Origin of the sequence: Sphingomonas sp. TDK1 (genome assembly GCF_001650735.1) — a bacterium.
In the GTDB taxonomy this organism is placed as follows: domain Bacteria; phylum Pseudomonadota; class Alphaproteobacteria; order Sphingomonadales; family Sphingomonadaceae; genus Sphingomonas.
On sequence record NZ_LXVY01000006.1, the window covers coordinates 277 to 111933 of the forward strand.

The 111657-nt window shown below is 67.3% G+C and carries 112 protein-coding genes and 1 tRNA gene (1 of these 113 only partly in view); 71 read left to right on the plus strand and 42 right to left on the minus strand.

Annotation, left to right across the window (positions count from 1 at the left end; genetic code table 11):
* Positions 1–59 precede the first annotated feature (59 nt).
* A complete protein-coding gene (locus A7X12_RS06790; protein WP_064310909.1) occupies positions 60–2147 on the minus strand; it encodes a RelA/SpoT family protein in 2088 nt (695 codons plus the stop codon).
* A 135-nt stretch (positions 2148–2282) separates the two neighbouring features.
* On the opposite strand from A7X12_RS06790, the gene A7X12_RS06795 reads away from it, so the two are divergent.
* Both A7X12_RS06795 and A7X12_RS06800 read left to right on the plus strand, forming a co-directional pair.
* A complete protein-coding gene (locus A7X12_RS06795) occupies positions 2283–2765 on the plus strand; it encodes a winged helix-turn-helix transcriptional regulator (RefSeq protein ID WP_064310910.1) in 483 nt (160 codons plus the stop codon).
* Positions 2766–2837: 72 nt separating this feature from the next.
* Positions 2838–3140 carry a hypothetical protein gene (locus A7X12_RS06800; protein WP_157105521.1) on the plus strand — a complete coding sequence of 101 codons (303 nt, stop codon included), beginning with the start codon at positions 2838–2840 and terminating at the stop codon, positions 3138–3140.
* On the opposite strand, the gene A7X12_RS06805 is transcribed toward A7X12_RS06800, so the two are convergent.
* Both A7X12_RS06805 and A7X12_RS06810 read right to left on the minus strand, forming a co-directional pair.
* Complete coding sequence (locus tag A7X12_RS06805) at positions 3137–3559, minus strand: acyl-CoA thioesterase (protein ID WP_064310912.1); 423 nt, start codon at positions 3557–3559, stop codon at positions 3137–3139. The two genes, A7X12_RS06800 and A7X12_RS06805, sit on opposite strands and share 4 nt — an antisense overlap.
* A gap of 190 nt (positions 3560–3749) precedes the next feature.
* Entirely contained in the window at positions 3750–4958 is a 1209-nt protein-coding gene (locus tag A7X12_RS06810; protein WP_064310913.1) for an LL-diaminopimelate aminotransferase, read from the minus strand.
* A gap of 130 nt (positions 4959–5088) precedes the next feature.
* Here A7X12_RS06810 and A7X12_RS06815 point away from each other — a divergent pair, with 130 nt between their 5' ends.
* From A7X12_RS06815 to clpS, 3 genes are all read left to right on the plus strand, one after another.
* Positions 5089–6825 (plus strand): PHA/PHB synthase family protein, encoded by a 1737-nt coding sequence (locus A7X12_RS06815; RefSeq protein WP_064310914.1) that lies wholly within the window; start codon positions 5089–5091, stop codon positions 6823–6825.
* A 120-nt stretch (positions 6826–6945) separates the two neighbouring features.
* Positions 6946–7704 carry a phasin family protein gene (locus A7X12_RS06820; RefSeq protein ID WP_064310915.1) on the plus strand — a complete coding sequence of 253 codons (759 nt, stop codon included), beginning with the start codon at positions 6946–6948 and terminating at the stop codon, positions 7702–7704.
* A 163-nt stretch (positions 7705–7867) separates the two neighbouring features.
* Entirely contained in the window at positions 7868–8200 is a 333-nt protein-coding gene (gene clpS, locus A7X12_RS06825) for an ATP-dependent Clp protease adapter ClpS (protein ID WP_064310916.1), read from the plus strand.
* An 81-nt stretch (positions 8201–8281) separates the two neighbouring features.
* Here clpS and A7X12_RS06830 read toward each other — a convergent pair whose 3' ends face one another.
* The gene (locus A7X12_RS06830; protein ID WP_064310917.1) at positions 8282–8989 is read right to left on the minus strand and encodes a Crp/Fnr family transcriptional regulator; all 708 of its coding nucleotides are present in this window, start codon (positions 8987–8989) and stop codon (positions 8282–8284) included.
* Between the two features lie 150 nt (positions 8990–9139).
* Between A7X12_RS06830 and murA the strand changes: the two genes are divergently transcribed.
* Positions 9140–10423 (plus strand): UDP-N-acetylglucosamine 1-carboxyvinyltransferase, encoded by a 1284-nt coding sequence (gene murA / locus A7X12_RS06835; RefSeq protein WP_064310918.1) that lies wholly within the window; start codon positions 9140–9142, stop codon positions 10421–10423.
* 31 nt (positions 10424–10454) lie between these two features.
* On the opposite strand, the gene A7X12_RS06840 is transcribed toward murA, so the two are convergent.
* Both A7X12_RS06840 and A7X12_RS06845 read right to left on the minus strand, forming a co-directional pair.
* Positions 10455–12773, minus strand: a complete 2319-nt coding sequence (locus A7X12_RS06840; protein ID WP_064310919.1) for a GH92 family glycosyl hydrolase — start codon at positions 12771–12773, stop codon at positions 10455–10457.
* An 82-nt stretch (positions 12774–12855) separates the two neighbouring features.
* Entirely contained in the window at positions 12856–14361 is a 1506-nt protein-coding gene (locus A7X12_RS06845) for an acetyl-CoA hydrolase/transferase family protein (RefSeq protein WP_064310920.1), read from the minus strand.
* A 266-nt stretch (positions 14362–14627) separates the two neighbouring features.
* On the opposite strand from A7X12_RS06845, the gene A7X12_RS06850 reads away from it, so the two are divergent.
* Positions 14628–15524 (plus strand): iron-containing redox enzyme family protein, encoded by an 897-nt coding sequence (locus A7X12_RS06850; protein ID WP_064310921.1) that lies wholly within the window; start codon positions 14628–14630, stop codon positions 15522–15524.
* 31 nt (positions 15525–15555) lie between these two features.
* On the plus strand, positions 15556–16542 hold the full coding sequence (locus A7X12_RS06855; RefSeq protein WP_064310922.1) for an SGNH/GDSL hydrolase family protein: 987 nt from the start codon (positions 15556–15558) through the stop codon (positions 16540–16542).
* Positions 16543–16580: 38 nt separating this feature from the next.
* Here A7X12_RS06855 and A7X12_RS06860 read toward each other — a convergent pair whose 3' ends face one another.
* Complete coding sequence (locus A7X12_RS06860; RefSeq protein WP_064310923.1) at positions 16581–17897, minus strand: cystathionine gamma-synthase family protein; 1317 nt, start codon at positions 17895–17897, stop codon at positions 16581–16583.
* Positions 17898–18152: 255 nt separating this feature from the next.
* On the opposite strand from A7X12_RS06860, the gene katG reads away from it, so the two are divergent.
* Positions 18153–20360, plus strand: coding sequence for a catalase/peroxidase HPI (gene katG, locus A7X12_RS06865; protein WP_064310924.1), 2208 nt, complete (start codon positions 18153–18155; stop codon positions 20358–20360).
* A gap of 267 nt (positions 20361–20627) precedes the next feature.
* Here the strand turns inward: katG and A7X12_RS06870 are convergent, their stop codons facing one another.
* Positions 20628–21755, minus strand: coding sequence for a DUF2171 domain-containing protein (locus A7X12_RS06870; protein WP_064310925.1), 1128 nt, complete (start codon positions 21753–21755; stop codon positions 20628–20630).
* Positions 21756–21975: 220 nt separating this feature from the next.
* Between A7X12_RS06870 and A7X12_RS06875 the strand changes: the two genes are divergently transcribed.
* Positions 21976–22051: transfer RNA gene (locus A7X12_RS06875), tRNA-Ala, on the plus strand.
* Positions 22052–22190: 139 nt separating this feature from the next.
* Here the strand turns inward: A7X12_RS06875 and A7X12_RS06880 are convergent.
* The 3 genes from A7X12_RS06880 to A7X12_RS06890 all read right to left on the minus strand — a co-directional run bounded on the left by A7X12_RS06880 (position 22191) and on the right by A7X12_RS06890 (position 24798).
* Positions 22191–22604 (minus strand): hypothetical protein, encoded by a 414-nt coding sequence (locus tag A7X12_RS06880; RefSeq protein ID WP_232318391.1) that lies wholly within the window; start codon positions 22602–22604, stop codon positions 22191–22193.
* 103 nt (positions 22605–22707) lie between these two features.
* Positions 22708–24084 carry a sensor histidine kinase gene (locus A7X12_RS06885; protein WP_064310927.1) on the minus strand — a complete coding sequence of 459 codons (1377 nt, stop codon included), beginning with the start codon at positions 24082–24084 and terminating at the stop codon, positions 22708–22710.
* A 3-nt stretch (positions 24085–24087) separates the two neighbouring features.
* Positions 24088–24798: a response regulator transcription factor gene (locus A7X12_RS06890; RefSeq protein WP_064310928.1), complete on the minus strand. Its 711-nt coding sequence runs from the start codon at positions 24796–24798 to the stop codon at positions 24088–24090.
* A gap of 430 nt (positions 24799–25228) precedes the next feature.
* On the opposite strand from A7X12_RS06890, the gene A7X12_RS06895 reads away from it, so the two are divergent.
* The 3 genes from A7X12_RS06895 to A7X12_RS06905 all read left to right on the plus strand — a co-directional run bounded on the left by A7X12_RS06895 (position 25229) and on the right by A7X12_RS06905 (position 28599).
* Positions 25229–26392 (plus strand): glycosyltransferase, encoded by a 1164-nt coding sequence (locus A7X12_RS06895; protein ID WP_232318392.1) that lies wholly within the window; start codon positions 25229–25231, stop codon positions 26390–26392.
* A complete protein-coding gene (locus A7X12_RS06900) occupies positions 26389–27303 on the plus strand; it encodes a hypothetical protein (protein WP_157105522.1) in 915 nt (304 codons plus the stop codon). Before A7X12_RS06895 ends, A7X12_RS06900 begins: the two co-directional genes overlap by 4 nt.
* 75 nt (positions 27304–27378) lie before the next feature.
* Entirely contained in the window at positions 27379–28599 is a 1221-nt protein-coding gene (locus A7X12_RS06905; protein WP_064310931.1) for a dicarboxylate/amino acid:cation symporter, read from the plus strand.
* Here the strand turns inward: A7X12_RS06905 and A7X12_RS06910 are convergent.
* The 5 genes from A7X12_RS06910 to A7X12_RS06930 all read right to left on the minus strand — a co-directional run bounded on the left by A7X12_RS06910 (position 28583) and on the right by A7X12_RS06930 (position 34077).
* On the minus strand, positions 28583–29440 hold the full coding sequence (locus A7X12_RS06910) for a PhzF family phenazine biosynthesis protein (protein ID WP_064311049.1): 858 nt from the start codon (positions 29438–29440) through the stop codon (positions 28583–28585). The two genes, A7X12_RS06905 and A7X12_RS06910, sit on opposite strands and share 17 nt — an antisense overlap.
* Before the next feature lie 70 nt (positions 29441–29510).
* Positions 29511–30290, minus strand: a complete 780-nt coding sequence (locus A7X12_RS06915; protein ID WP_064310932.1) for an SDR family oxidoreductase — start codon at positions 30288–30290, stop codon at positions 29511–29513.
* A 140-nt stretch (positions 30291–30430) separates the two neighbouring features.
* Positions 30431–30970, minus strand: coding sequence for a GNAT family N-acetyltransferase (locus A7X12_RS06920; protein WP_064310933.1), 540 nt, complete (start codon positions 30968–30970; stop codon positions 30431–30433).
* A 154-nt stretch (positions 30971–31124) separates the two neighbouring features.
* Positions 31125–32918, minus strand: a complete 1794-nt coding sequence (locus A7X12_RS06925) for an IlvD/Edd family dehydratase (RefSeq protein ID WP_064310934.1) — start codon at positions 32916–32918, stop codon at positions 31125–31127.
* Between the two features lie 25 nt (positions 32919–32943).
* Positions 32944–34077, minus strand: a complete 1134-nt coding sequence (locus A7X12_RS06930; protein ID WP_064310935.1) for an aldose epimerase family protein — start codon at positions 34075–34077, stop codon at positions 32944–32946.
* Positions 34078–34232: 155 nt separating this feature from the next.
* Between A7X12_RS06930 and A7X12_RS06935 the strand changes: the two genes are divergently transcribed.
* The gene (locus A7X12_RS06935) at positions 34233–35522 is read left to right on the plus strand and encodes a sugar MFS transporter (RefSeq protein ID WP_443029293.1); all 1290 of its coding nucleotides are present in this window, start codon (positions 34233–34235) and stop codon (positions 35520–35522) included.
* A 112-nt stretch (positions 35523–35634) separates the two neighbouring features.
* Here A7X12_RS06935 and A7X12_RS06940 read toward each other — a convergent pair whose 3' ends face one another.
* Positions 35635–36357 carry a FadR/GntR family transcriptional regulator gene (locus tag A7X12_RS06940; RefSeq protein WP_232318399.1) on the minus strand — a complete coding sequence of 241 codons (723 nt, stop codon included), beginning with the start codon at positions 36355–36357 and terminating at the stop codon, positions 35635–35637.
* A 159-nt stretch (positions 36358–36516) separates the two neighbouring features.
* On the opposite strand from A7X12_RS06940, the gene araD1 reads away from it, so the two are divergent.
* Positions 36517–37512, plus strand: coding sequence for an AraD1 family protein (araD1, locus tag A7X12_RS06945; RefSeq protein WP_064310937.1), 996 nt, complete (start codon positions 36517–36519; stop codon positions 37510–37512).
* Positions 37513–37560: 48 nt separating this feature from the next.
* Here araD1 and A7X12_RS06950 read toward each other — a convergent pair whose 3' ends face one another.
* Both A7X12_RS06950 and A7X12_RS06955 read right to left on the minus strand, forming a co-directional pair.
* Positions 37561–39135 (minus strand): alpha-N-arabinofuranosidase, encoded by a 1575-nt coding sequence (locus A7X12_RS06950; RefSeq protein WP_064310938.1) that lies wholly within the window; start codon positions 39133–39135, stop codon positions 37561–37563.
* Between the two features lie 64 nt (positions 39136–39199).
* Positions 39200–40570 carry a hypothetical protein gene (locus A7X12_RS06955; RefSeq protein ID WP_232318393.1) on the minus strand — a complete coding sequence of 457 codons (1371 nt, stop codon included), beginning with the start codon at positions 40568–40570 and terminating at the stop codon, positions 39200–39202.
* Positions 40571–41062: 492 nt separating this feature from the next.
* On the opposite strand from A7X12_RS06955, the gene A7X12_RS06960 reads away from it, so the two are divergent.
* Complete coding sequence (locus A7X12_RS06960; RefSeq protein ID WP_064310939.1) at positions 41063–41884, plus strand: lectin OAA family protein; 822 nt, start codon at positions 41063–41065, stop codon at positions 41882–41884.
* 170 nt (positions 41885–42054) lie between these two features.
* On the opposite strand, the gene lpdA is transcribed toward A7X12_RS06960, so the two are convergent.
* From lpdA to A7X12_RS06980, 4 genes are all read right to left on the minus strand, one after another.
* Positions 42055–43452, minus strand: coding sequence for a dihydrolipoyl dehydrogenase (gene lpdA / locus A7X12_RS06965; RefSeq protein WP_064310940.1), 1398 nt, complete (start codon positions 43450–43452; stop codon positions 42055–42057).
* A 102-nt stretch (positions 43453–43554) separates the two neighbouring features.
* On the minus strand, positions 43555–43950 hold the full coding sequence (locus A7X12_RS06970) for an acyl-CoA thioesterase (RefSeq protein WP_064310941.1): 396 nt from the start codon (positions 43948–43950) through the stop codon (positions 43555–43557).
* A complete protein-coding gene (locus A7X12_RS06975; RefSeq protein WP_064310942.1) occupies positions 43943–44170 on the minus strand; it encodes a hypothetical protein in 228 nt (75 codons plus the stop codon). Before A7X12_RS06975 ends, A7X12_RS06970 begins: the two co-directional genes overlap by 8 nt.
* Before the next feature lie 13 nt (positions 44171–44183).
* Positions 44184–45494, minus strand: coding sequence for a pyruvate dehydrogenase complex dihydrolipoamide acetyltransferase (locus A7X12_RS06980; protein ID WP_064310943.1), 1311 nt, complete (start codon positions 45492–45494; stop codon positions 44184–44186).
* 130 nt (positions 45495–45624) lie between these two features.
* Here A7X12_RS06980 and A7X12_RS06985 point away from each other — a divergent pair, with 130 nt between their 5' ends.
* The 10 genes from A7X12_RS06985 (at position 45625) to A7X12_RS07030 (ending at position 56902) form a co-directional block, all read left to right on the plus strand.
* Entirely contained in the window at positions 45625–46080 is a 456-nt protein-coding gene (locus A7X12_RS06985) for a universal stress protein (protein ID WP_064310944.1), read from the plus strand.
* A gap of 40 nt (positions 46081–46120) precedes the next feature.
* A complete protein-coding gene (locus A7X12_RS06990; RefSeq protein ID WP_064310945.1) occupies positions 46121–47422 on the plus strand; it encodes a M28 family metallopeptidase in 1302 nt (433 codons plus the stop codon).
* Between the two features lie 68 nt (positions 47423–47490).
* Positions 47491–48216: a response regulator gene (locus A7X12_RS06995; RefSeq protein WP_064310946.1), complete on the plus strand. Its 726-nt coding sequence runs from the start codon at positions 47491–47493 to the stop codon at positions 48214–48216.
* Positions 48213–49547, plus strand: a complete 1335-nt coding sequence (locus A7X12_RS07000; RefSeq protein WP_064310947.1) for an ATP-binding protein — start codon at positions 48213–48215, stop codon at positions 49545–49547. The genes A7X12_RS06995 and A7X12_RS07000 overlap by 4 nt, the downstream gene beginning before the upstream one ends.
* Before the next feature lie 109 nt (positions 49548–49656).
* The gene (locus A7X12_RS07005) at positions 49657–50754 is read left to right on the plus strand and encodes a Gfo/Idh/MocA family protein (protein ID WP_064310948.1); all 1098 of its coding nucleotides are present in this window, start codon (positions 49657–49659) and stop codon (positions 50752–50754) included.
* 11 nt (positions 50755–50765) lie between these two features.
* A complete protein-coding gene (locus A7X12_RS07010; RefSeq protein ID WP_064311052.1) occupies positions 50766–53000 on the plus strand; it encodes a glycoside hydrolase family 3 N-terminal domain-containing protein in 2235 nt (744 codons plus the stop codon).
* Positions 53000–54343 (plus strand): GntT/GntP/DsdX family permease, encoded by a 1344-nt coding sequence (locus tag A7X12_RS07015; protein ID WP_064310949.1) that lies wholly within the window; start codon positions 53000–53002, stop codon positions 54341–54343. The genes A7X12_RS07010 and A7X12_RS07015 overlap by 1 nt, the downstream gene beginning before the upstream one ends.
* A gap of 13 nt (positions 54344–54356) precedes the next feature.
* Positions 54357–55409, plus strand: a complete 1053-nt coding sequence (locus A7X12_RS07020; RefSeq protein ID WP_064310950.1) for an SMP-30/gluconolactonase/LRE family protein — start codon at positions 54357–54359, stop codon at positions 55407–55409.
* A gap of 30 nt (positions 55410–55439) precedes the next feature.
* A complete protein-coding gene (locus A7X12_RS07025) occupies positions 55440–56174 on the plus strand; it encodes an NUDIX hydrolase (RefSeq protein ID WP_064310951.1) in 735 nt (244 codons plus the stop codon).
* Entirely contained in the window at positions 56171–56902 is a 732-nt protein-coding gene (locus A7X12_RS07030; RefSeq protein WP_064310952.1) for an extensin-like domain-containing protein, read from the plus strand. Before A7X12_RS07025 ends, A7X12_RS07030 begins: the two co-directional genes overlap by 4 nt.
* Positions 56903–56942: 40 nt before the next feature.
* Here A7X12_RS07030 and A7X12_RS07035 read toward each other — a convergent pair whose 3' ends face one another.
* Positions 56943–57494: a hypothetical protein gene (locus tag A7X12_RS07035; protein ID WP_064310953.1), complete on the minus strand. Its 552-nt coding sequence runs from the start codon at positions 57492–57494 to the stop codon at positions 56943–56945.
* 467 nt (positions 57495–57961) lie between these two features.
* Here A7X12_RS07035 and A7X12_RS07040 point away from each other — a divergent pair, with 467 nt between their 5' ends.
* Entirely contained in the window at positions 57962–58444 is a 483-nt protein-coding gene (locus A7X12_RS07040; protein ID WP_232318394.1) for a CHAP domain-containing protein, read from the plus strand.
* On the opposite strand, the gene msrB is transcribed toward A7X12_RS07040, so the two are convergent.
* Positions 58445–58936, minus strand: a complete 492-nt coding sequence (gene msrB, locus A7X12_RS07045) for a peptide-methionine (R)-S-oxide reductase MsrB (RefSeq protein WP_064310955.1) — start codon at positions 58934–58936, stop codon at positions 58445–58447.
* A gap of 229 nt (positions 58937–59165) precedes the next feature.
* Between msrB and A7X12_RS07050 the strand changes: the two genes are divergently transcribed.
* From A7X12_RS07050 to A7X12_RS07060, 3 genes are read left to right on the plus strand one after another with little or no spacing between them, the layout of a single operon-like run.
* Positions 59166–60410: a DUF3419 family protein gene (locus A7X12_RS07050; RefSeq protein WP_064310956.1), complete on the plus strand. Its 1245-nt coding sequence runs from the start codon at positions 59166–59168 to the stop codon at positions 60408–60410.
* The gene (locus tag A7X12_RS07055; RefSeq protein WP_064310957.1) at positions 60407–61072 is read left to right on the plus strand and encodes a class I SAM-dependent methyltransferase; all 666 of its coding nucleotides are present in this window, start codon (positions 60407–60409) and stop codon (positions 61070–61072) included. Before A7X12_RS07050 ends, A7X12_RS07055 begins: the two co-directional genes overlap by 4 nt.
* Positions 61073–61115: 43 nt before the next feature.
* Positions 61116–61679, plus strand: coding sequence for a Uma2 family endonuclease (locus A7X12_RS07060; protein WP_064310958.1), 564 nt, complete (start codon positions 61116–61118; stop codon positions 61677–61679).
* Positions 61680–61685: 6 nt separating this feature from the next.
* Here A7X12_RS07060 and hemA read toward each other — a convergent pair whose 3' ends face one another.
* Positions 61686–62930, minus strand: coding sequence for a 5-aminolevulinate synthase (hemA, locus tag A7X12_RS07065; protein WP_064310959.1), 1245 nt, complete (start codon positions 62928–62930; stop codon positions 61686–61688).
* A 297-nt stretch (positions 62931–63227) separates the two neighbouring features.
* Here hemA and A7X12_RS25425 point away from each other — a divergent pair, with 297 nt between their 5' ends.
* On the plus strand, positions 63228–63398 hold the full coding sequence (locus tag A7X12_RS25425) for a hypothetical protein (RefSeq protein ID WP_157105523.1): 171 nt from the start codon (positions 63228–63230) through the stop codon (positions 63396–63398).
* Between the two features lie 3 nt (positions 63399–63401).
* Here A7X12_RS25425 and murI read toward each other — a convergent pair whose 3' ends face one another.
* On the minus strand, positions 63402–64199 hold the full coding sequence (gene murI / locus A7X12_RS07070; protein ID WP_064310960.1) for a glutamate racemase: 798 nt from the start codon (positions 64197–64199) through the stop codon (positions 63402–63404).
* Between the two features lie 139 nt (positions 64200–64338).
* Between murI and plsY the strand changes: the two genes are divergently transcribed.
* The 3 genes from plsY to A7X12_RS07085 all read left to right on the plus strand — a co-directional run bounded on the left by plsY (position 64339) and on the right by A7X12_RS07085 (position 66639).
* Positions 64339–64923: a glycerol-3-phosphate 1-O-acyltransferase PlsY gene (gene plsY / locus A7X12_RS07075; RefSeq protein WP_064310961.1), complete on the plus strand. Its 585-nt coding sequence runs from the start codon at positions 64339–64341 to the stop codon at positions 64921–64923.
* Positions 64916–65995 carry a DNA-processing protein DprA gene (dprA, locus tag A7X12_RS07080; protein ID WP_064310962.1) on the plus strand — a complete coding sequence of 360 codons (1080 nt, stop codon included), beginning with the start codon at positions 64916–64918 and terminating at the stop codon, positions 65993–65995. Before plsY ends, dprA begins: the two co-directional genes overlap by 8 nt.
* A gap of 221 nt (positions 65996–66216) precedes the next feature.
* Complete coding sequence (locus A7X12_RS07085) at positions 66217–66639, plus strand: hypothetical protein (protein ID WP_064310963.1); 423 nt, start codon at positions 66217–66219, stop codon at positions 66637–66639.
* Between the two features lie 76 nt (positions 66640–66715).
* Here A7X12_RS07085 and A7X12_RS07090 read toward each other — a convergent pair whose 3' ends face one another.
* Positions 66716–68098, minus strand: a complete 1383-nt coding sequence (locus A7X12_RS07090; RefSeq protein ID WP_157105524.1) for a hypothetical protein — start codon at positions 68096–68098, stop codon at positions 66716–66718.
* A gap of 195 nt (positions 68099–68293) precedes the next feature.
* Between A7X12_RS07090 and A7X12_RS07095 the strand changes: the two genes are divergently transcribed.
* Together A7X12_RS07095 and yghU are read left to right on the plus strand one after the other, a co-directional pair.
* Complete coding sequence (locus tag A7X12_RS07095; protein ID WP_064310964.1) at positions 68294–68902, plus strand: outer membrane protein; 609 nt, start codon at positions 68294–68296, stop codon at positions 68900–68902.
* Positions 68903–69032: 130 nt separating this feature from the next.
* Entirely contained in the window at positions 69033–69938 is a 906-nt protein-coding gene (gene yghU / locus A7X12_RS07100; protein ID WP_064310965.1) for a glutathione-dependent disulfide-bond oxidoreductase, read from the plus strand.
* Positions 69939–69982: 44 nt separating this feature from the next.
* On the opposite strand, the gene A7X12_RS07105 is transcribed toward yghU, so the two are convergent.
* Positions 69983–70381 (minus strand): hypothetical protein, encoded by a 399-nt coding sequence (locus tag A7X12_RS07105; RefSeq protein ID WP_064310966.1) that lies wholly within the window; start codon positions 70379–70381, stop codon positions 69983–69985.
* A gap of 144 nt (positions 70382–70525) precedes the next feature.
* Between A7X12_RS07105 and topA the strand changes: the two genes are divergently transcribed.
* From topA to A7X12_RS07160, 11 genes are all read left to right on the plus strand, one after another.
* Positions 70526–73123, plus strand: a complete 2598-nt coding sequence (gene topA, locus A7X12_RS07110; protein ID WP_064310967.1) for a type I DNA topoisomerase — start codon at positions 70526–70528, stop codon at positions 73121–73123.
* A gap of 192 nt (positions 73124–73315) precedes the next feature.
* The gene (locus A7X12_RS07115; protein WP_064310968.1) at positions 73316–74080 is read left to right on the plus strand and encodes an exonuclease domain-containing protein; all 765 of its coding nucleotides are present in this window, start codon (positions 73316–73318) and stop codon (positions 74078–74080) included.
* Between the two features lie 220 nt (positions 74081–74300).
* The gene (locus A7X12_RS07120) at positions 74301–74753 is read left to right on the plus strand and encodes a YbgC/FadM family acyl-CoA thioesterase (RefSeq protein WP_064310969.1); all 453 of its coding nucleotides are present in this window, start codon (positions 74301–74303) and stop codon (positions 74751–74753) included.
* 6 nt (positions 74754–74759) lie between these two features.
* A complete protein-coding gene (gene tolQ / locus A7X12_RS07125) occupies positions 74760–75446 on the plus strand; it encodes a protein TolQ (protein ID WP_064310970.1) in 687 nt (228 codons plus the stop codon).
* A gap of 4 nt (positions 75447–75450) precedes the next feature.
* Positions 75451–75891 carry a protein TolR gene (gene tolR, locus A7X12_RS07130; RefSeq protein WP_064310971.1) on the plus strand — a complete coding sequence of 147 codons (441 nt, stop codon included), beginning with the start codon at positions 75451–75453 and terminating at the stop codon, positions 75889–75891.
* A gap of 13 nt (positions 75892–75904) precedes the next feature.
* Positions 75905–76837 (plus strand): hypothetical protein, encoded by a 933-nt coding sequence (locus A7X12_RS07135; protein ID WP_064311054.1) that lies wholly within the window; start codon positions 75905–75907, stop codon positions 76835–76837.
* 10 nt (positions 76838–76847) lie between these two features.
* Entirely contained in the window at positions 76848–78245 is a 1398-nt protein-coding gene (gene tolB, locus A7X12_RS07140; protein ID WP_064310972.1) for a Tol-Pal system beta propeller repeat protein TolB, read from the plus strand.
* Positions 78246–78311: 66 nt separating this feature from the next.
* Positions 78312–78824 (plus strand): peptidoglycan-associated lipoprotein Pal, encoded by a 513-nt coding sequence (gene pal, locus A7X12_RS07145; RefSeq protein WP_064311055.1) that lies wholly within the window; start codon positions 78312–78314, stop codon positions 78822–78824.
* Between the two features lie 130 nt (positions 78825–78954).
* The gene (locus tag A7X12_RS07150) at positions 78955–79860 is read left to right on the plus strand and encodes an SPFH domain-containing protein (protein WP_064310973.1); all 906 of its coding nucleotides are present in this window, start codon (positions 78955–78957) and stop codon (positions 79858–79860) included.
* 9 nt (positions 79861–79869) lie between these two features.
* Positions 79870–80088: a hypothetical protein gene (locus A7X12_RS07155; RefSeq protein WP_064310974.1), complete on the plus strand. Its 219-nt coding sequence runs from the start codon at positions 79870–79872 to the stop codon at positions 80086–80088.
* Positions 80085–80327, plus strand: coding sequence for a hypothetical protein (locus A7X12_RS07160; protein ID WP_064310975.1), 243 nt, complete (start codon positions 80085–80087; stop codon positions 80325–80327). Before A7X12_RS07155 ends, A7X12_RS07160 begins: the two co-directional genes overlap by 4 nt.
* A gap of 3 nt (positions 80328–80330) precedes the next feature.
* Here A7X12_RS07160 and A7X12_RS07165 read toward each other — a convergent pair whose 3' ends face one another.
* Complete coding sequence (locus A7X12_RS07165) at positions 80331–80774, minus strand: hypothetical protein (protein ID WP_064310976.1); 444 nt, start codon at positions 80772–80774, stop codon at positions 80331–80333.
* Positions 80775–80945: 171 nt separating this feature from the next.
* Here A7X12_RS07165 and ruvA point away from each other — a divergent pair, with 171 nt between their 5' ends.
* Entirely contained in the window at positions 80946–81542 is a 597-nt protein-coding gene (gene ruvA, locus A7X12_RS07170) for a Holliday junction branch migration protein RuvA (protein ID WP_064310977.1), read from the plus strand.
* 59 nt (positions 81543–81601) lie between these two features.
* Positions 81602–82159, plus strand: coding sequence for a DUF4337 domain-containing protein (locus A7X12_RS07175; protein ID WP_064310978.1), 558 nt, complete (start codon positions 81602–81604; stop codon positions 82157–82159).
* Positions 82160–82200: 41 nt separating this feature from the next.
* Here the strand turns inward: A7X12_RS07175 and A7X12_RS07180 are convergent, their stop codons facing one another.
* A complete protein-coding gene (locus A7X12_RS07180; protein ID WP_064311056.1) occupies positions 82201–83094 on the minus strand; it encodes a 2-hydroxyacid dehydrogenase in 894 nt (297 codons plus the stop codon).
* Positions 83095–83153: 59 nt separating this feature from the next.
* On the opposite strand from A7X12_RS07180, the gene A7X12_RS07185 reads away from it, so the two are divergent.
* Entirely contained in the window at positions 83154–83417 is a 264-nt protein-coding gene (locus A7X12_RS07185; protein WP_064310979.1) for a hypothetical protein, read from the plus strand.
* A complete protein-coding gene (ruvB, locus tag A7X12_RS07190) occupies positions 83414–84436 on the plus strand; it encodes a Holliday junction branch migration DNA helicase RuvB (RefSeq protein ID WP_064310980.1) in 1023 nt (340 codons plus the stop codon). The genes A7X12_RS07185 and ruvB overlap by 4 nt, the downstream gene beginning before the upstream one ends.
* A 146-nt stretch (positions 84437–84582) precedes the next feature.
* On the opposite strand, the gene thiL is transcribed toward ruvB, so the two are convergent.
* From thiL to hisG, 4 genes are read right to left on the minus strand one after another with little or no spacing between them, the layout of a single operon-like run.
* Positions 84583–85482 carry a thiamine-phosphate kinase gene (thiL, locus tag A7X12_RS07195; RefSeq protein ID WP_064310981.1) on the minus strand — a complete coding sequence of 300 codons (900 nt, stop codon included), beginning with the start codon at positions 85480–85482 and terminating at the stop codon, positions 84583–84585.
* A gap of 28 nt (positions 85483–85510) precedes the next feature.
* Positions 85511–85972, minus strand: a complete 462-nt coding sequence (gene nusB, locus A7X12_RS07200; protein ID WP_064310982.1) for a transcription antitermination factor NusB — start codon at positions 85970–85972, stop codon at positions 85511–85513.
* 12 nt (positions 85973–85984) lie between these two features.
* Positions 85985–87271 (minus strand): histidinol dehydrogenase, encoded by a 1287-nt coding sequence (gene hisD / locus A7X12_RS07205; protein WP_064310983.1) that lies wholly within the window; start codon positions 87269–87271, stop codon positions 85985–85987.
* Complete coding sequence (gene hisG / locus A7X12_RS07210; protein ID WP_064310984.1) at positions 87268–87918, minus strand: ATP phosphoribosyltransferase; 651 nt, start codon at positions 87916–87918, stop codon at positions 87268–87270. The genes hisD and hisG overlap by 4 nt, the downstream gene beginning before the upstream one ends.
* A gap of 61 nt (positions 87919–87979) precedes the next feature.
* On the opposite strand from hisG, the gene A7X12_RS07215 reads away from it, so the two are divergent.
* The gene (locus A7X12_RS07215) at positions 87980–89062 is read left to right on the plus strand and encodes a DUF2332 domain-containing protein (RefSeq protein WP_064311057.1); all 1083 of its coding nucleotides are present in this window, start codon (positions 87980–87982) and stop codon (positions 89060–89062) included.
* On the opposite strand, the gene A7X12_RS07220 is transcribed toward A7X12_RS07215, so the two are convergent.
* Together A7X12_RS07220 and A7X12_RS07225 are read right to left on the minus strand one after the other, a co-directional pair.
* Entirely contained in the window at positions 89056–89958 is a 903-nt protein-coding gene (locus A7X12_RS07220) for an alpha/beta fold hydrolase (protein ID WP_064310985.1), read from the minus strand. The two genes, A7X12_RS07215 and A7X12_RS07220, sit on opposite strands and share 7 nt — an antisense overlap.
* A 100-nt stretch (positions 89959–90058) precedes the next feature.
* On the minus strand, positions 90059–90958 hold the full coding sequence (locus tag A7X12_RS07225; RefSeq protein ID WP_064310986.1) for a pirin family protein: 900 nt from the start codon (positions 90956–90958) through the stop codon (positions 90059–90061).
* Between the two features lie 192 nt (positions 90959–91150).
* Here A7X12_RS07225 and A7X12_RS07230 point away from each other — a divergent pair, with 192 nt between their 5' ends.
* From A7X12_RS07230 to A7X12_RS07260, 7 genes are all read left to right on the plus strand, one after another.
* Positions 91151–91795: a PepSY-associated TM helix domain-containing protein gene (locus A7X12_RS07230; protein ID WP_064310987.1), complete on the plus strand. Its 645-nt coding sequence runs from the start codon at positions 91151–91153 to the stop codon at positions 91793–91795.
* A gap of 10 nt (positions 91796–91805) precedes the next feature.
* Entirely contained in the window at positions 91806–92330 is a 525-nt protein-coding gene (locus tag A7X12_RS07235) for a DUF2271 domain-containing protein (RefSeq protein WP_064310988.1), read from the plus strand.
* Between the two features lie 17 nt (positions 92331–92347).
* Positions 92348–93232 carry a DUF4198 domain-containing protein gene (locus A7X12_RS07240; protein ID WP_064310989.1) on the plus strand — a complete coding sequence of 295 codons (885 nt, stop codon included), beginning with the start codon at positions 92348–92350 and terminating at the stop codon, positions 93230–93232.
* A 98-nt stretch (positions 93233–93330) separates the two neighbouring features.
* Positions 93331–94224: an FAD:protein FMN transferase gene (locus A7X12_RS07245; protein WP_064310990.1), complete on the plus strand. Its 894-nt coding sequence runs from the start codon at positions 93331–93333 to the stop codon at positions 94222–94224.
* A 368-nt stretch (positions 94225–94592) separates the two neighbouring features.
* Entirely contained in the window at positions 94593–95471 is an 879-nt protein-coding gene (locus A7X12_RS07250) for a prohibitin family protein (protein ID WP_198161945.1), read from the plus strand.
* 68 nt (positions 95472–95539) lie between these two features.
* Positions 95540–97369, plus strand: a complete 1830-nt coding sequence (cobT, locus tag A7X12_RS07255; RefSeq protein WP_064310991.1) for a cobaltochelatase subunit CobT — start codon at positions 95540–95542, stop codon at positions 97367–97369.
* 4 nt (positions 97370–97373) lie between these two features.
* Positions 97374–97628: a ribbon-helix-helix domain-containing protein gene (locus tag A7X12_RS07260; RefSeq protein ID WP_232318396.1), complete on the plus strand. Its 255-nt coding sequence runs from the start codon at positions 97374–97376 to the stop codon at positions 97626–97628.
* A gap of 140 nt (positions 97629–97768) precedes the next feature.
* Here the strand turns inward: A7X12_RS07260 and A7X12_RS07265 are convergent, their stop codons facing one another.
* Positions 97769–98680, minus strand: a complete 912-nt coding sequence (locus A7X12_RS07265; RefSeq protein WP_064311060.1) for an alpha/beta hydrolase — start codon at positions 98678–98680, stop codon at positions 97769–97771.
* A gap of 335 nt (positions 98681–99015) precedes the next feature.
* Between A7X12_RS07265 and A7X12_RS07270 the strand changes: the two genes are divergently transcribed.
* From A7X12_RS07270 to A7X12_RS07290, 5 genes are all read left to right on the plus strand, one after another.
* Positions 99016–101526, plus strand: coding sequence for a TonB-dependent receptor (locus A7X12_RS07270; protein ID WP_064310992.1), 2511 nt, complete (start codon positions 99016–99018; stop codon positions 101524–101526).
* Positions 101526–102224: a tetratricopeptide repeat protein gene (locus A7X12_RS07275; protein WP_064310993.1), complete on the plus strand. Its 699-nt coding sequence runs from the start codon at positions 101526–101528 to the stop codon at positions 102222–102224. The genes A7X12_RS07270 and A7X12_RS07275 overlap by 1 nt, the downstream gene beginning before the upstream one ends.
* Positions 102218–102901, plus strand: coding sequence for a Fe2+-dependent dioxygenase (locus tag A7X12_RS07280; protein WP_064310994.1), 684 nt, complete (start codon positions 102218–102220; stop codon positions 102899–102901). Before A7X12_RS07275 ends, A7X12_RS07280 begins: the two co-directional genes overlap by 7 nt.
* Before the next feature lie 286 nt (positions 102902–103187).
* Complete coding sequence (locus A7X12_RS25435) at positions 103188–103739, plus strand: hypothetical protein (protein ID WP_064310995.1); 552 nt, start codon at positions 103188–103190, stop codon at positions 103737–103739.
* A gap of 59 nt (positions 103740–103798) precedes the next feature.
* Positions 103799–104785 (plus strand): hypothetical protein, encoded by a 987-nt coding sequence (locus tag A7X12_RS07290; RefSeq protein WP_064310996.1) that lies wholly within the window; start codon positions 103799–103801, stop codon positions 104783–104785.
* Positions 104786–104924: 139 nt separating this feature from the next.
* Here the strand turns inward: A7X12_RS07290 and cobS are convergent, their stop codons facing one another.
* Together cobS and A7X12_RS07300 are read right to left on the minus strand one after the other, a co-directional pair.
* Positions 104925–105929, minus strand: a complete 1005-nt coding sequence (gene cobS / locus A7X12_RS07295; RefSeq protein WP_064310997.1) for a cobaltochelatase subunit CobS — start codon at positions 105927–105929, stop codon at positions 104925–104927.
* A gap of 74 nt (positions 105930–106003) precedes the next feature.
* On the minus strand, positions 106004–106684 hold the full coding sequence (locus A7X12_RS07300) for a winged helix-turn-helix transcriptional regulator (protein WP_064310998.1): 681 nt from the start codon (positions 106682–106684) through the stop codon (positions 106004–106006).
* Positions 106685–106763: 79 nt separating this feature from the next.
* Between A7X12_RS07300 and A7X12_RS25905 the strand changes: the two genes are divergently transcribed.
* Genes A7X12_RS25905 through A7X12_RS07320 form a run of 5 tightly spaced genes read left to right on the plus strand, consistent with a single transcriptional unit; the run spans position 106764 to position 108816 of the window.
* Positions 106764–106928 carry a hypothetical protein gene (locus A7X12_RS25905; RefSeq protein WP_198161947.1) on the plus strand — a complete coding sequence of 55 codons (165 nt, stop codon included), beginning with the start codon at positions 106764–106766 and terminating at the stop codon, positions 106926–106928.
* An 18-nt stretch (positions 106929–106946) separates the two neighbouring features.
* Positions 106947–107177: a DUF4287 domain-containing protein gene (locus A7X12_RS07305; protein ID WP_064310999.1), complete on the plus strand. Its 231-nt coding sequence runs from the start codon at positions 106947–106949 to the stop codon at positions 107175–107177.
* Positions 107178–107195: 18 nt separating this feature from the next.
* Positions 107196–107552, plus strand: a complete 357-nt coding sequence (locus A7X12_RS07310; RefSeq protein ID WP_064311000.1) for a DUF1428 domain-containing protein — start codon at positions 107196–107198, stop codon at positions 107550–107552.
* 14 nt (positions 107553–107566) lie between these two features.
* Positions 107567–108352, plus strand: a complete 786-nt coding sequence (locus tag A7X12_RS07315; RefSeq protein WP_064311001.1) for a VOC family protein — start codon at positions 107567–107569, stop codon at positions 108350–108352.
* Positions 108349–108816, plus strand: a complete 468-nt coding sequence (locus A7X12_RS07320) for an SRPBCC family protein (RefSeq protein ID WP_064311002.1) — start codon at positions 108349–108351, stop codon at positions 108814–108816. Before A7X12_RS07315 ends, A7X12_RS07320 begins: the two co-directional genes overlap by 4 nt.
* Before the next feature lie 13 nt (positions 108817–108829).
* Here the strand turns inward: A7X12_RS07320 and A7X12_RS07325 are convergent, their stop codons facing one another.
* A complete protein-coding gene (locus A7X12_RS07325; protein ID WP_064311003.1) occupies positions 108830–109441 on the minus strand; it encodes a J domain-containing protein in 612 nt (203 codons plus the stop codon).
* Between the two features lie 35 nt (positions 109442–109476).
* Here A7X12_RS07325 and A7X12_RS07330 point away from each other — a divergent pair, with 35 nt between their 5' ends.
* Positions 109477–109761, plus strand: coding sequence for a BolA family protein (locus A7X12_RS07330; RefSeq protein WP_064311004.1), 285 nt, complete (start codon positions 109477–109479; stop codon positions 109759–109761).
* A complete protein-coding gene (locus A7X12_RS07335; RefSeq protein ID WP_064311005.1) occupies positions 109758–110201 on the plus strand; it encodes an NUDIX hydrolase in 444 nt (147 codons plus the stop codon). The genes A7X12_RS07330 and A7X12_RS07335 overlap by 4 nt, the downstream gene beginning before the upstream one ends.
* Before the next feature lie 56 nt (positions 110202–110257).
* Here the strand turns inward: A7X12_RS07335 and A7X12_RS07340 are convergent, their stop codons facing one another.
* Positions 110258–111657: the 3' portion of an NAD-glutamate dehydrogenase gene (locus tag A7X12_RS07340; protein WP_064311006.1), read on the minus strand. It continues 3223 nt past the right edge of the window; the window shows 1400 of its 4623 coding nt (coding positions 3224–4623); its start codon lies off the right edge, out of view; it ends in the stop codon at positions 110258–110260.

Consider the following 111657-nt stretch of genomic DNA (forward strand, 5'->3'; position numbering starts at 1 on the left):
CCCTCTGTCATGCCTGCGGCCTGCCACCTCCCCCTGGCGGGGGAGGATGGGGCATTCCGTCAAACCCGTTCGGCCGAGCTCACCGCGTCCGCCGCACGCAAGGCTGCGAGCAGCTTCATCAGATGCGCGGCGTTGCGCACTTCCAGGTCGATCGTGTTGGTGTGGAAGGTGGTGTCGCGATTATCCAGTCGGAGGCCGAGGATGTTGGCCTTGTGCTGGCCGATCAGCGTCGCGACCGTGCCCAGCGCACCCGGTTCGTTCTTCAGCGTCACCGCGATCTCGGCCACGCCGCCATCGGCCTTGTCGCCCCAGGTGAGGTCGACCCAGTCGGCTTCCTCGACATCGGCGAGGCTCGGGCAGTCGATACGGTGGACGATGATCGGCTGGTCCGGCTTGCGCACGCCCAGGATTCGGTCGCCGGGGACGGGGCAGCAATCCTCGCCATAGGTGAACGCGACGCCGGGGGTCAGCCCCTTGATGTCGATCGCGTGGTGCTGCGGCGGCAGCTGGTCGTCCTCACCGCTCGCCGACCCCGGCATCACCGCTTCCATCACCTGTCCGTCGGTGAGCGTGCGACGGGCGATCGCCTCCATCAGCGATTCCGCGTCGGCCAGCTTCAGCCGCTTGAGCGCGTCGCCCAGCGCCCCTTCGCCGGGCGCCACGGGCAGGCGGGCGACGATGTCCTCATAGAGCTTGCGCCCCAGCCGGATCGTCTCGTCCCGCTCCTTGTGGCGCAGATGCCGGCGGATCGCCGCGCGCGCCTTGCCGGTAATCGCGAAGTTGAGCCAGTTGGGCTGCGGCTCCTGTGCCTTGGAACGCAGGATCTGCACCTGATCGCCCTGCTCGATCTCGGTGCGCAGCGGCACCACCTTGCCATTCACCTTGGCACCCACCGCCTGGTCGCCGAGATCGGTGTGGACCGCATAGGCGAAGTCGATCGGCGTCGCACCCTTGGGCAGCTGGATCAGCTCGCCCTTGGGGGTGAAGGCGAAGATGCGATCCTGGTACATCGCCATGCGGGTGTGTTCGAGCAGCTCTTCCGGGCTCTCGGCATGTTCGAGAATCTCGATCAGGTCGCGGATCCAGCTGACCTGGGTATCGGGCCGGACCGAGCTCTGCTTGTAGGCCCAGTGCGCGGCGAGGCCGAACTCCGCCTGGGCGTGCATGTCCCGCGTGCGGATCTGGATCTCGATGCGCGTGTCGCCCGCATGCATGATCGTGGTGTGCAGCGAGCGATAGCCGTTGCGCTTCGGCGTCGAGATGTAATCCTTGAACCGCCCCGGCACCATCGGCCAGCGGCGGTGGATCGCGCCGAGCGCCCGATAGCATTCCTCCTCGCTGTCGACGATCGCGCGGAAGGCCATGATGTCGGAAAGCTGTTCGAGGCTGACATGGCGCTCGGACATCTTCTTCCAGATCGAATAGGGATGCTTCTCGCGTCCCGTCACTTCGGCATCGATGCCGCCGCGCCCGAGCAGCAGCTTGAGGCCCGAGGCGATCTTGAGCACCCGGTCCTCACCCTCGACGCGGAAGCTTTCCAGCCGGCGGGTGATCGATTCATAGGCTTCGGGTTCGAGCTGGCGGAAGGCGAGCGTCTGCATCTCCTTCATGAACTCGTACATGCCGATCCGCTCGGCGAGCGGGGCATAGATGTCCATCGTCTCGCGCGCGATACGGCGGCGCTTCTCCTCCTTCTTGATGAAGTGGAGCGTGCGCATGTTGTGCAGCCGGTCGGCGAGCTTCACCAGCAGCACGCGAATGTCGTCGGACATCGCGAGCAGGAACTTGCGCAGATTTTCGGCGGCGCGCTCGCTTTCGGTCTGCGCCTCGATCTTGGAGAGCTTGGTGACGCCGTCCACCATGCGGGCGACGTTCGGCCCGAACAGTCGCTGGATCTCCTCGGGCGTCGCCACCGTGTCCTCGATCGTGTCGTGGAGGATCGCCGTCGCGATCGTCTCGTCATCGAGATGCAGGTCGGTGAGGATGCCGGCCACCTCGATCGGGTGGCTGAAATAGGGGTCGCCCGAGGCCCGTTTCTGGGTGCCATGGGCATTGACCGAGAAGACATAGGCCCGGTTGAGCAATGCCTCATCGGCTTCGGGGTCGTAGGAGAGGACCCGGTCTACAAGTTCATACTGACGCAGCACAGCGCCTAGATGGCGTTACCGGTCTGCCTTTTGCAACCGATTTGAAGGTGCAATCGCGGCTTAGCGGCAACGCTGTTGCCGAAGTGCTGCGCCGCGCCGGTTTCCCACCCCCCGTTTTTGCGATAGGGTGGCCGCATGGGTGGAGCCGTTCGAGAGACGCTGCGGGCCATGGCGCGGGAATGCAGCCTGCCGGCCGCGCTGGAGGCGATGGGCGAGCGCTGGTCGTTCCTGATCCTGCGCGGCGCGTTCAACGGCCTGCGCCATTTCGAGGAATTCCAGAGCGAACTCGGCATTGCCCGCAACATCCTCGCCAATCGGCTCGCCCGGCTGGTCGAACATGGTATCCTCGCCCGCGTTCCCTGTGCCGATGATCGCCGCAAGGTGGAGTATCGGCTGACCGACAAGGGGCATGCGCTGCTGCCGACGATGGTGGCGCTGCGCCAATGGGGCGAGCGGTGGGAAACCGGCGTGCCTGCTTCGCCGATCCTGGTCGATGCGCGGGACCTGAAGCCGATCGCACCGGTGACGGTGCAGTCGCAGGACGGGCGCGTGCTCGGGAAGGGGGACCTGCTCTGGGCATTGCCCGATGCTATCGGGGAAACGCGCGCGGCCGAGTAAGTATTCGGCAAGAATTGCCCGCCGGGCCTTGCGGGCGCCTATAATGCTTCGGTGCATCAGGGAAATTTGCGCATGAGCTTCAGCATTTCGACAGTGGGAATGAGCGCCGTGAAGGGCGTTTCGGCAACGTCGCCGGTTCAGGGCGCCTCCGGCACACCCTTTGACGATACGGCTGAGGCGTTCCTGCGCGAGGCGCACAAGAGCCCCGCTGAACGCACGAAGGAAGCCGTGCTCAAGCGGTACAACCTGACGCAGGACCAGTTCGAGGCACTGCCGCCCGAGAAGCAGGCGGCGATCCGTCGCGAGATCGAGGAAGAAATGCGCCGCAAGCTCGGCCGCGCCCAGGGCGGCGCTTTCGCCGACGTCGTCGTCTAGGCGCGGATTGCCAGCAGCGCGGCACGCACCTCGTCCGGGAGCGGGGTTGCGCGACGTTCCACCAGATCGACATGCACGCTTACGAGCTCCACTTCCGCGTGGAGTTCGCCGGTCTCGGCATGGCAGAGATCGACCCGGACCGTCATGCTGGACGTGCCGATCCGGTCGACGCGGACGAACACCTCCACCAGATCGTCGAACCGGAAGGGGCGCTTATATTCTACCTGCGCGCGCACGACGTTGAATTCGGCTTCGGCCCATGCCGGACCGAGTGCCGCCAGATCGGCCCAGCGCCAGAATTCGGTGATGCCGACATCGGCATATTCCAGATAGCGCGAATTGAAGACGATCTTCTGCCCGTCAATTTCGGAATAGCGGACGCGGAAGCGCGTGGAAAAGGGGAAACCGGGGCGAGCCATGGCGCGCGGCCATGCCCCGGGCATGGGGTGGTTCGCAAGTGCTGCGTCCGCAACCGCGCGTACCGGGATCGAACACCATCGCCCGCCCGCCGCTCGCCCGGGTGACTCGTGCGGGAAGCGCGCCCGCGCCGTTGCGGCAGCGCGGGCACGTCCTCTCAACGTGCGAAGGCGGTCCCTGTCCTCGCCGGCATCACCCGGCGTTGGCCGCCGGGGTGTTGACGCCCATCGACTGGAGATATTTCTTCACGTTGCGCGCGGCCTGGCGGAGGCGCTGCTCGTTCTCCACCATCGCGATGCGGACAAAGCCCTCGCCATTCTCGCCATAGCCCACGCCCGGCGCGACCGCGACCTTCGCATGGGTGAGCATCTGCTTCGAGAATTCGAGGCTGCCGAGATGGGCAAGCGCCGGCGGCAGCGGCGCCCAGGCGAACATCGAGGCGCGGGGGGAGGGGATCTCCCAGCCGGCACGCGCGAAGCTTTCCACCATCACGTCGCGGCGCTTGTGATAGAGCTGGCGGTTTTTCTCGACGATGTCCTGCGGCCCGTTGAGCGCGGCGCAGGCAGCGGCCTGGATCGGCGTGAAGGCGCCGTAATCGAGATACGACTTCACCCGCGTCATTGCCGCGATCAGCTGCTTGTTGCCGACGGCGAAGCCCATGCGCCAGCCGGCCATCGAATAGGTCTTGCTGAGCGAGGTGAACTCGATCGCGACATCCTTGGCGCCCTTCACCTGCAGGATCGACGGCGTCGGCTTGCCGTCGAAATACAGCTCGGAATAGGCTAGGTCGGAGAGGATCCACACCTTGTTCTCGCGCGCCCAGGCGACGAGTCGCTCGTAGAAGGCGAGGTCCACCGTTTCCGCCGTGGGGTTCGACGGATAATTGACGACCAGGATCGAGGGGCGCGGCACGGTGAAGTTCATCGCGCGCTCGAGGCTCTCGAAATAGGCGTCGTCGGGCGTGGTCGGCACCGCGCGGATCGTCGCGCCGGCGATGATGAAGCCGAAGGTATGGATCGGGTAGCTCGGGTTCGGCGCCAGCACCACATCGCCCGGCGCGGTGATCGCGGTGGCGAGGCTGGCCAGGCCCTCCTTGGAGCCCATGGTCACGACCACTTCGGTTTCGGGATCGAGGTCGACCCCGAACCGCCGACCGTAATAATTGGCCTGGGCGCGGCGCAGGCCCGGAATGCCCTTGGACTGCGAATAGCCATGCGCGTCGGGCTTGCGCGCCACTTCGCACAGCTTCTCTATCACATGGTCGGGCGGCGGCAGGTCGGGATTGCCCATGCCGAGATCGATGATGTCCTCTCCGCCCGCACGCGCCGCTGCCCGCATCGCGTTCACTTCGGCGATGACATATGGAGGCAAGCGCTTGATGCGGTAGAATTCTTCGGACATTTCCTCGACTTTCAAGGGTTTTGGCGTGCGACACAAAATTGTGTCGTGCAGGCGTTCTACGCCATAAAAGCGCGTCCGGGAATGACGCATTGCTTTGCCTGCGCTAAGGCGAAGTAAAGGAGAGGACCGAATGGCCGATACGCTCACGCCGAGCCTGCCCAGCCTGGAAGAGTTGCAGCATTGGACCTGGGTATTGGGCCGCGCGCAGCAGATGATGCTGGAGCACGGGCTGGACCTGATGGAGCATGTGCCCGCCGCGCCGCCCTTCGGCATGCTGCTCGATCCCACGCCGGCGATGCGCGCCAGCGCCGACTTCTGGGCGGACACGATGCAGCTGTGGCAGCGCTTCCTCGATCCGGCCAACGCCGAGCCCTTCGTCGAGACGCCGGAACAGGCGCGCGACAAGCGCTTCAAGGCGCCGCAATGGCGCGAGGAGCCGATCTTCGATTTCCTGCGCCAGAGCTATTTCGTCATCGCCGACCACATGCTCAAGAATGTCGAGGCGCTGGAGCATGTCGACGACCGGCAGCGGGACCAGATCCGCTTCGCGACCAAGGGGTTCATCGATGCGATCAGCCCGACCAACTTCCCGGCCACCAACCCCCAGGTGATCGAGAAGATCGTCGAGACCAAGGGAGAGAGCCTGCTCAAGGGGTTGCAGCACATGCTGCAGGATATGGCCAAGGGCCAGATGACCCAGACCGCGGCGGGGGCGTTCGAGCTCGGCCGCAATCTGGCGATGACGCCCGGCAAGGTGATCAAGCGCACCCCGCTCTACGAGCTTATCCAATATTCGCCCACGACCGACGCGGTGCTGGAAACGCCGCTGATCATTTTCCCGCCCTGGATCAATCGCTTCTACATCCTGGACCTGACGCCGGAGAAAAGCTTCATCCGCTGGGCGGTGGAGCAGGGGATCACCGTCTTCGTCGTCTCCTGGCGTTCGGCCGACGCGACGATGAAGGACGTGGTGTGGGACGATTATGTCGAACGCGGCCAGATCGACGCGATCGATACCGTGCGCGACCTGCTCGGTGTCGAGAGCGTCCACACCATCGGCTATTGCGTGGCCGGTACCACGCTGGCGGCGACGCTGGCGGTACTCGCCGCGCGCGGGCAGGCGGCGAAGGTGGCGAGCGCGACCTTCTTCACCGCCCAGGTCGACTTCACCGAGGCGGGTGACCTGCGCGTCTTTGTCGACGACGATCAGCTGGCGATGATCCGCAGCCTCAGCGCCGATGGTTTCCTCGACGGGCGGTACATGGCGGCGACGTTCAACCTGCTGCGCGGGCGCGACCTGATCTGGAACTACGTCACCAACAACTATCTGATGGGGCAGGAATATGCCCCGTTCGATCTGCTCCACTGGAACTCGGACGTCACCAACCTGCCGGCAACCTGGCACCTCAGCTATCTGACCGACCTGTACCGCGACAACAAGCTGATCGCGCCCGGCGCGCTGAGCATCGGCGGCACGCCGATCGACCTGTCGAAGGTGGAGACGCCCGCCTATATCCAGGCAGGTCGCGAAGATCACATCGCCCCGCCACAAAGTGTCTGGAAGTTGACCGAGCATTTTCGCGGGCCGCACAAGTTCGTGCTGGCGGGTTCCGGTCATATCGCAGGGGTAATAAACCCGCCGGCAGCGAAGAAATACCAATATTGGACCAATTCAAAGCCCGCCGAGTCGCTCGAAACCTTCGTTGCGCACGCGACAGAACATGCCGGAAGCTGGTGGCCGGATTGGATTTACTGGTTGAAAGCGTTGAACGGTGCAAAAACAGCGGCGAGCGGCGCGCGCATTCCAGGAGGTGGAAACCTTTGTGCGATTGCGCAGGCGCCAGGGGAATATGTAAGAATGCGCTGATAGAGATGTCGAATTTCTGCGGGTTTCGGCATTTTTGTGCAGTGCACAATGGAGGCTTGCAAATCTGACGCCAAGTCTCTATATGCTGCACTGCAGCAATAGGCAGGGAAAGCTAGTCACATGGCCAGCAAGGGACCCAAGACGACGGCCAAACCGGTCGCCAAGACGGCGGCACGCGGCGCTACCAAGCCCGCGATTCTGGCCGATGCTGCTGCGGTTACGCCGCCGCCCGTACCCCCCGTTGCCGAGACGATCGTCCCGGCTGCGGCACTGGTACCGGAGACGGCTGAAACCGCTGCACCGCAGGAAGTGAAGACCCACGTTGAGGAAGCGATCGCCGCTCCGGCGGAAGCGGCCCAGGCCGTGACCGAGAAGGTGATCGAAGCCGTAGAGACCGTCGCGCCGGCGGTCACCACCAGCACCGCGAAGGAAACGACTACCATGGCTACCACGTACGAGAACGCGACTACCCAGGCTCACACCGCTTTCGCCGATTTCAATGAGCGCACCAAGGCTGCCGTCGAGAAGTCGACCAAGCTCGTCGAAGAAGCCAATGAGTTCGCCAAGGGCAACATCGAGGCGCTGGTCGAATCCGGCCGCATCGCTGCGAAGGGCTTCGAGAGCCTGGGCCAGGAAGCTGCCGATTACAGCCGCCGTTCGTTCGAAAGCGCGACCGCCGCGATGAAGAACCTCGCTTCGGTCAAGTCGCCGACCGACTTCTTCAAGCTGCAGAGCGATTACATGCGCAGCGCGTTCGACTCCTATGTCGCGGAAGCCTCGAAGCACACCGAAGCGATGATCAAGCTGGCCGGCGACGCCGCGCAGCCGATCTCGAACCGTTTCGCGGTTGCCGTCGAGAAGGTGAAGACCAACGCCTGATCGGCCTGGTCGACGATCAAAAGGACGGGGCGGCCGCCGATGCGGTCGCCCTTTTCTTTTTTATCCTCAAAACGCGCACTGTACGTCGGCATGCCTTGCCCTTGGGGGCAGTGCGACATATTTTGCGATGCCTATGGTCGAGCTTCGTACAGTGCAGATTCGGATGGCCGAGGACGGCGACCAGGATGATCGCGGCAACGACAACGCGGTCGGCATCGCCACGCGTACGCGGACCCGCACGAAGAAGCCCACGCCCTATCGCGTGCTGATGCTCAACGACGATTACACGCCGATGGAGTTCGTCGTGCTCGTGTTGCAGCGCTTCTTCCGGATGAACATCGAGGAAGCGACCCAGGTGATGCTCCATGTCCATCAGCGCGGCGTGGGTGTGTGCGGTGTGTTCAGCTACGAGGTGGCCGAAACCAAGGTGTCGCAGGTGATCGATTTCGCCCGGCAGAACCAGCACCCGCTGCAGTGCACGCTCGAAAAGGCGTGATCGCGGGCGGTCGCGGCCGCCCCGTCCGCCGCGTGCCCACCGCCCCGCGTTTCCGTAACGCGCGTCGGCCGAGCGCGGCGCTCAATGCGCCGGCGGCAGCCAGCGCAGGTCGAGGCCCTCATAGCGGTTGACGTAATTGGCCGCGCCGGCCAGCGCCGGGCGATCGAGCAGCGTTACCCGGCCGCCCTCGCGGGCGATCATGCCCTCTTCTTCCAACTGGCGCAGCATTCGGTTGACGTGCACCGCGGTGAGGCCGGTGGCGTCGCCGATCTCTTCCTGCGTCAGGCCCAGCGTGAATTCGCGGTCAATCGATTTGTCGGTGGCGCGCAGCCGGTTGCGCAGATCGAGCAGCAGCGCGGCGACGCGTGCCTTGGCGCTGGTGCGGCCCAGCGCGGCGAGGCGGTCGGTAAGGGCCACGCGCTCGATCTGACTGTAGACGAGGATCATCGCCGAAAGGCGGGGGTGCTGCCGCATGATGTCGGAAAGTGCCGCGCGATCGAACGGACATACCACCGTGTCCGAGAGGGCGCAGAGTGTTTCCGGCGCCTCGTGATAGATGGCCGAGGAAATGCCGAGCATGTCGCCGGGGAACAGAAAGCGAAGAATCTGGCGGCTGCCGTCGTCGAGCAGCACGTAGCTCATCATCAATCCCTTGCGAAGAATGAACAATTCCCCGCAAGGCTCGTTCTCACGCTGCAGGATTGCCCCGCGGCGGATATGCCGTTGGCGCAGTTCGAGCGCGTCCAACGCCTCGCGCTCCTTCGGCGTGAGCGCGATGAACTCGCTCAAAACATCGGCAAAACAACTGGCTGACACGCTCTGCACTTTCCCCCGGGCCCTCCTGCAAAGCAGCGCAACGAAATCAGTGCATTAAAATCGATCAAGCCTCCCCCGCAGCCCACCGCTTGCGCGTACGCGCAGAGCGGCTAGAAGCTCGCCATGGACCGTATCCTCATCCGTGGCGGCAATCGGCTCGCCGGCAAGATCGCGATTTCCGGCGCAAAGAACGCCGCTCTCACCCTGATGCCGTGTGCGCTGCTCACCGACGAGCCGCTCACGCTCAGAAATCTGCCACGCCTCGCAGACGTAGACAGCTTCGGACATCTACTGAATGAGCTTGGCGCGTCCACCGCGGTAGAGGGTACGCGCCCGAACGAATTCGGCCGGGTGCTCTCGGTACGCGCCAGTCGGTTGACCTCGACCGTCGCGCCCTACGACATCGTGCGGAAGATGCGCGCGTCCATCCTCGTGCTGGGGCCGCTGCTGGCACGCGAAGGGGAGGCGACGGTATCGCTGCCCGGCGGCTGCGCGATCGGCAACCGCCCTATCGACCTGCATCTCAAGGCGCTGGAAGCGATGGGCGCGGAGATCGAGATCAGCGCCGGCTATGTGAAGGCGACGGCGCCCGGCGGGCGAATCGCCGGCGGGCGTTTCCGCTTCCCGGTGGTCTCGGTCGGTGCGACCGAGAATGCCTTGATGGCCGCCGCCACGGCCCGCGGCACCACGGTTCTCGAGAACGCGGCGCGGGAGCCGGAGATCGTCGACCTGTGCAACCTGCTCGTCGCGATGGGCGCGGTGATCCGTGGCATCGGCACCGAGACGCTGGAGATCGATGGGCGTGACCGGCTGCACGGCGCCACCTATGCGGTGATGCCCGATCGCATCGAGGCAGGCAGCTATGCCTGCGCGGCGGCGATCACCGGTGGTGACGTCGAGCTGGTCGGCGCCTCGGCCGAGGACATGCGCGCGACGCTGGATGCGCTGGTCGAGGCCGGCATCACGGTCGAGGAAACCGCGAACGGGGTGCGCATCGCGGCCGAGAACGGCATCCACCCGCTGACGCTCAACACCGCGCCCTTCCCGGGCTTTGCCACCGACATGCAGGCGCAGTTCATGGCGATGCTGTGCAAGGCGGACGGGGCGAGCACGCTCACCGAGACGATCTTCGAGAATCGCTACATGCACGTGCCCGAACTGGCCCGCATGGGGGCGGATATCGAGGTGCATGGCCGCACCGCGATCGTCCGCGGCGTGAAGAAGCTGACGGGCGCCCCCGTGATGGCGACCGACCTGCGCGCTTCGATGAGCCTCATCCTCGCGGGCCTGGCCGCCGAAGGCGAGACGCAGGTCAACCGCGTCTACCATCTCGACCGCGGCTATGAGCGGCTCGAAGAAAAGCTGCAGGCGGTCGGCGCGGACATCGAGCGCGTCGGCGACGGGTGAGGCGTAAAGCCCTCTCCCCTGAGGGAGAGGGTCAGTGGGCCGACATCGAATAGGGCCGGCCGGCCCCCGGCACCGTCGCCCGGTTGGGCGCCGCCTGCATCGCGAAGCGCAGCTCGCCGCCGCGCATCAGCTCCTCGTGGGTGACATATTGCCGGTCGAGCCTGCGGCCGTTCAGCGTCACGCTGCCGACATAGCGGTTCGCTTCCGACAGCCCCGGCGCGCGCACCGTGAAGCGCTTGCCGCCCGGCAGCGTCAGCGTCGCGCGTTCCAGGAACGGGCGGCCCAGCACATATTGGTTGGACCCCGGTGCAACGGGGTAGAAGCCCAGCATGGTGAACACCAGCCAGGCGGACATCTGGCCGAGATCGTCATTGCCCGCGAGCCCGTCCGGGGTCGGCTTGTACTGGCTGTCGACGATCTGCTTCAGTCGCTCCTGCGTCCGCCAGGGCTGGCCGGCATAGCTGTACAGATAGGCGACATGGTGGCTCGGCTCGTTGCCATGGATATACTGGCCGATCAGCCCGGCAATGTCCTCGGCATGGCTGTAGTCGATCTTTGAATTGTCGAAATCGAACATCGCGTCGAGCTTGCGCACCACCGCGGCGTCCCCGCCCATCAGGCGGAACAGCCCGGCCTGGTCCTGCGGCACGAACCACGAATATTGCCAGGCATTGCCCTCGGTATAGTCCGAGCCATAGTTGATCGCGGTGGGGTCGAAGGGCTCACGGTACGCCCCGTCGCTCTTGCGGGCGCGCAGGAAGCCGGTCTTCACGTCGAAGCTGTTGCGCCAGTTGCCCGCGCGCTTCTCGAAGGTCGCGGCGAGATCGTCGCGGCCCAGCGCACGCGCCATGCGGGCGATGGTCCAGTCGTCATAGGCATATTCGACGGTCTTGGAGGCGGCTTCCGGCTCCTTGTCGATCGGGACATAGCCAAGCTTCTGGTACCAGTCGAGCCCGCCATAGGGGCCGTAGGTCGCGCTGGCGACCATCGCGTCGAGCGCCGCCTTGCCGTCGAAGCCGCGCAGGCCCTTGAGATACGCATCGGCGATCACCGGCACGGCGTGATAGCCGATCATCGTCCAGGTCTCGCGGCCCTGGAACTGCCACACGGGCAGGATGCCGAACGGGCTGTTCTGCCGGCTGGCGATCAGCGACTGGATGATGTCGCGGTTGCGCGCTTCGGGCTGGACGAGCAGCAGCAGCGGGTGCTCGGCGCGGAAGGTATCCCAGAGCGAGAAGGTCGAGTGGAAGGTGAAGCCCTCGGCCTGGTGCACCTGGTCGTCGGGCCCGCGATAGCGGCCATCGGCGTCGGAGAAGACGCTGGGCGCCATCAGCGTGTGATAGAAGGCCGAGTAGAAATTGCGCAGCGCCGTGTCGCTGCCCTGCGCCTCGATCGCGCCGAGTGCCTGCTTCCAGGCAGTGGTGGTGCGGGCGTGGACGGCATCGAAGTCGCCGGGTTCGCTGGCGAGGTTGGCCAGCGCGGCATCCTCGTCCACGCTCGACAGCGCCACCCGCAGTTCCAGCGGCCGATCGAGCACCCCGAAATCGAGCCGCGCGACGATCGCGCGGCCCTGTAGCTGGGCGACGCCATCGTCGCCGCGGCCGGGGCCCTGAAAGCCGCGATAGGGCACCTTGCCCTCGGTATCGATGAAGGCATGGGTCTTGAGCGGCGTCGAGGGTCGGATCGCGAAGAACAGCTTGCGCGCCGGCGCCCAGCCGCGCGTCTCCCGCGCGCCGGTGATCGTGCCGTCGGGCCGCACGCGCACCGAGGACCAGAGGATCTTGCCCGGGTAATTGTAGAGCGAGCTGCGCAGGTCGAGCACGAGATGCGCCGCCTTGCCTGCGGGGAAGGCATAGCGCTCCACCGCCACGCGGGTGCCCGCGGTCATTTCGGCGCGGACGCCCTGGTCCTGCAGCGTCACCGCATAATAGCCCGGCCGTGCGACTTCGTCGGCATGGGTGAAGCGCGAGCGATAGCCCGAGCCCGGCTTTTTCGGATCGCCCGGTTCCAGCGGCACCGTGTCGCCGGATACCGGTGCGATCAGGAAGTCGCCCAGGTCCGAATGGCCGGCGCCCGAAAAATGAGTCAGCGAGAAGCCCTGGATCGTCGGGTCGTCGTAGCGATAGCCGGCGGCATGGCCATAGCATGCGCGGATCTCGCAGCCGCTATCCGTGTCGGGGCTGAGCTGCACCATGCCGAAGGGCGCGACCGCGCCAGGGAATGTATGTCCCTCGCCGCCGGTGCCGACCAGTGGATCGGCATGCTCATAGCCGGTCTGGGCGGCAAGCGGCGCCGCGAGAAGCGACGTGGCGGCGAGTGCAAGCGCGGTGCGCTGAAAGGTCCCCTGCATTGCCAAGGCTTAACCGAGCGAAGCTGAGGACGGAAGCCCGGCCGCATGGCTTCGCCCGCTACGGGGGCGAAGCCGCAACCGCCTACAGCATCGATCCCGTATCGATGAACCGCTGGTGCCAGGCGAGTGCCTCGCCCGGCAGCATCGGCGTCTGCTTGCCATAGCTGCCGGCCAGCGCGCGCTCATAATAGTCGCGCAGCATCGGCTTGTAGTTTGGGTGGGCGCAGCGTTCGATCACCTGTTCGGCGCGCTTGCGCGGCGCAAGCCCGCGCAGATCGGCCAGCCCCTGCTCGGTCACCACCACCTGCACGTCCTGAGCGATGTGGTCGACATGGGAGACGTGCGGCACGATCGCGGAGATCGCCCCGCCCTTCGCGGTGGAAGGCGACATGAAGATCGAGATATAGGCGTTGCGCGCGAAGTCGCCCGATCCGCCGATGCCGTTCTGGATCCGCGAACCCATGACATGGGTGGAATTGACGTTGCCGTACAGATCGGCCTCGATCATCCCGTTCATCGCCAGGCAGCCGAGACGGCGGACCACTTCGGGATGGTTGCTGATCTCCTGCGAGCGCAGCAGAATGCGATCGCGGAAGGTGTCGAGATCGGCGTTCAGTCGCTCGGCGGCGGTGGGGCTCAGCGAGAAGGCGGTGCAGCTTGCCATGCGCAGCTTGCCCGCCGCGAGCAGGTCCAGCATCCCGTCCTGCAGCACTTCCGTATAGGCGGTGAGGTTCTCGAACGGCGCGGTCAGCAGCCCGGCGAGCACCGCATTGGCGATATTGCCCACGCCCGATTGCAGCGGCAGCAGCGACGGGGGCAGGCGCCCCTTGCCTACCTCGTGACGGAAGAATTCAATCAGGTGCTGCGCGATCGCGAGCGCGCTTGCATCGGGAGCGGCAAAGGGCAGGTTGCGATCGGGCGAATGGGTTTCGACCACGGCGATCACCTTGTGCGGATCGCAGCGGAGCGTCGGCTGGCCGATGCGCTGATCGGGCGCGGTGAGCGGGATCGGCACGCGGTTCGGCGGCAGCGCGGTGCCGTAATAGATGTCGTGCATCCCCTCCAGCGCGGGGTTCTGCCAATGGTTGACCTCCAGGATCACGCGCTTGGCGACATCGAGCCAGGTCTTGTTGTTGCCTACCGAGCTCGACGGGATCAGCGATCCGTCCTCGCGGATGCCGGCGACTTCGATCACCGCGACGTCGAGCTGGCCGAGAAAGCCTTCCCAGGCGAGCGGCGCGACCTGGCTGAGGTGCAGGTCGACATAGTCCATCTCGCCCGCGTTGATCTTCTCGCGGGCGATGGGGTCCGAATTATAGGGCAGGCGGGCGGAGATGCCGTCGACGCGAGCCAGCGCGCCGTCCAGTTCCGGGCCGGTCGAAGCGCCGGTCCACACCTTCAGGCGCATCGGATGGCCGGCGGCGTGCGACGCTTCGATCTGGGCCGCGAGCGCCGTCGGCACCGCCTTGGGATAGCCGGAGCCGGTGAAGCCGCTCATGCCCACGGTCATGCCATCGGCGATGAACGAGGCGGCGTGCTCTGCGGTAGTGACCTTGGCGGCTAGTCCGGGGTGCGCGATTCTGCTCATGGATCCTCTCGGGGGGGCTGCATCATTGGCGGCGATGCAGCCCTACCGAGGCGCGTGCAATTGTTGCAATTACCTACTTGGTATGGGTGGATGCAGCCGGCGCACGGGTCGCGCATCGCATACGCGCGATATCCGATGCGGGAGCGCGCGCGGCGAGCCCTGCCGTGACAGATCCGTGAATGCCAAGTGCTTGATCTAGTTAAGTCGATCGGAACATCCCCTTTCGCCCGGGGGTTGAGGCGACCAAGCAGGAGAGAGAATTCCACATGGCAACGCTCGCGCGCGATTTCGCGCCACGGATCCGCTCGCAATTTCTGACCGACAGTTTCCAGCGCGGTCTCGCCCACTGGAACCGGGAGCGGCTCGAGCCCGGCTTTCCATCCGACGACTGGCAGCGCCTGTTCGAGCGGGACGTGCGCATGGAGCGGCTGCAGGGCGCGTTCCTCGAGGAGCTGCGCGCCGAGGTGAGCGACGAGGCCGCCGAAGCGCCGACCGATGCCGATGGTTTCATCGCCTGGTTCGAAGGGCTGAAGGCGACGGGCCCGGGGCAGGGCGACCCGCTCTTCCCGTGGCTGGCTGAACACGCCGACCGGGACCAGCTTCGATGGTTCTTCGAGCAGGAAGCCGCCGGCGAAGCGGGGTTCGACGATCTGGTCGCGATGACGCAGGTCAAGCTGCCGACGCGGCCCAAGCTGGAACTCGCCCGCAACTATTGGGACGAGATGGGGCATGGCACCGAAAAGGGCATGCATGGCCCGATGCTCGACGCGCTGGTCGAGACGCTCGCCGTCACGCCGGTGATCGAGAACACGGTATGGGAAAGCCTGTGCCTCGCCAATGCGATGACCGCGATGGCGAGCAGCCGCCGCTATGCCTGGCATTCGGTGGGCGCGCTTGGCGTGATCGAACTGACGGCGCCGGGACGCTCGGCGGCGACCGCCGAAGGGCTGAAGCGCGTGGGGCTGAGCCCCAAGGAGGCGCGCTACTTCACGCTGCACGCCGTGCTCGACATCAAGCATAGCGAGGACTGGAACCGGGAGGCCGTCCGTCCGGCCGTGGAAGAAGATCCGCGCCGCGCGACGGCGATGGCCGAAGGTGCGCTGATCCGCCTGCGTTGCGGCGCGCGCTGTTTCGAGGCGTATCGCGATCGGCTCTGGGGCTGACGCAGGGCAGGCGGGTTGCTAGGCTGGGACCATGCTCCGCCTAGCCCTCGCCGCCGCGCTGATGTTCGCGCCTGCCGAAACGCCCGTGCCGCTGCATGCCGGCGGCCGGGCGACCGCGGATGGCCGCTTCGGCTGGCCGGGCGTTTATTTCGAAGGGCGGTTCCAGGGGACGTCGGTAACCGTATCGGTCGAGGCCGATACCGACCATCTCGCCATCCTGATCGATGGCGTGGAGCGCGCCGTGCTGAAAAAGCCCGGCCGCGTCGATCGGCGCTTCGATGGCCTGGCGGACGGGGAGCATGTGATCCGCATCGAGAAGCTGACCGAGACGCAAAGCGGCAGCAGTCGCATCGTCGGTGTCACCACCGACGGCACGCCGCTTGCGCCGCCGGTGTATGTCCGGAAGGTGGAGTTCATCGGCGACTCGCACAGCGTCGGCTATGGCGACACCGCATCGACGCGCAGCTGCAGCGCGGAGGAAGTCCATGACACGACGAACACCGCGCGCGCCTTCGGGCCGTTGCTCGCGAAGAAGTGGGACGCCGACTACCGCGTGATCGCCTTTTCGGGGCGCGGCGTGGTGCGCAATTATGCGGGGGGCAATCCCGGTGAGACGCTGCCGGTGCTGTATCCGCGCGCGATCCCGGGCGAGCCAGCGCCGGCTGCCACGGATGGCTGGAAGCCGCAGCTGATCGTCATCAACCTGGGTACCAACGACTTCTCTACACCGGTGCATTCGGGCGAGGCGTGGACGGATGCGGCGGCACTGCATGCAGACTATCGTACGAAATATGTCGCGTTCGTGCGGCAGTTGCAGGCGGCAAACCCGAACGCCCGCTTCCTGCTGATGGGGGCGCCGGCCTTTATCGCGGATGTGCGTGCGGTGGCGGCGGCAACGGGCGCGACGCCCCTGGCGGTGCCGCAGCTGGCATTCACCGCGTGCAATTTCCATCCGTCTCTCAAGGATCAGCAGCAGATGGCGGATCTGGTAGAGGCTGCGGCGGGCACGCTGAAGTAAGCGCTCCCCTCCCGCACGCGGGGAGGGGAGCAACAGGATCACACCGCCTTCAGGGCATTCTCGAAGTCGGCAATCAGGTCATCGGCATCCTCGACGCCGATCGAGATACGCACCAGATTATCGGTGATTCCCAGCGCCTGCTTGCGCGCCTCCGGCACGGAAAGGTGCGTCATGCCCGCGGGGTGGCTTGCCAGCGTCTCGGTACCGCCCAGGCTGACCGCCAGCTTGGCGATCTTGAGTGCATCCAGAAAGGCGAATGCTTCCTTCTCGCCGCCTTTGAGATACAGCGAGAAGGTCGATCCCGCACCGGTGCAGTGGCGGCGATAGATGTCGGCCTGGCGCTTGTCCTCGCCCCGCTCGAGAAAGCCGAGATAGCCGACCTTCTCCACCTTGGGATGCGCGGCCAGGAATTCGCAGACCTTTGCGGCATTCTCGCCTGCACGGCTCATGCGGAGCTCCAGCGTCTCCAGCGAGCGGAGCAGCATCCAGGCGGTGTTCGGGTCGCAGATCGTGCCGATCGTGTTGCGCATCAGCCGGATCGTGTTGATGTGCGCCTTCGATCCGAGCACGCCGCCCGCGACCAGATCCGAATGGCCGCCCGCATATTTGGTGAGCGAGTAGACGACGATATCGGCACCCTGGCGGAGCGGTTGCGCCCATAGCGGGCCCAGGAAGGTGTTGTCGATCGCGATCGGCGGCTTGCTGTCGCCCTTGAAGATCGCGTCACGGCTGGCGGCGACGGCCTCCACGTCGACCAGCGCATTGGTCGGGTTGGCCGGGCTTTCCAGATAGATCAGCGCGACATTGCCGGTCGCCGCCTTGCTCAGCACCGCGTCGATTTCCTCGCGGGTCGCGCCCGCCGGGAAGTCGAGCCAGTGGATGCCGAAGCGGCCGAGAATGCGCGCGATCAGCGTCTCCGTCGCCGCATAGAGCGGGCCCGAATGGACGATCGTGTCGCCCGGCTTGACCATCGACAGGAACAGCGTGGCGATCGCCGACATGCCCGAGGAGAAGGCGAGGGCGTCCTCGGCCTCTTCCCAGATGGCGAGCCGGTCTTCGAGGATCTCCTGGTTCGGGCCGTTGAAGCGCGAATAGACCAGCCCCTCGGCCCCGCCCGGGCGCTTGCCCGTCACGCCTTCGAAGTGGCGCTTGCCGGCCGCCGCATTGGGGAAGACGAAGGTGGACGTAAGGAAGATCGGAGGTTTCAGCGAGCCTTCCGAGAGCATCGGATCATAGCCGTGCCCCATCATCATCGTCGCCGGCTTCAGCTTGCGATCGCCGATCTTCTCGACATCGCCCTCGGGGCGGGGGCGGGGGGTGCCGCCGGTCAGATCGGCTTCGGTGGCGTCGGTCATGTAAAAGCTCTCCGGTATGTCTTCTGATGATGGTTGCGATTGTAACCAGTTCGGGCGGGCAATCCACCCATCCCCCAACCGTCGTATCACCGCATCGTTTCGGCCGCGCGACCGTGGTCCCCGGCTAACCTTTGATATACGCTGACCTGAGCGGAAAGATCGATCAGTGTCCTCGGACTAATCCATTTCATCGATCGCTCTGGCCGTGCGAGGCTTAGCGCAGATGATAACCCGAAAGTCCTGTGGAGGTGCCCAATGAACGCCGAATCCCAATGCCCGATGCATGGCGGCAAGATGGAAGGGAACGCCGTCCTGTTCGAGATGACGAACCGGACCTGGTGGCCCAACCAGCTCGATCTGACCGTGCTCCACCAGAATCCGCCCGCCGGCGACCCGATGGGCGCGGACTTCGACTATGTCGCCGAATTCCAGAAGCTCGACCTCGCGGCGGTGAAGGCCGACATCTTCGCCCTGATGACCGATTCGCAGGATTGGTGGCCGGCGGATTTCGGCCATTATGGCCCGCTGTTCGTCCGCATGGCCTGGCACAGCGCCGGCACCTACCGCGTCGGTGACGGTCGCGGCGGCGCAGGGTCGGGCACGCAACGCTTCGCGCCGCTCAACAGCTGGCCGGACAATGCCAATCTCGACAAGGCCCGCATGCTGCTGTGGCCGATCAAGCAGAAATACGGCCGGGCGCTGTCCTGGGCCGACCTGCTGATCCTCACGGGGAACTGCGCGCTCGAATCGATGGGCTTCAAGACGGCCGGGTTCGGCGGCGGCCGCGCCGATGTGTGGGAGCCGGAACGCGACATCAACTGGGGACCCGAACGCGAATGGCTGCAGACCAGCGAAAAGCCGGGCGGCCGCTATTCGGGCGAGCGCGACCTGTCGAATCCGCTGGCCGCGGTGCAGATGGGCCTCATCTACGTCAATCCGGAGGGACCGGACGGCAATCCCGATCCGCTGCTCGCCGCGCACGACATTCGCGAGACCTTCGCGCGCATGGCGATGAACGACGAGGAAACCGTTGCGCTGATCGCGGGCGGCCACACCTTCGGCAAGACGCACGGCGCGGCGGACCCGAGCCAGTATATCGGCCCGGAGCCGGAAGGTGCCGGCATCGAGATGCAGGCGCTCGGCTGGTCCAACAGCTATGGCAAGGGCAATGCCGGCGATACGATCACCAGCGGCCTGGAAGTCACCTGGACCGAGACGCCGACCCAGTGGGGCATGGGCTTCTTCAAGAACCTGTTCGAATATGAGTATGAACTGACCAAGAGCCCGGCGGGTGCGCATCAGTGGGTGGCGAAGGATGCCGGCGAGGTGATCCCGGACGCGCATGATCCGTCGAAGAAGCACCGCCCGACGATGCTGACCACGGACCTCTCGCTGCGCTTCGACCCGGCCTATGGCCCGATCTCGCGGCGCTTCTACGAGAATCCCGATCAGTTCGCCCATGCCTTTGCCGAGGCGTGGTACAAGCTGACGCACCGCGACAGCGGTCCGCACGCCAAGCTGCTCGGGCCCGAGGTGCCGGCGGAGCCGCGCATCTGGCAGGATCCTGTCCCGCCGGTGGACCATGTGCTGATCGACGCCGCGGACGTGGCGGCGCTCAAGGCTGAAATCCTCGCCTCCGGCCTGTCGATTTCGCGCTTGGTGAAGACCGCCTGGGCTTCTGCCAGCACCTATCGCGGCTCGGACAAGCGCGGCGGTGCCAATGGCGCGCGCATCCGCCTTGCCCCGCAAAAGGACTGGGCGGTGAACGAGCCGGTCGAGCTCGCCCAGGCGCTCGGCGTGCTGGAGGGCATCCAGGCGACGTTCAACGGCGCCCAGACCGGCGGCAAGAAGGTGTCGCTTGCCGATCTGATCGTGCTCGGCGGCACCGCGGCGGTGGAAGCGGCGGCGAAGAGGGCCGGGCACGAGCTGGCGCTGCCCTTCGTCCCCGGCCGCACCGACGCGACTCAGGAACAGACCGACGCCCACAGCTTCGAGCCGCTCGAACCCAAGGTCGACGGCTTCCGCAACTATGCCCGCGACACCATGGGATGGTCGGAAGAGGAACTGCTGGTCGATCGCGCCGCGCTGCTGACGCTCACCGCGCCGGAGATGACCGTGCTGGTCGGCGGCCTGCGCGTGCTCGGCGCCAACCATGGCGAGTCGAAGCACGGCGTGTTCACGGATCGCCCGGAAACGCTGACCAACGACTTCTTCCGCAACCTGCTGACCACCAGCTTCACCGCGAAATGGGCGGCGCAGGGCGACGGCAGCTTCGTCGCGACCGATCGCAAGACCGGCGAGGCGACGTGGACCGGCACCCGTGTCGACCTGATCTTCGGCTCGAACGCGCAGCTGCGCGCGCTGGCCGAGGCTTATGCGACGGACGATGCGGAGGGCGCGTTCGTCGAGGCATTCGGCAAGGCGTGGACCAAGGTGATGCACGCCGACCGCGTCGACCTGTAAGTCATCCAGAAGGAGCCGTCCGGCGTTGCCGGCGGCCCCTTTCTTTCAGCCTATCCTCTCCCGCCAGGGGGAGGTGGCGCGCGACGCGCGACGGAGGGGGAGGGATGCCAGAACCTCTCGGCCGTCATGCTGCCTCCCCCTCCGTCAGGCTGCGCCTGCCACCTCCCCCTGGCGGGGGAGGAAACGGTGTGGTCTCGCGGAACTGACACGCGTGAAAAGGGGCCGCCCGGCACTGCCGGACGGCCCCTTCATCGCTTGGAGGGGACCTTAGTAGGTACCCTTGAAGCTCGAATTCAGATTGCCCGTCGTGCTCCAATCCTTCGATCGGTCGTCGGTGCTGGTCTGATCGGTGGTCGCGGCGGTGGACTTGGTCTTGTCCTCGCCGAACATCGCGCCCGACTGTTCTTCGTCGCGCCAGTGGTTCTTGGCTTCGTCGGCGGTCTTGCGCAGCGTCACCTTGTCGTCGACGGTCTGGATCCAGCGCGACGGGATCGAATGGTGGCGGCCATTCGCATCGGCGTCGTTCTTGGTCAGGATGATGCGGTCGCCGCGCACCTTGTCGACGGTGCCGACATGGCTGCCGTCGGAACCCAGTACTTCCATATGCTCGGTCACGCGGCGCAGGGCGTCGCGCTGGCCGGTGCGCTCGGTGCGGAAGCTGTCGAACTCGCTGTGGAAACGCTGGGCGTTCTCGCGGCGATATTCATCATAGTCGCGGTCGAATTCTTCGATCCGGCTGCGACGCCATTCGCCATAATGGTTGTCAGCATGGCCTTCGCGCCGGGCCTGCTGCTCGTCGTAGCGCTGGTCCTGACGGCGCCGGCGCTCCGCTTCCTCATCGCCGAACCACGAGCGGACCTCGTCACCGGCGCGGTCGAAGAAGCCGCGGTCACGGTCATAGCCGCGCAGGTCGTTGCCGCCGCGGTCGCGGTCATACCCATAGCTGCTGCCGCGACCCTGGCCCTGCTGGCCATAGCTGCGCGCGGATGCATCGCGGCTGCCCCAGTCGCTGTTCCCATAATTGCGCTGGCCATAGTCGCGGTCGCGGTCGCGGTCCTGGCTCGAATAGCCGCCGTAATTGTCATAGCTGCGCGAACCATAGTCGCTCCAGTCGCGAGCACCGTCGTTCCAGCCGCCGCGCTCCTCGCGACGGCCATAGCCCTGCGCGCCGTAGTTCGACCGGTCCTGGTTGCGCGCTTCGGAGCGCCCACGATTGCCATAGGTGTCGCGCTGGCCGCGATCGCGTCCCAGTTCGCCTGCGGCGGCATAATCGCGCGCGCTGCTGTAGGTGTAATCGCGGCCCGAGCCGTAATCGCGACCATAGTCGCCGGGGGTGCCACTGTCGTTATAGCCGGTGGGGCCGTACGGGCCGTAGCGATTGTTGCGGTCGTCCATCGTATCTCTCCTGCTGAGATTTCGGCGGCTGCGGCATGCTTGCCGTCACGCCCCGTCCAAGCGAGCGGAGGGGCGGATGGGTTCCGCAAATTTAACCTGCGTCACAGGCACTTCGTCGTCGGCGATACAAAAGCAGCGGAAAGGGGCGACAAGCCGGTTGCATCGCGCGTTTCGGCTCGCTAAGGGGAGCGCCTCCCGGGCCAGCCCGGGATCCGGCGGCGGGGCTGTAGCTCAGATGGGAGAGCGCTGCAATCGCACTGCAGAGGTCAGGGGTTCGATTCCCCTCAGCTCCACCAGCCGCCACATCTTCTACGAAAACCGCACCGTTCCCAACCTGCCGTCATGGTGGGATCTTGTCGTGCGCGTTCCGCAAGAAAACGGGGAGGCAAGAACCTTACCTCCCCGCAACGTGATTGTTGTGGCCGGATCAGCGGCTCACTGCTTGCTCATCGTGAAGGTGACATTGCTGCCCGAACGGTTGGCGCTGCAGTTTGGCGAGCCAGTCCAGTGGATAGCCCCTGCGCTGATCGAGCCCGATGAGCTTACATCGACATAGAAATAGCAGGTCTGGATCGCGCCATTCACGGTCATGTTTGCCTTGAACGAGACGTTACCGTCGCCGAGTACGGTGTGGTAGCTTCCCCGCACTTCAGGCGAGCCGGCTTTCAGGGTGCCCTCGATCCGAGGATAGTAGGAGCCCGACCAGCTCACGTCGGAAATGGTGATGTCGAGGCTGGGATCGGCATTGCCCATGTAAAGATAGGCGTAGGTCTGCGCCTGGGCAGGCGTGGCCGCAAAGGCTGCGGTCGCGACAAATGCTCCGGCAATCGCCGTCAATACCTTACGCATCATGAACCCCCGTCAATTTGCTAGAAGACTCTTGCAAGCTGTTCTGCTTGCAAGGCTTTTGTAGCAATAGAGTCCGCGGATGCGGAGCGATTTATTTACGATTTCATTTACCCGCCGTTAAGATAACGCGCGGACTATCCGGCGTTTTTAGGCGGAGCTGCACGCGCAGTCCGGGCATCGCGTCTTCCAGGGTCAGCTCGCCGCGATGCAGCCGTGCGACCGCGGCGACGAGCGGAAGACCCAGCCCGTACCCCCGCACCTGCCGACTGGCATCGAGCCGCCCGAAGCGGCGCAGCGCGCGTGCTCGGTCCTCGGGGGGGATGCCCCGTCCATTGTCCTCGACCCGCAGCAGTGCCGCATCGCCCTCGCGCAGCACTTCCAGGCGGATGCTCGTGCCGCGCGGCGTGTGGGTTACGGCGTTCTCGACGAGATTGACGATCACCTGCGTCAGCAGGCGGGGGTCGCCTTCGATCGGTAGCGGCTCGGCGGGGATCGCGACCCGGAAACCGCGGCCGCTTTCGGTTACCATCAGCGCGAGTCCCTCACCGACATCCCCCGCCAGCCCAGCGAGATCGAGCGGCACGAAGCCGTTTCGGCGCTCGCCGCCTTCAATCTCGGTGATCCGCAAGATGGCCGCGAACAGCGCGAGGATTTCCTCGCTTTCGGCCACGGCGCCAGCCAGTTCGTCGCGCACGGGGGCTGCTTCGGGTGCGTCGGCCAGTGCTGCCAGCCTGCCGTGCAAGCGCGACATGGGTGTTCGCAGGTCGTGCGCGACGTCGTTGGAGATGCTGCGCATGCCGCCCATCAACTCGCCGATACGATCGAGCATGCGGTTGAAGGTCACCGCCAGCCCGCCAAAGACGCTGTTCGGGCGCTCGACCGGGACGCGCGCGGACATGTCGCCGTCGATGATCGCTTCGGCCGTTCCGCGAATTGCCGCGATGTTTACCCGGATCGCACGGATCAGCGCCATCGTGCCGAGCAACAAAATGCCCAGCAGCGCGCCGAAGCCGGTCGCGAGAATCAGTCCGCGCTTATAGTCATGCTGGTCGATCGGCTCGCTTTCCGCGATCAGCGCCAGGGTTTCGCCGCCGCGCAGCCGCGTCACCCAGGCGCGCCCGCGGCTGAGACCCGGGATGGCGGCGTTGCGCTTCACCGTGGAGACGCCCAGCGGCAGTGGCGTGGCCGGCGAGATGTTGCCCGCGATCACTGCGCCTTGCGGGGTAAGCAGCAGGAAGCCGATATCGGCGCTCTCGCGCTCGCTGCTTTCGCGGACGATGCGCCGGGCAATTTCGGGCACTTCGACACCGCCTTCCAGCAATTCGCGCGCTTCCCCCTGCAGTCGCAGGTCGACCTGGCGATCGATCGCGTCGAGCAGTGCGAGATAGACGCCCACGCCGACCAGCGCCGTCGCGACCGAAACGCTGAGCGCGAAGCCGATCGCGATCCGGCCGAGCGATTGTAGGCGTCGGCGCCGCATCGATCAGGCGCGGAACATGTAGCCGACGCCTCGTACGGTGACGATGGGGTCCGGCAGGCCAGGTATCTCCAGCCGCTGCCGCAGCTTCAGGATGTGGACGTCGACGATATTGGTGGCAGGCACGAAGTCATAGCCCCAGACGCGCTCGATCAGCATCTTGCGTGACAGCACGCTGCCCGCCTCGCGCACCAGTTCGGCGAGCAGTTTCAGCTCGGTCTTCTGCAACTCGATCGTCTTGCCCGCGCGGGTGACGCGGTGCCGCAGTACGCTGACGGTGACGTCGCCGGCACTGAGGGTGGCGTTGTCCGCGACAGGCGCCGTGCGACGGCGGAGGACTGCGCGGATTCGCGCGTTGAGCTCATCGATTTCGAAGGGCTTGACGATGTAATCGTCGGCGCCGGCCTCCAGGCCTTCCACCCGTTCGTTGGTGAGGCCCAGCGCGGTCAGCAGAATCACGGGTGTTTCCACGCCCTCTGCGCGCAGGCGTCGCAGTACTTCCACGCCCTCGATCGCCGGCAACATGCGATCGAGCAGTACCACGTCGAATTGCGCCTCGGCGAGCGCGGCGATGGCGGCGCGTCCGTCACCCACAGCCGCCACGAGGTAGCCGAGGCTTCCGAGTTGGCGAACGAGCAGGGCGCTCAACTGTGCGTCGTCCTCGACGACGAGGGCGCGAAGGGAGGGAGTGGACAGCGTTTCGGACGAGGATTGCATGCGGGTGCTCTTACGGAAGGCGGCTGTTCGTAACCTTACGAGGCGTGCAGGTCGACTCGCGTCCTGGTATCTGAGCGCCTTGCGGTAGCCGCGACGTGCTTCGGGTGAATTCGGGCGAACCGACGGAAACCCGCTGGCGCACGTCATGCGAAAGTAGATAGGGCCTTTGCGGCGTCTTGTGCGGCCGACTCGGGCGAACGGGCCAGCGCATCCCAGCGGCGGACGCTCGGCGCGACGGCAAAAAAAATTCAAAGGCGTGCTGTGGGTCGCTCGGGGCGGCGTCGTCTTACCAATGGATATTCATACCGTACTCGGTTCAGCTGATGGGTGCGGCCGTTTCGGAGCATGTGGAAAGCTCCTTAGTGGCCGAGCCGAAGAAAAGCGGGCAGAACAGCGGCACGATATCGCAACGTTGCCAGGGGATCTGCGAGTGTCGCCACAATATAGCAGCGGACGAATCCGCGTTCTCACCTTCCTGCACAGCTTCGATGCCGGCGGTGTGGAGCGTGTTGCCCTTCGCTTAGTCCGACACTGGCGAGCGATGGGCGTGGATGCGCCGCTATTCATGGGCCGCGACGACGGCGCAATGCACGGCGAGTTCGGCGACATCGCCTATGACATGCCCCGCCAGCCTCGCATTCGCCAGCACAGCTGGGAAACGCTGTGGATGATTGTGACCCTGCCCGCGGCGATCCGTCGCCTTCGGCCGGACGTGCTGTTCGTGGCCGGCTCTACCTACACCATCGTCGCCGTCGCGATGACGCTGCTGCTCGGTCGCCGCTGCCCGCCGATCGTCGTGAAGGTCAGCAACGATCTGGCGCGGCGCGACCTGAACCCGATCAGCCGCCTCTTCTGGCGCGCCTGGCTGCGCGTCCAGGCGCACGCCGCGCACCACTGGGTGGTGATGGATGAGGCCATGGTACCCGAACTGCCGCCGGTGATGGCGCGGCGCAGCCATGTCGTGCACGATCCCGCGATCTGCGCAACGCAGTTGCTGCCCGAACGAGACGCTCGGGAGGAAGGGCCGCGGCGGTTCGTCGCCGTCGGGCGGCTTGCGGCGCAAAAGCATTTCGCGCTGATGTTGCGGGCGTTCGCGCGCGTGGTGCAGCCCGGAGAGACGCTGACGATCTTTGGTGACGGCGTGGAGCGCGGCGCGCTCGAGGCGCTTGCTGCGTCGCTCGGCATCGCCGATTGCGTGCATTTCGCCGGCCATGTCGCTGATGCGCCCGCGCGGCTGCCGGCATTCGACGTGTTGCTGATGTCCTCGCGCTATGAAGGCGTGCCGGCAGTTGTTATCGAAGCATTGGCTGCGGGTCTGGCGGTCGTTTCGACCGATTGCGGCGCCGGCCTGCGCAGCTTGCTGGGCGAGGGCCGGTTCGGCACCATCGTGCCGCAGAACGAAACGCTGTTGGCCGATGCGATCCGCGCCGCGCCTGTGGCTGCGCCCGATCGCTCCGCGTTGCTCGCGTCGCTGCGCCGCTTCACGATCGAGCGCTCGGCGCAAGACTATCTCACGTTGTTCGTTGCTGCAGCGGCAGCGGCAGCGCGGACGCGAGCCCGATCCACGGGCTTGGAGCAAGAGGTTCCTGCATGAAGTCCCCGGTACAGGCGGTACGGTCCGCCTATGCGTCGCTTTCACCCATCACCCGGGAGCGATTGCTCGCCATTGTTGGGCTCGCCTTTTCGGCCGTCATTCTCGTCGCAGTATTCTGGCAGCTCGACGGGCTGGACTTCACCGTACTCACCCAGACGCCGACCAACCCGCTGTTCTGGTTATGCTTCGCTGCCACCTATGCGCTGGCGCCGTTCATGGACTGGCTGATCCTGCGGCGCATCTGGGGCGTGGGTGCGGCGGCTTTCCCGGCCCTGCTGCGCAAGCAGGCGGCGAACGAAGTGGTCCTCGGTTATTCGGGCGACGCGCAGCTCTATGTCTGGGCGCGGCGAACGATGGGCGCCGCCGGGCGGCCGTTTGAGACGCTGCGCGACGTGGCGGTCACCTCGGCGCTGGCGGGCAACCTCGTCACGCTGGCGATGCTCGTGCTGCACGCGCCGATTGTCCACGGGCTCGCCAAGGGCACCTTGTTCACGACGTTGCTGATCTCCACCGCGACGATCGTGCTGTCTTCGATGGCGATCTTCTTCTTCCGACGGGTGGTGTTTGCGCTGCCGCCACGCCAGCTCGCGGCGACCATCGGCATTCACATTGCGCGTATCCTGCTGAGCCTGTTGCTTACTGCTTTACTCTGGAAGCTGTTGCTGCCGGCGGTGCCGACCGCAGCGCTGTTTCTGGTCGGCACGCTGCGCATGATGCTCTCGCGGCTGCCGTTCGTGCCGGCGCGCGAGGCCTTGCTCGCGCCCCTGATCGTAGCGTTGCTGGGCGATGCGGCGGGGCTCGCAGGGGCCGTGCTCTTCGTTGCGACGCTGATGCTCGCCGCCCATGTCGTGGTAGGCGGCGCCTCGGCGCTTGCCGACATGTTTGCGCGTTCCCGGCCGCGGCTCGCCTGAGCCAAGATAAAAAAGCACTGGCGCCCATGCGCCGCTGCCGCCATCAGCCGCCCGGAATAGCGAAAGGCAGGAGTGATGGGGAAAACGGCGCTGGTGGTGGGCGCATTGCTGGCAGGGGTTCTGCTGGGCTTTGCCGCGCGCTGGCCTGCGGGCGCGTTTCTGGCACCCTGGATCGATTTCGTGGCTCCCGTCGGGGCTTTCTGGATCCGTGCGCTGACCATGACGCTGGTGCCGCTGGTCTTCGCGCTGGTGGTGAGCGGCGTCGTCAACGCGGTGCGCCATGGCCAGGGCGGACGGCTGCTGGCAACCAGCTTTGCCGTGTTCCTGCCGATGCTGGTTCTGGCGGCACTGCTCGCTTGGGGCGCGCTGGAGATCGTCTTGTGGCTGTTTCCTCTCGGTCCCGAACCCCTTGCTGGGTTGCTGACGGCTGCGCCGCCCGCAGCGCCGTATGTGCCGACGGCCTCTGAACAGATCCTCGCGGTTCTTCCGGAAAATCCGATCGCGGCAGCGGCGGGCGGACAGATGCTGCCGCTGGTTGTCTTCGCCGTGCTGCTCGGTGTTGCCATCGCGCGGACGGGCGGGAACGGGCTGGCGGGTGTGATCGACGAACTCGGCATGTCGATGACGCGCATCGTCGACTGGATCCTGCTGGCGGCGCCGATCGGCATTTTCGTGCTGGCGCTCGGAGCGGGCAAGGCGGCTGGCGCGAGCGTTGCGGGTGTGCTGGCACGCGACGTGGCAGCGGAAATCCTGTTCTGTCTTGCCGCGATCGGCATGTGTTATCTGCTGGTTCTGGGACTGCGGGCGATGCCGCTCGCCCGCTTCGCCCGCGGGATCCTGCCTGCGCAGGCAACGGCGGCGGGCACCTGCTCGTCGATGGCGACTGCGCCGGTCTCGATGGACGTCGCGCTTAACGGCCTGCAACTCCCGCAGGAAGTCGCGGGTACCACGCTTCCGCTTGCCATCTCCACCTTCCGGCTGGCGACAACGGGCGTAACGGTGATCGAGGTGTTCCTGGCCGCGCACGCGGCGGGGGTGCACGCGTCCCCGGTGCAATGGGCGCTGGCGGGCCTGTCGGCGGTGATCGCGGGCATCGCGACGCCGGGGCTGCCGGGGGCGGCGATCCTCTATGCGTGCGACGCGCCGGGCATGCAGATCCTTGGTGCGCCGCTGGCGATGATCCCGCTCTACATCGCAGTCTCGGCCATCCCGGACATGTTCATTACCACCGCCAGCGTCACCGGCCAGGTGACCGCGACCACGCTCGTCGCGCGCTTGGTCAGGCGGGGGCGCTGAGCCCGGGAAGCACACCCTTCGCGATGGTCATGCTGCGGCCACCGATCCAGGCCTGGCCATCCGCTTCATAGGTCACGAAGATCCGCCCACGCCGATCGAGCCGGGTGCCCTGCGCGGCAACATAGCCGCCCGTTGCCCGGCCACTTTCAAGCAGCCACTGCGCGGCCGAGGCGTTGAAGCTGCCGGTAACCGGGTCCTCGATCACGGCGCCGAACGCGCCGCTGAAGAACGTGCGGATTTCCCAGTCTACCGGGCCTCCCGCGGGATGCGCGCCGATCAGGCCGATCTCGACCCGCCCGTCCCAATGCCGCACCGGCTCCACCGCCAGCACGGCTTCCGCAGAGTGGAGCAACACTGCGATCCAGCCCGGGCCGTTGTCGGCCCAGGCGGCATCGACGATCGCGTCCGGGTCGATCCGGAGGGCCCGTGCCAGCATGGCGCGAGTGTCCGAATCCACGGGGCCGTCTCGCATCAGCGGCGGGGCTGCGAAGGCAAGGCGATCGGCGTTGCGGCGGATCGGGATCAGACCCGCGCCGCATTGCTGGACGATCCGGTCGCCTGCCGCCGGAACACCGCCCGCCGCCAGCCAGGCATGGCACGCGCCCAGCGTCGGGTGGCCGGCAAAGGGCAATTCGCGATCCAGCGTGAAGATGCGGGCATGATAGTCCGCACCCGCGATGCTGGGTGGCAGCAGAAACACCGTTTCGCTCAGATTGAACCAGCGGGTGATCGCCAGCATCGTCGCCGTATCGAGATCGCCGCCGCCATGCACCACCGCCAGCGGGTTGCCCGTGAACGGCCCGTCATGAAACACGTCGACCAGCGAGAAGGGTGTTGTCATTTGATGCATCTCCCCGGCCGCGGACACGGCCGGCGCGGGGCATCGCCGATCGCGATCCGGGTGGCAAGCCTCAGCCGGGCGCTGCCGCCGATCCCGCAAGCAACCCGCCATCCACCTGCACTTCGGTGCCGGTGATATAGGCCGCTTCGTCGGAAGCCAGCATAGCGGCGACCGCAGCGACTTCCTCGGCCAGACCGAACCGCCGGAGCGGCGTGTCGGCGACCAAGGCGTCCATGCGTGCGGCGCGATCGGGGCCGCGGCCCAGCATCGGCTCCCACATCGGGGTGAGGATGGCGGCGGGATGGATGCTGTTGCACCGGATCTTCCAGCCCTGCTGCGCGCAGTAGAGCGCCACCGTCTTGCTGTGGTTGCGGATTGCCGCCTTGGAGGAGGCATAGGCGGCCGCACTGGGGATGCCGACCATGCCGGAGCGGGACGAGATGTTGAGGATCGATCCTGCCCCTGCCGCCTTCATTGCGCCGATGGCATAGCGGCAACCGAGGAAGGTGCCGTCCAGATTGACGCGGTGCACGGCGCGCCAGTCCTCCAGCCGGGCATGTTCGGGGTCGTGCGCCACCATTCCCTGCTCGAAGCCTGTCACCCCGGCATTGTTGACGACCACGTCCGCGACGGGAATTTCGGCCGCCAGTCGTGCCCAGTCGGCTTCTTCGGCAACGTCGAGCCGCTCGAACCGACAGCCCAGGTCCGCCGCGGCGGCGGAGCCGGCGACGTCGTTCAGGTCGGTGAGGATCACCGTGCCGCCTTCGGCAAGGAAGCGGGCGGCGATGGCGCGACCGATGCCGCGCGCTGCGCCGGTGACGACGCAGGTCTTGTTCTTCAATCGTTGCATGTTCTTCTCGGAAACAGGGTCCAGGTGCACGGTGGGGCCGCGGGCTTTCGGTTGCCGCTTCAGCGGTGACGATGGACCATGTCGAGAACTCCCGATGACCCACCCATCCTAAGGGGAGGGGGCGGCCGGGGCAAGCACCGTCAGAGTCGCTTTTCCATGCGTACCAGCGGCACGCGGACGCCGCCGATCGGGGCGGACAGGATCGGCTCCACCGACTGGTAGCCACAGGCCTTGTACAGCGGCACGCCGGCCATGGTGGCCATCATCTCGGCCCGGGCGTATCCAGCAGCGCGCGCGGCGTCCTCGCACAGACCAAGCACGCGGCGGCCGATGCCGCGGCGGGTGAAATCCGGATGGGTGTACATGGCGCGGATCTTCGCCGCGTCGCGCATCGGATCGAGGCGCTGGGGTTCGCGTGCGACGATGCTGGCATCGCCACCGTACAGGGTCGCCCGAAAGGACCAGCCGCCGCACCCGGCGATGGCGCCCCCGGCATCTTCCACGAGGAAATAGGTCTGGTCGGCGATCAACTGGGTGTCGAGGCCCATCACCTGGTGGCTGGCGGCAACCTGCTCGGGCGTCAGGAAGCCGTGCTGGAGCTGCGCGATCGCACGGCTCATGACCGCCCGCAGCGCCTCCAGATCATCCGGCTGGGCGAGGCGATGGGTGAAGGTGGGCATTGGCGAGTTCCTGCGCATATCCTCCCCCGCCAGGGGGAGGTGTCAGGCCTAGCCTGACGGAGGGGGAGGATGCCAGACCCTCGCGGCGGGCGTGCTTCCGCCCCCTCCGTCGCCTGTGGCGCCACCTCCCCCTGGCGGGGGAGGATAGATGTCGTCAGTGGTTGTCGCGCGGTACGCCGTGCGTCTGGGCGATGCGCTGGAACTGTTCGGCACCCTCCAGGATCGCGCCGGTGTTCATCTGGCCGACCACGGCACGCTGAATCGCCTGCCACGGCGTCTGCGAAGCCGGATAGGCATAGCCGCCCGCCTCGGCCAGCACGCGGCGACGCTCGGCGAGCTCGTCTGCCGGGATGAGCACGTCGGCGGTGCCGCGCTGGAGATCGATCCGCACCCGGTCGCCCGTCTTCAGCAGCGCCAGCCCGCCCATTGCCGCCGCCTCGGGCGAGGCGTTGAGGATCGACGGCGAGGCCGAGGTGCCCGACTGTCGGCCGTCGCCGATGCACGGCAGCGCATGCACGCCCTCGCGGATCAGATAGGCCGGCGCGCGCATGTTCACCACTTCCGCCGCACCCGGATAGCCGATCGGCCCGGCGCCGCGCATCACCAGCAGCGTGTCCGGCGTGATGCCGGTCGCCGGATCGTCGATGCGGTGGTGATAGTCCTCGGGACCGTCGAACACCACGACCGGGCCTTCGAACGCCTCGGGATCATTGGGGTTGGAGAGGTAGCGATCGCGGAATTCGGGGCCGATCACGCTGGTCTTCATGATCGCCGCGTCGAACAGATTGCCGCGCAGCACGATGAAGCCGGCTTCCTCGACCAGCGGCTGGTCGAAGCTGCGGATGACCTTTTCGTCCTCGATCGTCGCATTGCGGCAATTCTCGCCGATGGTCTTGCCGTTGGCGGTGATCGCATTCTCGTGGATCAGGCCCTGCTGCATCAGCTGGGCAACCACCGCGGGCACGCCGCCGGCGCGGTAATAGTCCTCGCCGAGATACTCGCCGGCCGGCTGCAGGTTGACCAGCAGCGGCACCTTGTGGCCGTGCGTCTGCCAGTCGTCGAGCGCGAGGTCGGCACCGACATGGCGGGCGATCGCCGCGAGATGGATCGGCGCGTTGGTCGATCCGCCGATCGCCGAGTTGACCACGATGGCATTGAGGAAGGCCTCGCGCGTCAGGATGTCCGAAGGCTTGAGGTCCTCTGCCACCATATCGACGATGCGCTTGCCGGTGCGATAGGCGGCCTCCTGCCGGTCACGATAGGGCGCGGGGATCGCCGCCGAGCCCGGCAGCATCATGCCCAGGGCCTCGGCAAGGCTGTTCATCGTCGTCGCCGTGCCCATGGTGTTGCAATAGCCGGTCGACGGTGCCGAGGAGCTGACCAGGCGGATAAAACCCTCGTCATCGATCTCGCCCGCCGCGAGCAGCTCGCGCGCCTTCCACACGATCGTGCCCGAGCCGGTGCGCTCGCCGCGGTGCCAGCCGTTGAGCATCGGCCCGACCGACAGCGCGATCGCCGGGATGTTCACTGTCGCCGCCGCCATCAGGCAGGCCGGGGTGGTCTTGTCGCAGCCGGTGGTGAGCACCACGCCGTCGATCGGATAGCCGTACAGCAGCTCGACCAGGCCGAGATAGGCGAGGTTGCGATCCAGGCCGGCGGTCGGGCGCTTGCCGGTTTCCTGGATCGGATGGACCGGAAACTCGATCGCAATGCCGCCGGCCTCGCGAATGCCTTCGCGGATGCGCTCTGCGAGCACCAGATGGTGGCGGTTGCACGGGCTCAGGTCCGACCCCGTCTGGGCAATTCCGATGATCGGCTTGCCCGAACGCAGTTCCTCGAGGCTCAGCCCGTAGTTGAGATAGCGCTCGAGATAGAGCGCCGTCATGTCAACATTCTCGGGGTTATCGAACCAGGCGCGGCTGCGCAGCTTGGGGGCAGTATCGGTCATCGGAAAAGCCTTGCGGGAGGAAAGGTCAGTTGGTCGTCGAGAAGCGATAGACGATCACGTTGCGATAGGTCTGCCCCGGATTGAGCCGCGCCGAGCCGAGTGCGGGCTGGTTGGGCGTATCCGGGAAGACCTGGGGTTCGAGGGCGAGGGCATCGCCCTGGCGATAGGCGTGGTTCGACTTGCCGATGGCGGTGCCGTCGAGGAAGTTGCCGGTGTAGAATTGCACGCCCGGCTGGTTGGAGAGAACCTCCATCACCCGGCCGCTCGACGGATCCTCGACGCGGGCATGCAGCACCGGCTGGGCTGAGGGTGCCTTGGCGATCACGAAATTCTCGTCATAGCCCTGGCCGAACACGATCTGCGGATCGCGGCCATCGCGGATGCGCGCACCGATCGCCATCGGCTTGCGGAAGTCGAACGGCGTGCCCTCCACCGGGCGAAGCGTGCCGGTGGGGATCAGCGTCTTGTCGACCGGGGTGGTGGTCTCGGCCGGGATCGTCACGACATGGTCGTAGATCGAGCGCTGCGAGGCCTCGCCCGCTAGATTGAAGAAGCTGTGGTTGGTGATGTTGACGATCGTCGGCTTGGTCGTGGTCGCCGTATACTCGACCGACAGCTCGTTCTTCTCGTTCAGCGCGTAGGTTGCGGTGACGGTGAGCTGGCCCGGATAGCCTTCCTCGCCATCGGCCGCGACATAGCGGAGCGTAACGCTGGCGCTCTCGCCGCTCGCCACCTTCTCCACGGTCCATAGTCGCTTGTCGAAGCCCTTCAGGCCGCCGTGCAGCGCATTGGGGCCGTTGTTCTTGGCGAGCGTATAGGTCTTGCGGTCGATGCTGAACGTGCCGCCCTTGATGCGATTGGCATAGCGGCCGACCGTGGCGCCGAAATAGTTCGGCGCGACCAGATAGCCCTTCATGTCATTATAGCCGAGCGTCACGTCCTCGGACTTGCCGCTGCGGTCGGGCGCCGAGAGCGACTGAAGGATCGCGCCATAACTGAGGATGGTGGCGCGCATGCCGTGACCATTGGTGAGGGTGATTGCCTCCACCTTCTGACCATCGGCGGTGGTGCCGAAGGCGGCGCGAGTCGCTTCGCCTGCTTGTGCGGACAGCGGGATCATCGCGGTGGCGAGCAGGGCGCCCTTGATAAGATAATTCATGCAAAACCTCTCCCCATGGGCTATCGCTGCTGCGAGCGGCGACGCGGCCGTTGACGCTGGACACCGGGTTTAATACTCGGACTAGAAAGCGAAGAGCAACCCCGCCGCGTGACTGCGTGGCTAAAAAACGAGAGGATCACACCAGCATGGCGGTCATGCCGACCTCAAAGGCTGCTCCGGCGGGGGCCGGGCCAGCTTCTTCCCCTACAAACTACGGACGCGCGCTGGCCCTGCTGGCCACGCTGTTCTTCATGTGGGGCTTCATCACGGTGATCAACGGCACGCTGCTGCCGCATCTGCGCAGCGTGTTCGAACTCAGCTATTTCCAGGCGGCGCTGATCGAAAGCGTCTGGTTCATCGCCTATTTCTTCGCCTCCATCCCTTCGGCCAAGCTGATCGAACGGATCGGCTACCAGAAGTCGCTGGTCGTCGGGCTGCTGATCATGGCGGCGGGTGCGCTGGGGATGACGCTGGCGGCGAGCCTGCCGTCCTACGGCGTCACGCTGTTCATGCTGTTCGTGATCGCCAGCGGCATCACCCTGCTGCAGGTCGCCGCCAATCCCTATGTCGCGGTAATCGGTCCGTCCGAAACCGCCTCGTCGCGGCTCAATCTGGTGCAGGCGATGAACTCGGCGGGCACGATGCTCGCTCCGCTGTTCGGCGCCTATCTGATCCTCGGCCGTTCGAAGGGCGGCACGGCGCATGCGGGTGCCACGCTCACCCAGGCAGAACGCCTGGCCGACGCGCACGCCGTGATCCTGCCCTATGTGCTGGTCGCGGTGGTGCTGCTGGTCCTCGCGATCGTAATCGCGCGCTTTCCGCTGCCCGCCATGGGCTCGGCCACCAGCCGCGTTGCCAAGGAGGATCGCAAGAATCACAGCTTGTGGAGCCACCGCAACCTGGTGTTCGGCATCGGCGCGATCTTCATCTACCTGATCGCCGAGATCGGCGTCGGCAACCTGTTCGTGAACTTCGTCAGCCGGCCCGAGATCGGCAACATGACGACCGAGCAGGCGGGCCGCTACCTCACGCTGCTGTGGGGCGGCATGATGGTCGGCCGGTTCGTCGGTTCGGCGATCATGCAGAAGGTCGATGCGGGTATCGTTCTCGCCGTCTTTTCGATCGGCGCGTTCGTCGTGATGATGGTCACAGTGTTCACGCAGGGCGAAGTCGCGATGTGGTCGCTGATCCTGGTGGGCCTGTTCCACTCGATCATGTTCCCGACCATCTTCACCCTCGGCATCAAGGGTCTCGGCCCGCTGACCGAGGAGGGATCGGGCCTGCTGATCATGGCGATCGCCGGCGGCGCGCTGGTGGCGGTGCAGGGCTGGCTGGCCGATACCTATGGCCTGCAGCATTCGTTCCTGCTGACCGCGGTCTGCGAACTCTACATCCTGTTCTACGCGTTGTGGGGCTCCAAGCCCACCAACGCGATCGAGGATTGAGAAGTGTTTCCTCCCTCGCGCAAGCGGGGGAGGGGGACCGCCGCAGCGGGCAGTGGCGGAGGGGGCGTCGCCGCGGGCGGCGCCCCTTTCGTATGTCTGGGAGGGGGTACCGTCACATCGAGAGGCGCGTATCCTCCAGTGCGAGATCGACCAGCGTCCGCATCGCCGCCGCCGCCGCCTCGGGATCGCCCGCCGCGATCGCATCGAACACCTTGATGTGATCGGGCACCGGATCGCGCGGCAGGGCACGGGCGCGCTGCTTGTACTTGGTCGTCCAGCTCACCGCCGCGCCGATGCTGGCGCTGAGCGCGATCAGCGCATTGTTGTGCGTCGCCTCCAGCAGCGCGTCATGGAAGTCGCGGTCCGCCGCGCGGCCCGCCTCGGTCGCCAGCGTATGGCGACGCATCTTGGCGAGCGCGTCGCGCATCGCCTTCACATCGTCGCGGTCGCGGCGCTCGGCGGCGAGGCGAGCGGCGGCGGGCTCCACCACCGCGCGCAGCTCGAACAGGTCGCGGACGAAATCGGTATCGGGTTCCCCGGAGAAAGCCCAGGCGAGCACCTGCGGGTCCAGCATGTTCCAGCGGCTGCGCGGCAGCACGCGGGTGCCGGCCTTGGGGCGGCTTTCGACCAGACCCTTGGCGGTCAGCACCTGCACCGCCTCGCGATAGGCGCTGCGCGACACGTCGAGCGCTTCCGCATTGGCGACTTCGCCGGTCAGCTTCTCGCCGGGGGCGATGGCGCCGGACACGATCTGGGTGCCGAGATAATGGGCGATCGCCCCGCGCAGGCGCCGGCCGGATCCCTTGGGCGTCCGCGTGATCGGCTGCACGCCCATCTCGTCCACGCCGTCCGCCACCTCGTCCACTGCCATTCGCTCGCTCTCCTGCATATTTCATCGTGTAGCGCGAAGCTGTGCTCTCTCGCAAACGATGCCCGATTGCCAAGCGGGACACCAGCGAATAAGTCGGACTAAATTGCGATGAGGAGTGGTTCGATGGCGTTGCGGCTGATGCAATATCGTGGGGCGGACGGCGTGCGGCGGGTGATCGCGGCCGACGAAAGCGGCGCGAGTTTCGTACGCGGCTTCGCCGATGTGCGCAGCTTGGCGCTGCATGCGATCGAGGCGGGCCAGTCGCTGGCCGGGGCCGTCGCGGCGGCGGGCCGGGAAGGATCGGTCGATCCGGCCGAGGCACTGGCTGCGGGCCAGCTGCTTGCGCCGATCGATCATCCGGACGCGGCGCATCTGGTGCTGACCGGCACCGGGCTCACCCATCTCGGCTCGGCCGAGGGTCGCGACAAGATGCACCGCGATGCGGCGGCAGCCGAGCACAAGACCGATTCGATGCGCATGTTCCTCGAAGGCGTCGAGGGCGGCAAGCCGGGTGCGGGCGCGATCGGTCAGCAGCCGGAATGGTTCTACAAGGGCAATGGCCACCATCTCGCCGGGCCGGGCGAAACGCTCGAAATGCCGGGATTCGCCCAGGACGGCGGCGAGGAGCCCGAGCTTGCGGGCATCTATCTGATCGGCCCGGACGGTACCCCGTGGCGGATCGGTCTGTGCCTAGCCAACGAGTTCAGCGACCATGTAACCGAGCGGCACAACTATCTGTGGCTGGCGCATTCCAAGCTGCGGCAGGCGTCGCTGGGCCCGGAACTGCTGGTCGGCGAGGCGCCGAGCGACGTACGGGGCACCAGCCGCATCGTGCGCGACGGCGCGACCTTGTGGGAAAAGCCGTTCCTCTCGGGCGAGGCGAACATGTCGCACACGCTTGCCAACCTGGAGCATCACCACTTCAAATACGGCCTGTTCCGCCAGCCGGGCGATGTGCACGTCCATTTCTTCGGCACCGCGACGCTGTCGTTCAGTGACGGCGTGAAGACGCAGGTGGGCGATAGCTTCGAGATCGAGGCGGCGCCCTTCACCCTGCCGCTGCGCAATCCGCTGGCGCAGGTGGAAGATACCGGCCTGATGGCGGTGAAGACGCTCTGACGTAGATTCCCCCTCCCGCCAGCGGGAGGGGGCAATGGGGCCGCGGTGTCAGCCTCCGACGTCGAGCACCGCGACCGACTTGGCCGGCAGTTCCAGTGTCACCGCGCCCTTGGTCACCGTCCCGCTGATCGGCTTCGGCACCACCGTGTTCGGCGACTCAAAGCTGTTGACCGCATCCACCTTCGCTGCGGTCAGCACCTCGCCCGTGGCGCGCTTGGCGGTCAGCCCGGTGAGTTTCACGGCGATCCGCGCCGGCTTGCCGGCGTCTAGATTGGTCACCGCCAGCCACAGCTTGCCGTCCTTGCCCCGCGCCGCGATTGCGTCGACGCGCGGCATGGTCACGCCGCCCTGGGCGTAGGTCCCGGCGTCGAACGATACCGGGACCGCCTGCGCATCCTGGAACGGCACGTACATGCGGAACACGTGATAGGTCGGCGTGAGGACCATTTTCTCCTTGTCGGTGAGGATCATCGCCTGGAGCACGTTGATCATCTGCGCGATATTGGTCATCCGCACCCGATCGGCATGGCGCGCGAAGATGTTGAAGTGCAGCGCCGCGATGATCGCGTCGCGCAGCGAGTTCTGCTGGTAGAGGAAGCCCGGGTTGGTGCCCGGCAGCGGCGCCAGCCAAACGCCCCATTCGTCGACGACCAGCGGCACCTTCTTGTCGGGATCGTACTTGTCCATGATCGCCGAATGCTTGGCGATCATCCCGTCCATCGCCAGCGCCGCCTTGACCAGCTTGGCATAGCCCGTCTCGTCGAAGCCGACGCTCGGGTAGGAGGGCGGCCAGCCGCCGGTGGTGTAAGCGTGCATCGACAGGCCTTCGATGTTCCACGCCCAGTCATGGCCCTTCCACGCCGCCATCACCGCCTCGGTGTAGGTCGTGTCGCTATCGTTGGGGCCGACGGCGATGCGCTGCATCGGCTCCTTGCCCTTCTCACCCTGCACCGGATCGAGATTGTGGGTGAAGCGGGCGAAGCGCTTCATCAGGTCGATATAGGCGTCCGGCCGCATCGATCCGCCGCAGCCCCAGCTTTCGTTGCCTAGCCCCAGCCATTTCACCTTATAGGGTGCGGCATGGCCGTTGGCGGCGCGTTCCTTGCCGGCGGTGGTCGAGGGATCGGCGGTCATGTAGGCGAGCCAGTCCGCCGCCTCCTGGATCGTGCCGGAGCCGACGTTCACCGAGACATAGGCCTCTGCGCCCACCTGGTCGGCAAAGTCCATGAACTCGTCGGTGCCGAAGCTGTTCGGCTCGCCCGACCCGCCCCAGTTGGTGTTGACGCTGCTGCGGCGCTTGTCCTGCGGGCCGACGCCGTCGCGCCAGTGATATTCGTCGGCGAAGCAGCCGCCCGGCCAGCGCACCACCGGAACCTTGATGGCGCGCAATGCCGCGACCACGTCCTTGCGGATGCCGCGCGTGTTGGGGACCGGCGAGTCCCTGCCCACCCAGATGCCGCCATAGATGCCGCTGCCGAGATGTTCGGCGAACTGGCCGAAGATGTGGCGGTCGATCATCGGCCCCGGTTTGGCGGTATCGACCGTGACAGCGATATCCTGCGCCATCGCGGGCGTGGGCGCGAGCAGCAACGCCGCGCCGGCGAGCAAGGTCTTTCGAAGCATGGATCCTCCCTTAGCGTTTATCACGCGCGCCATGACACGGATTCTACTCCGACTAAAGAGGGGGTTAGAGCGGCGGCAATGCCGGCGGCAGGGTCCAGCGTGCGACGATCACCACCCCGGCCACCGCCGCGACGCCGAGCACCGCCACCAGCACCCGCTGTGGCAAAGGGCGCGTGCCGGTCGCGGCGAGCAACGCAAGGCCTGCTGCCAGCATCCCCCAGCAATGATAGCGATAATCCGATGCGACGCCGACCAGGCCGAACGCCAGTTCGGTAAGGATGGCGGACAGCGCCAGCGTCACTGCCACGCTTCCCATCCCGTTGCGCGCCGGCCAGGTGCAGAAAAGCACGCCCAGCGCGATGGCGAACCACAGGATCGGCGCCCCCGCCACGCTGCTCGCCAGCACATAGCCCGTCTTCTGGAATCCGGCGATCCGCTTGTCGGGCGAGGCGAGTCCCAGCTTGTTGGGTTCGGAGCGCGCGAGCGGGCCGGTACCTGGCATGGTCGCGGGCATCCAGAGCCGCATCTCGCTGTTCCAGTGCCCGATCCGGTGCGCGGCATAGGCGAGAGGATGGGTCGCGATCGCGTGCAGCCAGGCATTGCGCAGCCGATTTCCGGGGGCGGCGCGCTGGAGCGTGTCGACGATATAGCCGCATGCCTTTTCGTCGCCGATCGGATCCCACAGGATCGGTGTCAGGCATCCCCGGGTCTCCGCCCGCCGCCAGAGGCGTGCGGGTACCAGCGGTACGGCTTGGGGACCGGCGTGATGGGCGATGCCGGCAAGGTCGAACAGCGGGAGCGAACGCTCCACGCCGCTGGGCTTAGCGTCGAGCAGGCGCTGGTTGATCGGGGTCAGTACGCCGAGCACTGCGGCGGCGGCGGCAACGACCAGCACCGCCTGGAACAGTGGCCGGTCCCAGCGGACGCCGCCGAGCAGCCCCAGAGCGAGCGGCACGGTGGCGAAGGCGGCATTGAAGCGCACCAGCGTCGCGTAGCCGAGCAGGAGAAGCACCAATGCCGCCGCCCAGATCGGTAGTCGGCGATCGTCGAGGCGCCACCAACTGGCCAGACCGACGGCAGCAAGCAGCGCGCCGGTCATCTGCGCGTCCTTCAGCACCGCGATCTGCCATCCGAGCAGCGGTGGCCAGGTTCCGAGCAGCAGCACGACCAGAGCCGCGAGCGCCCGGCCATTCCGGGCAAGCGCGCCGGCGAACAATGCCAGGCCGCCCCAGTAGAGCAGGATCTGCAGGACGAACATCGGTATCTGGCCGCGCCAGCCCAGATCGTGGAACACTGCCCAGAGACGCGCCATCGCCGGCGGGTGCCAATCATCATATTGGCCGCTCAGCACCTGCTGATACTGCACCACGCTGTCATAGCTTGCCACGCCCGGCCAGAAAAAGGCGAGGGTGATGCCCGCCAGCAGCGCCGCCACGATCAACGCCGAAATAGCCTGCCGGCGCGTACCGACCGGCCTCCGTTGCAACGCCCTCCCGCCCCGGCCGCGCGGCGATCCGCCAAAAGCCTGGGAGCGCGAGCGGTACCTTGTCATCGATCGACTTTCCTGCGTGGCGACGGGAGCTTGGGCACGGACTCTACGAGGGAACGTCCAGGCGCGCCAGCACACCCCTCGCGGCCGAAGGGCAATTCGTCGGCTTGCGGTTGAGCGAAATTGTTTCGGCTGCGCCGATGTATAGCCTGCGAAGGTCGCAAGTTGCGTATCAAGCGTATTGCGGGGTTTCTCAAGTAGCGTAAAATGAAGATGTAGATGCGAGTCGTCGCATCTGCGGGGTGGCGTCATAAAAATAATAATGAACGTGAACAGAATTGACCAAAAGGGTCAGCTCTGTTTGCAGTCGTTTGCACTCGGCGTGCCAATGGTGCGCCGAACGGGAGCGGCTTGTCCAACTAGGCAGGAGAGAATGCAATGACGGTCTATGTGATCCAAAATCAATGGGGTGGCATCAGCGCGCCCTGGCACGAAGGCGGCGTCTTCAATATCGGCAATCGCGCCGATCAACGGCCCGTCGCGCTGAAAATCCAGTCGGGCGACGGGGGCCACAGCTTCTCCGGTACCATGACCTATCAGGGCGAAGGTCCCATCGGCGTGCGCGCCACCCTTGTGACGACCAATTGCTATCGTGTGGAAAATCAGTGGGGCGGCAGCAATGCTCCCTGGCATGATGCGGGCCTTTTCCTGCTGGGCGCGCGCAACGGGCAGAACGCGGTCGCCTTCGACCTGCGGTCCGACGACCAGGGCGACACCCTTACCGGCACGATGACCTATCAGGGCGAGGGCCCGATTGGCGTGAAGGCCGCCGTGTCGGACGGCGTTGCCTATAACGCGCAGAACCAGTGGGGCGGTGATCAGGCGCCGTGGCACCCGGGCGGCCAGTTCATCCTCGGCTGCCGCCCTGATCAGCCGGTGGTTGCGATCGACGTGAGCAGCGCGGACTCCGGCAAGACGCTTGCAGGTACGATTACCTACAAGGGTGAGGGTCCCATCGGCTTCCGTGGCACGCTGATCATGGCCAACACCTATAGCGTGGTGAACCAGTGGGGCGGCAACGACAAGCCGTGGCATCCGGGCGGTACCTGGGTGCTGGGCTGCCGCACCAATCAGGGCGTGGTGGCGATCAAGGCGGCCGGCGATGGCGTCGAGGTCGACGGTACGATGACCTATCAGGGGGAAGGCCCGATCGGGCTGGAGCTCCAGCGCTCGTCGCAGCAGGCGCTTGCCGACGCCTGAGTGCGGCGCGTCCAGCATGGGCGCGCCGGGCCGGCCTCGATAGCCTCCCCCTTATCGGGGCCGAAGGACCACGCGACGGCGCGGCCTGAAAACGGCTCCGGCCTGGGAATCCTCCCAGGCCGGAGCTTTTTCCTTAGCGGCAGTCAACGCGCCTCGGCGCCGTCGCCGGATCAGATGTGCAGTGCGCGACCATAGGCGCCGAGCACGGCCTCGTGCATCGTCTCGCTGATCGTCGGGTGCGGGAACACCGTTTCCATCAGCTCCGCTTCAGTCAGCTCGCCGGTCTTGCCGATCGTGTAGCCCTGGATCATCTCGGTTACTTCCGCACCGATCATGTGCGCGCCGAGCAGCTCGCCGGTCTTGGCGTCGAACACCGTCTTCACGAACCCTTCCGGCTCGCCGAGCGCGATCGCCTTGCCGTTGCCGATGAAGGGGAAGTTGCCGACCTTGACCTCGTAGCCGGCTTCCTTGGCCTTGGCTTCGGTGAGGCCGACGCTGGCGATCTGCGGGTGGCAATAGGTGCAGCCCGGGATGTTGCGCGGGTCCATCGCGTGCGGGTGGCCGCCGTTGATCGCCTCGACTGCGATCACGCCCTCATGGCTGGCCTTATGCGCGAGCCATGGCGGCGCGGTGACGTCGCCGATCGCCCAGAGGCCGTCGACATTGGTGCGGCAGGCGCCGTCCGTCACGATATGGCCGCGCTCGGTCTTCACGCCCAGCGTCTCGAGCCCGATATTCTCGGTGTTCGGCACGATGCCGATCGCGACGATGACGTGGCTGAACTCCTCGACGGTGACCTTGCCGTCCTTGCCCTTGATCGACGCCTTGACGCCGGTCGCCGTCACGTCGAGCTTGTCGACGCCGGTCTGGGTGAGGATGGTCATCCCCTGCTTCTTGAACGCCTTTTCCAAGTGCGCGGAGACGTCCTTGTCTTCCACCGGTACGATCCGGTCGAGCATTTCGACGATGGTCACCTTGGCGCCCATGTCGTTGTAGAAGCTGGCGAACTCCACGCCGATCGCGCCCGAGCCGATAACCAGCAGCTTGGTCGGCATCTCGGTCGGCGTCATCGCGTGGCGATAGGTCCAGATACGCTTGCCGTCGGCCTTGGCGAAGGGCAGGTCGCGGGCGCGCGCGCCGGTGGCGACGATGATGTTCTTCGCTTCCAGGTCGGTTTTCTTGCCGTCCGCCGCGGTGACGGTCAGCTTGCCCTTCGCGGTCAGCACGCCGGTGCCCATGTGCACGGCGATCTTGTTCTTCTTCATCAGGTGCGTGACGCCCTGATTGAGCTGCTTGGCAACGCCGCGCGAGCGCTTCACCACCGCCTCGAGGTCGGCGCTGATCTGATTGGCGATCAAGCCGTAATCCTTGGCGTGCTGCATATAGTGGAAGATTTCCGCCGAGCGCAGCAGCGCCTTGGTGGGGATGCAGCCCCAGTTGAGGCAGATGCCACCGAGCAGCTCGCGCTCGACGATGGCGGTCTTCAGGCCCAACTGGGCCGCCCGGATTGCCGCGACATAGCCGCCGGGGCCCGAGCCGAGAACGAGGACGTCGTAGGATTCAGCCAAGGTTTGCTTCCTTCTGCTCCCTTCCCATCGGCGGGGGAGGGCTGGGGAGTACATAATGCGGAGCCAGCGAATTTCATGCGGCGGCCGGCTTCCGCAGGTGCGTTACGCGATCTGTTCCACCGGTCTCGGGCGCTTGTCGGCGTCGACCGCGACGAACACGAAATGCGCCTGGGTCACGAGGCAACTGGTCTCGACGTGCCGGCCGCGGCGCCATGCCTGTACCTCGATGGTCATCGAGGTGCGGCCGACCTTGATCATCTCGGCATAGACCGAGACTTCGTCGCCTACCGCGACGGGAGCATGGAATTTCATGCCCTCTACCGCGATGGTCACGGCGCGACCGCGCGAATAGCGCGAGGCGACAAGCCCCGCCGCCATGTCCATGTGGCTCATCAGCCAGCCGCCGAAGATATCGCCATAGGGATTGGTATCGGCGGGCATTGCCGTGACGCGGATCGCCGGCTGTCGGTCGGGCGGGCCGCCCTGTTGGTCAATCATCGCGAGCAGCCTCCTTGCTTCCGTTCAGCTTGGCACGATCCTCGGCATAGGCACGTCGCAGCGGACCCATGCCCATGGCCACGACCGCGACCATTGCCACATAGGCGACGAGCCAAATGTCGTGGGTGGCGCGGCGGTAGGACCAGGCGGCTAGCGACGCAATGATCCACGCCGCGATCAATCCCGCGACGATGTGAAGCACCTCGATCAATACGCGCACCGCCCGGCTCCGATCAGGCGATCATGCCCATCGGGGCTTCGACGAGTTCCTTGAAGATCTTCATCATCTCGGCCCCGTCGGCCCCGTCGATGGCGCGATGGTCGAAGCTGCCGGTAGCGCTCATCACCGTCGCCACGCCGAGCGCGTCGTCGACAATGTAAGGGCGCTTCTCGCCAGCGCCGATCGCCATGATCATGCCCTGCGGCGGGTTGATCACCGCCTCGAACTGCTTGATGCCGTACATGCCCATGTTGGAGAGGCTGGCGGTGCCACCCTGATACTCAACCGGCTGCAGCTTGCCTTCGCGGGCGCGGGCGGCGAGGTCCTTCATCTCGGTCGCGATCGCCGAGACGCTCTTGTTCGCCGCATCCTTGACGATCGGGGTGATCAGGCCGGTGGGCGTCGACACCGCGACCGACACGTCGGCGCGGCTGTACTTGATCAGCTTGTCGCCGGTGAAGGTGACGTTGCACTTCGGCGTGCGGGCCAGCGCCACGCCCAGCGCCTTGATCAGCAGATCGTTGACCGACAGCTTCACGCCGCGCGCTTCGAGCGCCTTGTTGAGCTCACCGCGCAGCTTGAGCAGCGCGTCGAGACGGATATCGACCGTGAGGTAGATGTGCGGGACGGTCTGCTTCGACTCGGTGAGGCGACGCGCGATCGTCTTGCGGATGTTCGAGAGCTTCTCTTCCTCGTGCGGGATCGAGTCGTCGAACCAGACGGCCTTGGTCTCGGCCGGCGCGGCAGCCGGTGCAGCGGTCGGCGCCGGGGCAGCTGCAGCGGCAGCGGCGGCCGGGGCGGCAGCGGGGGCGGCACCCGGCTTGGCGCCTTCGACGTCAACCTTGACGATGCGGCCGTTCGGGCCCGAGCCGGTCACGGCGGCGAGGTCGACGCCCTTGTCGGCGGCGATGCGGCGGGCGAGCGGGCTCGCCTTGACGCGCGAACCCGCAGCAACGGCGGGCTGCGCCGCCGGAGCAGGGGCCGGAGTCGGCGTGGGCGCCGGTGCGCTCGCGGCCGGTGCCGGCGCAGGCGCAGGGGTCGGGCTCGGCGCGGGGGCGGCGGTGGCGGACGAGACGTCCTCGCCTTCGCCGGCGATCACCGCGATCACGGTACCGACCTTTACGTTATCGGTCCCTTCGGCGACCAGGATCTTCCCGATCACGCCTTCGTCGACCGCTTCGAATTCCATCGTCGCCTTGTCGGTTTCGATCTCGGCAAGCAGGTCGCCGGATTTCACCGTGTCGCCTTCCTTGACGAGCCACTTGGCAAGCGTGCCCTCCTCCATGGTGGGAGAAAGTGCCGGCATCTTGATTTCGATTCCCATGAAGGTTCCCGTCGTTGGTCCTGGGGGTGGCTGGCCCCTCCTTTGCCGCCGCCGTCCCTAGGGTCAAGCCCCGCTCTTGCGCTGCGGCCCGTGCCGGTCCACGTAACGCGTGACTGCAAGGAAGGCCCCCATGCGCACCTATCTGGTGGTGATCGACGATTCGCCCGAGGCCGAAATCGCGCTGCGCTTCGCCGCGCGGCGCGCAACCAAGACGGGCGGCAACGTCGAAATCCTGGCGCTGATCCCGCCGCCCGAGTTCGTCCAATGGGGCGGGGTGATGGCGACGATCGAGGAAGAAGCGCGCGAACGGGCCGAGGCGCTGGTGATGCGCGCGGCGGGCACGCTGTTCGCCGAATCCGGCCTGACCCCCTCGATCACCGTGCGCGAAGGCGACGGGCCGAAGGTCGTCCGCGAGATGCTGGCCGCCAATCCCGATGTGGCGGCGCTGGTGCTGGGGGCGGCGCCCAGCGGCGCGCCCGGCAAGCTGGTCACGCACTTCACGGGCGCGGATGCAGGCAAGCTGACGGTGCCGGTGATGATCATCCCGGGCTCGCTCGACATGGACACGATCGATCGGCTGAGCTGAGTCGATTGACCCGCGCGACCGGGCGCGTCAGCATAAGCCCATGCGCATCCTAGCTCTTTTGCCGCTCGCCCTGATCGCAATGCCTGCCGCCGCGCAGGACCGGCCCGATCCCCAGCGCCTCAAGGCGACCGTCGAGAAGCTGGTCGGTTTCGGCACGCGCCATACGCTGTCCGACCCGGACAACCCCACGCGCGGCATCGGCGCGGCGCGGCGCTGGTTCGGCGCCGAACTGGCGAAGATCGGCGCGGCCTGCGGCGGCTGCATCGAGACGAGCGAAGTCGCGCGCGACTTCAAGGGGCCGCGCGCGCCCAACGGCGTGCGGATCGTCGACGTCCTCGGCATCCAGCGCGGCAGCGAGCCGAATCGCGTCGTGATCGTGATGGGCCATATCGACAGCCGCGTCACCGACGTGATGAACGCCACCGCCGATGCGCCCGGCGCCAATGACGATGCCTCGGGCGTCGCGCTGGTGCTGGAATCGGCGCGGCTGCTGTCGAAGCACAAGTTCAGGGCGACCATCGTCTATGCCGCGCTCTCGGGCGAGGAGCAGGGGCTGTATGGCGGCCAGCTGCTCGCCGAGACGGCAAAGGAGCGCGGCTGGACGGTGTCGGCGGTGCTCAACAACGACATTGTCGGCAACACCATCGGCCAGGACGGACGCCGCGTGGCGGACCGCGTCCGCGTCTTCTCCGAAGGCGCGCGCGACTCCGAGACTCTGCCCGAGGCCAAGGCACGGCGTGCCGATGGCGGCGAGGATGACGGCCCCAGCCGCGCACTGGCCAAGGCGATCCGCGGCGTCGCGGCGGCGGACGGGGCGGGGCTCAAGGTGCTGATGGTGCGTCGCCCGGATCGGTTCGGGCGGGGCGGCGACCATTCGCCCTTCCTCGCGCTCGGCTATCCGGCGGTGCGCTTCTCGGTGGGCGTGGAGAATTACGACGCGCAGCACCAGGATCTCCGTACCGAGGCGGGCAAGGTCTATGGCGACACGGCCGATCGGATGGACTTCCCCTATCTGGCGAAGGTGACGGCGCTCAACGTCGCCACGCTGCGCCGCCTGGCCAGCGCGCCGGCCGCACCCCAACCGGTGCTGCTCAGCGGCGCGCTCGCGACGGACACGACGGTGCAGTGGCCGGCGGTGGCCGGTGCCGCCAGGTACCGCGTCTATTGGCGCGCCGCGGACAGCGATGCCTGGAGCCAGCATGTCGACGTGCCCGGCGACCGGACCGAGACGGTGCTCAAGGGCATCATCGTCGACGACAGCTTCGTCGGCGTGGCAGCGCTGGCGGCGGACGGGGCGGAGAGCCTGGTCAGCTTCGGCGCCCGTCCGGTACGCGAACGTTGAACCGGGCGGCGCAGGGGTTCATAGGGGCCGATAGCGGGGGCCAATTTGTTGAAGAGTCGAGTTTGAGCATGGCTACCCATCCCCTGTCCGACGATCCCGCCACGCTGCTGGTGGTCGATGACGACCGTGACATCCGCCTTCTCCTCGCCAACAGCCTCGGCGCGCGCGGCTACCGCGTCGAGACCGCGTCGAGCGCGCGCGACATGGACGTCATCCTGGAGAAAATGCCGGTCGATCTGGTGATCCTCGACGTGATGATGCCGGGCGAGGACGGGCTTTCCGCCTGCCGCCGCATCGCCACTGCCGATGGTCCCGACGTGATCCTGCTGAGCGCCCTGGGCGAGGAGCAGGATCGGATTCTGGGGCTGGAAGTCGGGGCGGGCCATTATCTCCCCAAGCCGTGCAGCCCGCGCGAGATTCTCGCCACCGTCCGCGCCGCGCTGCGCAAGCGCGGCAGCACGGCAGCGCCCCCGGCTGCGGGCGACGTCTACACCTTCGAAGGCTGGCGCATCGATCTGGGCAGCCATGAGCTGTTCGATCCCGACGGCGTGCTGGTCGGCCTGACCGACGGCGAGTTCGCGGTGCTGCGCGTGTTCATCGAGCGCCCGCGCCGCGTATTGACCCGGGAGGCACTGCTGGCCGCAGCGCGCGGACCGGATTCGGACGCCTATGATCGCGCGATCGACGTGCAGGTCAGCCGGTTGCGGCGCAAGCTGCGTTCGGGCGCGGACGAGATCATCCGCACCGTGCGCAACGAGGGCTATCTGTTCGTCCCTCGCGTGACGCGCGCATGAGCAAGACAGCGGCGGCGCCCCGTTCGCCGCTGTTCCTGCGCATCTTCGTGCGGATGCTGGCCTGCGTCGCGGTCGTGCAGCTGCTCAATTTCGGGCTGCTGTTCGCGATCCAGACGCCGAATCCCAAGCTGCACACCGTCGGCCAGATCGTGCAGGCGATGCGCGACCCGAACGCTGCGCCGGAAGGTTTCGAGGTGCGCCCTGCCGGCACCGTCGAGCGGCAGCCCTGGAATCCGCGTGCGGACCGAACCGAAGTCGCCCTGGCCACCGCACTCGGCGTGCCCCGCGATCAGGTGATCCTGCGCTTCCCGGTCGGCTTTCTCCAGCGACCCCAGGTGTACAATCGCGCCAGCGTGCCGCCCGCGCCGGCCCCGGCCAGCCCCGCGGCGGCGCAGGACGTGGCCATCACCGGCGCTTTCGAAGCGGCGCTCCGGCTTCCCGACGGCAGCTGGCGGACCGTGACGCCGGGCGAGGGGCTGGAGCCCTGGCGGCTGTTCGTGATCGCCTGGCTGCTGCTCTCGGCACTTGCGGCGGCGATGTTCGCCTGGGCGATGGCGCAGCGTTTCGCGCGCCCCATCGGTGCCTTTGCGCGGGCTGCGGAGCGGCTGGGCCGCGATCCGCGTGCCCCGCCGATCGAGCTCGACGGCCCGGCGGAGATCGCCGAGGCTGCCCGCGCCTTCAACGACATGCAGGCCAGGCTCAACCGCTATGTCGACGACCGCGCGACGATGATCGCGGCGGTGGCGCATGATCTGCGCACGCCGCTGATGCGGCTGGGGCTGCGCATCGAGGATGCCGATCCCGCCATCCGCACCGCCTGCGAGTGCGACATTCGCGAGATGCAGGCGATGATCTCCACCGTCATGGCCTATGTGCGCGACAGCAGCCGGATCGGCGTGCGCCGCCCGCTCGACCTGCGTTCGCTGGCCGAGACGGTGGTCGACGATGCCGCCGATCGCGGCGCGGCGGTCAGCCTGGAAACGGGCGATCCCGTCGTGATCGAGGCGGATCCGGTCGCGCTCAAGGCGATGCTCGCCAACCTGGTCGGCAACGCGATCAAATATGCCGGCGGGGCGGAACTGGTGCTGGAGGCGCGCGGCCCGGAAGCGATGATCGCGGTGCGGGATCGCGGCCCCGGCATCCCCGACGAGGATATGGAGCGGGTGTTCGATCCCTTCTTCCGCGGCGAGCGCTCGCGCAACCGCGATACGGGCGGCATGGGACTGGGCCTTGCCAGTGCCCGCGCGACCGCCCGCGCCCATGGCGGCGACATCACGCTGCGGCGGCGCGAGACGGGCGGACTGTGCGCGATGGTGACGCTTCCGCTTTGATTTCAATCGTTTCCATCTACGACCCCGAGATGCTGGCCCGCCTGGGGGATTGTTGATACCGCTATCGACCGCGCGGCGACCAAAGCCGCAGCGGACGAGGAGGTGGATCATGGGAACGCGACGCGACGTGCTCGGCGGGATCGGCGCCGGGGTGATGGCCAGTGCGCTCGGCGGGTCGGCTTCGGCCGCGGCGCCCAAGCGCAAGCTCGGCTATGCGGTGGTCGGGCTCGGTTATTACGCCACCAAGCAGATCATGCCCAACCTCAAGGATTGCGAGTTCGCCGAGCTCAAGGCGCTGGTGAGCGGCACGCCCGCCAAGCTGGAGAAATACGGCGCCGAATACGGCATCCCGAAGACTCATCAGTACAGCTACGAAACCTATGACCGGATCCGCGACAATCCGGACATCGACATCGTCTATGTCGTGCTGCCGAACAGCATGCACGCCGAATACACGATCCGCGCGCACCAGGCCGGCAAGCATGTGATGTGCGAAAAGCCGATGGCGGTCTCGGTCGCCGAATGCCAGGCGATGATCGCCGCCGCCAAGAAGGCCGGCAAGAAGCTGATGATCGGCTATCGCTGCCATTTCGAGCCGTACAATCTGAAGGCCATCGAGACGGTGAAGTCCGGCGCGCTCGGCAAGCCGACGCTGATCTTCGCCGAGCATGGCTTCTATGCGGGGCCCAACCAGTGGCGGCTCGACAAGGCGCTGTCGGGTGGCGGATCGATGATGGACATCGGCATCTACAGCCTCAACGCCGCGCGCTATCTCTCCGGCGAGGAGCCGGTCGAGGTCAGCGCGATGGAGGTTACCGATGGCAGCGATCCGCGCTTCAAGACGGTGGAGGACCGGATCGACTGGCAGTTCCGCTTCCCCAGCGGGCTGATCGCCGATTGCGTGTCGAGCTACAGCTCCAACCACAATCATTACCGCGTCACCGGCCGGAAGGGCTGGGTCGAGCTGGAGCCGGCCACCAATTACGAGGGGCAGGAGATGTGGACCCGGCTGGAGGGCAAGCGCGAGCAGCTGGTGCTGCCCAAGCCGGCCAAGAACCAGTTCGTCCGCCAGCTCGATCACCTGCCCGAATGCATCATGACCGGCCGCGAGCCGATCGTATCGGGCGAGGAAGGGCTGCGCGACATGCGGCTGATCGAGGCGGTCTACCGTTCGGCGCGCGAACACCGGGCGATCACGCTGGCATGAAGAACGCTTCCATGAATCGTCGGAACGTACTGGCGGCGGGCGCGATGCTCGCCGCTTCCGCCTGGACCCCGCTTGCGCGCGCAGCACGGCCGCTGGGTGCCGACACCCGCGCGCGGATCCAGGCGCTGCTCGGCCAGATGACGCTCGCCGAGAAGGTCGGGCAGATGAACCAGATCGCGGGCGGGCGGCAGAAATCGCTCAACTCGAAGCTCGACGCGGCGATGCTCGACCGGGTGCGCAAGGGCGAGATGGGCTCGTTCCTCCACGTCGCCGGGGCCGAGCCGCTGCGCGACCTGCAGCGTGTCGCGGTGGAGGAATCGCGGCTCAAGATTCCGCTGCTGTTCGCGATGGACGTGATCCATGGCTATCGCACGATCCTGCCGGTGCCGCTGGCACTGGCGGCGAGCTGGGACGCTCAGGTCGCCGAGCAGGCCGCGCGGATCGCGGCGGAAGAGGCCTGGGCGGCCGGGTTGCACTGGACCTTCACGCCCATGGTCGATGTCGCGCGCGATCCGCGCTGGGGCCGGGTGGTCGAGGGCGCAGGCGAGGATGCCTATCTCGGCAGCCGCATCGCCGAGGCGCAGGTTGCCGGCTTCCAGGGCGCGGATCTGGGCAAGGGCATGCGGATGATGGCCTGCGCCAAGCATTTCGTCGGCTATGGCGCGGCGGAAGGCGGGCGCGACTATGACAGCGCCGAGGTGGGCCCGCGGACGCTCAACGAAGTCTATCTGCCGCCCTTCCATGCCGCGGCGCGGGCGGGGGCGGGCAGCTTCATGACCGCGTTCAACGCGCTCGACGGCGTGCCGATGACCGCCAATGCCGATCTGGTGCGCGGCTTCCTGCGCGCCCGGTGGCACTATCAGGGGCTGGTGGTGAGCGACTGGAACGCCATCCGCGAGCTGGTCAACCACGGCATCGCCGCCGATGCGCGCGAGGCCGCGGTGCTGGCGCTCAAGGCGGGCGTCGACATGGACATGGCGAGCGGCAGCTACGCGACGTACCTCGCCGAAGCCGCGACCGCCGATGCCAGGCTGGTGCCGCTGATCGACGAGGCGGTGGGCCGCATCCTCGCCGCCAAGGCGCGGCTGGGGCTGTTCGACAATCCCTATGGCTTCGGCGATCCGGCGCGCGACAAGGCCCCGCTGCGGCGGACCGAGGCCCGTGATCTCGCCAAGCGCTCGGTGGTGCTGCTGCGCAACGATGGCGCGGTGCTGCCGCTCAAGCCCGGCGCCAGGCTCGCGCTGATCGGCGCGCTGGCGGACGATGCCTCCTCGGCGATCGGTTCGTGGCGCGCGCGGGGGCAGGCGACCGATGCGGTGACGCTCAAGGCGGCGCTGGCCGGCGCGGACTATCAGCCGGGCACCGATGTTCCGGCGGCGGTCGAGGCGGCCAAGCGCGCGGACGTGGTGCTCGTCGCGCTCGGCGAGGATTTCAACCGCACCGGCGAGGCGCGCAGCTATGCGGAGATCGGCCTGCCCGAGGGCCAGGCGGCGCTGCTGGAGGCGCTGAAAGCCGCCGGCAAGCCCATCGTCGCGATCCTGATGGGCGGCCGCCCGCTCGCGCTCGAACGCGAACTGGCCGGCGTGCCCGCCGTGCTGCAGACCTGGCTGCTCGGCATCGAGAGCGGCCCGGCGATCGCGGAGATCCTTACCGGCAAGGCCGCCCCCGGCGGTCGCCTGCCGATCGGCATGCCGCGCCGCACCGGCCAGTCGCCGCAAAGCTATGCGCATTTGCCCACCGGCCGCCCGGCCAACCCGGACCTCGCGGTGGACAGCGCGCGCTATCACGATACCGAGATCGGACCGCTCTTCGCCTTCGGCCACGGCCTCACCTATGGCGAGATCGCCTACGGCCCGCTGACGCTGAGCGCCGAGACGCTCGCCCCCGGCGGGCGGATCACCGCCTCGGTGCAGGTCACCCATCGCGGCGCGATGGCGGTCGAGGACGTGGTGCAGCTCTACGCCAACGATCCCGTCGCTTCGGTCTCGCGGCCGGTGGCGGAGCTGCGCGGGTTCGCCCGCGTGGCGCTCAAGCCGGGGCAGAGCCGCATCGTGCGCTTCACCCTCACCCCCGAGCAGTTCGCCTTCTGGCGCGACGGCAAATGGATCGTCGAGCCGGGCGATATCCGGCTGATGGTCGGCGCTTCCGCCGCCGACCTGAAGAGCGAAGCCAAGTTCCGCATCACCGCAGGCGGCGAAGGGCAGATGCCCGCCGCCGCGATCGCCACCAAGGTGGAGATCGCGTGATGGGCGAGCCCTGGCATACGCTGTTCATCGTCGCGGGCAGCATCGCGACCGTCATCCTGCTGGTGCTGCGCCTCAAGCTCCAGCCGTTCGTCGCGCTGCTGCTGGTGGCGCTGGCGACCGGCCTGGTCTTCGGCAACGATCCGCAGGCGGTGATCGCGGCGATCAAGAAGGGCACCGGCGAGGCGCTCGGCTCGGTCGCCGTGGTGATCGGGCTCGGCGCGGTGCTCGGCGGGATGCTGGAGGCATCGGGCGGCGTGCAGGCGATCGCGCGGCGGCTGCTCGATCTGTTCGGGGAGAAGCGGGTCCCCTGGGCGCTCACCGCGATCGGCATCGTCGTCGGCGTGCCGCTGTTCTTCGACGTCGCGTTCATCATCCTGGCGCCCCTGCTCACCACGCTGGCGGTGCGGGCCGAGCGGCGCGTCACCTATTTTGCGCTGCCGCTGCTGGCGGGCCTGATGACGATGCATGCGCTGCTGCCGCCGCATCCGGGGCCGGTCGCGGTCGCCGAGCTGCTCCACACCGATTATGGCCGGATGGCGCTCTATGGCCTGATCTGCGGCATTCCCTCGGCGATCCTGGCGGGCCCGGTATTCGCCAAGCTGGCGCATGGCGCGCCGGGCTATGGCGCGATCGGTGCGCCGCCGATGCTCGACGAAGGCGCGCCGCAGACGGGTGCGGTCGGCTTCGGTCCGGCGCTCGCGGCGATGCTGCTGCCGCTGGCGCTGATCCTGATCGGCACGGTGGCCAGCGAGGCGATGGCGCCGGGGCTGGTGCGTTCGATCCTCGTGTTCCTCGGCCATCCCTTTACCGCGCTGATCCTCGCGGTGCTGGGCGCGATGGCCTGGCTGCGCTTCGTGGCGGGGGCGGGGTTCGAGACGCTGTCCAGAATCAGCACCCGCGCGCTGGAGCCGGCGGGCCTGATGGTGCTGATCATCGGCGCGGGCGCGGCCTATAAGGAAGTGCTGATCGAGTCGGGGGCGGGCAAGCAGATCACCATGGCGGTGGAGGCGGCGCAGGTTTCGATCCCCGTCTTCGCCTTCCTGCTCGCGGCCTTTGTGCGGGTGGCGCAGGGATCGGCGACGGTATCGATGGTCACGGCGGCGGGGCTGGCCGCGCCGCTGATTACCGCCGCCGGGCTGGGGCCCGACCGGATCGCGCTGGTGACCGTCGCGATCGGCGCGGGGGCGACCATCGTATCCCATGTCAACGACACCGGCTTCTGGCTGGTGAAGCAATATCTCGGGCTCACCGAAGCGCAGACCTTTCGCAGCTGGACCATCGGTGCCACCATCGCGGGACTGACCAGTTTCGCCATGGCGCTGCTGCTATGGCCGTTCGTCTGAGGGGATCCCGACCATGCTCGCCACCACCCGCCGCACCCTGCTGGGCGGCCTCGCCGCGCTGCCGCTGCTGCCGGGCATCGCCCGCGCGGCGGGAGCGGGGACGATCACCCGGCTCGATCCCGAACTCGATACGCTGCTCGACATCGAGTCGCCGCTCGAGGTGATTTCGAGCGGCATCCAATGGGCCGAGGGGCCGGTGTGGATCCGCGACGGGGCGGTGACCGGCGGCGCTTCGGGCGGGGCGAGTGCGTTCGATCGCAGCTATCTGCTGTTCTCCGATGTGCCGGCGAACATCGCCTATCGCTGGGACGGCAAGGAGACCAAGCCGTTCCTCGTCCCCTCCGGCCTTGCCGGGCCGATCCCCAAGGGCGTGCGCGAGGCGGGATCGAACGGCATGATCCAGGGCCGCAAGGGCGAGCTGCTGATGGCGGACAGCGGCACCCGTGCGATCGCGGCGGTGGATCTGGAGACCAAGGAAAAGACGATCCTCGCCGGCAAGTACGAGGGCAAGCGCTTCAACAGCTGCAACGATCTGGTGCAGGCGAAGAACGGTGCGATCTATTTCACCGATCCGCCCTATGGCTTCACCGAGGGCGACCAGTCGCCGCTCAAGGAACTGTCGTTCAACGGCGTGTACCGGCTCGACACCAACGGCACGGTCCACCTGATCGAATCGAAGCTCACCCGGCCCAACGGCATCGGCCTCTCGCCGGATCAGCGCACGCTGTACGTCTCCGTCTCGGACGACGCGGCGCTGTTCACCTGGGCGTACAGTCTGGGCGACGACGGGCTGGCCACCGGCCGCAGGCTGTTCCTCGACCACCGAGCCGGCGCCGCCAAGGGGCTGCCGGGGCATCCGGATGGGATGAAGGTGGCGGCGAGCGGGCATCTCTACGCCAGCGGGCCGGGCGGCATCCATGTCGTGGCGCCGGATGGACGGCGGCTGGGGCTGATCTCCACCGGCAAGAAGGCGGCGAATTGCTGCTTCGGCGAGGACGGCAAGACGCTGTTCATCACCTCCAGCGACCAGGTGTTCCGCCTCCGCCTGCGCGCCTCCGGCTGGTAAGCGCCGGCCGCCCGGCGTAGAGCCGGGGCGATGCCGACCCCCGAAGCCATCCCCGCTGCCACCGTGATCGTGATGCGCGACACGGGCAGCGGGCCGCCCGAGCTGCTGATGGTCGAGCGCTCGCGGGCGATGGCGTTCGCGGGCGGGGCGCTGGTGTTTCCGGGCGGGCGAATCGACTCGGGCGATCATCTGCTGGCCGACAGCCATGACGATGCCGCCGCCCGAGTCGCGGCTATCCGCGAAACGATCGAAGAGGCGGGTCTCGCGCTGGGGCTCTGCTGCGATTCGGACACGCTCGCATCGCTGCGTGCCGCGCTGCATGCGGGCGAACCCTTTGCGCGGCTGCTGGCGGAGGCGGGGCTCGCACTCGACCTCGACGCGCTGGTGCCGTTCGCGCGCTGGCTGCCCTATGGCCTGCCGCACCGGGTCTTCGACACGCGCTTCTACCTTGCCCGCGCGCCCGAAGGCGCCGCGCCGCAGGTCGACGGCAGCGAGAATGTCCGGCTGTGCTGGATCACCGCGCAGGGTGCGCTGGACCTGGCGGATCGCGGCGAGGCGATGGTGATCTACCCCACCCGCCGCAATCTGGAACGGCTGGCGCTGTTCGACGGTTTCGAATCGGCAATGGCCCATGCCCGCCGCTTCCCGATCGCGCCGATCACCCCGTTCGTCGAGTCGCGCGGCGGGGTCGACTGGCTCTGTATTCCGGAAGGGCTCGGTTACCCGGTCACCGCCGAGCGCATGGACCGCGCGGTGCGGGCGTGAAGGCGCTGAAGCAGACCGTCTGGGTGCTGCTCGTCTTCGCGCTGATCGCCGGCGGCGCGCTGCTGTTGCTGATGTGGACGCGCAGCCGGCCGCAGGACATGCCCTGGACCCCGCTCGACCTGGCGCAACCGATCGGCGCCTTTACCGGGCGCAAGCTGGCGGGGCTGGGCGCCGATGACGGGCAATGCCGCGCGCTGCTCACCCAGGCGGGCGTCCGCTACGAGAAATTGGCGCCGGTCCAGCGGCAGGGCGACTGCGGCTATGCCAATGGCGTGCGCTTCACCAGCGGGGGCGCGCGGTCGATTGCGTTCAGCCCGGCGTCGCTCGGCACCGCCTGCCCGGTGGCGGCGGGGCTGGCGCTGTGGGAGTGGAATATCGTCCAGCCCGAGGCGCAGAAGCATTTCGGCATGCGCGTCGTGCGGATCGAGCATTTCGGCAGCTATGCGTGCCGGCGCATGTATGGCCGCAGCACCGGCGACTGGAGCGAGCATGCGCGGGCCAATGCGGTCGATATCGCGGCGTTCATCCTCGCCGACGGGCGGCGGGTGAGCGTGTTGAATGACTGGAAGGGGGAAGGCGACAAGTCGGCCTTTCTGCGCGCGATCCGCGACGGCGCCTGCCGGCTGTTCGCGACGGTGCTGTCGCCCGATTACAACGCCGCCCACCGCGACCACCTCCATCTCGACCAGGCTGCACGCGGCGAGATGGGGTGGCGCGCCTGCCGCTGACGCCGCTTGGCGCCTTCGGCAGGCTTTTCGGGACCTATCCTCAGTTCGGCAGGGCGTTGGTGTCGATCTTCTCGACCCATTGCGGGAAGAAGCTCGGCTGGCGGTTCGACCAGCCCGAGGCGGTCGCCGCGGCTTCGCTGATCGACTGGAGCAGCTTGCGGCGCAGGTCCGGGTGGAGGTGCGGCAGCGCCGAGGCCGAGCAGAAGGCTGCCGGCAGCCACGGCCGCACTTCCGCGCCGAGCAGCCGCTCGTAGAGGAAGCGATAGGCGGAGAAGCTGGTCAGCCGGCCTTGGCCGAGATCGAACGCCGAGAGCGTCACCAGCGGTGCCATGAACGGCTCGATCGCGCCGAGGTCGCTTTCGTTCGGCAGCAGCGTGCGGATGTCCTTCAGGCGCTCGTAGATGCGTGCCTGGGCGCGGATGCTTGCGGCCTCGACCACATCACGCGACCAGCGCGAGAGCGCATCGTCCCGCTCCAGCCCGACGTCGAGCGACCGGCGCACATAGCGCTGGGTGCCGGCGGCGAAGCCCGCGAACTCTTTCATCTCTGCCAGCGTCATCGCGCCTTCGGCCGGTTTTGCTCGTGCAGCCATTGTAACGTCTCCCGCTCGGTTCCTTTTGGCCCGTGGGATGGATCATGCTCCGCACTGGTTAACGCAGAGCTTAATGACCCCCTCCGTATCCCCACGAGCATTGGAACCTAAATTGTGTTGCGATGCAACATTGGTTTGCGACGAAACGACTACGGTACGCAATCATCCTTAGGTAGTTGATATACTGCCGTATATTCCCGGAGGGCGGCGGTATGGGTCGCGGATGGCGAAAGGATGCGCGCCGCGCGGCAATGCACGTCCCAGGTAGGGGTTCCCCCCGTTCAGAAACCGTTCAGCGCACCTCATCGGCGCATTCCAACGGTTCGTCGGATCGACGTGCCGCAGGGGTGTACGGGCCTCCTATAGTTTGGCTAGCAACCCTCAACCACTTCCTTTCCTGACCGGGGGGTCCAAAGATGTTCACTCGTTTCGCAGCGCGTTTTGCGCTGATGGCGGCGTGCGCCCTGATGACTGTCGTTCCCGCTCAGGCGAAGGGCACCTTCTGGCAGTGCGTCACGTTCGCCCGCCAGGCGTCGGGCGTCGAGCTCCGCGGCAATGCCTGGACCTGGTGGGAACAGGCCGCCGGTCGCTACCAGCGCGGCGAGACCCCGAAGGTGGGCGCGGTGATGTCGTTCCAGCGCACCGCCCGCATGCCGATGGGCCATGTCGCGATGGTCTCGCAGGTCGTCAGCCCGCGCGAAGTGCTGCTCACCCATGCCAACTGGTCGACCCCAGGTGCCGTCGAGCGCGATGTCCGCGCGGTGGACGTGTCGGCAGCCGGCGACTGGAGCGAAGTGCGCGTATGGTACGGCCGCACCGGCGGTCTCGGCCTCTCGGCCTATCCGGTCAACGGTTTCATCTATCCGGGCGCAGCGCCGACGAACGACTGGGCCAATGTCCAGGTCGCGGCACTCAGCCTGCCGAGGCTGACCCAGATCGCGTCGAACTGATCACCCCTTGGGCGTGAACCGCAAGGCCACGCCGTTCATGCAATAGCGCTTGCCGGTCGGCTTCGGCCCGTCGTCGAAGACATGGCCGAGATGGCTGCCACAGCGGCGGCACAGCACCTCGGTGCGCTCCATCCCCAGGCTGCGGTCGCCCCGCGTCACCACCGCATTTGCCAGCGGCTGATAGAAGCTCGGCCAGCCGGTGCCGCTGTCGAACTTAGTCGCGGAATCGAACAACGGCAGCGCGCAGCCCGCGCATCCGAACACGCCCTTGCGGTGCTCCTTGTTGAGCGGGCTGGTGAAAGGATATTCGGTGCCGCCGTTCCGCAGCACATTATAGGCCGCCGGGCTCAGCTTCTTCTTCCATTCGGCATCGGTCAGCTTGAACGGAAAGTTCGGCAGCGGCGCGGCGGGAGCGGAGCCGCAGGCGAACAGCGGCAGCGCGACGGCGCTGGCACCGGCGGCGACGAGCAATTGGCGGCGATCAATCGGCATGGTGAACCTCTTGGCGTTAGCGTCTCGATATAGGTTCGATGCGGGGCGCCGAAAGGTTGCACCTGGGGGGGCAATTTCTGCCGGTGCACGCGATGCTGCGCCGGGTGGAAGGGTGAAGGATTGATTTCCCGGCCACGCTGTCACAAGGCTGCAAAGCTTTTGTCACAGGGGGGTGGGGAGCGTGTCCGGCACTGCGCGGGGCAGGCTGGTTCGCCGGGAGTCGTTTCGAATGCCATCACTTGCCAAGTCGCCGAAGAACGATGCGGTCCGCGGCGCGGTGCACCGCCACGAGCATCTTTCGAAGGAAGGCATCCTCGAACGCGCCTTCACCTTCGCGTTCCGCGGCCTCGTCTATGCCCAGATCTGGGAAGACCCGGTGATCGACATGGAGGCGCTGCAGATCACGCCGGACAGCCACATCGTCACGATCGCGTCGGGCGGCTGCAACGTCTTCTCGTACCTGACGGCCAACCCGGCGAAGATCACCGCGGTGGACCTCAACCCGGCGCATATCGCGCTCAACAAGCTGAAGCAGCAGGCCGCACTGCGGCTGCCGGACTATGAGTCCTTCCACCGCTTCTTCGGCCTGGCCAACCGGCCGGAGAATGTCGACGCCTACAAGACCTATCTGCGCGGCAGCCTGGACGACAGCGCGCGCGCCTATTGGGAAGGCCGCGCGCCGAACGGCGTGCGCCGGATCAACGGGTTCAAGACCGGCTTTTATCGCCAGGGTCTGCTCGGCCGGCTGATCGGCTTCGTCCATTGGCTGGCACATCGCTACGGGATCGACCCCAAGGAAATCCTCGCCGCCAAGAGCATCGAGGAACAGCGCCACATCTTCGAGACGCGCTTCGCGCCCTTCTTCGACAAGAAGCTGTTGCGCTGGATGGTGGACCAGCCCGCCGCCCTGTTCGGCTTCGGCATCCCGCCGGCGCAGTACGACCTGCTCAAGGTGGACGACCAGGAGGGCATCACCGGCGCGCTGCGCAGCCGCCTGCGCAAACTCGCCTGCGACTTCGACCTCAAGGACAATTTCTACGCCTGGCAGGCCTTTGGCCGCGGCTATGGCGAGCATGAGGGCGCGCCGCTGCCGCCCTATCTCGAGCGCAAGAATTACGAGGCGGTGCGGTCGCGCGCCGACCGTGTCGAGATCCGCCACACCAACTATGCCGATTATCTGGAGTCGATGCCGGCCCAGTCGCTCGATCGCTACATCCTGCTCGACGCGCAGGACTGGATGACCGACGAGCAGCTGACGCGCATCTGGACCGAGATCACCCGCACCGCCAAGCCGGGTGCGCGCGTGCTCTACCGTACCGCCGCGGTGCCGGACGTGGTCCGCGGCCATATCCCCGACGCGCTGATGAATCAGTGGCAGTATGAGAACCAGGCCAAGCTCGACGACTGGACCCGGCGCGACCGTTCGTCGGTCTACGGCGCGACCCATGTCTGGACGCTGAAGCCGCACGCATGAGCGCCAAGGCCGGGGCGGGCGACCAGAAGGGGCTGATGGATGCGACCTATGCGCTCCATCGCCACTTTTACGATCTCACGCGCAAATTCTATCTGCTGGGCCGCGACCGGCTGATCCGCGACCTGGCACCGCCGCCCGGCGGCACGGTGCTGGAGGTCGGCTGCGGCACGGCGCGCAACCTGATCGTCGCGGCCAAGCGCTGGCCCGATGCCCGCTTTTACGGCTTCGACATCAGCGAGGCGATGCTGGACACGGCGCGCAAGTCGGTGGCCAAGCATGGCCTGTCGGACAAGATCACGCTGGCGCAGGGCGATGCCGGGGCGTTCGACGTGAACGCGCTGTTCGGGCTTAGCCAAGTCGACCGGGTGTTCATGAGCTACACGCTGTCGATGATCCCGCCGTGGAAGGATGCGATTGCGCTGGGTGCCAAGGCGCTCGCGCCGGGCGGCAGCCTGCACATCGTCGATTTCGGCCAGTATGAGCGCCTGCCGGGCTTCGCCAAGCGCTTCCACTTCAAGGAGCTGAACGCCTTCCACGTCTACCCGCGCACCGACCTGCGCGCGGTGGTGGAGACGATTGCGGCTGAGCAAGGGCTCGCGGCATCGTTCCGCTCCACGCTGCGCGGCTATACCTGGAGCGCGGGGCTCAAGCGGCCGGGCTGAGCGCTATCGCCTCGGAAGTGCCAGCCATGCTACATTGTGCGGCATGAACCAGCAGGTCCGCGTCGCATCCAATAAGGAGTGGGCGTCGCCGTTCACGGCGGACGATTTCCTCCACATGCTCGAACGGGGGGCGTTCGTGGATATGCGGGCGGAGTTGGTCCGGGGGGAAATCGAAAAGATGATGCCGGCCGACTGGTCGCACGGTGAGCTTGTCATCCGCCTGAGCGGATTGCTTTTTCCGCTCCTGCAGGCTGCGAAGACCATGGCTGGGGCCGATGTCGTCTTGCGCGTCGATGACCATACGGTCCGCGCCTTCGACATTGCGGTGGTGCGGCCCGGCGTTCGTCCACAGAAGACGCTCGCGCCGCAGGACGTACTGTTCGGAATTGAAATTGCGGAATCCACCCAACGCCGCGATCTCGGCGAAAAGCGCGAGGAATATGGCGGAGCGGGCATTCCGGCTTATTGGGTCGTCGACACCGTCGCTCGTGTGACCCATTGTTTCGTGCTGGATGCAAGCGGCAGTGCTTATGGCGACGCCATAATCGTGCCGTTCGGCCAGCCGATGGACGTGCCCGGCCTCGGCGGCCAGATCACCATCGACTGACGGCGCTTACGCCGCCAGCCGCAGCTCCAGCCGGCCCCAGATCTCGACCAGCGCGTCCACCAGTTCGCGCATCATCGTCTCGTCGTGCGACGGGCCGGGGGTGAAGCGCAGGCGTTCGGTACCGCGCGGCACGGTGGGGTAGTTGATCGGCTGCACATACACGCCGTACTCGGCGAGCAGCACGTCGCTGATCTTCTTCGCCTTCACCGGATCGCCGACCATCAGCGGCACGATGTGCGTGGTGGAGGGCAGCACCGGCAGCCCGGCATCGTTCATCAGCTGCTTGAGCATCGCGGCGGCGGCCTGCTGGCCCTCGCGCTCGACGCTGGAGCCCTTCAGGTGGCGCACGCTCGCCAGCGCGCCGGCGACCAGCACCGGCGACAGCGAGGTGGTGAAGATGAAGCCCGGCGCATAGCTGCGGATCACGTCGATGATTACCTGGTCTGCCGCGATATAGCCGCCCATCACGCCGAACGCCTTGCCCAGCGTGCCCTCGATGATCGTCAGCCGGTCCGCGAGCCCCTCGCGGTCCGAGATGCCACCGCCGCGCGGACCGTACATGCCGACGGCATGGACTTCGTCGAGATAGGTCAGCGCGTTGTACTTGTCGGCCAGGTCGCAGATCGCGGCGATCGGCGCGATATCGGCGTCCATCGAATAGACGCTTTCGAACGCGATCAGCTTCGGCACCGAGGGATCGTCGGCGGCGAGCAGCTCTTCGAGATGGGCGACATCATTGTGGCGCCAGACGCGCTTCTCGCAGCCCGAATTGCGGATGCCGGCGATCATCGAGGCGTGGTTGAGCTCGTCCGAATAGATGATGCAGCCCGGCATCACCTTGGCGAGCGTCGCCAGCGTCGCTTCGTTCGAGACGTAGCCGGAGGTGAACAGCAGCGCATTTTCCTTGCCGTGCAGATCGGCAAGCTCGCGCTCGAGATCGATATGGTAGTGCGTGTTGCCGCCGATGTTGCGGGTGCCGCCGGAGCCGGCGCCGACATCGTGCAGCGCCTCTTCCATCGCCGCGATCACCTTGGGGTGCTGCCCCATCGCGAGGTAATCGTTCGAGCACCACACCGTGATCGGCTTCGGCCCGTTATGCCCGGCGAAGCAGCGCGCATTGGGGAACATGCCCTTGTTGCGCAGGATGTCGATGAAGACCCGGTAGCGCCCCTCGGCATGGAGGCGGTCGATGGCCTGGGTGAAGACCCGCGTATAGTCGATCGCGGGAGCGGGGGCGTCTTGGCGCTGCATGGATCCGTTCTCTACGCCTAAGTTTTCAGCAATTCCAGCACGTGAACCACCGTATAGGATCGAGATTGCTCTCGGGGCATGGCAGGGTGGCCTGCGTGCCGGAGATAGGCCCCGCATGCCGCCTTCGCAGCAGCATCTTCGATGAAGATTCTCGCGGTCGGTGATCGAATCTTGCGCAAGATCAGCGATCAGGCCCCACGCATATGGTAAAAGCTGCGTATCGCGGACGACTCGGGGCGCCAGCATGTCCGCGGCTGAGAGACGATCGGTCTCCCGTTTGGCATCGGAGAGCGGCCCATGGCGAAGAACGATATCGAATATTTCGAACGGCGCGCGCGACAGGAGCGTGAGCGCGCGGGCAAGTGCGACGACAGCAGTGCGCGGCGCGTGCATCAGGAAATGGCGGAGCGCTACACCGCAAAGATCGCGGTGCGCGATCCGCAGGCCGTGCTCGGCGACGTCGCCTGAAGCTTACAGCGTCTCGATTCGGCTGAGCCCGTAGCGGGCAAGGGTCGGGGCGAGCGCGTCCGCACGATGGTCGCGCGCGGTGAACACGGCGCGGCCGGGGGGAAGGTCGGCAGGCCAGCTCTGCGCGCGGGTGAGGTAGGCGACTCGGCGCGCGATGCCGGGGCCGCCATCGACGAACTGCACCCCTGGCGGCGCTACCGCGCGCATTTCGGGTTCCAGCAGCGGGAAATGGGTACAGGCGTTGACGATCACGTCGATGCGGCTGCCGCCCGGCTGGTGGAACAGGCCGTCGAGTTCGTTGGCGATCACTTCGGGCGCGATCGCCTCGCCCGCCAGCTTGGCCTCGGCGAGTTCGACCAGCGCGGCGGAGCCGTGGCGCAGCACGGTGCAGTCCCCGGCGAAGCGGGCGGCGAGATCGTCGACATAGGGCTGGCGTACCGTCGCCGCGGTGCCGAGCACGCCGATGGTGCGGGTGCGGCTGGTCTCCGCCGCCGGCTTGATCGCGGGCACGGTGCCGACGATCGGCAGGTCGAGCGCGGCGCGGACATGCTGGAGCGCGATCGTCGAGGCGGTGTTGCAGGCGATCACGATCAGGCGGGGATCGTAGCGCTCCGCCAGCCGGCCGAGCAGCGCGGGCACCCGCGCGGCGATTTCCGCCTCGCTCTTGGTGCCATAGGGGAAGCCTGCCGAATCGGCGACATAGACCAGCGGCGCCTGGGGCAGCAGCGCGGTGGTGGGCCCGAGCACCGACAAGCCGCCGACACCGGAATCGAAGAACAGCACGGGACGACGATCGGCCATGCCCCGCCATGGCCGAGGCAGCGCGGCAGCGTCAACATGGCGCCCGCCTGCACGCTGATGCAGATCATTGCGTTTGGGTAAGGGATGCGGCTAAACGGAAGAACGAAAGGGGGCCGCATTGCCCACGGAAGTTCCATGGATGGCCCCGGCCGGGGCCTTGTTGCTCGGTTATCTGCTCGGTTCGATCCCATTCGGGGTGCTGCTCACGCGCGCCGCAGGGGCGGGGGACCTGCGCCAGATCGGATCGGGCAATATCGGCGCGACCAACGTGCTGCGCACCGGCCGCAAGGGCCTCGCGGCGGCGACGCTGCTGCTCGACATGGCCAAGGGCGCGGTGGCGGTGCTGCTCGCCGCCGCCTTCCTGCCGGGCACGGCGGCGCTGGCGGCGACGGCGGCCTTTATCGGCCATTGCTATCCGGTGTGGCTCAAGTTCCGCGGCGGCAAGGGCGTGGCGACGCTGATGGGCGTGGTGCTGGCGCTCTACTGGCCCTCTGGGCTGGTCTATGCGGCGGTGTGGCTGGGGCTGCTGGCGACGGTGCGCATCTCCTCCGTCTCCGGCATGGCGGCGGCGGTGAGCGCGCCGGTAAGTGCCGCGTTCTTCGGCCGCATCGATCTGGTGCTGATGCTGCTTGCGCTGGCGCTGATCGTGCTGTGGAAGCATCGCGAGAATATCGACCGGCTGCTCAGCGGGTCCGAACCCAGGGTCGGCAGCAAGCGTGGCTGATCGGCGGGAGCCGCGGCTGAGGCTGCTGCGCTCCGCCAATGTCGGTCCCGTCACCTATGCCCAGCTCACCGCCCGCTTCGGTTCGGCCGAGGCGGCGCTGGACGCACTGCCGATGCTTGCCGCGCGCGGCGGCGGCAGGGCGCCGCACATTGCCGAGGCCGGCGCGGTGCGGCGCGAGATCGCCGCGGTCGAGCGCCTGGGCGCGCGCTACCTGTTCCTCGACGATCCCGACTATCCGCCGTTGCTCGCCGAACTGGACAACGCCCCGCCGGCGCTGATCCTGCGCGGCGATATCGGGCTGCTCGCGCGGCCCTGCGTGGCGATGGTCGGTGCACGGAACGCCTCGGCCGCGGCCTGCCGCTTCGCCCGCCAGCTCGCCATCGGGCTGGTCGATCAGGGCGCGACTGTCGTCTCGGGTCTCGCGCGCGGGATCGACACGGCGGCGCATCAGGGCGCGCTGGCCGGAGGCACGGTCGGCGTGATCGCCAGCGGGATCGACATCGTCTTTCCGCCCGAGAATGCGGAGCTTCAGGAGCGGATCGCCACCGAGGGGCTGCTCGTCACCGAACAGCCGCCCGGCACCGAGCCGCTCGCGCGCTTCTTTCCGGCGCGCAACCGCATCATCGCGGGGCTGTCGCTGGGCACGGTGGTGGTGGAAGCGGCGCCGCGTTCGGGCAGCCTGATCACCGCGCGCATCGCCGCCGAAGCGGGGCGCGACGTGATGGCGGTCCCGGGTTCGCCGCTGGACCCGCGTGCGCAGGGCTGCAACCTGCTGATCCGCGAAGGCGCGATCCTCGTACAGTCCGCCGACGACATCTGGGAAGCCGTGCGGCCGATCGACTCGCGAAGCGTGCGGTCGCCGGGTGCGCGCTTCGGCGCGATGCCGCCCGAGGATGCCGGAGACGCCGACCGCCGGCGCGTGGCCGGGCTGCTGGGGCCGGTGCCGGTGGCGGTCGACGAGCTGATCCGCCAGTCGGGCTGTCCGCCTGCCGTTGTCCAGACGGTGCTCCTCGAGCTGGAGCTGGGCGGGCGGCTCGAGCGGCACGCCGGCGCGCGCGTATCGATGCGCTGATCGCCGAGATCGCGGGCGCGGCAACCGCTGCTCCGGATGCTTGCGCTGAACCGAACCTGCCGAGCCTGGGGGCATGCGTCCGTACGGCCAGGAGAAGGCATAACGCAGCCAGCCGGTTTGCCACCGTCAGGTCCGTACCGCCCATCGACACGCGCGGTTGACTCTTATCTCTACATATGTCGTGATTGAGGCGCCGATATGGTGTCGGGGGAGTTGGGTGGATGGACGGACGATCGCTACTGCCGCCATATACGCGTCGTCACTGGATCGTGCTGGCGGCGGCGATGCTGGCCCTGGCCTTGCTGGCGGCATCGCTCTGGGCCAGCCGAACCCGTTCGCTGCCGGGTGACAGTACCGATGGCGACTTCGCCAGTGATTGCTGCGGGAGCATCACCCTGCGCGACGGCAACCTGTACGCGGACGATACCCGTCTTGCGGGCTATGTCGTCTTGCGGGATCAAAAGGGGCCCTACCTGCTCCCCGACAGGTTCATCGGTACCCTGAACACCGGCATTGAGACTGCCGGGAACAGGCCGCCACGGCCGCTGCGTCTCGATAGGCTTCCGCGTCCGAACCACATCCTGTTTCCCGACGCGGATGGTGGCGCCTCACTGTTCCGGCGCAGCGCGGCTCGCCCGCGATAGCGCGACCGGTACGGTCCCGCGCACTGCGGGCTGCTTGTGGGGCGCATGCCGCCGGCCGGCGTGACGGATCTACGACCTAGCGAAGTCCAAAGGCCTGGAGATAATAGGTGCCTATTCCGTCGCCGATCAGCAGTTGGCCGGGCCCCAGCCGGCCGACCAGATAGGCCGCCCCCACCAGGATGGAGGCGAGGATCGAGATGACCGCCAGCAGCGCGGTCCGGCGCGGCCCCGGCGCCTTCGCGCCTTGGCCGACAAGGACGAGGCCGGAAAAGGCGAGGAACTCGAACAGCGGATAGAAGTCCAGCCGGTAGCGGAAGTTCATGCTCACCGCGCACAGCATCAGCAGCGCGGGGACCGCCAGCCCGAGCGCGACGGCGACGTTGCGCGCGCGATCCGCGGCAGCCCGCCGCGTCCAGCCGAGGATCGCGATCCCGCCGAGCAGCAGCAGGAGCGGATCGGTCAGCAGGAAGCTGCTCGGCGGCAGTTCGGCGGCGTCGATCCACCGGGTGCGCATCGCATCGAGCAGCAACTGGCCGTTCCCGCCGCGCAGCACCCAGACCGGCGCAAAGTAATAGACGAGGCCGAACGGCACCCGGTGCAGGTTGAAGAGTCCCTGCTCGGCCATCCGCACGACCCGATCGGGATACCAGGCATTGTAGATATACTGGTGATAGTCGGCGAAGGTGAACGGGCTGCCCCAGCGGGCGGCATTGACCAGCGCGGTCACCGCGCCCAGCAGCGCCAGCAGCAAGGCGGGCTTCAGGAACATCGCGACCCAGCTGCGCAGGTCATGGCGGCTGCGAATGCCCTCCACCAGCAGTACGCCGCCGAACGCGGCGACCAGCCCGATGCCCAGCGAAACGCGCGTCAGCATCGCGAGGCCGGCGGTGGCCGCCATTACCGCCAGCGCGCCGCGGCCCAGCCCGCGCAGCTGTGCGTGGATCGCCGCCGCGACGAACAGCGCGCCCCAGAGCGCAGCCCAGAGACATACCTCCTGATAAAGGCTGAATCGCAGGAAACAGACCTGCGCGCCCGAAAGGAGCAGCACCGCGAGCATCGCGCGGCCGAGCCATGCCGGAAGGTCGGGACGTTCGCTGCGGATCAGCCGCAGCGTCCAGAGCTTGGTCGCGGCCATGCCGGCCAGGGCGACGAGGCAGGAACCGATGGTGAAATCGAGCGTGCGCCAGCCGGGGAACAGCGTCATCGGCAGGCGCAGCAGCGCCGGCAGTATCCCCCAATAGGCGACCACCCGGCCCTGCACCACAAAGCCTTCGCGCCCGACGATCGCCGGATCGACGTCGAACCGGCCGTGGAGCAGGTGATCGAGCATCGAGTTGAAGGTGAGATCGAGCGGGTGCACCTCCCGTGGAACCTGCGCGAGCAGGTAGCAGAGCACCACCGCGGCCAGTGCGATCAGCCAGGGGCGCAGGAGTGCGATCTTGGGGGACGGTGGGCGCATGGCGCGCCTTTGCAGCCTCCGCGCACGCGCCGCAAGCGCGCCGCGCCCACGGGGGAATTCCGCATCTGCGCGCCACATCTGCATAGTGTTGCATCATTGCCACGGTTTCCGAGTTTATGCCGCGGCGCGGAAACCTTTGCCCGCTGGCGGGTTACCGGGGTGTCAAAGACCCTCCAATCCAAGGGATGTTTACGTATGCGTTCAGCGTTCATCGTCGCCATTGCGGCACTCGGTTTCACCGCCACGGCCGCCCAGGCCCAGGACACCGCCACCAGCAGCAACGGCACCAGCTTCCGCGGGATCCGTATCGAAGCCAATGCCGGTGGCGATCGCTTCCAGTCGCAGGGCAACCATAACGACAAGTTCGGCTATGGCGGCACCATCGGCTTCGACGGCCAGATCGGCGATCGCATCGTGATCGGTGCCGAGGGCAGCTACTGGCGCGCCAGCGACTGGAGCGAGAATTGCTCGGGCGCCAGCGGCGGCACCGTCTGCCACAAGTCGTTCGACGAATATGGCGCCGCGGTTCGCGCGGGCGTGCTCGCCACTCCGCAGCTGCTGATCTTCGCCAAGGGCGGCTATGTGAACAACGAGCAGCGCAAGCGTCTCGATACGCCGACCGGCGGCTACTACAACCACTTCAACACCGACGGCTACCAGGTCGGCGGTGGCGTCGAATATTCGCTGACCGGCGAGGGCACGCGCATGCCGCTCTATGCCAACGTCCAGTATGTCTATTCGCAGTATAACGACCATACCGCGCGTCAGCGCGTGATGGCCGGCGTGGGTCTGCGTTTCAAGTAAGCGTAGCGCAGTCCTGAACAGGGCCGGGCGTGGCGATGGCTGCGCCCGGCCCTTTGTCGTGCATGGGGCTGGCAAGTCCCGCGCCGCCTCCTACATGCCGCGGGCAAGACCCTCCCGAGGAGACACCCGCATGGCCGACGCACCCGATCCCGCGAACAACCTTCCCGCCGGCTATGTGCCGCCCCAGGTGTGGGAATGGGCGCCGGGCAATGGTGGCCAGTTCGCCAACATCAATCGGCCCACTTCCGGCGCGACGCACGAGAAGGAACTGCCGGTCGGCACGCACCCGATCCAGCTCTATTCGCTCGGCACGCCCAATGGGCAGAAGGTGACGATCCTGCTCGAGGAACTGCTCGCCGCGGGCCATGCGGGCGCGGAATATGACGCCTGGAAGATCAATATCGGCGAGGGCGACCAGTTCGGCAGCGGCTTCGTCGCGATCAACCCGAACTCGAAGATCCCGGCGATGGTCGACCATTCGCTCAGTCCCGCGCTGCCGATCTTCGAGAGCGGCGCGATGATGCTCCATCTGGCGGAGAAGTTCGGGGCGTTCCTGCCGACCGACGCCGCCAAGCGCGCGCAGACGCTGAGCTGGCTGATGTGGCAGATGGGCTCCGCGCCGTTCCTGGGCGGCGGCTTCGGCCATTTCTTCTCCTATGCCCCGATCAAGATCCAGTATGCGATCGATCGCTACGCGATGGAGGCCAAGCGTCAGCTGCATGTGCTCGACACCCATCTGGCGGGCAACCGCTACCTGGTGGGCGACGACTATACGATCGCCGACATGGCGATCTTCCCCTGGTATGGCGCGGTTGCGCGCGGCGAGATCTATGCGGGGGCGGACGTGTTCCTGAACGCGCGGGAATATCCGAACCTGCTGCGCTGGGCCGCCGAGATCGCCGATCGCGCGCCGGTACAGCGCGGCCGGCTGGTCAACCGCGGGGTGGGGCCGGAAGACCAGCGCGTCCCCGAGCGGCATGACGCAAAGGACATCGACGTGGTGCTGGAGCGGATGCGGGCGGCGCAGCCCGCCTGACCCATGCCGCTCTCCCGGTATCGGGTTGGGGGAGCGGCATGCGATCACTTGGTGGGCATGCAGACGCCTTTTTCGACGACCATGTCGGAAATCGCGCGATATTTGGCGACATAGGCGGCCCAGCCTGCGTCCTGCTTGTCACGCGGCACATAGTCGCCGGTTGCGAAGGTCATCACCTCTTCGCGCGACTCGGTCGGCTTGCCATCCGGGCCGGCGACCAGCACCGGGGCCACCCGCTGATCGATCTTGAAGCCATGCGTCTTGTACCAGTCAACATGCGCGGCAACTGCCGCGCGGAAATCGGCCATCGATGCACCCGGCTTGAGTTTGGAAAGGCGAACTCGCGTCAGTTCGCCGCTGGGGCACGGGCTTTCCTGTGCAAACGCCTGCGTGGAAACCAGCAGCGCGGCAGTGCCGAGCGCCATCTGAATCACGTATCGCATCGTAATCCTCCCTGCTTCGTTGAGCAGGCGTAACCTTGACCCCCATTGTGTCGCGGGCGTGACGCTGTAGAACCGCGCCGCTTGACGGGCCTTTGCCCCTGTCCCCACCTTACACGCGTACGCGTAAGGAAATTCACGGATCCCATGCAGCTTGTCATCGTAGAGTCGCCCGCCAAGGCGAAGACCATCGAGAAATATCTCGGCAAGGATTATCGCGTGCTGGCCAGCTATGGCCATGTCCGCGATCTGCCCGCCCGCGACGGTTCGGTGAACCCGGACGAATCGTTCGCGATGGAGTGGGAGACCTATGCCGACAAGTCGAAGCAGCTGAAGGCGATCGCCGACGAGGCGAAGAAGGCCGACCGACTGATCCTCGCGACCGACCCTGATCGCGAGGGCGAGGCGATCAGCTGGCACGTGCAGGAAGTGCTGCGGCTGAAGAAGGCGCTCCCCAAGGAGGTCGAGCGCGTCACCTTCAACGCGATCACCAAGCCGGCGATCCTCCACGCGATGCAGCATCCGCGCGAGCTGGATACCGACCTGATCGACGCCTATCGCGCCCGCCGCGCGCTCGATTATCTCGTCGGCTTCACCCTATCGCCGGTCTTGTGGCGCAAGCTGCCCGGCGCCAAGTCGGCCGGCCGCGTCCAGTCGGTGGCGCTGCGGCTGATCGTCGGGCGCGAGCGCGAGATCGAGAGCTTCGTCGCGCAGGAATATTGGTCGGTCATCGCCGAGATGGAATCGGACGGCACGCCGTTCCAGGCGCGCCTCGTCAAGTGGAAGGGCGAGAAGCTCGACCGCCTGTCGATCGGCGACCAGGGCAGCGCCGAGGCCGCCAAGAAGGCAGTCGAGGAAGGCCGCTTCACGGTGGTCTCGGTCGAGACCAAGCCGGCGATGCGCAACCCGCCGCCGCCCTTCACGACGTCGACGCTGCAGCAGGAGGCGGCGCGCAAGCTCGGCTTCTCGGCCAGCCACACGATGCGGATCGCGCAGGCGCTCTACGAGGACGGCGCGATCACCTATATGCGTACCGACGGCGTCCAGATGGACCCCTCGGCGATCCAGGCGGCGCGCAAGGCGGTGGCCGATCGCTATGACGGCAGCTACGTGCCGGACAAGCCGCGCCAGTACCAGACCAAGGCGAAGAACGCCCAGGAAGCGCACGAGGCGATCCGCCCGACCGATTTCGGCAAGGACCGCGCTGGCTCGGGCGACCATGCCAAGCTGTACGATCTGATCTGGAAGCGCGCGCTCGCCAGCCAGATGGCGTCGGCCCGTATGGAGCGCACCACTGTCGATCTGGCGGACGGCACCGGCCAGCACGGCCTGCGCGCCACCGGTCAGGTGGTGCTGTTCCCCGGCTATCTCGCGCTGTACGAAGAGGGCAAGGACGACGAGGGCGACGAGGACAGCCGCCGCCTGCCGCGCATGTCCGAGGGCGCCTCGCCGGCCAAGAAGGCGGTCAACGCCGAGCAGCACTTCACCCAGCCGCCGCCGCGCTTCTCCGAAGCCTCGCTGGTCAAGCGGCTGGAAGAGCTCGGCATCGGCCGGCCGTCGACCTATGCCTCGATCATCCAGGTGCTCAAGGACCGCGCCTATGTGCGGGTGGAGAAGAACCGCTTCTTCGCCGAGGAGAGCGGCCGTCTGCTGACCGCGTTCCTCGAGCGCTTCTTCGAGAAATACGTCTCGTTCGACTTTACCGCCGAGCTGGAGGAGGAGCTGGACGACGTCTCCGGCGGCCGCGCGGCGTGGCAGGCGGTGCTGGAGGCCTTCTGGCGCGACTTCAAGCCGCGCACCACCGAGGTGATGGAGCAGAAGCCCTCCGACATCACCGCGGCGCTCGACCAGTTCCTGGAGCCCTACCTGTTCCCCGCCAAGGCGGACGGCAGCGATCCGCGGCTTTGCCCGAATTGCGGCGTGGGCAAGCTGGCCTTGCGCGGCGGTCGGTTCGGCGCCTTCGTGGCCTGCTCCAACTATCCCGAGTGCAAGTACACGCGTCGCTTCGGCCAGCCGGGCGGCGAGGGGAGCGAGGACACCGGGCCCGAAGTGTTGGGCCAGGACCCCGAGACGGGGCTCAATGTCGAGCGCAAGTCGGGCCGGTTCGGGCCGTATATCCAGCTCGGCGAGGGCAAGGATGCGGCGCGCGCCTCGATCCCCAAGGACGTCGATCTCGACCTGGAATGGGCGTTGAAGCTGCTCAAGCTGCCGCGCACGATCGGCAACCATCCGGAGACGGGCAACCCGATTACCGCCTCGATCGGGCGCTACGGGCCGTATCTGGCGCATGACGGCAAATATGCGCGGCTCCAGTCCACCGCCGAGGTGTTCGAGACCGGCATGAACGCGGCGGTCGTCAAGCTGGCCGAAGCGGCGGCGGGTGGTGGTCGCCCGGCGCGGGGTGCGGCGCGCGAGCCGCTCAAGGTGTTCGGCAAGCATCCGCGCACCGAGGCCGAGATCAAGCTGATGGAAGGCCGCTACGGCGCCTATCTCACCGACGGCGAGACCAACGCGACGCTGCCCAAGACGATCGACAAGGACGCGCTGACGCTGGAGGAGGCCGCCCAGCTGATCGACGCCAAGGCGGCGCAGGGGCCGGCCAAGGGGAAGGCGAAGAAGAAGGCGCCGGCCAAGAAGGCCGCGGCGAAGAAGCCTGCGGCCAAGGCGGCGGCGGGCGAGAAGGCCAGCGCGGCCAAGAAGCCTGCCGCGAAGAAGGCGCCCGCGAAGAAGAAGGCGGCGGAGTAAGGGCCGGCCTGTTAGCCGTCATCCCGACGAAAGTCGGGATCCATTCGCCACTACGCTATGGCAGGAGCCGAGGCGCTGAGGGCAATGGACCCGACTTTCGTCGGGATGACGGTTCGTGGGTGTCTTCGTCTTCGTCCTTTCCACCCACGCTTTCGGCTGGCATTTCGCCCGAAAAGCCCCCACATCGCGGCCATGGCTCCGCCACCTCCTTCGATCATCCGCGTCATCGACCTAGAGACCACCGGCGACAAGCCGCCCGTTCACGCCGTATGCGAGATCGGCTGGCAGGACGTCGCGCTCGGCGCCGACGGCCGCTGGGAACTGCAGGGCGAGGGCGGCAACCGCCTCGTCAATCCGGGGCGCGGCATTCCGCCGCTGACCATGGCGATCCACCATATCCGCGACGAGGATGTGGCGGATGCGCCCTATTGGCACGACGTCGCACGTCCCATCCTCGATCCCTGGCCGCGCCGCGTCGCGCTCGCTGCGCACCGGGCGAGCTTCGAGGAGCAGTTCTGCACGCCCGCGCTCACCCGCGGTGCCGACTGGATCTGCACCTGGAAATGCGCGCTGCGGCTGTGGCCGGACAGCCCGGGCTTCTCCAACCAGATGTTGCGCTACTGGCGCCGGCCGGAGGGGATGGAGCATGAGCGCGGCCTGCCCGCGCACCGCGCCTTTCCCGACGCCTATGTGACGGCGTTCCACCTGCGCGACATGCTCAACCAAGCGAGCGTCGCGCAGCTGATCGAATGGTCGAGCCAGCCCGGCCTCTTGCCGCGCGTGCGCTACGGCCCCGATCGCGGCAAGGACTGGAGCGAGATTTCCGAGGACTCGCTCGAAGGCTTCCTCACCGACCGCGACGAGGATGTGCGCTTCACCGCCGAGACCGAGCTGTCCCGGCGGCGGGGCGGGGCGCCGGTCGGGCGCGGCGGTTCGACGCAACGGCTGCTGTTCTGATGCCGCTTAAGCCCCTCCTCCTTGGAGGAGGGGCGGGGGGTGGAGGGATTCCAGAACGCCTGTTGGCCTCGGTGAGACACGGCCCCACCCCAACCCCTCCCCTGAAGGGGGCGGCTTAGAATGGCCAAACCTCTTCGCTCCGAACCACCGCCTCCCTCCTACCAAAGGATAGCCCCTTTGGGGTTCCTCTCCGGAGGCGCCTCCGCTAGGAGGCCAATTCATGACCACCACCCCTGAAGCCCCGGCCGGTCGCATCGTCGACGGCACGCACCAGTTCGCGCTCCGCGTCTATTTCGAAGACACTGATTTCACCGGCGTCGTCTATCACGCCAACTATCTGCGCTACATGGAGCGCGCCCGGTCCGATTTGCTCGACTGCATGGGGATCGACCAGCGCGCCGTGTTCGAGGCGGGCGGGGGCGCCTATGCGGTCGCGGGGATCGACATTCGCTATCGTTCGCCGGCGAAACTCGGGGACACGCTGGTGGTTGTGAGCAGACTGACCCGATTGCGCGCCGCCGTCGTGGATATTCAGCAACGAGTCATGCGGGGCGAAACCATAGTCACCGAGGCGACCGTCGAGGTTGCCTTTGTCGGCCCGGGCGGCCGCCCGCGCCGCCAGCCGGCCGAGTGGCTGTCCGCGTTCGAACCGCTCGTGTGGAAGGAGAGTTAAGCGTCCATGCCGTCCGTCACAACCGGTGCCGTCCTGTCGCCGATCCACCTGTTCCTCCAGGCCGACATCGTCGTGAAGCTGGTCATGATCGGCCTGCTCCTCGCCAGCCTGTGGACCTGGACGATCATCGTCGGCTTCGCGCTGAAGGTGAGCGCGATCCGCAAGGAGATGCAGCGCTTCGAGACCGAATATCGCGAGGCCGATGACTTCGACGAATTCCACCGCCGCGCCGCCGGCCGCGACCAGCCGATCGCGCGCGTGTTCGCCGCCGGTGTCAGCGAATGGCGCCGCTCGACCGCCGGCAAGACGATCGACCGCGAAGGCACGCGCGAACGGCTCGCCACCGCGATGGGCGCGACGGTCGCGATGGAGATCGATCGGCTTTCGGATCGGCTGAACTTCCTCGCGACGGTGGGGTCGGTAGCACCCTTTGTCGGCCTGTTCGGCACCGTCTGGGGCATCATGCGCAGCTTCACCGGCATTGCCGCCGCGCAGAGCTCGTCGCTCGCGGTCGTGGCGCCGGGCATTGCCGAGGCGCTGTTCGCCACCGCGATCGGCCTGTTCGCCGCCATCCCCGCGGTGATCGCCTACAACCGCTACAGCCATGCCGTGAACCGCGTCGAGGCCCGCCTCCACCGCTTCGCCGACGGCTTCCACGCGACGCTCAGCCGTCGCCTGGAGATGGAGGGCTAAGCCGATGGGCATGCACCTCCCCTCCAGCAAGGGCCGCGGCCGCCGCACGCCGATGGCCGAGATCAACGTCACCCCGCTGGTCGACGTGATGCTGGTGCTGCTGATCATCTTCATGGTCACCGCGCCGCTGCTTACCGCCGGCGTGCAGGTCAACCTGCCCGAGAGCCGCGCCAAGGCGCTCGATCAGGAGCAGAAGCCGGTCCAGATCTCGATCGACGACAAGGGCCAGGTGTTCCTCGACAATGACGCCGTGAGCGATGCCGAGCTGCCGGCCAAGCTGGAAGCCATCGCTGCAAAGAAGGGCGCGGACGGCAAGCCCGCGGCCATTTATCTGCGCGGTGATACCACGCTGGGCTATGGCAAGGTGATGCGGGTCATGGGCGAGCTCAACCAGGCTGGTCTCAACAAGGTCTCGTTGCTCACCGAACCGAGCGACCAGCGCTGAGGTGAGCGAGACCATGGACCGTAGCGAGCGGATCGGGCTCGGCGTTTCCATCGCGGCGCACGCCGCGGTGTTCGCCGCGCTCGTGCTCAGCTTCGCGAAGACGCCGCCGCAGGAGCCGCCCAAGGCGATTCCGATCGACATCTCGCTCGCCGACAAGGTGGGGCTGGAAAGCAGCGCGCCGGTGCCGAGCCAGGAGGAATTGGCTGCGAAGAAGTCGCCGGTCGAGGCGCCGGTGGAGCCCGAGGCCGCACCGCCGCCCTCGCCGGAACCGCAGCCGCAGCCCAAGCCGCAGCCCGCGCCGCCACAGCCCCAGCCGGCCCCGCAGCCCAAGCCGCAGCCGCCGCAGCCGAAGCCGGCACCGGCCGAGAAGCCGCAGCCCAAGCCGAAGCCGGCGCCCGCCGAAAAGCCCCAGCCGGCCAAGCCTGCCCAGCCCGCCAAGCCGGCACCGCCGTCCAAGGCCGCGCCTGCCAAGCCGAGCAACGCGCCGTCGCAGAGCGCCGCAACGGGAAGCGCACGCCGCCCGGTGAAGCCGACCGGCAATCTGGCCGGGCTCGATCTCGGCCGCTCGAACAACAAGACCAACAGCACCGCGTTGCAGAACCCCGGCAGCAAGGCGTCTGCCGAGGATGTGGCGAGTTTCCGCGGCGTGATCGCGCGCCAGATCCAACCTTGCGCCAACCGTCAGGTCACCCCCGGCCCGGGCGCAGAGCGCATCCGCGTGCTGCTGCGCGTGAACTTCAATCCGGATGGCTCGCTGGCGGGCACTCCGGACATTACCGGCGTACAGGGGAACGATGCGACCAATGGTCGGTATGTGGAACGCGTGAAGGATCTGGCGATCGCCACCTTCAAGGGCTGCACGCCGGTCCATGGACTGCCCGCCAATCTCTACGCCGTGCCGAATGGCTGGAAGAGCCTGGCGTTCAGCTACAAGCTGCCTGGATGAGGATGAAGCGATGAAACTGAAGATTGCGGCCCTTGCGACGGCCTGCCTTGCGGGCGTGGCCCATGCCCAGATGACTCCGCCGCCGCCGATCGCCAACAGCCCGGAGGCGCAGGCCCAGGCCGCGCAGCCGGCGCAGCAGGGCGGCGCCCAGCCGGTGATCGATATCGTCGGCGGTATCTCCGCGCCGATGCCGATCGCGATCCCGGCGATGCCGACCTCGGCCGTCGTCGACACGCCCGCCGGCTCGACCGACGTGCTGGGACAGAAGCTCGCGGACATCATTACCAACGATCTGCGCGGCTCGGGCCTGTTCACCCCGGTGCCGCCGGCGCAGCTGCGCACCGTCGCCTTCCCCGAAGTGACGGCGCCGGCCTATGACTATTGGGGCGGCACCGGGGCGCAGTCGCTGGTGCAGGGCTATGTTCGCGCCAATTCCAACGGCACGCTGACCGTCGGTTGCTATCTCTACGACGTTTCGTCGAAGGTAGAGCTGATCCGTCAGGGCTTCGTGGTGTCGCCGGGCGACTGGCGCCGCGCGGGACACAAGTGCGCGGATGCGATCTATGCGCGGCTCACCGGCGAGGGCCCCTATTTCGACACCCAGGTCGTCTATATCGCCGAGAGCGGGCCGAAGAACCGCCGCCGCAAGCAGCTGGCGATCATGGACCAGGACGGCGCGAACCACCGCTTCCTGACCAACGGTCAGTCGATCGTGCTGACGCCGCGCCTGTCGCCCAAGCTCAACGCGATCCTGTATATGAGCTTCGAGCGCGATCGACCCTCGATCCACATTTACGATCTGAACTCGCGACAGGACCGCACCCTGGTGGCGAATGTGGCGCTGAACTTCGCGCCGCACTGGTCGCCCGACGCGCGCTATGTGCTGTTCTCGATGGCGATCGGCGGCAACACCGACATCTACCGGGTGCCGGCAAGCGGCGGCACCCCGCAGCGGCTCACCACCTCGCCCGGCATCGATACCGGCGGCAGCTATTCGCCCGACGGCTCCAAGATCGTGTTCGAAAGCGATCGCGGCGGCACCCAGCAGCTCTATGTGATGAATGCGGACGGCTCCAACCAGCACCGCATCAGCTTCGGCGGCGGTCGCTATGCGGCGCCGGCCTGGAGCCCGCGCGGCGACCAGATCGCCTTCACCCGGATGGGCGGCGGCGCGTTCCGCATCGGCGTGATGAATCCGTCGGGCGGCGGCGAGCAGCTGCTCACCAACAGCTGGGGCGACGAAGGGCCGAGCTGGGCGCCCAATGGCCGCGTGATCATCTTCTTCCGCTCCGCCCAGGGTTCAGGTCGCCCAGACCTCTGGACGGTTGATCTTACGGGCCGCGCCACGCGAAAAGTGCCGACGCCGCTCGATGGCTCGGATCCAAATTGGGGCGCCGTGCGTCCCTGACAACAAGTAGAAACTCTAGCGTAACGAATGCGCGGCATGCGCGAAACCAGTGACAAGGAGGATTTCATGACCAAGCTCGTCCCCAGCCTGCTGCTCGGCGTTGCGCTCGTCGCCACCGCCGCCTGTTCGAAGAAGCCGCCGAAGGAACTGCCGCCCGCGCCGACCGAGACGCCGGCGCCGAGCCAGCCCTATGGCAATGGCGAGACCACGCAGGCGACGCCGCTCTCCGAGCAGTTCCGCCGTGAGGTGACGAGCGACACGATCCACTTCGCGCTCGACCAGTTCGACGTCGACCAGGTCGCTCGTCCGATCCTCGACAGCCAGGCCAAGTGGCTGGTCGCGCACCCGAACGTGCGCATCACCGTCGAAGGCCATTGCGACGAGCGCGGCACCCGCGAGTACAACCTCGCGCTGGGTGACCGCCGCGCCAACGCCGCGAAGAACTATCTGGCGGCGCAGGGCGTGTCGGCCGATCGCATCACCACGATCAGCTATGGCAAGGAACGCCCGATCGCGCTGGGTTCGGACGAAGCCGCCTGGGCGCAGAACCGCCGCGCGGTTACCATCGTCCTGAACTGACCAGCAGCACATCGCCAAGGGGATCGGCCGCCGGAGCAAGGGCTCCGGCGGCCTTTTTCGTACCCGCCGAATCCGCTTGTGAGGCCCTCTGATTCGATATAAATATGATATCATAATTCAGGAGGGAAAAATGACGGACGTACGGAGTACCGCACCCGCATTGCGCCAGAGCAGCGAGGCGATCGCGCATACCGCGAGCGGCTATGGCATGCTGCTGCTTGCGATGGCGGCGCTGGTCGCGGGCGGACTGGCGGGCACGCAGATCGACCGGCTGCCGGACTGGGTGGTCGTCCTCTGGATCGTCGTCGCGTCGTTCGTCGTCCTCTTCGTGCTGTGCGGCTTTTACCTGCTCCAGCCCAACCAGGCGGCGGCGATCCTGCTGTTCGGCGACTATCGCGGCACCGATCGCACCACCGGCCTGCGCTGGTCCTGGCCGTGGCTGATCAAGACCAAGGTCTCGGTGCGCGCCAACAACATGATCTCGGACAAGATCAAGGTGAACGATCTGCGCGGCAACCCGATCGAGATGGCGGCCCAGGTGGTCTGGCGGGTGACCGACACCGCGCAGGCGCTGTTCGACGTCGACGATTATAAGGCGTTCGTGAACGTCCAGATCGAGGCGGCGGTGCGCACCATCGGCTCGCGCTACCCCTATGACGATTTCGAGCACCAGGAAGTGACCCTGCGCGGCAACCACGACCAGGTCGGCGGCGAACTGCGCGCGGAGCTGATCGCGCGGCTGGCGGTGGCGGGCATCACCGTCGACGAATGCGGCTTCACCCATCTCGCCTATGCGCAGGAGATCGCGGGCGCGATGCTGCGGCGCCAGCAGGCCCAGGCGGTGGTCGCGGCGCGCAAGACGCTGGTCGAAGGCGCGGTGGGGATGGTCGAATTGGCGCTGGAGCAGCTCTCCGCCAAGAATGTCGTCGAGCTGGACGACGAGCGCCGCGCCGCGATGGTCTCCAACCTGATGGTGGTGCTGTGCGGCGAGCGCGACACCCAGCCGGTGGTGAATGCCGGTTCGCTTTACCAGTAAGGCCGTGGCGTGAGCGTCCCCCCGCAGAAAAAGGCCTTCCCGCTCCGCCTCGATCCGGCGCTCTACGCCGCGATCGAGCGGAGCGCGGCGACCGACCTGCGCAGCGTCAACGCGCAGGTGGAGTGCCTGCTGCGCGAGGCGCTGGCACGGCGCGGGGTGAAGCTGGCCGATCCGGTGCGGCCGAAGCGCGGGCGACCGCCCAAGGATGCACGAGGAGACATGGAATGACCGATAATCGGCTGCGTGCGGGCTTCTGGTTCAAGCCCAAGGCGTTCGGCTATGGCGCGACGCCGGCAACCTGGCAGGGTTGGCTCGTCGTGGTGCTGTTCGTCCTGCTGGTGGGGGTGATCCTGCACCTCGCGATGCCGCGCCATCCGTTGTTCCTCGCGCTGCTCGCGCCCCTGGCGCTGGGACTGGTCTGGATCAGCTGGGCCAAGACCGACGGCGACTGGCGCTGGCGGTCCTGAGCGCTAGGCAGCGACGGCGAAGGCGGGTCCTTCGCCGTCGTCGTTGGCGGCCGGGCGGGCCGCCCGCCGGGTCCGCCGCGCACGCGGCAGGCGGCGGGCGAAGCGCGCCGTGACCCAATGGCGCAGTCCCCGCACCCGCGGCGCCGTAAATACCGTCACCGTCGTGAGCGCGACATCGACCAGCGTGCCGATCTCGAACATGCTCGCCCAGGCAATGGCCTCGGGCGCCATCATGCCGAAGACGACGGCGCCTTCGGTTTCCATCACCCACACGATCGCGATGGCGGCGGCCACGAAGCCGAGCACCAGCACCACCTCGCCGCGCGACCAGCGATTGCACCAGCGGGCAGGGGCCTCCACCAATATGCGCCGCAGCGTGCGGCCAATGGGTGTGCCGTCGGCCACCAGCAGGCCCAGCCAGAGCAGCAGCAGCGTCCCTTGAATCATCGCAACGTCCCCCTTCGTTTGCGGTGACTTGGGGATCGGTGGCGGGATTGCCAGACGGGCGCGCCGAAAATCGCTTTCTACCGTTCGCTGTTCCGCTTATGTACCCGTCATGCTGCTGCTTGACCGCACCTCGCCGCTGACGTCGATCGCCCAGACAGGGGAGGACCGCCGATGATCGCCCATCTTCGCGGTGCGCTCGCCGCCAGCGGCGCCGACCATGCGGTGATCGACGTGAACGGCGTCGGCTATCTGGTCGGCGCCTCGGCCAAGACGCTCGACAAGCTCGGGGCGGTGGGCGAGCACGTCACCATCCATACCGAAATGCTGGTCAGCGAGGATTCGATCCGGCTGATGGGCTTCGCCACCGCCGACGAGCGCGACTGGTTCAAGCTGCTCACCAGCGTGCAGGGCGTAGGCGCGAAGGTGGCGCTCGCGATCCTATCCATCCTCGCGCCCGAGGAGCTGCGCACCGCGGTCGCCCGCGCCGATGCCGCGACCATCGCCCGTTCGAACGGCGTGGGGCCGAAGCTTGCCCAGCGCATCGTCAACGAGCTGAAGGACAAGGTGGGCGGCCTCGCGCTGGGCGGCGTGGGCGCGACGGCTGCCCCCAGCGGCGGGGCTGCGGCGGATGCGGTGTCGGCGATGCTGAACCTGGGCTTCAAGCCTGCGGAAGCCAGCGCGGCGGTGAATGCAGCCAGCGACGACCTGGGGCCCGCCGCAACGCTGGACGCGCTGGTGCGGCTCGCGCTGCGCAAGGCGGCGAAGTAATAGGCTATTCTGCGCCCGTCCTGTCCGGGCGACGATCTGTGTTGGAAGTTTGAAGCGCCATGGACATCGAAGTCTCCGCCGAGGCCAAGGACAAGCGTCTCAACCGTCGCGTCGCCATCACCGTGGTGGTGCTGTCGGTCGCGACCGGCCTGTGCAACATCAAGGACGGCAACATCGTCCAGGCGATGGAGCAGGCACAGTCGAGCTCGGTCGATCTCTGGAACGAATATCAGGCGACCAAGACCAAGCAGCATCTCGCGGAAACCAGCCGCGCCCAGATCGCCGCCGTGGCCAGCGATCCGGCCAAGGTCGCGCCGATCCTGAAGGGGCTGGACGCCGACATCGCCAAGTACAAGGTGGAGGCGCCGAAGCTCGCCGATCAGGCGAAGGCGCAGGCGGCGCTGTACGACGCGCTCAACATCCATGACGACCAGTTCGACGCCAGCGACGCGGCAATCGCCACCGCCATTTCGATCGCGGCGGTATCGGCGCTGGCCGAGACGAGCTGGTTGCTGATCGTCGCCTGGGTGTTCGGCGCGTTCGGCCTGTTCATGGGACTGTGCGGCTTCGCCGGCTGGGGTTTTCACCCGGACGTGCTGAGCACGCTGCTGGGATGAGGCTGTCCCCCCGTCTCGATTCTCCCGGTACAGGGAAGAGGCTAGAAGTGCAGCGGCGTCGCCAGGTGCCGCCCGGCGAAATGCGCGTCGAGATTGGCCAGCACCAGCGCGGCCATGGCGGCGCGCGTCTCTGCCGTGGCGCTGCCCTGGTGCGGCGCGAGCACCACCTGCTCCATGCCGCGGAATGCCGCCGGCACCTGGGGTTCGTCGGCGAACACGTCCAGCCCGGCACCGGCGATCGTGCCGGCCTGCAGCGCCGCGATCAGCGCCGGCTCGTCGACCAGGCTGCCGCGCGCGACGTTCACCAAGACGCCGTCCGCGCCGAGCCTTTTAAGTATGTCGGCATCGACGATCTTCTCGGTGGCTGCGCCGCCGGGCGCCGCCAGGATCAGCACGTCGCTCTCTTCCGCCAAGGCGGCGATGTCGGGCAGGTAGCGCCAGGCGACCGGCTTCGCGGCGCGGGCGGTGTAGAGCAGTTCGCCGGCGAAGGGGGCGGCGCGCGCGGCAATGGCGGTGCCGATCTTGCCCAGCCCGAAAATGCCGATGCGGCGCCCGCTCGCGCGCCTGCCCAGCGGCGTCTTCCAGCCGCCGCCGCGCACCAGCGCATCGTTGGCGGCGATGCGGCGATAGACCGCCAGCATCAGGCCGATGGCAAGGTCGGCGACATCCTCGGTCAGCACATCGGGCGTCGTCGTCACGCGCACGCCGCGCGCCCGCAGCGCGTCAAGGTCCAGCCCGTCATAGCCGACGCCGTTGATCGCCACGATCTCCAGTGCCGGGAGCCGATCGAGCATGGCCGCGTCGAGCCGCAGCTGTCCGCCGCCGACGATTGCACGCGTGGTGGCGGGCGGATTCTTGTCGTGAACGGTGAATCGTTCTTCGAGCGCCAAGCGCAGGCTCGGCGACGTGGGTGTCGCAAGATACAGATCGGGCATGGCGATCTGATGCGCCTGTCGGGCGCCGCTGGCCAGCCGCAAACGACCGGGCACCTGCAATGAGCGTGGCTGTCGATCCCGTCATCGTGCATCTGCGCGACCGCATCCGCGACGAGAGCGGCGCGGTGACGCAGGACTATAACTATCTCGTCTACGATTTCGGGGACGACAGGATTGCCCGCACCTATCTCGACACCTCCCAGCGCGTTGCCGTGATGCGGCAGGGGCCGGTGCCGGAGGCGATGCTGGCCTATCTTCGCGCGCGGTTCGACGTCATCGACCAACTCGGCCCCACGGGGTATCAAACCATCTGGACTGCATGACCGACACCGATCGCCTCCTCACCGCCGGCCGCCGCGCCGAAGACGTCGATGCCGCGCTGCGGCCGAAATCGCTGGACGAGTTCGTCGGGCAGAAGGCGGCGCGCGAGAATCTGCGCGTGTTCATCGATGCCGCCAGGGCGCGCGGCGATGCGCTGGACCATGTGCTGTTCTTCGGCCCCCCCGGCCTCGGCAAGACGACGCTGGCCCAGATCATCGCGCGCGAGATGGGGGTGGGGTTCCGCTCCACCTCGGGCCCGGTGATCGTCAAGTCGGGCGATCTGGCGGCGCTGCTCACCAACCTCGAGGACGGCGATGTGTTGTTCATCGATGAGATCCACCGCCTCAATCCGGCGGTGGAAGAAGTGCTGTATCCGGCGATGGAGGACCGCGCGCTCGACCTGATGATCGGCGAGGGGCCTTCGGCGCGCAGCGTCCGGATCGATCTGCCGCGCTTCACGCTGGTCGGCGCGACGACGCGGCAGGGGCTGCTGACGACGCCGCTGCGGGATCGGTTCGGCATTCCGGTACGGCTGCAATTCTACACGGTGGACGAGCTGGAGCGGGTAGTGACGCGCGCCGCCGGGCTGCTCGGGCTGGACATCGCCGCCGATGGCGCGCGCGAAGTGGCGCGGCGCTCGCGGGGGACGCCGCGCATCGCCGGGCGGCTGCTGCGCCGCGTGCGCGATTTCGCCAATGTGTTCGGCGAGGCAGTGGTGCACGCCAAGGTGGCCGATGCGGCGCTCAACCGGCTGGAAGTCGACGGGCTCGGCCTCGACGCGATGGACCGGCGCTACCTGATGATGATCGCCGACGTGTATCGTGGCGGTCCGGTGGGGGTGGAGACGCTCGCCGCCGGTCTCAGCGAGCCCCGCGACACCGTCGAGGAAGTGATCGAGCCCTATCTCATCCAGCTCGGCCTGATCGCGCGGACGGCGCGCGGGCGGTGCCTGAACGGGCCGGGGTGGAAGCATCTCGGACTCAACCCGCCCGCGGGATCGCAGGACGGGCTGTTCGATTGAGGTTTGCCCGTATCCTCCCCCGCCAGGGGGAGGTGGGCCGCGTAGCAGCTCGGAGGGGGAGGAAGCACGACGATGGTTGGTCGCTGACCTCCCCCTCCGTCGCCTTCGGCGCCACCTCCCCCTGGCGGGGGAGGATAGGCTCTACTTCACCCGCCGTGCTCGAAGCCTAGACGTTCAGGCAGCGCCAGCGGTACGCCGCCATCGTGGAGCGTCAGGCCTGCGCCCTCGCTGAACGCACCTAAGCACGTCGCCGCCACCGGCAGCGGTCCCGGCGGCGCGGCGAACAGCAGCTCGTAATCGTCCCCCGCGGTCGCGGCGGCGAGGCGCGCCTCGCGATCCCCGCCGCGCACCGCCTGATAGTCCGCCGACAGCGGCACGGCGGCGAGGTCGATCGTCACCGCGAGCCCGCTGGCCTCGGCCATGCGGGCGGCGTCGATCAGCAGCCCATCGGACACGTCCATCATCGCATGCACGCCGGAGGCGAGCGCCTGTCCCTCTTCCAGCCGAGGCGTGGGGCGACGATAGCGCGAGAGCAGAGTCGCCGGACCCTCGCCCGCCATCGCCACCGCCAGCCCCGCGCCGCCATCGCCGATCGTCCCGGTCACGTAGAGCAGGTCGCCCGCCTGCGCGCCGCTTCGCGCCGGGGCATAGGGCGAGCGGCCGAGCGCCGTCAGGGAAAGCGTGCGCGGAACGCCGGCGGGTGCCTTGACCGTATCGCCGCCGATCAGCGGGCAGGCGAACGCCGCCAGCGCTTCCTCCAGCCCCGCCAGAAAGGCGCCGTCCCAGGCGTCGTCCCCCGCCAGCGGATAGCCGAGCAGCACGCCCTCCGGCACCGCGCCCTTGGCCGCGAGATCGGACAGGTTCACCGCCACCAGCTTCCAGGCGACATCTTCCGCCGGATCGTCCGGCAGATAATGAACCCCTTCCACCAGCACGTCATGGGTGACGACGAGGTCGCCGAGCACGGCGGTATCGTCGCGCAGCCCGCGCGCCCCGGGGTGGAGCGGCAGGTGGCGCAGATAGGCGAGGAACGCCGCTTCGTTCATCCCGCCCGGCACGGGGCAGGCGCGCGCATCAACCGCGCGCGTCCTTGGCGATCGCGTCGAGAATGCCGTTCACGAAGCCCTTTTCGCGGCGATCGTAAAAGGCATCGGTGACGTCGAGATATTCGCTGATCACCGCAGCGGTCGGCACATCGGCGCGCGCCAGTAGCTCATAGGTGCCGGCGCGCAGGATCTGGCGCATCGGCTTGTCCAGCCGCTCCAGCGTCCAGCCGGTGCTCAGCTTCCCCGCGATGATGCCGTCGATCTCCTCGCGGCGCGCATCGGCGCCGCTGACGATGTCGTCGAAAAAGGCGATGTCGGCGTCGGCATATTCGACGTCCTCGATGATCGCGCCGAGCCGGTGCTGGTGGAACTCGTGCAGCAGGGCGGGGATGGAGGTGCCCTCCATCTCGCGCTGGTACAGCGCCTGGACGGCACCGAGGCGCGCGGCGGCGCGGGCCTTGGAACGGGATCGTGCTTGCGGACTGGCCATATTCTTACTCTATCACTTTAGGCGGATCGCTACCGACTTCGCGTGCGCGGGCAGGCCTTCGGCTTCTGCAAGCGCCACGGCGGCGGGGCCGATCGCGGCGAGCCCGGACGGATCCAGGCTCAGGAACGAGGTACGCTTCATGAAATCGAGCACCGAAAGGCCCGACGCGAAGCGCGCGCGCCGCCCGGTGGGCAGCACATGGTTGGGGCCGGCGACATAATCGCCGACGGCTTCGGGCGTATAGCGGCCGAGGAACACCGAGCCCGCATGGCGGACCATGTCGAACAGCGCCTCGGCATCGTCGCAGGCGAGTTCGAGATGCTCGGGCGCGAGGCGATCGACCAGCGGCATCGCGGTGGGCAGGTCCGGCACGAGGATGATCGCGCCGTTCGCGTCCCAGCTGGTGCGCGCGGTGGCGCCGGTGGCGAGCGTCGCGATCTGCGCGTCGACGGCCGCCGCGACCTTGTCGGCAAAGGCCGCGTCATCGGTGAACAGGATCGACTGGCTGGTGGGATCATGCTCGGCCTGGCTGAGCAGGTCGGCGGCGATCCAGTCGGGATCGTTCCTGCCGTCCGCCACGACGACGATCTCGGACGGACCTGCGACCATGTCGATGCCGACCACGCCGTAAAGCTGGCGCTTGGCCTCGGCCACCCAGGCATTGCCCGGGCCGGTGACGACGTCGACCGGGGCGATCGTCTCGGTACCATAGGCGAGCGCGGCCACCGCCTGTGCGCCGCCGACCCGGTACAGTTCGTCGACACCCGCGACATGCGCGGCGGCGAGGACCAGCGGGTTCACTTCGCCGTTGGGCGTCGGCGTCACCATCACCAGCCGGCGCACGCCCGCCGCCTTGGCGGGGATGGCGTTCATCAGCACCGAGCTGGGATAGGCGGCGCGGCCGCCGGGGACATAGACGCCCGCCGCATCGACCGGCGTCCAGCGCGCGCCCAGGCGGATGCCCTGCGCGTCGGTCTCGTCGCGATCTTCGGGCCGCTGCTTGGAATGGTACACCGCGATCCGCTCGGCGGCGAGTTCGAGGGCATCGCGCAGCTCAGGGGTGAGCCCCTCATAGGCGGCGAGGCAGTCGGCGCGGTCGATCGTCCAGCCGGAGCGGTCGAGATCATGCTTGTCGAACAGCCGGGTGAGGTCGCGCAGCGCGACATCGCCTTCGTCGCGGACGCGCTTGATGATGTGGGTGACGTTGCGCGCGACATCGTCGTCGGCCTCGCGACGGGCATTCACCAGCGCGGTGAAGTAGTCGGCGAAACCGGCGTCGGTGGAGTCGAGGCGGATCATGCCACGGCCTTTCGGAAGCCGTCGACCAGCGGCACGACTTCGCTGGCGCGCGTCTTGAACGCAGCGCGGTTGACGATCAGGCGGCTGGTCACCTCGGCGATGACCTCCACCTCCACCAGTCCGTTCTCCTTCAGCGTACGACCGGAGGAGACGAGGTCGACGATCCGCGGGGCCAGGCCCAGCACCGGCGCCAGCTCCATCGCGCCGTTGAGCTTGACGCACTCGGCCTGCACGCCGCGCGCTTCGAAATGGGCGCGGGTGATGTGGGGATATTTGGTCGCGACGCGGACATGGCTCCAGCCGCGCGGATCGTCCTGCTCGGCCAGCGCTACCGGCTCGGCGACCGAGATGCGGCAATGGCCGATGCCGAGGTCCACCGGCGCGTAGAGCTCCGAATAGTCGAATTCGGCGAGCACGTCCGAACCGACGATGCCGAGATGCGCGGCGCCATGCGCGACGAAGGTGGCGACGTCGAACGCACGCACCCGGATCAGGTCGATCGCGGGATTGTTGGTCGCGAAGCGCAGCGCGCGCGAGTTCTTATCGGAAAAGGCCGCTTCGGGCACGATGCCGACCGCCGCCAGCAACGGCAGCGCCTCTTCGAGAATCCGGCCTTTCGGCACGGCAAGGATCAACGGCTCGGTCATGGGTGCGGGGGCTTTACTTGGGGGGCGCCATGGGCGCAACAGGCGCCAAAGGGAGATGCGCATGGCAAGCGAAGCCGAGAACCGCAAGAGTTTTGCCATCCAGGCGGACTATTGCGCGGCGATGGACGCGCCGATCACCGCGCGCATCTGTACCGCGCTGGGGCAGGGGATCACCCGCGCGAGCGAAACCGGCCGGCGGGTGCTCGACTGGCCGGGGGAGCCGGTGGGGGATGCGCTGGTACTCCGCCTCGTCGGCGGCCTGCACGCGCTGCACCGGCGGGGGGTGCCCGAACTGCGGCGCGTATTCACCGGCGACGAAGCCGATATCGGCCGGATCGGGGCGACACTCGACGCGCTACTCTGTGCCTATGATCTGCCGCTGATGCCGTGGCTCTACGGCCCGCCCCAGACCAACGAGGCGGCGCGTTCGGCCGGGCTGATGGCCGGTATCCTGCATCTGGCCCAGCGCTACGGGCCGCGCTTCGAGGTTCTGGAGATCGGTTCCAGCGGAGGGCTCAACCTGATGCTCGGGCGCTATCGTTTCGATCTCGGCGGTGTCGCGGTGGGTCCGGGCGACTCGCCGCTGACGCTGCGTCCCGAATGGCGGGGGGCGCCGCCGCCCGCCGCTGACGTGGAGATCCTCTCGGCAAGCGGTGTCGACATCGCTCCGCTCGACCTGACCGACGATCGCGATGCCGATCGACTCCAGGCATATTGCTGGGTCGACGCACTTGAGCGCCAGGCGCGGCTGGAGACCTGCATCGGCATGCTGCGCGCCAACCCCGTTGCGCTCGAGCGCGGTGACGCAGCGGCATGGCTGGAGGCGCGGCTTGCGGAACCGCAACCGGCAGGTGTTACCCGCGTGCTGACGCACTCGGTGGTATGGCAGTATCTGTCCGAGGCCGGCCAGCAGCGGATCGCCGATGCGATGCTGAAGGCCGGCGCGCGGGCCACGGCCGAGAGGCCGCTCGGCTGGGTGATGATGGAACCGAACCGCGACCAGCATCGCCATGAGGTGCGCGTGCGTGCATGGCCGGGCGACACGCCGATGGAACTGGTCGCGCACACCCACGCCCATGGCGCCTGGGTGGAAGGGCTGGCACCGCCTTATGAAACGCGCCCTTATGTGATGCGGGCCTATTGAGCGCCCCGGCGCTCCAGCCATTCCAGCAAGGCGGCGGTCACTTCCTCGGGCTTCTCCCAGGGAATGAAATGACCGCCGTCACGAACCTGCACCAGCGTATAGTCGGGGATGAGCGTTTCGAGCCCGTCGAGCAGGCAGGGCAGCAGGCCGCGATCGCGCATGCCCCAGATCACCAGCGTCGGCTGGGGCTGAAGCGGGAAAGGCCCATCCACCCAGGCCGGCCGCGCGGGGGTCTCGCCGATGGCAGGCACCACAATCTGGGTCGCTCGGTACCAGTTCAGCATCGCGGTGAGCGCGCCGGGCTGGCTCCATTGCTCCAGATAGATCGCCTTTTCCTCGGGCGGCACGATGACCTGAAGATGCTCGCCGAACAGCGACAGGAGGAATTGCTCCAGCCCGCTCTTGTCCGGCGCGCGATCGAGTTCGGTCTCGCGAAAGAAGCGGATATACTGGCTCGCGCGCCGCTGGCCGGGATCGTCGAACAGCTTGCGCTGGAAAATCTGCGGGTGCGGCGCGTTGAGAATTGCCAGCCTTGCGACGCGCTTGGGCTCGCGCAGTGCTGCCATCCAGGCGATCGCGCCACCCCAGTCGTGTCCCACCAGTGCGAAGCGATCGAGGTGGAGCGCATCGGCCAGCGCAAACACGTCCGCGGCAACCCGGTCGGCGGCATAGGCTTCGACGCCGTCGGGCTTGGATGAATTCGCATAGCCGCGCTGATCGGGCGCGATCACGAAATAACGGTCCGCCAGCGCCGGAATCTGGTTCCGCCAGGTGCGATGGGATTCGGGGAATCCATGCAACAGCATCACCGGCGGGTTCGCAGGATCCCCCGCCAGCGCGACGTTGAGCGTAACGCCGGTCGCCAGCGGCAGCGTCGTCTCTCGCATTCCGGTCACGCGGCTCTCCCTGTACCCGCCGGGCACCGCCTCCGTGCCGTGCGACGTTTGCCCCGGTCCTAGATGCGCCGGTTGTGCAAACGCCGCAAGTGGCGGAAAATTAGGGGTAACTCACCGTCTTAGGAACCTCCGGGATGGGGATGAATTCCTTGTCGTCATTCGGGACCTTGGGGAAGGCGCCGGCTTTCCAGTCTTCCTTCGCCTGGTTGATTCGGTCGCGGCTGGAGCTGACGAAATTCCACCAGACATGGCGCGGAGTCTTGAACGCCTCGCCGCCGCAGAACATCACCCGCGCGCCCCGTTCGGAACGCAGCGTCGCCCGCACGCCCGGGCGCAGCAGGTACAGCGTCGTCGGCACCAGCGGCATGCCGTCCAGGCTTGCATCGCCGCTTGCCACATAGAGCGCGCGCTCGTCGGCCGCGGCGTCGATCGGGATGCTTGCGCCGCCATCCAGGGCGATGTCGCCATAGATGGTCTGGGCATAGGTGGTGGTGGGCGCCTTGGCGCCCCACAGCTCGCCCATAATTACCCGTGCACGGGCGCCATGCGCCTCGACGATCGGCAGGTCGTCCGCGCCGACATGCTCGAACGCAGGATCCATTTCCTCCACCGCGTCGGGCAGCGCGAGCCAGGTCTGAATGCCGGAAAGCTCCGGGCCTTTCTCCCGTTCGGCGGAAGGCGAGCGTTCGGAATGGACGATGCCGCGCCCGGCGGTCATCAGATTCACCGCGCCGGGCTGGATGGTAAGATCGGTACCCAGCGAATCGCGATGGTCGAGCGCGCCCGCGAACAGATAGGTTACCGTAGCGAGGTTGATGTGCGGGTGCGGGCGCACGTCGATGCCGGTGCCGGCGTCGAGAATCGCCGGGCCCATCTGGTCGAAGAAGATGAACGGCCCCACCATCGTGCGCGGCCGCGAGGGGAGGGTGCGATGCACCTTGAAGCCGCCCAGGTCGTGCGTGGTCGGCTCGATCGTCTGGATCACCAGGTCGTCGCGCATCGTTCGTCTCCGTGTTTGCTGGGGGCGGAATAGCGGTTCGCGCCGCGGGAGCCCAGCCAAACCAGCGGATAGGATCGTCAACGCACCGTTTCCGAGCGGATCGGTACAGACTGTTACAACTCGAACGTTGTAATTGCGAATCGTTCGCGTTATCGCGTCGGCTCGACTCTAGCCGAGATTCCCGAAAGCCCGATGCACGCCCCGTCTCCGCCCATTGCTCCGCGCAAGCGCAGCCGCAAGAGCTTCTGGCTCAAGCAACTGCATAGCTGGCACTGGATGAGCTCGGCGATCAGCCTGATCGGGCTGCTGCTGTTCGCGGTCACGGGCTTCACGCTCAACCATGCCGCCGACATCGAGGGGGCGCCGCAGACGGTGGATCGATCGGCGCAGCTCCCGGCCGCGCTGTTGCCGCTGGTGAAGCCCGACGACAAGCCGGATGCCAAGCACCCGCTGCCCGCACCGGTCGCGGGGTGGGTGGGCAACGCCCTCAAGATGCCGGCGGACGGTGTCGCCGAATGGTCGGCCGACGAGATCTATCTCGCCCAGCCGCGCCCCGGCGGCGACGGCTGGATCGCCATCGAACGCGCCACCGGCAAGGTGACCGGCGAGCGCAGCTCGCGCGGCTGGATCGCCTATCTGAACGATCTCCATAAAGGGCGAAACGCCGGCCCCGCGTGGAAATGGTTCATCGACGTCTTCGCCTTTGCCTGCCTGGTCTTCACGTTGACCGGCCTGGTGCTGCTCTGGATGCATTCGAAGCATCGCAAGAGCACCTGGCCGCTGGTCGCGGCCGGCCTCGCCATTCCTGCGCTGATCGCGCTGTTCCTGATTCACTAAAGGGGGTTTCATGCAGTTTCGCCTGACCGGACTCACCACTGCCGCGCTTGGCGCCGGCGCGCTGCTGCCGACCATGGCGGCGGCGCAGACCATGGACCTGTCGATCGAGCTGCCGCGCATCCGCGTGGCCGAATATCACAAGCCCTATGTGGCGGTATGGCTGGAGAAGGAAGGGCAGACGCCCCGTACGCTCTCCGTCTGGTACGATGTCGACAAGCGCGGCGGCGAGGGGACCAAATGGCTGCACGAGGTGCGGCAGTGGTGGCGCGCCTCGGGCCGGGCGATGAGCTTCCCCGCCGACGGCATCAGCGGCGCCACCCGCGCGCCGGGCGTGCAGAAGCAGCGCCTGGTCGCCGGCAAAGGTGGCATGCCCGCGCTCACGCCGGGCCAGTATATGCTGGTGGTGGAGGCCGCGCGCGAAGTCGGCGGCCGTGAGGTCGTGCGTCTGCCCTTCGCCTGGAACGGCAGCAGCGCCACCGCCGCCGCCAAGGGCACGAGCGAGCTCGGCGCCGTTTCGTTCACGCTCAAGCGTTAACCGGGGGGATCTGTACCATGAAGTTCCGCAAGCCGCTTTTCGCCCTTGCCGCCGTTACTGCGCTTGCCGCGCCGGCTGCGATCGCCCACCGCATGTGGCTGCTGCCGTCGTCCACCGTGGTCTCGGGCACCGACAACTGGGTGACCGTCGACGCCGCGGTGTCGAACGACCTGTTCTATTTCGACCATCGCCCGCTGGGCGCGATACCGACGATCACCCAGCCCGACGGCACCGAGGGAAAGGCCGAGCACCACAATGTCGGCCAGTTCCGCGCGACCTTCGATGTGCATCTGACCCAGCAGGGCACCTATCGCATCGCGGTGGTCAACCAAGGCGTGTTCGGCCGCTACATGCTGAACGGCGAGACCAAGATGATCCCGCGCGGTACCACCAAGGCGCAGCTGGCGAGCGTGATTCCCGCTGGCGCAACCGATGTGCAGACGAGCGAGATGCTCGCCCGCAACGAGATCTTCGTGACGCAGGGCGCGCCGACCAGCACCGTGTTCAAGCCGAGCGGACAGGGCATCGAGTTCGTGCCGGTGACGCACCCGAACGATCTGGTCGCCAATGAGCCCGCCACCTTCCAGTTCCTGCTCGACGGCAAGCCTGCCCCGGGCCTGTACGTCACCACCATCCTCGGCGGCGGCCGCTATCGCAGCGCGCCCAAGCAGATGGAGCAGCGCACCGACGCTTCGGGCAAGGTGACGATTCAGTGGCCGGAAGCGGGCATGTACTGGATCAACGTGACTCCGACCGCACCACAGCCCGAGGGGGAGGGGCCGCGTCCGCAGGCACAGGGCGCGGGCGCGCGTCCGGCACAGGCTGGTCCGCAGAGCATGGGGGGCGTTCCCTCCGGGCGCCGCGTCAGCTACACGACCACGCTGGAGGTACTTGCACCCTGATCGCCGACGCTCGCATTGCCATTCCCGAGAGCCTTTCGCCGACGGCGTTCCGTCGGCGCCGGGATTCTGCGCCGGTCGCAACCTTCGGCGGTGCGACCATGGGCACGACCTGGCGCCTGGTCGTGGTGGATCCGCCCGAGGATGTCCGCGATTCGGTGCAGGCGGTGCTGATGCGAATGGTGGCGGAGTTCAGCCATTGGGAGCCGGGTTCGCGCGTCGGGCGGTTCAACCACGGCATGCTCGGCCATTGGCAGCCGCTCTCGCCGGAAGCGGTGCGCGTGCTGGCCGCCGCGTTCGCGGTCCATGCCGCGAGCGGCGGGGCCTTCGATCCTGCGGCCGGCGTCCTGGCCGATCTATGGGGCTTCGGCCCTGCCGGTCCGCGCGGCGATGTGCCCAGCGCCTATGCGATCGGCGAGGCGAAGATCATGTCCGGCGCGCGCCACCTGGAGTTTGATCGCGACCAGCGTCGCATCCGCCGCCGCGAGGCGGTGCAGATCGACCTTTCCGGCATCGCCAAGGGCTATGCGGTCGATGCCGTGGCGGAGGGGCTGCTGGCGCTGGGCATCGAGGATTTCCTGATCGAGATCGGGGGCGAATTGCGCGGCGAGGGTATCAAGCCCGATGGTCAACCCTGGTGGGTGGAGCTGGAGGCGGTGCCCGGCAGCACGCTTGCACCGGTGCGCGTGGCGCTGCACGGCCTGTCCGTCGCGACCTCGGGGGATTACCGCCGATTCTTCGAGCGGGACGGTCGCCGCTATGCCCACAGCATCGATCCCCGCACCGGCTGGCCGATCGACAACGATGTCGTCTCCGTCTCGGTGCTGCATCGCGAGGCGATGCTGGCCGACGCCTGGGCGACCGCGCTGACGGTGCTGGGCCCCGAGGGCATGGCGCTCGCCGAGCAGCAGGGGCTGGCGGCGCACATGGTGATGCGCGCGGGCGAGGCGCTCTCGGAGCGCATCTCTCCCGCGCTGCAGACGATGCTGGGCTGAGGCCGTCCGTCCGAGAATCGAAAGACCTCCGTCCGGATTCGCTTGCGCGTTGCAACAAAAGGCGTAGATTCGCGGCTGCATTCGGTGCTGCACAAGGAGCAGGGATCAACGACGTTTTGGCTTGAGCTGTAGGATTGTGGGATCGCCGGTCTTCCCGGCATCTGTTCCGCGATTTGGCTGTTGCTGTGTCGTCCTGCCTGCGCCACCGAGCCTTTTCGGCCGCGCATCCCGCCCGACCTCCACCTGACCATCGACCAACGGTCCGATCAGTTCGGCCGCGCGCATCCACGCGTGGGCGACATTGGGGTCGCCCCCGCCCGAATGTGGCGCGGGAGGACGCTTCTCCTCCATCTTCATGGACTTGAAAAATGGCATATCAACCGGGGAATTTCGGTGGTGGCTTTCTTCTGTTCCGGCTGCTGGGGCGCAGCTGGGTGTGGATCACGATTGCGGTGGCGGCTGCCATCTTCGGCCTGAGCAGCTTCGCGCGGGTCGAGCCGGGGCAGGTGGGCATCCGGGTGAACAACATCGCCGGCGGCGTTCGGCCGGAGTCGCTGCCGGTCGGCTGGTACGTGGCGCTGCCGGGCACGCATATCTACCAATATCCGGTGTTCACCCGCACCTATACCTGGACGGCGTCGCACACCGAGCAGAGCCCGATAGACGAGGCCTTCAGCTTCCAGGACAAGAACGGCCTGTCGCTTCGGGCAGACGTCGGCGTGTCCTACCATGTCGATCCGGCGCGCGCGTCGATCCTGTTCCAGCGCTACCGCACCGACATGGACGAGATCATCGCGGGGCCGCTGCGCAACGCGATCCGCAACGCGATCGTCGAGCGCGCGGCGCAGCTGGGGGTGGAGGAGATCTACGGCACCCACAAGGCCGAGCTGATCGCGACGGCCACGAAGCGGGTGCAGGCCTTCTTCGCGCCGGTGGGGCTGCAGGTCGAGCAGATCTACTGGGCGGGCAACATCGTCGTGCCAGAGGCGGTGCTCAACCAGATCAACGCCAAAATCGCCAACGAGCAGCAGGCGCTGGCAGCGAAGGCGAATGTCGAGACCGCCAAGGCCGATGCCGAGGCGCGCATCGCCAAGGCGGCCGGTGACGCCAAGGCGATCCAGGTCGAGGCGGAAGCGATCCGCACCAATCCGGAGATCGTGAACCTCCGGGCAGTGGAGAAATGGAACGGCCAGCTTCCCACCTATATGGGCGGCGCCGGCCCGATGCCCTTTCTGGGCGTGAAGTGAACCAAAGGACGCCGGCAGCGATGCCGGCGTTTCCTTGACATCTGCCCCATGCGGCGCATGTGGGAGGGATGGCGCAGGACAATCCTCTCGACCGGCTTCGCGACGTGCTCGCAGGCACTTCGCGCGCGCTTTCGGGCGCCGACGAACTCGAATTCGGCTTCACCGCCGATGCGCCGTTCCAGAGCGGCAAGACGATCAAGGTGCCGATGCCCTCGCGCACCCTGCCGCCCGAGCAGGTGGCCGAGGCGCGCGGCTTTGCCGACAGCTTCGCGCTGCGCATGCGCCACCATGACGCGACCCTCCACGGCCGCACCGCGCCGCGCGAGCCGGTCGCGCGCGCCGTGTACGACGCGATCGAAGCCGCGCGCGTCGAGGCGCTGGGCTCGCGCGGCTATGCGGGTATCGCCGACAATCTGGAGCAGGCGCTGGCGATGCGGCTGCGCTCTGACCCCATCGGCCGCGCCCGCACCCGCGACGAGGTGCCGCTGTCGACGGCGCTCGGGCTGATGGTGCGCGAGCGGCTGACCGGCCGCGAGTCGCCGTCCAGCGCCGCGCTCGGCCTGGCGCTGGTGCGCGACTGGGTGGAGGAGAAGGCGGGCGCCGATCTCGACGCGCTTGCGATGGCGATCGACGACCAGAACGCCTTTGCCGCGCTCGCCGCCAAGCTGCTGCAGGATCTCGAACTGACCGAAGGCGAGATGGTCCCCGACGAGGCGGATGAAGGCGGCGGCGAGGACGAAGGCCAGGAAGAGCAGCAGGAGCAGGGCGAAGAGGAAAGCGAGTCCGAGCAGCAGCAGGGCGAGGGCCAGACCGAGGCGCGTGGCGAGCAGCGCGAGTCCGAACAGGGCGAGGACGGCGAGCAGGACCAGCAGTCCGAAGGCATGGACGATGGCGACGGCGAGCCGGGCGACGATGGCGACGAGGGCATGATGCCCGTACGCCCCAACCGGCCGTGGAGCGATCTTCCGCCGAGCTTTGAATATCGCGCCTATACGACCCAGTTCGACGAGGTCGTCGCCGCCACCGACCTGTGCGACACCGACGAACTGGAGCGGCTGCGCTCCTATCTCGACCAGCAGCTCGTGCATCTGCAGGGCGCGGTGACCAAGCTTGCCAACCGCTTGCAGCGCCGGCTGATGGCGCAGCAGAGCCGCAGCTGGGACTTCGACCAGGACGAGGGGCTGCTCGATGCCGCGCGGCTCGCCCGCGTGGTGGTGAACCCGATGCAGTCGCTCAGCTACAAGATCGAGCGCGACACCGAGTTCAAGGACACGGTGGTGACGCTGCTGATCGACAATTCGGGCTCGATGCGCGGCCGGCCGATTTCGATCGCGGCGATCAGCGCGGACATCCTCGCCCGCACGCTGGAGCGCGTCGGCGTGAAGACCGAAGTGCTCGGCTTCACCACCCGTGCCTGGAAGGGCGGCCAGTCGCGCGAGAAGTGGCTGGGCGAGGGGCGCATCGCGCAGCCGGGCCGGCTCAACGACCTGCGCCATATCGTCTACAAGCAGGCCGACGAGCCGTGGCGCCGCGCCAAGAAGTCGCTCGGGCTGATGATGCGCGAGGGGCTGCTGAAGGAGAATATCGACGGTGAGGCGCTGCTGTGGGCGCACAGCCGGCTGATCGCGCGGCCCGAGGATCGCAAGATCCTGATGGTAATCTCGGACGGCGCACCGGTCGACGACTCGACGCTGTCGGTAAACTCGGGCTCCTATCTGGAGCGCCACCTGCGCCAGGTGATCGGTTGGATCGAGGCGCGCTCGCCGGTGGAACTGGCCGCGATCGGCATCGGCCACGACGTGACCCGCTATTACAGCCGTGCGGTGACGATCATGGATGCCGAGCAACTCGCTGGCACGATGGTCGAACAGCTGGCGGCGCTGTTCGACACCGAGTGACGCGGTGGCGCTGGACATCATCGCCCCGCCGGGAGGCTTTTACGGGCCGGTGAAGCGCTCCATCACCATCGCGGGGCATCCCACTTCGATCAGTCTCGAGCCGATCTTCTGGGCGGCGCTGGAGGCGGCGGCGGTGGAGGCCGCGCTGCCGCTGAGCGCGCTGGTCGCGGCAATTGACCATGCGCGGATCAGCGCGGAGGATCCGCCGAACCTGGCGAGCGCGATACGGACCTGGCTGATGGCGACAACGCGACGTTAGCGTATTCTCCCCCGGCAGGGGGAGTGGCCCGCATGAGCGGGTCGGAGGGGGAGGATGCCAGAACCTCTCGGCCGTCGTGCGTCCTCCCCCGCCGTCGCCTGCGGCGCCATCTCCCCCTGACGGGGAGGACAGGGGCGACCCTACGCCCCCGGCTTGATCCAGTCGTGCATCGTCATCCAGCGGACGAACTCGTCGAACCAGCCGGTGCTCGTCGTCTTCTTCGGATACATGCCGAAGCCGTGGCCGCCCTGTTCGAAGAGGTGGAACTCCACCGGGCGCTTGGCCGCGCGCCAGCTGTCGATCAGGCCGAAGCCGGTATTGCCGAACAGGGGATCATCGGCGGCGAGCGCCACGAACAGCGGCGGGGCGTCGCCCGGGACCTGGAAGGTAGTGAGCGGGCCGTAGATCGTGCCGATAAAGGCGGGCTTGGCGTCCTGACCATCGAGCGCGGTCGCCAGCGTAAGCATCGCGCCCGCCGAGAAGCCGACCATGCCGATCTTGTCCGGCTGGAGGTGCCATTCGTCGGCGCGCTTGCGCACCAGCGCGAAGGCTGCGCGCGCGTCGGTCACCTGGGTGGCGATACCCGCCATCATCGCCTTGGGATCGGCGCCGCGCGGTGGACCCCCGCCACCGCCGGCAAAGCGCGCCTTCATGGCGGCCTCATAGGCGGCAAGATCCTGCGGGGTCTGGTTGAGCCGGTACTTCAGGACGAAGGCGGCGACGCCGTGCGCGGCGAGTGCCTTGGCAACGTCCCAGCCTTCATTCTGCATCGAGAGCGAGGTGAAGCCGCCGCCGGGCGCGACGATCACTGCGGTGCCGTTCGCCTTGGCGGGATCCGGCAGGAACGGCGTGAGCGTCGCCACCGTCACGTTGCGGGCGAACACGCTGCCATATTGGCTGTGCCAGCTCTCGCTTGCCTTGGCGCCGGGCAGGGGACCGGTGCCTAGTTCGATTGCCATGGGCTGCGCAGGCGTGGCGATCGCCTCCATCTTGTCCTTCTGTGCCAGCGCTGGAACGCCGGTTATCGCTGCGGCACCAAGTACCGCCGCGATCCGAAGTACTGCCCAGCCGGCACGCTGCCTCGTCGTTCGTCTTTCCACGCGAGTCCTCCCCAATGGTTATCGAAGCAAACTATCGTTCATCGCATCAGTTTGTCCAACAATTAGCTGGGCCGAAATCGCGTAATATTTGTCCAAACCTTTGCGCAGTCAGCTTTCCTATTGCGCGCGGGGTGTGCCTTTCGGCGATGTGGGAAGGAGGAAATACGCGGACAATATCGAGCAACGAAACCGCAGGCTCGGCATTTTCTGCAAACCGCTCGCATTAGCGTTGACTCTGCGAGGCGCTCGCAATAGCAGGTGCGTAACAATTATCGGGGGTTCCTACGTTGCGTCCTTCCTCTTCTGCACCTGTTTCGAATCGCGTTCCTGCCTTTCTGGCGCTGGCTTGCGTCGGCTTTGTCGCCACCGCGCCCGCGCATGCGGATACCGACCGCAAGGATTCCGCCAGTGACGATCAGGACCGGATCATCGTCAATGGTCAGCACAAGGACGAGATGGTCGGCCCGAAGGCGATCGCGCCGGTGGTCAATACGCCGCGATCGGTCGTGGTGCTCTCGCGCGAGGTGATCGAGCAGACGGGCTCGACCAGCCTGGCCGATGCGCTGCGCACCGTGCCCGGCATCACCTTCGGCGCGGCCGAGGGCGGCAACCCGATCGGCGACCGGCCTTTCATTCGCGGCTTCGACAGCCAGGGCTCGACCTTCCTCGACGGGGTGCGCGATATCGGCGCGCAGACCCGCGAGGTGTTCGCGACCGAGCAGGTGCAGATCGTGCGCGGTTCGGATTCGACGCTGGGCGGCCGTGGCAGCGCAGGCGGATCGATCAACATCATCTCCAAGCTGCCGGTGGCGGGCAATTTCATCGCCGGAACCGCGAGCGCGGGTACCGCGGACTTCAAGCGCTTCACCCTGGACGTGAATCGGCAGGTTGCCGACAAGGTGGGCGTCCGCATCGCCGCCTTATGGCACGACCAGGATGTCGCCGGGCGCGACTCGGTATGGCAGCGTCGCTGGGGCGTGGCGCCGTCCGTGACGATCGGCTTGGGCACCGATACCCGGTTGACCGCCTCCTATTACTATCTCGAGAGCCATGAGCTTCCCGACAGCGGCATTCCGTATGCCTACACGCTGGCGAATGCGCCGGGGACAGGCACCATCGTCAGCCAGCCGGTCGTCGGCGACTTCACCACCATTGCCGGGGTGAAGGGGCGTGTCGACCGCGACAACTTCTACGGCATTGCCGCGCGTGACTTCCGCGACGCCAAGACGCACCAGGCGACGCTGCGCGCCGAGCATGATTTCGGCGGCATCACGCTGCGCAACACGTCGCGCTTCAGCCATACCTACCAGGCCTATATCTTCACCCTGCCCGACGACAGCCAGGGCAATGTGTATGGAACCTCGGCCACCCCGGCGACGGGCGCGGCGGCGGCACGCGGCGACGTGCTGACCGGCGGCCTTGTCTGGCAGCGTGCCAACACCCGCTATGGCTATACCGAGGCGCTCACCAATCAGACCGATCTGTACGGCACGTTCGAGACCGGATCCGTGAAGCACAGCTTCTCGACCGGCGTCGAAGTGAGCTGGGAAAAGGCGCGGCGCGGTACCTTCGTGGTATCGAGCGGCTTCGGCGCGAGCCCCCGCTGCAACGCCGCGACGATCGCGCGCTTCTATTGCACCAGCCTGTTCAACCCCGTGCAACAGCCCTGGGTGAACTATGCCAGCGACACGTCGACCGTGCAGACGCCGATCGTGAAGGGCGCCTCGATCACCGAGACGCAGAATGATGCGAGCACGGTTGCGGTCTATGGCTTCGACTCGATCACGCTGCTGCCGCAGCTGATCCTCAACGTCGGTGCGCGCTACGATCGCTTCAAGTCGACGGTGACGCCGGGCCAGGCGGCAACCGCGACCGGCACCTTCCGCCTCGGCAAGACCAACAACCTGTTCAACTGGCAGGCGGGCCTGGTGTTCAAGCCGACCCATAACACCAGCCTCTACGCCAGCTACGCCACCGCCGCGACGCCGCCGAACAGCCTGGTGGGCGAGGGGCAGGAGGGCAATTCGCTCGGCACCACCGTCAGCGCCGCCGCGGTGCTGGACAGCCTGAAGGTAGAGAAGACCAAATCCTACGAGGTCGGCGCCAAGGCCAATCTGTTTAACGAGCAGCTGTCGCTGACCGCCGCCGCATTCCAGACCGACACCGACAATGCCCGCGTGACCGGTCCGAACAACACCATCGAATTCATCGGCAAGCGCCGCATCCGCGGCGTGGAACTGAATTTCAACGGCAATGTCACCAGCTGGCTGACGGTGTTCGGCGGCTATACCCATCTTGATCCGAAGATCGTCGATGGCGGCTCGACGGCGCTTACCGCGGCCGCGATCACGCAGGTCGTGAACGGCAATACCGTCACGATCCAGGGCGCGAAGACGGTACTGGTGCCGTCGGTGAATACCGGCCGCCAGGCGCAGCAGACGGTGCGCGACAGCTTCACGCTGTGGGCCGATGTGAAGCCGACCAGCAAGTTCAGCTTCGGCGGGGGCGCCTTCTACGCCAGCACCATGATCGGCGGCTATCAGGACAACCGCGCCGCCACGCAGAACGCAGCGGGCGTGGTGACCGTAACCCCGGCGAGCAAGGTCATCGTCCGTTCGGTCCCCTCCTATTGGCGCTTCGATGCACGGCTGGCCTATCAGTTCACCCCGCAGATCGGCGTGAGCGCCAACATCCAGAACCTTACCGACAAGACCTATTTCACCCAGGCCTATACCTCGCACTATGCGACCATCGCGCCGGGGCGTTCCGCCTTCGCGACGCTCAACGTGAAGTTCTGATGCGCGTCGCGCTCGACGACCTCACCGCCGACGACATCGCCGCCCGCCTCTCCGGTTCGCCGGAAGCGCGGGCGGCGCTCATTCGAGACGGCGCCGAAGCGGGGGTGCCGGAGGCGCAGGCGGTGTGGGCGCAGATGCTGCTCGATCAGGGTCCGGCGACGGAGGCATTCGAATGGTTCGCACGTGCCGCCCGCGCCGGCCACCTGATGGCGCTCAACATGCTCGGCCGTTGCTATGACCTTGGCTGGGGCGTGGGCGTGGACAAGGTGCGCGCCGCCGAATGCTTCCGCGTTGCCGCCGAGCGCGGGCTCGACTGGGGCATGTATAATTACGCGACGGCGCTGGCGCTTGGCGAGGGCTTGACCGAGGACAAGGCCGCCGCGCTCGCCTGGTTCGAAAAGGCCGCGGCGACGGGCAATGCCAAGGCGATCAACTATGTCGGCAGCTTCCACGAGGATGGCTGGGTGGTGCCGCAGGACATGGCCAAGGCAGCGGAATGCTATGCCCGCGCGGCCGAGGGCGGCGATTTCCGCGGCGCGTTCAACCATGCCCGCATGCTGGCGGGCGATGGGCTGCTGGAGACGGCCGCCCACTGGTTGACGCGCTGTCGCGAGACCGCGACCCCGGCCTTTGTGCAAAAGGCCCGCGACTGGCTCCGCCGCTCGCCCTGGCCCGAACTGGAGACCCATCTTTGCTGATACCGATCCCCGACCTGCTGACCGCAGACGAAGTCGCGGCAGTGCGCGGCATCATCGATGCGGCGGCATGGGTCGACGGCAACGTCACCTCGGGCGCGCAGTCCGCGCTCGCCAAGCGCAACGAGCAGCTGCCAGAGGGCGGCGAGGCGCACCGCAAGGCGGGCGCGATCATCCTCGACGCGCTGGCGCGATCGCCGCTGTTCGTGGCCGCCGCGCTGCCGCTCAAGGTGTTTCCGCCGCTGTTCAATCGCTATGCCGGCGGGCAGGCGTTCGGCACCCATGTCGACAATGCGATCCGCATCCAGCGCGGCAGCGACTTCCGCATCCGCTCCGACCTTTCGATGACCGTGTTTCTCGAGCCGCCCGAAGCCTATGACGGCGGCGAGCTTCGCATCGAGGGCCTGTTCGGCGAACAGAGCGTCAAGCTGCCGGCGGGCCATGCGATCCTCTACCCCTCCTCAAGCCTGCACCGGGTGGAGCCGGTGACGCGCGGGGCCAGGACGTCGAGCTTCTTCTGGCTCCAGTCGATGGTGCGCGAGGATGGCGAGCGGCGCATCCTGTTCGACCTGGATCGCTCGATTCAGGCGCTGGCCGGTGAAGTCGGGCAGGGCCATGCCGAGGTGGTGGCGCTGACCGGGGTATACCACAATCTGCTGCGACGCTGGGCGGACGCATAGGCGCCGCATCTGCGTTGCAGTCCGGACGGACGGGCGCGTACAACAGCGGCATGTCCGTTCAGGGAAGCTGCCATTGCCCGGCTTGCGGATGCGGCACCCATTAGGCAAGTCCCGGAGAAGCCTTCGGGAAGATGGGGATCAATGCGCCCTTGCTCGACGGCTTTGACCAAGTGCCCGTCGAGGTCCGGAGGTTCGACAACGCCGGATCGGCGTTCCATCGCGCACGGCCTGAACACCAGTTGCTATCAGCCGGCAACGACTTGGCGAGCGGACACGTTCTGCCGCCATGCCAGCCGATCCCGCGCACACCGCCACCGTCGTCACCAGCCGCGCGATTCGCGCCGGGCATGAGGAGGACTTCGAGCGCTGGGCAGTGGCGCTCAACGCGCTGGCCGATGCCGCGCCCGGCTACCGCGCGGCCATCCGGCTCGGCCAGACGGCGGGCTTCCAGCATCTGCTTTTCCGCTTCGACGATCGTGCCAGCGCCGAGGCATGGCACGAAAGCAGCGATGTGCGGGCGCATGTCGCCATCGCCGATGGCTGGTCGACGGCGCTGCGCCAGGTCCAGTCCGGCGACCATATCGCCTTCGACCTGCCGAGCGATGCCAGTGCGAGCAAGTGGAAGCGCTTCGTGACCACCTGGCTGACGGTCTTTCCCGTGTTGCTGCTGGTAAGCCTGGGCGTGCGCACGGTGTTGAAGGATGTGCCCCTGCCGCTTCAGCTGCTGCCCTCGTCGCTGCTGCTGACCGCGACGCTGCAATGGATCATTCTGCCGCGGCTGCAACGATATACCCGCTTCTGGTTGCTGCAGGACAGGTCCGGCCGGCTCCAGACCTGAGCGCTGCGGATCGCCGCGGATCGTGCTACCAGGGGCCGCCATAGCTTGGGGGAAGGCCAATGACCGCTACGCCGCTCGCGATCCGCCGTTCGGACCTGTGGACGCGGCTGTTCCCGATCGCGGTGCTGTTTCTCGCGGGATGGGCCGTGCGGACACCCCTGGCGCGCGCGCACCCGCTGATTGCCGGGCTGCTTTTCCTGTGGATCGCGAGCGACAGCCGGCTGTTGTCGCTGATCGCAACGGCGCCGCGCCGCCGTCCCGCACCGCGCCAGATCGTCGCGGGGCTGGCGCTGGCAGTATTCGCCGCGCTCATCGCCACGCCGCCTGCCGTCCGGAGCGCGCTGCTGAGCCTGCCGATGCTCGCCGGCGGGATGGCGATCTTGCTGGCCGTTCATCTCTGCTGGGGGGCCTCCGTCGCATGGATGCGCTTCCGGACGGCTGCCGACGCACGCTGGGTTGCAGCCTTGTCCGAACTGTTGCCGCCGCCGCTCGTCCGGGTGGCTGCCGCCGAACTTCGCTGGCTCCATCTCGGCTTGTTTCGGTGGGGCGCAGCGCCGGACGTTCCCGCCGGTTGCCAGAGCTTCGCCTATCACCGGCATCTGACGCCGATGGCTGTGACGCTGCTGGCGTTGCAGGCGATCGAGATTGCGGTCCACCATCTGCTGCTCGCGCACTGGAGCGCGCGCGCGGCCTATATCCTGTTCGTGCTGAGTGACGTCGGGCTGATCTACATGATCGCGCTGATCAAGTCGTTCCGCCTGTGCCCGGTGCTATTGACGCCCGAGGGCGCTCGGGTGCGCGCCGGGCTGCTGGTTGACCAGTTCGTGCCCTATGCGGCGATCGTGAGTCTCGAGACCAGCTTCGACTCCGCGCTGGTGAAGGACAAGGCGACGCTCAACGCCGGGCTGCTCGGCTGGCCGAACCTGGTGCTCCGGCTGCACGATCCGCTGCCGGGGCGGCGCCCCCGCACTGCGATCGCCTTCCGGCTCGACGATCCGGAGCCGTTCGTTCGCGCACTCCGCTGGCGGCTGGAAAGCAGGCCCTAATCCTCCCCCGCCAGGGGGAGGTGGGCCGCGTCAGCGGCTCGGAGGGGGCGGAAGCACGACGGTCCAAGAGGTTCTGGTATCCTCCCCCTCCGTCGCGCTTTGCGCGCCACCTTCCCCTGGCGGGGGAGGATAGGCCTGATTACGCCCGGCCGACCACGCTTTCCGGCAGGTCCTTGCCGAACACGCGCTGGTAATATTCCGCTACCTGCGCCCGCTCGGCCTCGTCACACTTGTTGAGGAACGACAGGCGGAAGGCGAAGCCCACATCGCCGAAGATCAGCGCATTCTGCGCCCAGGTGATCACGGTGCGCGGGCTCATCACCGTCGAGATGTCGCCGTTGATGAAGCCGCGGCGGGTGAGCTCGGCCACGCGGACCATGTTCTCCACCGTCTCCTTGCCGCCCGGCTTGTCATATTCGCCGGACTTGGCGAGCACGATCCGCGCCTCGGTGGCGGCGGGCAGATAGTTGAGCGTGACGACGATGTTCCAGCGGTCCATCTGGCCCTGGTTGATCTGCTGCGTGCCGTGATACAGGCCGCTGGTGTCGCCCAGGCCGACCGTATTGGCGGTGGCGAACAGGCGGAACCAGGGGCTCGGGCGGATCACCCGGTTCTGGTCGAGCAGGGTCAGCTTGCCCTCGGTCTCCAGCACGCGCTGGATCACGAACATCACGTCCGGGCGGCCCGCATCATACTCGTCGAACACCAAAGCCGTCGGGGTCTGCAGCGCCCAGGGCAGCAGGCCCTCGCGGAATTCGGTGATCTGCTGGCCATCCTTCAGGACGATCGCGTCGCGACCGATCAGGTCGATACGGCTGATATGCGCATCGAGGTTGATCCGGATGCAGGGCCAGTTGAGCCGCGCCGCGACCTGCTCGATGTGGCTCGACTTGCCGGTGCCGTGATAGCCCTGGATCATCACGCGGCGATTGTGCGCGAAGCCCGCCAGCACCGCGAGCGTGGTGTCCGGATCGAACACATAGGCGGGATCCAGATCGGGCACGCGCTCGTCCGCCTCGCTGAACGCGGGGACTTCCATGTCGCTGTCGATCCCGAACAGGTCGCGCACCTTCACCATCTTGTCGGGTGCGTCGAGGATCGTGGAGTCCCGGCTGTCGGGCAGGGTGTTGGGGATGTCGGCCATATCAAATCCTTCAGTCGCACCGGACCTAGTGGCTTGTTTGCCGCACTGCAACCGCATGTCCTTAGGGGATGGCTTCAGGCGCCGATCTTGGTCGGCAGCAGGAACAGCGTCGCGAAGTCCGCGGCGCGGGCGGTGTCGCCCTCCACCGCGAATCGCCCCTCGGCCAGCGCCATCGCGAGCGGCATCGCGCCGAACAACACCGGCAGGAAGTCATTGGGTTCGCCGACGAACACCGCCTCGGCATCGGCGAGCGTGCCGCGGTCGATCGCCAGCGTACCTTCGCCCACGGTGACGCGATACGTTTCCTCGCCCAGCCGAAAGCCGATGCGGCCCGCCCAGCCACTGGCCTTGTCGGGCAACAGCATCATGCGCAGCGCCAGCATCAGCGAGACGCGCGAGAAGGGAAGCGCGGGATCGTGTCGCGGCGAGCGCAGGGCCCATCGACCCATCGCCATCACCACCGGTTCGGCTGCATAGCCCCAGGGGGTGAGCGCATAAACCTGCACGCTGGCTGGCGGCGGCAGCTTCTCGCGCACGAGGATGCCATCGGCCTCCAGCCCGGCCAGCCGCTGGGTAAGCACATTGGCGCTGAGGCCCGGCAACCCCGCGCGAATCTCGCCGAAGCGGCGGGGGCCGAGGAGTAGTTCGCGGATGACCAGCAGCGCCCAGCGCTCGCCGACGAACTCCAGGGCGAGGGCGGTGCCGCAGGCATCGTCATAGCGACGTTTCGGCGTGGTTATAGTTTCTAACTTCACGGTTGTTTTTTAGGATCGGGCGCGGCACGAATCAAGCAGGGCGCGACTCGAACGCCGTGCTGAAACGGGAGAGACAGCGATGCCGAACCGGGTGTTCGTGAACCTGCCAGTGACCGGTGCGCCGCGCGCGACGGCCTTCTACGAAGCGATCGGCCGCACCTTCATCGAGCCCGACGCCCATATTTTCGAGCCGCTCCACATGGGCATGCCCGCTGCCGCGATGGCGCAGGCGGAACCGGCCTGAACCGAAAGGAGATCGACCATGTCGTTCCAGGCCTATCTCGACAACATCCAGGCCAAGACCGGGCGCAGCCCCGACGATTTCCGCACCTACGCGGCGGAGAAGGGCTGGGCCGATTCGTCCGGCCTGCGCGCTGGCGTGAAGGCGGGGGCGATTGTCGCCGATCTCAAGGAACAGTTTGGGCTGGGGCACGGCCACGCAATGGCGATTGTCGCGCTGCTCAAGGGCGTGAAGCGGGAAGGCGAAGCGTAAGCGGAGGGAGTCGGGTACATGACCTATCTCGACGGATATGTGATCCCGGTGCCTCAGGCGAAGAAGGACGAGTATCGTGCGCTGTCCGAAGTGACGGCGGACCTCTTCCTCAAGTTCGGGGCAACGCGGGTGATGGAGACCTGGAGCGAGGACGTGCCGCACGGCACCGCCACCGACTTCTACCGCGCGACGCTGGCGGAGGACGGCGAAGCGGTGGTGTTCGCCTGGGTGCTGTGGCCCGACAAGCCGACGCGCGATGCCGGCTGGGGCAAGCTGATGGAAGCGCCTGAAATGCAGGGACGGACGATGCCGTTCGACGGCAAGCGCATGTTCTGGGGCGGATTCGAGCCGATCGTCGATCGCGGCGACGGCTGAACAGGGAGAGCGACATGACGAACCGGCAAGGCGAGGTCATCTGGTACGAGCTGATGACGCAGGACGCGGATCGCGCCGCGGCCTTCTACGGGGCGGTGATAGGCTGGCAGGTCGGCGCGGCGATGCCGGGCGGCCCGGACTATCGCATGATCGCGGCGCCGGACGGCAATGCCGGCGGCATGCTGCAGCTCGACGATGCGATGCGCGCGGCGGGCGCGAGCCCGACCTGGCTGGCCTATTTCGGGGTCGACGATGTCGATGCGAGCCTCGCCGCGATCGTCGACGCTGGCGGTACGGTGCTGGTGCCCGCCTGGGATGCGGCAGGCGTGGGGCGGATCGCGATGCTCACCGATCCGCAGGGCATTCCCTTCTACGTGATGCGTGGCGCGACCGAAGGGGCGACCAGCACCGTCTATCAGCGCCACGGCCTTGGGCATGTCGGCTGGAACGAACTCCTGACGCCGGATGCGGAGGGTGCGCTCGGCTTCTATCACCGCCATTTCGGCCTCACCCGGATGGGCGGCATGCCGATGGGGGAACTGGGCGAGTATAGCTTCATCGGGCATGACGGCGGCGAGCCGATCGGCGCGATCATGCCGGTGCCGGCGGGGGCGAAGCCGGGCTGGGGGTTCTATTTCCGGGTCGACGACGTGGACCATGCGAAGGGCCGGGTCGAGGCGGCAGGCGGAACGGTTCTCAACGGGCCGATGGATGTGCCGGGCGGCGAGCGGGTGCTGCAGGCGGTCGATCCGGACGGCGCGGTTTTCGGTCTGGTAAGCGGTCAGGAGGCGGCGGCGTGAGCGATGCACTGGAACTGTTTGTCGAGCGCCTGATCGATGCCCCCGTCGATGCCTGCTGGCGCGCCTTCACCGATCATTTCGAGGAATGGTGGTGCCCGCGCCCCTGGACCACCGAACGGATCGAGCAGGATCTACGCCCGGGCGGGCGCAGCGCGATGATCATGCGCGGCCCGAACGGCGAGGAGCAGCGGCTGGAGGGGGTGATTCTGGAAGTGGTACCCGGCCGCCGGGTCGTGTCCACCGACGCCTTCCGGGCCGGATGGATCCCGCAGGCGCCATTCATGGTCGGCACCTGGTCGTTCGAGCCCGAGGGGCAGCGCACCCGCTACCGCGCCAGCGCGCGGCACTGGTCCCAGGAGAGCTGCGAAAAGCACCGCGCGATGGGCTTTGAGCAGGGCTGGTCCGTGGTGGCCGAACAGCTGGAAGCGGTCGCGCGCCGGCTGTCAGCGGAGGCCAACGCTTGACCGTACGTGGCCTTCACGCGAAGGCCGCCGACCCCTTCAGCTGCTGATATGCCGCGATCACGCGCTGCAGCCGCGCCTCGTGGCTGCGGTCGCCGCCGTTGCGATCGGGATGGAACTTGCGCACCAGCTCCGAATAGCGCTTGCGCAGTGCGGTCCGGTCGCAGTCGATCTCCAGGTCCAGCACTTTCAGCGCATCGCGATCGGCGCCCGACAGCGGGCGGCCGTCCTTGCGCTCGCCGCGATCCTTCATCCGGTCGCGGAAGCGCGCGCCGATCGCGTCGAGCGGGTCGGCAAAATCGGCCCAGCGTGGCGGCACGTCGGGATTGGCGCTGAACGCGCGCGTCTCGCGCTCCCAGCCGGCAATCGGGCGCTGCGCTTCGTGGATCTCGTCCGGGCTCATGCCGGCGAAGAAATTATATCCCGAGTTGAACGCGCGGACATGGTCAAGGCACAGCCAGCGGAACGGCGGCGGCCCATCAAATGCGCTGCGCGGCCCCTCCAGCGGCGGCGCGCGGAACTCGCCTGCGGCGGTGCATCCCGGCTCGGCGCATACTCTCCCCTCCGCTTCCACACGGCCGTGGAAACGGGCATTCGGACGATCCTTCTTCGGCGGACGGCTAGCCACGCGACTCCCTCGAGCAAACCGCCTATATAGGCGCGATGACCGACCTCGCTACCGGCCCTCTGGCCGATCTTATCGCCGATCGCCTGCGCACCGCGCTCGCCCCGTCGCACCTCCATGTCAGCAACGACAGCGCCCAGCATCGCGGGCATCTGGGCGACGACGGCACGGGCGAAAGCCACTTCACCGTCACGATCGAAAGCCCCGAGTTCGCCGGGCTCAACCGGGTCGCCCGCCAGCGCAAGGTGAACCACGCGCTTGCCGACCTGCTCGCCACCCGCATCCACGCGCTGGCGATCAAGGCGACCGCACCGGGCGAATGAGCACGGATCGTGTCGCGCGCCCGGCGGCGCGGATCCTGCTGCTGGACGGCGCGGGTCGGATATTGCTGTTTCGCTTCGATCCCAGCGACCGGCCGCCCTTCTGGTGCACGCCGGGCGGCGCGGTCGATCCGGGCGAAAGCTATGAAGACGCCGCGCGTCGCGAGCTGTGGGAAGAGACCGGCATCACGGCGGATCCCGGTGCGGAAGTCGCGCAGCGGATCGTCGAGTTCATAACGATCGAGGGCGTGCCGGTCTGGGCGGACGAGCGCTATTTCCTGGTCCGCACCGAGGCGGAGGCCATCGACACCGCCGGCCATACCGCGCTGGAGCAGCGGGTGATGCGCGGCTGGCGCTGGTTCACCCGCGAAGAGATCGCCGTGCAGGACGAGCCGATCTTCCCCGAGGACCTGCTGGAGATGCTGGCAGTCCTGAGAGCCTGAGCGGTGCCCGCCGCGCCCGAAACGGGCGCGGCGGGCACAGCCTCACTCCCGCCCGCCTACTCCCGCCCGAGCAGCACGCGGGCCTGGCCTGCGATCTGCGCGAGCATCGCGGCGTTCGGCACCGCCGACTGACGGGCGCGCCGAACCAGCGCGCTGAACTGGTCGACGCGGGCGCGGTGCTCGGCGAGCCATGCGTCCACCGTCGCCTGCGGATCCTGGCCCTCGACGCGGCCGAGAAAGTCCAGGCGGAGCTGCTGGAAGTCGCGGGCGAGGCCGGCGATCAGCAAGCGCTCCCACACATCGCCGGTGGTGATCCGTGCCGCGGTCGCCTGCGCCCAGTCCAGGCCCAGCGCCTGGCCGAGCGAGGTGAAGGCGCGGGTGAGCACCAGTTCGTCGATGCCGCGCCGATGGCCGAGATCGGCCAGGCCGATGCAGCCGTCGAGCTCGAACACGTGCACGACCCGATCCACCAGTTCCCGCGGGGCGCCGGCCGCGGTGAGCTTGCTGCAGATCCGATCGGCCTGGGCGCGCACTTCGGTGAGCATCAGACTCTTGGTCTCGCGACCCAGCGCTTCGATGCCGGGCTTCAGCCGCGCGATCACCTCGGCAGGGCTGGCGCCGGGGCGGGTGATGCGCAGCAGATCGGCGATCTGGCCGCGCACCGCCACCGCCAGCTCGTCGAGCAGCGCGACGCGGGCGCCTTCGCTGATCTCGGCGGTTTCCACGGCTTCCCACAGCGCGGGCAGGCCGAGCAGTCGTTCGGCGACGACGAACATCGCCGCGATGTCGCGCATCGCCGCGCCTTCTTCCTCGGCGAGCTCGAACGGGTGGAGCACGCCCAGGCGGTTTACCACGCGGTTGGCAAGCTTGGTCGCGACGATTTCGTTGCGCAGGCGATGTTCGTCGATCGCCTTGCCGAACCGCTCCTGCATCGCCTTCGGGAAGGCGGCATGAAGGTCGCCGACCAGCGCCGGATCATGGCCGAGGTCGCCCCTTTCAATCGCGTCCTGCAATGCCAGCTTCGCCGAGGCGAGCAGCACTGCCAGCTCGGGCCGCGTGAGACCGCGGCCTTCCTGTGCGCGGCGCAGCAGATCCTCGTTGGAGCCTAGGCCTTCGACATTGCGATCCAGCCGACCGCTCGCCTCGAGAATCTCGATCACTCGTACATAGCTCGGCAAATCGAGCGCGCCGTCATTCTCCATGAAGGAGAGCGCTAGTGTCTGGAGGCGGTTATCCTCCAGCACCAGATGCGACACGTCGTCGGTCATCGACACGAGGAGCGCGTTGCGGTCCTCGAAGCCGAGCCGGCCTTCGATCATCTCGCGGTTGAGCGCGATCTTGATGTTGACCTCGTTGTCCGAGCAGTCGACGCCGGCCGAATTGTCGATGAAGTCGGTGTTGAGGCGGCCGCCGTTGCGGGCGAACGCGATGCGCGCCGCCTGCGTCACGCCCAGGT

Excerpts from the sequence above, each read along its gene's own strand:
- A7X12_RS06795 (WP_064310910.1), top strand. The coding sequence starts at position 2,283 with ATGGGTGGAGCCGTTCGAGAGACGCTGCGGGCCATGGCGCGGGAATGC.
- A7X12_RS06800 (WP_157105521.1), top strand. The coding sequence starts at position 2,838 with ATGAGCTTCAGCATTTCGACAGTGGGAATGAGCGCCGTGAAGGGCGTT.
- A7X12_RS06805 (WP_064310912.1), bottom strand. The coding sequence starts at position 3,559 with ATGGCTCGCCCCGGTTTCCCCTTTTCCACGCGCTTCCGCGTCCGCTAT.
- A7X12_RS06810 (WP_064310913.1), bottom strand. The coding sequence starts at position 4,958 with ATGTCCGAAGAATTCTACCGCATCAAGCGCTTGCCTCCATATGTCATC.
- A7X12_RS06815 (WP_064310914.1), top strand. The coding sequence starts at position 5,089 with ATGGCCGATACGCTCACGCCGAGCCTGCCCAGCCTGGAAGAGTTGCAG.
- A7X12_RS06820 (WP_064310915.1), top strand. The coding sequence starts at position 6,946 with ATGGCCAGCAAGGGACCCAAGACGACGGCCAAACCGGTCGCCAAGACG.
- clpS (WP_064310916.1), top strand. The coding sequence starts at position 7,868 with ATGGCCGAGGACGGCGACCAGGATGATCGCGGCAACGACAACGCGGTC.
- murA (WP_064310918.1), top strand. The coding sequence starts at position 9,140 with ATGGACCGTATCCTCATCCGTGGCGGCAATCGGCTCGCCGGCAAGATC.
- A7X12_RS06840 (WP_064310919.1), bottom strand. The coding sequence starts at position 12,773 with ATGCAGGGGACCTTTCAGCGCACCGCGCTTGCACTCGCCGCCACGTCG.
- A7X12_RS06845 (WP_064310920.1), bottom strand. The coding sequence starts at position 14,361 with ATGAGCAGAATCGCGCACCCCGGACTAGCCGCCAAGGTCACTACCGCA.
- A7X12_RS06850 (WP_064310921.1), top strand. The coding sequence starts at position 14,628 with ATGGCAACGCTCGCGCGCGATTTCGCGCCACGGATCCGCTCGCAATTT.
- A7X12_RS06855 (WP_064310922.1), top strand. The coding sequence starts at position 15,556 with ATGCTCCGCCTAGCCCTCGCCGCCGCGCTGATGTTCGCGCCTGCCGAA.
- A7X12_RS06860 (WP_064310923.1), bottom strand. The coding sequence starts at position 17,897 with ATGACCGACGCCACCGAAGCCGATCTGACCGGCGGCACCCCCCGCCCC.
- katG (WP_064310924.1), top strand. The coding sequence starts at position 18,153 with ATGAACGCCGAATCCCAATGCCCGATGCATGGCGGCAAGATGGAAGGG.
- A7X12_RS06870 (WP_064310925.1), bottom strand. The coding sequence starts at position 21,755 with ATGGACGACCGCAACAATCGCTACGGCCCGTACGGCCCCACCGGCTAT.
- A7X12_RS06880 (WP_232318391.1), bottom strand. The coding sequence starts at position 22,604 with ATGCGTAAGGTATTGACGGCGATTGCCGGAGCATTTGTCGCGACCGCA.
- A7X12_RS06885 (WP_064310927.1), bottom strand. The coding sequence starts at position 24,084 with ATGCGGCGCCGACGCCTACAATCGCTCGGCCGGATCGCGATCGGCTTC.
- A7X12_RS06890 (WP_064310928.1), bottom strand. The coding sequence starts at position 24,798 with ATGCAATCCTCGTCCGAAACGCTGTCCACTCCCTCCCTTCGCGCCCTC.
- A7X12_RS06900 (WP_157105522.1), top strand. The coding sequence starts at position 26,389 with ATGAAGTCCCCGGTACAGGCGGTACGGTCCGCCTATGCGTCGCTTTCA.
- A7X12_RS06905 (WP_064310931.1), top strand. The coding sequence starts at position 27,379 with ATGGGGAAAACGGCGCTGGTGGTGGGCGCATTGCTGGCAGGGGTTCTG.
- A7X12_RS06910 (WP_064311049.1), bottom strand. The coding sequence starts at position 29,440 with ATGACAACACCCTTCTCGCTGGTCGACGTGTTTCATGACGGGCCGTTC.
- A7X12_RS06915 (WP_064310932.1), bottom strand. The coding sequence starts at position 30,290 with ATGCAACGATTGAAGAACAAGACCTGCGTCGTCACCGGCGCAGCGCGC.
- A7X12_RS06920 (WP_064310933.1), bottom strand. The coding sequence starts at position 30,970 with ATGCCCACCTTCACCCATCGCCTCGCCCAGCCGGATGATCTGGAGGCG.
- A7X12_RS06925 (WP_064310934.1), bottom strand. The coding sequence starts at position 32,918 with ATGACCGATACTGCCCCCAAGCTGCGCAGCCGCGCCTGGTTCGATAAC.
- A7X12_RS06930 (WP_064310935.1), bottom strand. The coding sequence starts at position 34,077 with ATGAATTATCTTATCAAGGGCGCCCTGCTCGCCACCGCGATGATCCCG.
- A7X12_RS06935 (WP_443029293.1), top strand. The coding sequence starts at position 34,233 with ATGCCGACCTCAAAGGCTGCTCCGGCGGGGGCCGGGCCAGCTTCTTCC.
- A7X12_RS06940 (WP_232318399.1), bottom strand. The coding sequence starts at position 36,357 with ATGGGCGTGCAGCCGATCACGCGGACGCCCAAGGGATCCGGCCGGCGC.
- araD1 (WP_064310937.1), top strand. The coding sequence starts at position 36,517 with ATGGCGTTGCGGCTGATGCAATATCGTGGGGCGGACGGCGTGCGGCGG.
- A7X12_RS06950 (WP_064310938.1), bottom strand. The coding sequence starts at position 39,135 with ATGCTTCGAAAGACCTTGCTCGCCGGCGCGGCGTTGCTGCTCGCGCCC.
- A7X12_RS06960 (WP_064310939.1), top strand. The coding sequence starts at position 41,063 with ATGACGGTCTATGTGATCCAAAATCAATGGGGTGGCATCAGCGCGCCC.
- A7X12_RS06970 (WP_064310941.1), bottom strand. The coding sequence starts at position 43,950 with ATGATTGACCAACAGGGCGGCCCGCCCGACCGACAGCCGGCGATCCGC.
- A7X12_RS06980 (WP_064310943.1), bottom strand. The coding sequence starts at position 45,494 with ATGGGAATCGAAATCAAGATGCCGGCACTTTCTCCCACCATGGAGGAG.
- A7X12_RS06985 (WP_064310944.1), top strand. The coding sequence starts at position 45,625 with ATGCGCACCTATCTGGTGGTGATCGACGATTCGCCCGAGGCCGAAATC.
- A7X12_RS06990 (WP_064310945.1), top strand. The coding sequence starts at position 46,121 with ATGCGCATCCTAGCTCTTTTGCCGCTCGCCCTGATCGCAATGCCTGCC.
- A7X12_RS06995 (WP_064310946.1), top strand. The coding sequence starts at position 47,491 with ATGGCTACCCATCCCCTGTCCGACGATCCCGCCACGCTGCTGGTGGTC.
- A7X12_RS07000 (WP_064310947.1), top strand. The coding sequence starts at position 48,213 with ATGAGCAAGACAGCGGCGGCGCCCCGTTCGCCGCTGTTCCTGCGCATC.
- A7X12_RS07005 (WP_064310948.1), top strand. The coding sequence starts at position 49,657 with ATGGGAACGCGACGCGACGTGCTCGGCGGGATCGGCGCCGGGGTGATG.
- A7X12_RS07010 (WP_064311052.1), top strand. The coding sequence starts at position 50,766 with ATGAATCGTCGGAACGTACTGGCGGCGGGCGCGATGCTCGCCGCTTCC.
- A7X12_RS07015 (WP_064310949.1), top strand. The coding sequence starts at position 53,000 with ATGGGCGAGCCCTGGCATACGCTGTTCATCGTCGCGGGCAGCATCGCG.
- A7X12_RS07020 (WP_064310950.1), top strand. The coding sequence starts at position 54,357 with ATGCTCGCCACCACCCGCCGCACCCTGCTGGGCGGCCTCGCCGCGCTG.
- A7X12_RS07025 (WP_064310951.1), top strand. The coding sequence starts at position 55,440 with ATGCCGACCCCCGAAGCCATCCCCGCTGCCACCGTGATCGTGATGCGC.
- A7X12_RS07035 (WP_064310953.1), bottom strand. The coding sequence starts at position 57,494 with ATGGCTGCACGAGCAAAACCGGCCGAAGGCGCGATGACGCTGGCAGAG.
- A7X12_RS07040 (WP_232318394.1), top strand. The coding sequence starts at position 57,962 with ATGACTGTCGTTCCCGCTCAGGCGAAGGGCACCTTCTGGCAGTGCGTC.
- msrB (WP_064310955.1), bottom strand. The coding sequence starts at position 58,936 with ATGCCGATTGATCGCCGCCAATTGCTCGTCGCCGCCGGTGCCAGCGCC.
- A7X12_RS07050 (WP_064310956.1), top strand. The coding sequence starts at position 59,166 with ATGCCATCACTTGCCAAGTCGCCGAAGAACGATGCGGTCCGCGGCGCG.
- A7X12_RS07055 (WP_064310957.1), top strand. The coding sequence starts at position 60,407 with ATGAGCGCCAAGGCCGGGGCGGGCGACCAGAAGGGGCTGATGGATGCG.
- A7X12_RS07060 (WP_064310958.1), top strand. The coding sequence starts at position 61,116 with ATGAACCAGCAGGTCCGCGTCGCATCCAATAAGGAGTGGGCGTCGCCG.
- hemA (WP_064310959.1), bottom strand. The coding sequence starts at position 62,930 with ATGCAGCGCCAAGACGCCCCCGCTCCCGCGATCGACTATACGCGGGTC.
- A7X12_RS25425 (WP_157105523.1), top strand. The coding sequence starts at position 63,228 with ATGGCGAAGAACGATATCGAATATTTCGAACGGCGCGCGCGACAGGAG.
- murI (WP_064310960.1), bottom strand. The coding sequence starts at position 64,199 with ATGGCCGATCGTCGTCCCGTGCTGTTCTTCGATTCCGGTGTCGGCGGC.
- plsY (WP_064310961.1), top strand. The coding sequence starts at position 64,339 with ATGGCCCCGGCCGGGGCCTTGTTGCTCGGTTATCTGCTCGGTTCGATC.
- A7X12_RS07085 (WP_064310963.1), top strand. The coding sequence starts at position 66,217 with ATGGACGGACGATCGCTACTGCCGCCATATACGCGTCGTCACTGGATC.
- A7X12_RS07090 (WP_157105524.1), bottom strand. The coding sequence starts at position 68,098 with ATGCGCCCACCGTCCCCCAAGATCGCACTCCTGCGCCCCTGGCTGATC.
- A7X12_RS07095 (WP_064310964.1), top strand. The coding sequence starts at position 68,294 with ATGCGTTCAGCGTTCATCGTCGCCATTGCGGCACTCGGTTTCACCGCC.
- yghU (WP_064310965.1), top strand. The coding sequence starts at position 69,033 with ATGGCCGACGCACCCGATCCCGCGAACAACCTTCCCGCCGGCTATGTG.
- A7X12_RS07105 (WP_064310966.1), bottom strand. The coding sequence starts at position 70,381 with ATGCGATACGTGATTCAGATGGCGCTCGGCACTGCCGCGCTGCTGGTT.
- topA (WP_064310967.1), top strand. The coding sequence starts at position 70,526 with ATGCAGCTTGTCATCGTAGAGTCGCCCGCCAAGGCGAAGACCATCGAG.
- A7X12_RS07115 (WP_064310968.1), top strand. The coding sequence starts at position 73,316 with ATGGCTCCGCCACCTCCTTCGATCATCCGCGTCATCGACCTAGAGACC.
- A7X12_RS07120 (WP_064310969.1), top strand. The coding sequence starts at position 74,301 with ATGACCACCACCCCTGAAGCCCCGGCCGGTCGCATCGTCGACGGCACG.
- tolQ (WP_064310970.1), top strand. The coding sequence starts at position 74,760 with ATGCCGTCCGTCACAACCGGTGCCGTCCTGTCGCCGATCCACCTGTTC.
- tolR (WP_064310971.1), top strand. The coding sequence starts at position 75,451 with ATGGGCATGCACCTCCCCTCCAGCAAGGGCCGCGGCCGCCGCACGCCG.
- A7X12_RS07135 (WP_064311054.1), top strand. The coding sequence starts at position 75,905 with ATGGACCGTAGCGAGCGGATCGGGCTCGGCGTTTCCATCGCGGCGCAC.
- tolB (WP_064310972.1), top strand. The coding sequence starts at position 76,848 with ATGAAACTGAAGATTGCGGCCCTTGCGACGGCCTGCCTTGCGGGCGTG.
- pal (WP_064311055.1), top strand. The coding sequence starts at position 78,312 with ATGACCAAGCTCGTCCCCAGCCTGCTGCTCGGCGTTGCGCTCGTCGCC.
- A7X12_RS07150 (WP_064310973.1), top strand. The coding sequence starts at position 78,955 with ATGACGGACGTACGGAGTACCGCACCCGCATTGCGCCAGAGCAGCGAG.
- A7X12_RS07160 (WP_064310975.1), top strand. The coding sequence starts at position 80,085 with ATGACCGATAATCGGCTGCGTGCGGGCTTCTGGTTCAAGCCCAAGGCG.
- A7X12_RS07165 (WP_064310976.1), bottom strand. The coding sequence starts at position 80,774 with ATGATTCAAGGGACGCTGCTGCTGCTCTGGCTGGGCCTGCTGGTGGCC.
- ruvA (WP_064310977.1), top strand. The coding sequence starts at position 80,946 with ATGATCGCCCATCTTCGCGGTGCGCTCGCCGCCAGCGGCGCCGACCAT.
- A7X12_RS07175 (WP_064310978.1), top strand. The coding sequence starts at position 81,602 with ATGGACATCGAAGTCTCCGCCGAGGCCAAGGACAAGCGTCTCAACCGT.
- A7X12_RS07180 (WP_064311056.1), bottom strand. The coding sequence starts at position 83,094 with ATGCCCGATCTGTATCTTGCGACACCCACGTCGCCGAGCCTGCGCTTG.
- A7X12_RS07185 (WP_064310979.1), top strand. The coding sequence starts at position 83,154 with ATGAGCGTGGCTGTCGATCCCGTCATCGTGCATCTGCGCGACCGCATC.
- ruvB (WP_064310980.1), top strand. The coding sequence starts at position 83,414 with ATGACCGACACCGATCGCCTCCTCACCGCCGGCCGCCGCGCCGAAGAC.
- thiL (WP_064310981.1), bottom strand. The coding sequence starts at position 85,482 with ATGAACGAAGCGGCGTTCCTCGCCTATCTGCGCCACCTGCCGCTCCAC.
- nusB (WP_064310982.1), bottom strand. The coding sequence starts at position 85,972 with ATGGCCAGTCCGCAAGCACGATCCCGTTCCAAGGCCCGCGCCGCCGCG.
- hisD (WP_064310983.1), bottom strand. The coding sequence starts at position 87,271 with ATGATCCGCCTCGACTCCACCGACGCCGGTTTCGCCGACTACTTCACC.
- hisG (WP_064310984.1), bottom strand. The coding sequence starts at position 87,918 with ATGACCGAGCCGTTGATCCTTGCCGTGCCGAAAGGCCGGATTCTCGAA.
- A7X12_RS07215 (WP_064311057.1), top strand. The coding sequence starts at position 87,980 with ATGGCAAGCGAAGCCGAGAACCGCAAGAGTTTTGCCATCCAGGCGGAC.
- A7X12_RS07225 (WP_064310986.1), bottom strand. The coding sequence starts at position 90,958 with ATGCGCGACGACCTGGTGATCCAGACGATCGAGCCGACCACGCACGAC.
- A7X12_RS07230 (WP_064310987.1), top strand. The coding sequence starts at position 91,151 with ATGCACGCCCCGTCTCCGCCCATTGCTCCGCGCAAGCGCAGCCGCAAG.
- A7X12_RS07235 (WP_064310988.1), top strand. The coding sequence starts at position 91,806 with ATGCAGTTTCGCCTGACCGGACTCACCACTGCCGCGCTTGGCGCCGGC.
- A7X12_RS07240 (WP_064310989.1), top strand. The coding sequence starts at position 92,348 with ATGAAGTTCCGCAAGCCGCTTTTCGCCCTTGCCGCCGTTACTGCGCTT.
- A7X12_RS07245 (WP_064310990.1), top strand. The coding sequence starts at position 93,331 with ATGGGCACGACCTGGCGCCTGGTCGTGGTGGATCCGCCCGAGGATGTC.
- A7X12_RS07250 (WP_198161945.1), top strand. The coding sequence starts at position 94,593 with ATGGCATATCAACCGGGGAATTTCGGTGGTGGCTTTCTTCTGTTCCGG.
- cobT (WP_064310991.1), top strand. The coding sequence starts at position 95,540 with ATGGCGCAGGACAATCCTCTCGACCGGCTTCGCGACGTGCTCGCAGGC.
- A7X12_RS07275 (WP_064310993.1), top strand. The coding sequence starts at position 101,526 with ATGCGCGTCGCGCTCGACGACCTCACCGCCGACGACATCGCCGCCCGC.
- A7X12_RS25435 (WP_064310995.1), top strand. The coding sequence starts at position 103,188 with ATGCCAGCCGATCCCGCGCACACCGCCACCGTCGTCACCAGCCGCGCG.
- A7X12_RS07290 (WP_064310996.1), top strand. The coding sequence starts at position 103,799 with ATGACCGCTACGCCGCTCGCGATCCGCCGTTCGGACCTGTGGACGCGG.
- cobS (WP_064310997.1), bottom strand. The coding sequence starts at position 105,929 with ATGGCCGACATCCCCAACACCCTGCCCGACAGCCGGGACTCCACGATC.
- A7X12_RS25905 (WP_198161947.1), top strand. The coding sequence starts at position 106,764 with ATGCCGAACCGGGTGTTCGTGAACCTGCCAGTGACCGGTGCGCCGCGC.
- A7X12_RS07305 (WP_064310999.1), top strand. The coding sequence starts at position 106,947 with ATGTCGTTCCAGGCCTATCTCGACAACATCCAGGCCAAGACCGGGCGC.
- A7X12_RS07310 (WP_064311000.1), top strand. The coding sequence starts at position 107,196 with ATGACCTATCTCGACGGATATGTGATCCCGGTGCCTCAGGCGAAGAAG.
- A7X12_RS07315 (WP_064311001.1), top strand. The coding sequence starts at position 107,567 with ATGACGAACCGGCAAGGCGAGGTCATCTGGTACGAGCTGATGACGCAG.
- A7X12_RS07330 (WP_064311004.1), top strand. The coding sequence starts at position 109,477 with ATGACCGACCTCGCTACCGGCCCTCTGGCCGATCTTATCGCCGATCGC.
- A7X12_RS07335 (WP_064311005.1), top strand. The coding sequence starts at position 109,758 with ATGAGCACGGATCGTGTCGCGCGCCCGGCGGCGCGGATCCTGCTGCTG.